General features: G+C 42.1%; 124 protein-coding genes and 1 other annotated feature (2 of these 125 cut by a window edge). Of the genes, 20 read left to right on the top strand and 104 right to left on the bottom strand.

The features are described from left to right. From ACIQXR_RS00880 to ACIQXR_RS00865, 4 genes are all read right to left on the bottom strand, one after another. Positions 1–462: the 5' portion of a peptidoglycan D,D-transpeptidase FtsI family protein gene (locus ACIQXR_RS00880; protein WP_402869523.1), read on the bottom strand. 1707 nt of this gene lie to the left of the window's left edge; the window shows 462 of its 2169 coding nt (coding positions 1–462); its start codon is at positions 460–462; its stop codon lies beyond the left edge, outside the window. 196 nt (positions 463–658) lie between these two features. Further along, entirely contained in the window at positions 659–1879 is a 1221-nt protein-coding gene (locus ACIQXR_RS00875) for an MFS transporter (protein ID WP_402869525.1), read from the bottom strand. A gap of 216 nt (positions 1880–2095) precedes the next feature. Then, entirely contained in the window at positions 2096–2704 is a 609-nt protein-coding gene (sodA, locus tag ACIQXR_RS00870) for a superoxide dismutase SodA (protein ID WP_402869526.1), read from the bottom strand. A 139-nt stretch (positions 2705–2843) separates the two neighbouring features. Further along, positions 2844–3329 carry a DUF456 domain-containing protein gene (locus ACIQXR_RS00865; RefSeq protein WP_402869528.1) on the bottom strand — a complete coding sequence of 162 codons (486 nt, stop codon included), beginning with the start codon at positions 3327–3329 and terminating at the stop codon, positions 2844–2846. A 150-nt stretch (positions 3330–3479) separates the two neighbouring features. Between ACIQXR_RS00865 and ACIQXR_RS00860 the strand changes: the two genes are divergently transcribed. From ACIQXR_RS00860 to ispG, 3 genes are all read left to right on the top strand, one after another. Then, positions 3480–4253 (top strand): DUF1189 domain-containing protein, encoded by a 774-nt coding sequence (locus ACIQXR_RS00860; protein WP_402869530.1) that lies wholly within the window; start codon positions 3480–3482, stop codon positions 4251–4253. Between the two features lie 342 nt (positions 4254–4595). Next, the gene (locus ACIQXR_RS00855; protein ID WP_402869532.1) at positions 4596–4922 is read left to right on the top strand and encodes a LysM peptidoglycan-binding domain-containing protein; all 327 of its coding nucleotides are present in this window, start codon (positions 4596–4598) and stop codon (positions 4920–4922) included. A 233-nt stretch (positions 4923–5155) separates the two neighbouring features. After that, the gene (gene ispG, locus ACIQXR_RS00850; RefSeq protein ID WP_402869891.1) at positions 5156–6271 is read left to right on the top strand and encodes a flavodoxin-dependent (E)-4-hydroxy-3-methylbut-2-enyl-diphosphate synthase; all 1116 of its coding nucleotides are present in this window, start codon (positions 5156–5158) and stop codon (positions 6269–6271) included. A gap of 88 nt (positions 6272–6359) precedes the next feature. Here ispG and ACIQXR_RS00845 read toward each other — a convergent pair whose 3' ends face one another. Then, positions 6360–6812: a DUF4190 domain-containing protein gene (locus tag ACIQXR_RS00845; protein ID WP_402986271.1), complete on the bottom strand. Its 453-nt coding sequence runs from the start codon at positions 6810–6812 to the stop codon at positions 6360–6362. 170 nt (positions 6813–6982) lie between these two features. Between ACIQXR_RS00845 and ACIQXR_RS00840 the strand changes: the two genes are divergently transcribed. Beyond that, complete coding sequence (locus ACIQXR_RS00840) at positions 6983–7567, top strand: 5' nucleotidase, NT5C type (RefSeq protein WP_402869536.1); 585 nt, start codon at positions 6983–6985, stop codon at positions 7565–7567. Between the two features lie 39 nt (positions 7568–7606). Here ACIQXR_RS00840 and ACIQXR_RS00835 read toward each other — a convergent pair whose 3' ends face one another. Genes ACIQXR_RS00835 through ACIQXR_RS00825 form a run of 3 tightly spaced genes read right to left on the bottom strand, consistent with a single transcriptional unit; the run spans position 7607 to position 9662 of the window. Next, the gene (locus ACIQXR_RS00835) at positions 7607–8029 is read right to left on the bottom strand and encodes a Fur family transcriptional regulator (protein WP_402869538.1); all 423 of its coding nucleotides are present in this window, start codon (positions 8027–8029) and stop codon (positions 7607–7609) included. Between the two features lie 13 nt (positions 8030–8042). Then, positions 8043–8876, bottom strand: coding sequence for a metal ABC transporter permease (locus ACIQXR_RS00830; RefSeq protein ID WP_402869540.1), 834 nt, complete (start codon positions 8874–8876; stop codon positions 8043–8045). Between the two features lie 21 nt (positions 8877–8897). Beyond that, positions 8898–9662 (bottom strand): metal ABC transporter ATP-binding protein, encoded by a 765-nt coding sequence (locus tag ACIQXR_RS00825; RefSeq protein WP_402869541.1) that lies wholly within the window; start codon positions 9660–9662, stop codon positions 8898–8900. A 206-nt stretch (positions 9663–9868) separates the two neighbouring features. Here ACIQXR_RS00825 and ACIQXR_RS00820 point away from each other — a divergent pair, with 206 nt between their 5' ends. Continuing rightward, positions 9869–10129 (top strand): DUF2624 family protein, encoded by a 261-nt coding sequence (locus ACIQXR_RS00820; RefSeq protein ID WP_402869544.1) that lies wholly within the window; start codon positions 9869–9871, stop codon positions 10127–10129. 81 nt (positions 10130–10210) lie between these two features. Here the strand turns inward: ACIQXR_RS00820 and ACIQXR_RS00815 are convergent, their stop codons facing one another. Both ACIQXR_RS00815 and ACIQXR_RS00810 read right to left on the bottom strand, forming a co-directional pair. Beyond that, positions 10211–11107 (bottom strand): deoxyribonuclease IV, encoded by an 897-nt coding sequence (locus ACIQXR_RS00815; RefSeq protein WP_402869547.1) that lies wholly within the window; start codon positions 11105–11107, stop codon positions 10211–10213. Between the two features lie 14 nt (positions 11108–11121). Next, complete coding sequence (locus ACIQXR_RS00810; RefSeq protein ID WP_402869550.1) at positions 11122–12435, bottom strand: DEAD/DEAH box helicase; 1314 nt, start codon at positions 12433–12435, stop codon at positions 11122–11124. A gap of 421 nt (positions 12436–12856) precedes the next feature. Here ACIQXR_RS00810 and vrrA point away from each other — a divergent pair, with 421 nt between their 5' ends. Together vrrA and ACIQXR_RS00800 are read left to right on the top strand one after the other, a co-directional pair. Next, positions 12857–13552 (top strand): VrrA/YqfQ family protein, encoded by a 696-nt coding sequence (vrrA, locus tag ACIQXR_RS00805; protein WP_402869552.1) that lies wholly within the window; start codon positions 12857–12859, stop codon positions 13550–13552. A 123-nt stretch (positions 13553–13675) separates the two neighbouring features. Continuing rightward, the gene (locus ACIQXR_RS00800) at positions 13676–14623 is read left to right on the top strand and encodes a 4-hydroxy-3-methylbut-2-enyl diphosphate reductase (RefSeq protein ID WP_402869554.1); all 948 of its coding nucleotides are present in this window, start codon (positions 13676–13678) and stop codon (positions 14621–14623) included. 45 nt (positions 14624–14668) lie between these two features. Here the strand turns inward: ACIQXR_RS00800 and ACIQXR_RS00795 are convergent, their stop codons facing one another. The 26 genes from ACIQXR_RS00795 to rpsU form a co-directional block, all read right to left on the bottom strand. Continuing rightward, positions 14669–15787 (bottom strand): Nif3-like dinuclear metal center hexameric protein, encoded by a 1119-nt coding sequence (locus ACIQXR_RS00795; RefSeq protein ID WP_402869556.1) that lies wholly within the window; start codon positions 15785–15787, stop codon positions 14669–14671. Continuing rightward, positions 15784–16491: a tRNA (adenine(22)-N(1))-methyltransferase gene (locus tag ACIQXR_RS00790; RefSeq protein WP_402869558.1), complete on the bottom strand. Its 708-nt coding sequence runs from the start codon at positions 16489–16491 to the stop codon at positions 15784–15786. Before ACIQXR_RS00790 ends, ACIQXR_RS00795 begins: the two co-directional genes overlap by 4 nt. Positions 16492–16683: 192 nt before the next feature. Continuing rightward, positions 16684–17052: a cytochrome c550 gene (cccA, locus tag ACIQXR_RS00785; RefSeq protein WP_402869559.1), complete on the bottom strand. Its 369-nt coding sequence runs from the start codon at positions 17050–17052 to the stop codon at positions 16684–16686. A gap of 234 nt (positions 17053–17286) precedes the next feature. After that, positions 17287–17817, bottom strand: coding sequence for a hypothetical protein (locus ACIQXR_RS00780; protein WP_402869561.1), 531 nt, complete (start codon positions 17815–17817; stop codon positions 17287–17289). Positions 17818–17984: 167 nt separating this feature from the next. Further along, positions 17985–19118, bottom strand: a complete 1134-nt coding sequence (gene rpoD, locus ACIQXR_RS00775; RefSeq protein ID WP_402869563.1) for an RNA polymerase sigma factor RpoD — start codon at positions 19116–19118, stop codon at positions 17985–17987. A 35-nt stretch (positions 19119–19153) separates the two neighbouring features. Beyond that, positions 19154–20962: a DNA primase gene (gene dnaG, locus ACIQXR_RS00770; protein ID WP_402869564.1), complete on the bottom strand. Its 1809-nt coding sequence runs from the start codon at positions 20960–20962 to the stop codon at positions 19154–19156. Between the two features lie 31 nt (positions 20963–20993). Continuing rightward, positions 20994–21467: a YaiI/YqxD family protein gene (locus tag ACIQXR_RS00765; RefSeq protein ID WP_402869566.1), complete on the bottom strand. Its 474-nt coding sequence runs from the start codon at positions 21465–21467 to the stop codon at positions 20994–20996. Positions 21468–21957: 490 nt separating this feature from the next. Further along, a complete protein-coding gene (locus tag ACIQXR_RS00760) occupies positions 21958–22779 on the bottom strand; it encodes a pyruvate, water dikinase regulatory protein (protein ID WP_402869568.1) in 822 nt (273 codons plus the stop codon). Between the two features lie 16 nt (positions 22780–22795). Further along, the gene (ccpN, locus tag ACIQXR_RS00755) at positions 22796–23434 is read right to left on the bottom strand and encodes a transcriptional regulator CcpN (RefSeq protein ID WP_402869892.1); all 639 of its coding nucleotides are present in this window, start codon (positions 23432–23434) and stop codon (positions 22796–22798) included. A 144-nt stretch (positions 23435–23578) separates the two neighbouring features. After that, positions 23579–25648: a glycine--tRNA ligase subunit beta gene (gene glyS, locus ACIQXR_RS00750; RefSeq protein ID WP_402869570.1), complete on the bottom strand. Its 2070-nt coding sequence runs from the start codon at positions 25646–25648 to the stop codon at positions 23579–23581. Continuing rightward, on the bottom strand, positions 25635–26531 hold the full coding sequence (gene glyQ, locus ACIQXR_RS00745; protein ID WP_402869572.1) for a glycine--tRNA ligase subunit alpha: 897 nt from the start codon (positions 26529–26531) through the stop codon (positions 25635–25637). The genes glyS and glyQ overlap by 14 nt, the downstream gene beginning before the upstream one ends. A 115-nt stretch (positions 26532–26646) precedes the next feature. Next, positions 26647–26822, bottom strand: a binding site (T-box leader). Positions 26823–26879: 57 nt separating this feature from the next. Continuing rightward, positions 26880–27632: a DNA repair protein RecO gene (recO, locus tag ACIQXR_RS00740; RefSeq protein WP_402869574.1), complete on the bottom strand. Its 753-nt coding sequence runs from the start codon at positions 27630–27632 to the stop codon at positions 26880–26882. A gap of 33 nt (positions 27633–27665) precedes the next feature. Continuing rightward, positions 27666–27809: a YqzL family protein gene (locus ACIQXR_RS00735; protein WP_402869576.1), complete on the bottom strand. Its 144-nt coding sequence runs from the start codon at positions 27807–27809 to the stop codon at positions 27666–27668. A gap of 103 nt (positions 27810–27912) precedes the next feature. Then, positions 27913–28842: a GTPase Era gene (era, locus tag ACIQXR_RS00730; protein WP_402869578.1), complete on the bottom strand. Its 930-nt coding sequence runs from the start codon at positions 28840–28842 to the stop codon at positions 27913–27915. Continuing rightward, positions 28835–29233, bottom strand: coding sequence for a cytidine deaminase (locus ACIQXR_RS00725; protein ID WP_402869580.1), 399 nt, complete (start codon positions 29231–29233; stop codon positions 28835–28837). Before ACIQXR_RS00725 ends, era begins: the two co-directional genes overlap by 8 nt. Before the next feature lie 38 nt (positions 29234–29271). Continuing rightward, a complete protein-coding gene (locus tag ACIQXR_RS00720) occupies positions 29272–29649 on the bottom strand; it encodes a diacylglycerol kinase family protein (RefSeq protein ID WP_402869582.1) in 378 nt (125 codons plus the stop codon). Next, a complete protein-coding gene (gene ybeY / locus ACIQXR_RS00715) occupies positions 29627–30103 on the bottom strand; it encodes an rRNA maturation RNase YbeY (protein ID WP_402869584.1) in 477 nt (158 codons plus the stop codon). Before ybeY ends, ACIQXR_RS00720 begins: the two co-directional genes overlap by 23 nt. Further along, the gene (locus ACIQXR_RS00710; RefSeq protein ID WP_402958407.1) at positions 30100–32250 is read right to left on the bottom strand and encodes an HD family phosphohydrolase; all 2151 of its coding nucleotides are present in this window, start codon (positions 32248–32250) and stop codon (positions 30100–30102) included. Before ACIQXR_RS00710 ends, ybeY begins: the two co-directional genes overlap by 4 nt. A gap of 180 nt (positions 32251–32430) precedes the next feature. Continuing rightward, positions 32431–33393, bottom strand: a complete 963-nt coding sequence (locus ACIQXR_RS00705; RefSeq protein WP_402869587.1) for a PhoH family protein — start codon at positions 33391–33393, stop codon at positions 32431–32433. Positions 33394–33396: 3 nt separating this feature from the next. Continuing rightward, complete coding sequence (yqfD, locus tag ACIQXR_RS00700) at positions 33397–34584, bottom strand: sporulation protein YqfD (protein ID WP_403079300.1); 1188 nt, start codon at positions 34582–34584, stop codon at positions 33397–33399. A gap of 15 nt (positions 34585–34599) precedes the next feature. Then, on the bottom strand, positions 34600–34884 hold the full coding sequence (yqfC, locus tag ACIQXR_RS00695; protein ID WP_402869591.1) for a sporulation protein YqfC: 285 nt from the start codon (positions 34882–34884) through the stop codon (positions 34600–34602). Positions 34885–35007: 123 nt separating this feature from the next. Continuing rightward, a complete protein-coding gene (locus ACIQXR_RS00690; RefSeq protein ID WP_402986299.1) occupies positions 35008–35508 on the bottom strand; it encodes a hypothetical protein in 501 nt (166 codons plus the stop codon). A 22-nt stretch (positions 35509–35530) separates the two neighbouring features. After that, positions 35531–36508 (bottom strand): flotillin-like protein FloA, encoded by a 978-nt coding sequence (gene floA, locus ACIQXR_RS00685; RefSeq protein ID WP_402869894.1) that lies wholly within the window; start codon positions 36506–36508, stop codon positions 35531–35533. Positions 36509–36549: 41 nt separating this feature from the next. Further along, positions 36550–37875 (bottom strand): NfeD family protein, encoded by a 1326-nt coding sequence (locus tag ACIQXR_RS00680; protein WP_402869595.1) that lies wholly within the window; start codon positions 37873–37875, stop codon positions 36550–36552. Positions 37876–38146: 271 nt separating this feature from the next. Continuing rightward, positions 38147–38590, bottom strand: coding sequence for a GatB/YqeY domain-containing protein (locus tag ACIQXR_RS00675; RefSeq protein WP_403079298.1), 444 nt, complete (start codon positions 38588–38590; stop codon positions 38147–38149). Positions 38591–38604: 14 nt separating this feature from the next. Next, positions 38605–38778, bottom strand: coding sequence for a 30S ribosomal protein S21 (gene rpsU, locus ACIQXR_RS00670; protein WP_028391853.1), 174 nt, complete (start codon positions 38776–38778; stop codon positions 38605–38607). Between the two features lie 223 nt (positions 38779–39001). Between rpsU and ACIQXR_RS00665 the strand changes: the two genes are divergently transcribed. Next, complete coding sequence (locus tag ACIQXR_RS00665) at positions 39002–39943, top strand: Na/Pi symporter (protein ID WP_403079296.1); 942 nt, start codon at positions 39002–39004, stop codon at positions 39941–39943. A 17-nt stretch (positions 39944–39960) separates the two neighbouring features. On the opposite strand, the gene deoC is transcribed toward ACIQXR_RS00665, so the two are convergent. The 13 genes from deoC to gpr all read right to left on the bottom strand — a co-directional run bounded on the left by deoC (position 39961) and on the right by gpr (position 55128). Then, positions 39961–40632: a deoxyribose-phosphate aldolase gene (gene deoC / locus ACIQXR_RS00660; protein ID WP_403079295.1), complete on the bottom strand. Its 672-nt coding sequence runs from the start codon at positions 40630–40632 to the stop codon at positions 39961–39963. 155 nt (positions 40633–40787) lie between these two features. Continuing rightward, positions 40788–42125, bottom strand: a complete 1338-nt coding sequence (gene mtaB / locus ACIQXR_RS00655; protein ID WP_403079293.1) for a tRNA (N(6)-L-threonylcarbamoyladenosine(37)-C(2))-methylthiotransferase MtaB — start codon at positions 42123–42125, stop codon at positions 40788–40790. Between the two features lie 6 nt (positions 42126–42131). Then, a complete protein-coding gene (locus ACIQXR_RS00650; RefSeq protein ID WP_402958393.1) occupies positions 42132–42884 on the bottom strand; it encodes a 16S rRNA (uracil(1498)-N(3))-methyltransferase in 753 nt (250 codons plus the stop codon). Between the two features lie 149 nt (positions 42885–43033). After that, complete coding sequence (gene prmA, locus ACIQXR_RS00645; protein ID WP_402869603.1) at positions 43034–43975, bottom strand: 50S ribosomal protein L11 methyltransferase; 942 nt, start codon at positions 43973–43975, stop codon at positions 43034–43036. Positions 43976–44011: 36 nt separating this feature from the next. Then, positions 44012–45133: a molecular chaperone DnaJ gene (gene dnaJ / locus ACIQXR_RS00640; protein WP_402869605.1), complete on the bottom strand. Its 1122-nt coding sequence runs from the start codon at positions 45131–45133 to the stop codon at positions 44012–44014. 272 nt (positions 45134–45405) lie between these two features. Then, positions 45406–47247: a molecular chaperone DnaK gene (gene dnaK / locus ACIQXR_RS00635; protein ID WP_402869607.1), complete on the bottom strand. Its 1842-nt coding sequence runs from the start codon at positions 47245–47247 to the stop codon at positions 45406–45408. 39 nt (positions 47248–47286) lie between these two features. After that, a complete protein-coding gene (grpE, locus tag ACIQXR_RS00630; protein WP_403079465.1) occupies positions 47287–47883 on the bottom strand; it encodes a nucleotide exchange factor GrpE in 597 nt (198 codons plus the stop codon). Positions 47884–47977: 94 nt separating this feature from the next. Continuing rightward, positions 47978–49006: a heat-inducible transcriptional repressor HrcA gene (gene hrcA, locus ACIQXR_RS00625; protein WP_402869608.1), complete on the bottom strand. Its 1029-nt coding sequence runs from the start codon at positions 49004–49006 to the stop codon at positions 47978–47980. 125 nt (positions 49007–49131) lie between these two features. Continuing rightward, entirely contained in the window at positions 49132–50283 is a 1152-nt protein-coding gene (gene hemW, locus ACIQXR_RS00620; protein WP_402986311.1) for a radical SAM family heme chaperone HemW, read from the bottom strand. Between the two features lie 82 nt (positions 50284–50365). After that, positions 50366–52201 (bottom strand): translation elongation factor 4, encoded by a 1836-nt coding sequence (gene lepA, locus ACIQXR_RS00615; protein WP_402869612.1) that lies wholly within the window; start codon positions 52199–52201, stop codon positions 50366–50368. Positions 52202–52378: 177 nt separating this feature from the next. After that, entirely contained in the window at positions 52379–52702 is a 324-nt protein-coding gene (locus ACIQXR_RS00610; protein WP_402986315.1) for a YqxA family protein, read from the bottom strand. A 19-nt stretch (positions 52703–52721) separates the two neighbouring features. Beyond that, on the bottom strand, positions 52722–53924 hold the full coding sequence (gene spoIIP, locus ACIQXR_RS00605) for a stage II sporulation protein P (protein ID WP_402958387.1): 1203 nt from the start codon (positions 53922–53924) through the stop codon (positions 52722–52724). Positions 53925–54009: 85 nt separating this feature from the next. Then, positions 54010–55128 (bottom strand): GPR endopeptidase, encoded by a 1119-nt coding sequence (gene gpr, locus ACIQXR_RS00600; protein WP_402869619.1) that lies wholly within the window; start codon positions 55126–55128, stop codon positions 54010–54012. A 271-nt stretch (positions 55129–55399) separates the two neighbouring features. Here gpr and rpsT point away from each other — a divergent pair, with 271 nt between their 5' ends. Further along, the gene (gene rpsT, locus ACIQXR_RS00595) at positions 55400–55666 is read left to right on the top strand and encodes a 30S ribosomal protein S20 (protein WP_402869621.1); all 267 of its coding nucleotides are present in this window, start codon (positions 55400–55402) and stop codon (positions 55664–55666) included. An 82-nt stretch (positions 55667–55748) separates the two neighbouring features. Here rpsT and holA read toward each other — a convergent pair whose 3' ends face one another. Continuing rightward, on the bottom strand, positions 55749–56762 hold the full coding sequence (gene holA / locus ACIQXR_RS00590; protein ID WP_403079291.1) for a DNA polymerase III subunit delta: 1014 nt from the start codon (positions 56760–56762) through the stop codon (positions 55749–55751). Between the two features lie 324 nt (positions 56763–57086). Between holA and ACIQXR_RS00585 the strand changes: the two genes are divergently transcribed. Continuing rightward, positions 57087–57221, top strand: a complete 135-nt coding sequence (locus ACIQXR_RS00585; protein WP_402869625.1) for a YqzM family protein — start codon at positions 57087–57089, stop codon at positions 57219–57221. A 68-nt stretch (positions 57222–57289) separates the two neighbouring features. Here ACIQXR_RS00585 and ACIQXR_RS00580 read toward each other — a convergent pair whose 3' ends face one another. The 3 genes from ACIQXR_RS00580 to ACIQXR_RS00570 all read right to left on the bottom strand — a co-directional run bounded on the left by ACIQXR_RS00580 (position 57290) and on the right by ACIQXR_RS00570 (position 60903). Further along, the gene (locus ACIQXR_RS00580; RefSeq protein ID WP_403079289.1) at positions 57290–59596 is read right to left on the bottom strand and encodes a DNA internalization-related competence protein ComEC/Rec2; all 2307 of its coding nucleotides are present in this window, start codon (positions 59594–59596) and stop codon (positions 57290–57292) included. Between the two features lie 21 nt (positions 59597–59617). Next, positions 59618–60175, bottom strand: a complete 558-nt coding sequence (locus ACIQXR_RS00575) for a ComE operon protein 2 (protein WP_402869629.1) — start codon at positions 60173–60175, stop codon at positions 59618–59620. An 83-nt stretch (positions 60176–60258) separates the two neighbouring features. Then, on the bottom strand, positions 60259–60903 hold the full coding sequence (locus ACIQXR_RS00570) for a helix-hairpin-helix domain-containing protein (RefSeq protein WP_403079287.1): 645 nt from the start codon (positions 60901–60903) through the stop codon (positions 60259–60261). Positions 60904–61012: 109 nt separating this feature from the next. Here ACIQXR_RS00570 and comER point away from each other — a divergent pair, with 109 nt between their 5' ends. Continuing rightward, on the top strand, positions 61013–61843 hold the full coding sequence (gene comER, locus ACIQXR_RS00565) for a late competence protein ComER (protein ID WP_402958376.1): 831 nt from the start codon (positions 61013–61015) through the stop codon (positions 61841–61843). A gap of 112 nt (positions 61844–61955) precedes the next feature. Here the strand turns inward: comER and ACIQXR_RS00560 are convergent, their stop codons facing one another. Genes ACIQXR_RS00560 through ACIQXR_RS00525 form a run of 8 tightly spaced genes read right to left on the bottom strand, consistent with a single transcriptional unit; the run spans position 61956 to position 66974 of the window. Further along, a complete protein-coding gene (locus ACIQXR_RS00560) occupies positions 61956–62699 on the bottom strand; it encodes a class I SAM-dependent DNA methyltransferase (RefSeq protein WP_403079285.1) in 744 nt (247 codons plus the stop codon). After that, entirely contained in the window at positions 62696–63052 is a 357-nt protein-coding gene (rsfS, locus tag ACIQXR_RS00555; RefSeq protein WP_402869637.1) for a ribosome silencing factor, read from the bottom strand. Before rsfS ends, ACIQXR_RS00560 begins: the two co-directional genes overlap by 4 nt. Then, positions 63052–63624 carry a bis(5'-nucleosyl)-tetraphosphatase (symmetrical) YqeK gene (gene yqeK, locus ACIQXR_RS00550; protein WP_402869639.1) on the bottom strand — a complete coding sequence of 191 codons (573 nt, stop codon included), beginning with the start codon at positions 63622–63624 and terminating at the stop codon, positions 63052–63054. Before yqeK ends, rsfS begins: the two co-directional genes overlap by 1 nt. After that, positions 63614–64183 (bottom strand): nicotinate-nucleotide adenylyltransferase, encoded by a 570-nt coding sequence (locus ACIQXR_RS00545; protein ID WP_402869641.1) that lies wholly within the window; start codon positions 64181–64183, stop codon positions 63614–63616. Before ACIQXR_RS00545 ends, yqeK begins: the two co-directional genes overlap by 11 nt. Positions 64184–64199: 16 nt before the next feature. Continuing rightward, positions 64200–64490: a ribosome assembly RNA-binding protein YhbY gene (yhbY, locus tag ACIQXR_RS00540; protein WP_402869643.1), complete on the bottom strand. Its 291-nt coding sequence runs from the start codon at positions 64488–64490 to the stop codon at positions 64200–64202. After that, positions 64484–65326: a shikimate dehydrogenase gene (aroE, locus tag ACIQXR_RS00535; RefSeq protein ID WP_402869645.1), complete on the bottom strand. Its 843-nt coding sequence runs from the start codon at positions 65324–65326 to the stop codon at positions 64484–64486. Before aroE ends, yhbY begins: the two co-directional genes overlap by 7 nt. Positions 65327–65346: 20 nt before the next feature. Next, positions 65347–66456: a ribosome biogenesis GTPase YqeH gene (gene yqeH / locus ACIQXR_RS00530; protein WP_402869647.1), complete on the bottom strand. Its 1110-nt coding sequence runs from the start codon at positions 66454–66456 to the stop codon at positions 65347–65349. Continuing rightward, on the bottom strand, positions 66453–66974 hold the full coding sequence (locus tag ACIQXR_RS00525) for a YqeG family HAD IIIA-type phosphatase (RefSeq protein WP_402869649.1): 522 nt from the start codon (positions 66972–66974) through the stop codon (positions 66453–66455). Before ACIQXR_RS00525 ends, yqeH begins: the two co-directional genes overlap by 4 nt. 461 nt (positions 66975–67435) lie before the next feature. On the opposite strand from ACIQXR_RS00525, the gene ACIQXR_RS00520 reads away from it, so the two are divergent. Further along, positions 67436–67576 (top strand): sporulation histidine kinase inhibitor Sda, encoded by a 141-nt coding sequence (locus ACIQXR_RS00520; RefSeq protein WP_402869651.1) that lies wholly within the window; start codon positions 67436–67438, stop codon positions 67574–67576. A gap of 43 nt (positions 67577–67619) precedes the next feature. On the opposite strand, the gene ACIQXR_RS00515 is transcribed toward ACIQXR_RS00520, so the two are convergent. Continuing rightward, entirely contained in the window at positions 67620–68417 is a 798-nt protein-coding gene (locus ACIQXR_RS00515) for a phosphatidylserine decarboxylase (RefSeq protein ID WP_402869653.1), read from the bottom strand. A gap of 134 nt (positions 68418–68551) precedes the next feature. Here ACIQXR_RS00515 and pssA point away from each other — a divergent pair, with 134 nt between their 5' ends. Next, positions 68552–69091, top strand: a complete 540-nt coding sequence (pssA, locus tag ACIQXR_RS00510) for a CDP-diacylglycerol--serine O-phosphatidyltransferase (RefSeq protein WP_402869655.1) — start codon at positions 68552–68554, stop codon at positions 69089–69091. A gap of 56 nt (positions 69092–69147) precedes the next feature. Here pssA and ACIQXR_RS00505 read toward each other — a convergent pair whose 3' ends face one another. After that, a complete protein-coding gene (locus ACIQXR_RS00505; protein WP_402869657.1) occupies positions 69148–70935 on the bottom strand; it encodes a M3 family oligoendopeptidase in 1788 nt (595 codons plus the stop codon). A gap of 167 nt (positions 70936–71102) precedes the next feature. Here ACIQXR_RS00505 and ACIQXR_RS00500 point away from each other — a divergent pair, with 167 nt between their 5' ends. Next, positions 71103–71396 carry a hypothetical protein gene (locus ACIQXR_RS00500; protein WP_402869659.1) on the top strand — a complete coding sequence of 98 codons (294 nt, stop codon included), beginning with the start codon at positions 71103–71105 and terminating at the stop codon, positions 71394–71396. 189 nt (positions 71397–71585) lie between these two features. Here ACIQXR_RS00500 and sigK read toward each other — a convergent pair whose 3' ends face one another. Then, positions 71586–72317 (bottom strand): RNA polymerase sporulation sigma factor SigK, encoded by a 732-nt coding sequence (sigK, locus tag ACIQXR_RS00495; RefSeq protein WP_402869661.1) that lies wholly within the window; start codon positions 72315–72317, stop codon positions 71586–71588. A gap of 331 nt (positions 72318–72648) precedes the next feature. On the opposite strand from sigK, the gene ACIQXR_RS00490 reads away from it, so the two are divergent. Then, the gene (locus ACIQXR_RS00490) at positions 72649–72843 is read left to right on the top strand and encodes a sporulation protein YjcZ (protein ID WP_402869663.1); all 195 of its coding nucleotides are present in this window, start codon (positions 72649–72651) and stop codon (positions 72841–72843) included. Positions 72844–73231: 388 nt separating this feature from the next. Here ACIQXR_RS00490 and ACIQXR_RS00485 read toward each other — a convergent pair whose 3' ends face one another. From ACIQXR_RS00485 to ACIQXR_RS00460, 6 genes are all read right to left on the bottom strand, one after another. After that, on the bottom strand, positions 73232–73372 hold the full coding sequence (locus ACIQXR_RS00485; protein ID WP_402958356.1) for a YrzI family small protein: 141 nt from the start codon (positions 73370–73372) through the stop codon (positions 73232–73234). A 424-nt stretch (positions 73373–73796) separates the two neighbouring features. Next, positions 73797–74063, bottom strand: coding sequence for a YrhC family protein (locus ACIQXR_RS00480; protein WP_402869667.1), 267 nt, complete (start codon positions 74061–74063; stop codon positions 73797–73799). 108 nt (positions 74064–74171) lie between these two features. Next, positions 74172–75308 carry a bifunctional cystathionine gamma-lyase/homocysteine desulfhydrase gene (locus tag ACIQXR_RS00475; RefSeq protein ID WP_402869669.1) on the bottom strand — a complete coding sequence of 379 codons (1137 nt, stop codon included), beginning with the start codon at positions 75306–75308 and terminating at the stop codon, positions 74172–74174. Between the two features lies 1 nt (position 75309). Further along, positions 75310–76233 (bottom strand): PLP-dependent cysteine synthase family protein, encoded by a 924-nt coding sequence (locus tag ACIQXR_RS00470; RefSeq protein ID WP_402869671.1) that lies wholly within the window; start codon positions 76231–76233, stop codon positions 75310–75312. A 105-nt stretch (positions 76234–76338) separates the two neighbouring features. Continuing rightward, the gene (gene mtnN / locus ACIQXR_RS00465; protein ID WP_402869673.1) at positions 76339–77034 is read right to left on the bottom strand and encodes a 5'-methylthioadenosine/S-adenosylhomocysteine nucleosidase; all 696 of its coding nucleotides are present in this window, start codon (positions 77032–77034) and stop codon (positions 76339–76341) included. A 16-nt stretch (positions 77035–77050) separates the two neighbouring features. Beyond that, on the bottom strand, positions 77051–77689 hold the full coding sequence (locus ACIQXR_RS00460) for a class I SAM-dependent DNA methyltransferase (protein WP_402869675.1): 639 nt from the start codon (positions 77687–77689) through the stop codon (positions 77051–77053). 137 nt (positions 77690–77826) lie between these two features. Between ACIQXR_RS00460 and ACIQXR_RS00455 the strand changes: the two genes are divergently transcribed. Beyond that, positions 77827–78039, top strand: coding sequence for a DUF2536 family protein (locus ACIQXR_RS00455; RefSeq protein ID WP_402869677.1), 213 nt, complete (start codon positions 77827–77829; stop codon positions 78037–78039). A gap of 41 nt (positions 78040–78080) precedes the next feature. On the opposite strand, the gene ACIQXR_RS00450 is transcribed toward ACIQXR_RS00455, so the two are convergent. The 8 genes from ACIQXR_RS00450 to mltG all read right to left on the bottom strand — a co-directional run bounded on the left by ACIQXR_RS00450 (position 78081) and on the right by mltG (position 86319). Further along, positions 78081–78722, bottom strand: a complete 642-nt coding sequence (locus ACIQXR_RS00450) for a YrrS family protein (protein WP_402869679.1) — start codon at positions 78720–78722, stop codon at positions 78081–78083. Positions 78723–78808: 86 nt separating this feature from the next. After that, entirely contained in the window at positions 78809–80560 is a 1752-nt protein-coding gene (locus ACIQXR_RS00445; protein ID WP_402869681.1) for a peptidoglycan D,D-transpeptidase FtsI family protein, read from the bottom strand. A gap of 92 nt (positions 80561–80652) precedes the next feature. After that, on the bottom strand, positions 80653–81129 hold the full coding sequence (gene greA / locus ACIQXR_RS00440) for a transcription elongation factor GreA (RefSeq protein ID WP_402869683.1): 477 nt from the start codon (positions 81127–81129) through the stop codon (positions 80653–80655). Positions 81130–81407: 278 nt separating this feature from the next. Next, entirely contained in the window at positions 81408–82046 is a 639-nt protein-coding gene (gene udk / locus ACIQXR_RS00435) for a uridine kinase (RefSeq protein WP_402869685.1), read from the bottom strand. Position 82047: 1 nt separating this feature from the next. After that, the gene (locus ACIQXR_RS00430; RefSeq protein WP_402869687.1) at positions 82048–83319 is read right to left on the bottom strand and encodes a peptidase U32 family protein; all 1272 of its coding nucleotides are present in this window, start codon (positions 83317–83319) and stop codon (positions 82048–82050) included. A gap of 24 nt (positions 83320–83343) precedes the next feature. Beyond that, the gene (locus ACIQXR_RS00425) at positions 83344–84273 is read right to left on the bottom strand and encodes a peptidase U32 family protein (protein ID WP_402869689.1); all 930 of its coding nucleotides are present in this window, start codon (positions 84271–84273) and stop codon (positions 83344–83346) included. Then, positions 84260–84925 carry an O-methyltransferase gene (locus ACIQXR_RS00420; protein WP_402869691.1) on the bottom strand — a complete coding sequence of 222 codons (666 nt, stop codon included), beginning with the start codon at positions 84923–84925 and terminating at the stop codon, positions 84260–84262. Before ACIQXR_RS00420 ends, ACIQXR_RS00425 begins: the two co-directional genes overlap by 14 nt. A gap of 257 nt (positions 84926–85182) precedes the next feature. Then, positions 85183–86319: an endolytic transglycosylase MltG gene (gene mltG / locus ACIQXR_RS00415; protein ID WP_402869693.1), complete on the bottom strand. Its 1137-nt coding sequence runs from the start codon at positions 86317–86319 to the stop codon at positions 85183–85185. Between the two features lie 326 nt (positions 86320–86645). On the opposite strand from mltG, the gene ACIQXR_RS00410 reads away from it, so the two are divergent. Next, positions 86646–86801: a hypothetical protein gene (locus ACIQXR_RS00410; RefSeq protein WP_402869695.1), complete on the top strand. Its 156-nt coding sequence runs from the start codon at positions 86646–86648 to the stop codon at positions 86799–86801. A 57-nt stretch (positions 86802–86858) separates the two neighbouring features. Here ACIQXR_RS00410 and ACIQXR_RS00405 read toward each other — a convergent pair whose 3' ends face one another. From ACIQXR_RS00405 to cymR, 14 genes are all read right to left on the bottom strand, one after another. Next, positions 86859–87155 (bottom strand): DUF1292 domain-containing protein, encoded by a 297-nt coding sequence (locus ACIQXR_RS00405; protein WP_402869697.1) that lies wholly within the window; start codon positions 87153–87155, stop codon positions 86859–86861. Between the two features lie 11 nt (positions 87156–87166). Then, a complete protein-coding gene (gene ruvX / locus ACIQXR_RS00400) occupies positions 87167–87592 on the bottom strand; it encodes a Holliday junction resolvase RuvX (protein WP_402869699.1) in 426 nt (141 codons plus the stop codon). Then, positions 87592–87861 carry an IreB family regulatory phosphoprotein gene (locus ACIQXR_RS00395; RefSeq protein WP_402869701.1) on the bottom strand — a complete coding sequence of 90 codons (270 nt, stop codon included), beginning with the start codon at positions 87859–87861 and terminating at the stop codon, positions 87592–87594. Before ACIQXR_RS00395 ends, ruvX begins: the two co-directional genes overlap by 1 nt. 67 nt (positions 87862–87928) lie before the next feature. Next, on the bottom strand, positions 87929–90565 hold the full coding sequence (gene alaS, locus ACIQXR_RS00390; RefSeq protein ID WP_402869703.1) for an alanine--tRNA ligase: 2637 nt from the start codon (positions 90563–90565) through the stop codon (positions 87929–87931). A 308-nt stretch (positions 90566–90873) separates the two neighbouring features. Next, the gene (locus ACIQXR_RS00385; RefSeq protein ID WP_402869705.1) at positions 90874–91950 is read right to left on the bottom strand and encodes an AI-2E family transporter; all 1077 of its coding nucleotides are present in this window, start codon (positions 91948–91950) and stop codon (positions 90874–90876) included. Between the two features lie 208 nt (positions 91951–92158). After that, positions 92159–92377, bottom strand: a complete 219-nt coding sequence (locus ACIQXR_RS00380; protein WP_402869707.1) for a hypothetical protein — start codon at positions 92375–92377, stop codon at positions 92159–92161. Beyond that, the gene (locus ACIQXR_RS00375) at positions 92367–92828 is read right to left on the bottom strand and encodes a PRC-barrel domain-containing protein (RefSeq protein WP_402869709.1); all 462 of its coding nucleotides are present in this window, start codon (positions 92826–92828) and stop codon (positions 92367–92369) included. The genes ACIQXR_RS00380 and ACIQXR_RS00375 overlap by 11 nt, the downstream gene beginning before the upstream one ends. A 528-nt stretch (positions 92829–93356) precedes the next feature. Beyond that, positions 93357–94124, bottom strand: a complete 768-nt coding sequence (locus ACIQXR_RS00370; protein ID WP_403079283.1) for a TPM domain-containing protein — start codon at positions 94122–94124, stop codon at positions 93357–93359. Next, positions 94124–94690 (bottom strand): LemA family protein, encoded by a 567-nt coding sequence (locus ACIQXR_RS00365; RefSeq protein ID WP_402986363.1) that lies wholly within the window; start codon positions 94688–94690, stop codon positions 94124–94126. Before ACIQXR_RS00365 ends, ACIQXR_RS00370 begins: the two co-directional genes overlap by 1 nt. Before the next feature lie 111 nt (positions 94691–94801). Further along, positions 94802–97228, bottom strand: coding sequence for an SF1B family DNA helicase RecD2 (recD2, locus tag ACIQXR_RS00360; RefSeq protein ID WP_402869715.1), 2427 nt, complete (start codon positions 97226–97228; stop codon positions 94802–94804). A 39-nt stretch (positions 97229–97267) separates the two neighbouring features. Continuing rightward, entirely contained in the window at positions 97268–97933 is a 666-nt protein-coding gene (locus ACIQXR_RS00355) for a tetratricopeptide repeat protein (protein ID WP_402869717.1), read from the bottom strand. Positions 97934–98074: 141 nt separating this feature from the next. Beyond that, a complete protein-coding gene (gene mnmA / locus ACIQXR_RS00350; protein WP_402869719.1) occupies positions 98075–99190 on the bottom strand; it encodes a tRNA 2-thiouridine(34) synthase MnmA in 1116 nt (371 codons plus the stop codon). 27 nt (positions 99191–99217) lie between these two features. After that, on the bottom strand, positions 99218–100363 hold the full coding sequence (locus tag ACIQXR_RS00345; RefSeq protein ID WP_402869721.1) for a cysteine desulfurase family protein: 1146 nt from the start codon (positions 100361–100363) through the stop codon (positions 99218–99220). Between the two features lie 200 nt (positions 100364–100563). Then, positions 100564–100983, bottom strand: a complete 420-nt coding sequence (gene cymR, locus ACIQXR_RS00340; RefSeq protein WP_402869723.1) for a cysteine metabolism transcriptional regulator CymR — start codon at positions 100981–100983, stop codon at positions 100564–100566. 305 nt (positions 100984–101288) lie between these two features. Here cymR and ACIQXR_RS00335 point away from each other — a divergent pair, with 305 nt between their 5' ends. Together ACIQXR_RS00335 and ACIQXR_RS00330 are read left to right on the top strand one after the other, a co-directional pair. Further along, the gene (locus ACIQXR_RS00335; RefSeq protein WP_403079281.1) at positions 101289–102269 is read left to right on the top strand and encodes a nuclease-related domain-containing protein; all 981 of its coding nucleotides are present in this window, start codon (positions 101289–101291) and stop codon (positions 102267–102269) included. 134 nt (positions 102270–102403) lie between these two features. Then, positions 102404–103675, top strand: a complete 1272-nt coding sequence (locus ACIQXR_RS00330) for a replication-associated recombination protein A (RefSeq protein WP_402869727.1) — start codon at positions 102404–102406, stop codon at positions 103673–103675. Between the two features lie 28 nt (positions 103676–103703). Here ACIQXR_RS00330 and ACIQXR_RS00325 read toward each other — a convergent pair whose 3' ends face one another. From ACIQXR_RS00325 to ACIQXR_RS00300, 6 genes are all read right to left on the bottom strand, one after another. Then, a complete protein-coding gene (locus ACIQXR_RS00325; protein WP_402869729.1) occupies positions 103704–104351 on the bottom strand; it encodes a DUF2642 domain-containing protein in 648 nt (215 codons plus the stop codon). A gap of 225 nt (positions 104352–104576) precedes the next feature. Beyond that, positions 104577–105761: a DUF2642 domain-containing protein gene (locus ACIQXR_RS00320; RefSeq protein WP_402869731.1), complete on the bottom strand. Its 1185-nt coding sequence runs from the start codon at positions 105759–105761 to the stop codon at positions 104577–104579. Between the two features lie 200 nt (positions 105762–105961). Continuing rightward, positions 105962–107221: a hypothetical protein gene (locus ACIQXR_RS00315; protein ID WP_403079280.1), complete on the bottom strand. Its 1260-nt coding sequence runs from the start codon at positions 107219–107221 to the stop codon at positions 105962–105964. A gap of 214 nt (positions 107222–107435) precedes the next feature. Further along, positions 107436–108128, bottom strand: coding sequence for an ABC transporter ATP-binding protein (locus ACIQXR_RS00310; protein ID WP_402869735.1), 693 nt, complete (start codon positions 108126–108128; stop codon positions 107436–107438). Continuing rightward, positions 108125–108502 (bottom strand): GntR family transcriptional regulator, encoded by a 378-nt coding sequence (locus ACIQXR_RS00305; RefSeq protein WP_402869737.1) that lies wholly within the window; start codon positions 108500–108502, stop codon positions 108125–108127. The genes ACIQXR_RS00310 and ACIQXR_RS00305 overlap by 4 nt, the downstream gene beginning before the upstream one ends. A gap of 4 nt (positions 108503–108506) precedes the next feature. Further along, the gene (locus ACIQXR_RS00300) at positions 108507–109292 is read right to left on the bottom strand and encodes a hypothetical protein (RefSeq protein ID WP_402869739.1); all 786 of its coding nucleotides are present in this window, start codon (positions 109290–109292) and stop codon (positions 108507–108509) included. Positions 109293–109444: 152 nt separating this feature from the next. On the opposite strand from ACIQXR_RS00300, the gene tagU reads away from it, so the two are divergent. Beyond that, positions 109445–110374 (top strand): polyisoprenyl-teichoic acid--peptidoglycan teichoic acid transferase TagU, encoded by a 930-nt coding sequence (gene tagU / locus ACIQXR_RS00295; RefSeq protein ID WP_402869741.1) that lies wholly within the window; start codon positions 109445–109447, stop codon positions 110372–110374. A gap of 460 nt (positions 110375–110834) precedes the next feature. On the opposite strand, the gene ACIQXR_RS00290 is transcribed toward tagU, so the two are convergent. The 6 genes from ACIQXR_RS00290 to ACIQXR_RS00265 form a co-directional block, all read right to left on the bottom strand. Next, a complete protein-coding gene (locus ACIQXR_RS00290; protein ID WP_402869743.1) occupies positions 110835–111293 on the bottom strand; it encodes a hypothetical protein in 459 nt (152 codons plus the stop codon). A 137-nt stretch (positions 111294–111430) separates the two neighbouring features. Then, positions 111431–111919, bottom strand: coding sequence for a VanZ family protein (locus ACIQXR_RS00285; RefSeq protein ID WP_402869746.1), 489 nt, complete (start codon positions 111917–111919; stop codon positions 111431–111433). Continuing rightward, the gene (locus ACIQXR_RS00280) at positions 111916–112044 is read right to left on the bottom strand and encodes a YwzD family small protein (protein WP_402869749.1); all 129 of its coding nucleotides are present in this window, start codon (positions 112042–112044) and stop codon (positions 111916–111918) included. Before ACIQXR_RS00280 ends, ACIQXR_RS00285 begins: the two co-directional genes overlap by 4 nt. Before the next feature lie 72 nt (positions 112045–112116). After that, positions 112117–113148 carry an SDR family NAD(P)-dependent oxidoreductase gene (locus ACIQXR_RS00275; protein ID WP_402869751.1) on the bottom strand — a complete coding sequence of 344 codons (1032 nt, stop codon included), beginning with the start codon at positions 113146–113148 and terminating at the stop codon, positions 112117–112119. Then, positions 113123–114499, bottom strand: coding sequence for a UDP-glucose dehydrogenase family protein (locus ACIQXR_RS00270; protein WP_402869753.1), 1377 nt, complete (start codon positions 114497–114499; stop codon positions 113123–113125). Before ACIQXR_RS00270 ends, ACIQXR_RS00275 begins: the two co-directional genes overlap by 26 nt. 208 nt (positions 114500–114707) lie before the next feature. After that, positions 114708–115343 carry the 3' portion of a CDP-glycerol glycerophosphotransferase family protein gene (locus ACIQXR_RS00265; protein WP_402869755.1) on the bottom strand. The gene runs 525 nt beyond the window's last position, so the window shows 636 of its 1161 coding nt (coding positions 526–1161); its start codon lies beyond the right edge, outside the window; it ends in the stop codon at positions 114708–114710.

The following is a 115343-nucleotide window of genomic DNA, read 5'->3' as shown; positions in this document are numbered from 1 at the left end:
GTACAAATCAGCTTCTTCAAGCTCTCCCTCTTCTACCTTTTTTCTTTCTTTATCCGTAATCTTTTTCTCCGCAAGCTCTGGATTACGCAGGATCCAAAAATCCTTTTTATCACGATCCGTGACCTTATCGGCTTCTTTATCAATCAACTTAGCTAGCTTCTCGGCCGTTTCAACCATTTCTATTTGTTTCGTACCTTGCTTTCTTGTATATGTAATTGCATCCAGCGGCTGATTGTCGACCATCAATTTCAAATTCCGGTCATACATTTTGCCACGAGGCACCGAATTATTCACGGTTACTTCTTCTGTTCTTTCAATCTCGCGTCGGTAATCATCGCCGTATACGATCTGTACGACACCCAAACGCAAAATCAGACCAGAAAACAAAACAAATACTAAAAAGAAAAGAACATTCAATCTGAAAGGTACATGCGTCTTTTTCTTTTTCTTTGTATTTACCACACCAAGCCACACTTCCTTTATCCATAGTCATGATAGTCCTATACTATTCTATAGAACAATTTTGTTTTTTTCTACCTTCATGTTCTAGAAATATTAGACACATAAAGAAAATCTAGCCCAAAAGCACGCTCAAGCCGTTCATTCGCGTTTTTTTACCACCATCTTACAATAAAAAAAGGCCCTCCAAGGCCTTTTTTCATTCTCGATCATAGATATCGATTTTCCTCACAAACCAATAAATGATCAAATGTCCCGCACCAACGATTAACAAATAGAAGGGCAAGCTCTCTTTTAAATCAAAGCTCATGACCATCCAGATAAAACCTACTACAGAAACAATCCTTCCAAGATGAACGAACAGTTCACGGACAACCACGTATTCAATTCGCATTTTAGCTGCATCCTTAGCCCTTCCTATGATGTCATAGGTCAAAGAAATATATGGAACAAGCAACAGCGGATATGCTCCTGCAACGATGGCCCCATAAACGAGAAGCTTACCGAATGTCACATCGAAAGCGATGAGCCAGACTCCCATATAAAGAAAGATGCCTCCGATAAGGATTGCTTTCTTCCGCATGGGTTGTTTTATGTACCGCGAAACAAAAAAATAAGCAATGAAGGACACCGCTGAATTCAATAGTCCATAGCTCCCTATAGCCAGTTCACTTCCCGTTTGTACAAAGATGGTGATGGATATGATGAACATGAACGTTCCTTCCCGAAGCCCCTGAAAAAAATGGGCACGGGTGATCATACGCCAGTTCTTATCATTTTTTCTTTCTTTCCATACTCTCATAAAAAAGTATTTTCCGTGAGCAGGGCGTCTATTCAAGGAAAAGCTCAGAAAAACGGCAATGGTAAACAGTAATAATGATAAACCAAAAATGATTGTATACCCCGTGAACTTTTCGAGCCTTGATATAATAAACCCTGAAAGGATAGGACCAATCATGCCCCCAAAGGAATGTAGAGCCCCTAAAACACCGTTGAAGAAGTCTCTCGTATCCGGTTCAGTAATTTCAAAAGTCAAAACATTAAACGCCAGCCAATAAAACCCATAGCCAATCCCTAGCAAGGCCCCCAATAGAAAAAGAAAATCCGTGGCCCTCGTTCCTACCAAAAGGACTGTCAAATAAAACAAAGCCATGAAACTTACGCCTAACCTTAAAACGATAATTCGGTCGACCTTTTTGGCTAACCGTCCGGCAAATACAAAAGTAATTGGTTGGAAAAGAACCACACTTAAATTGTAAACGGCAATATCAATAATTTGACCGGATTGTTTCCACAGATACACATTAACAAATGTATTGGATAAAGCGACACTCAGGCTATATAATCCGCCAATCAGCAAGAGAAGCTGCAAATCCTTCTTCGCTCCCGCCTCTCCCTTCCATTTCACTAAAATACCCATTGTTTTAACTCCCCTTCAAATTCCACTCTAGTGTTTGAAAAAACAATGGCATTTATGTGAGAAAGGAAAAGAAAACTGATGAATCGGCTTTCCCAAGCGGGCCAATCTCTTTAGATTATCCAAGAGGAATAAGTAAGTTGTAAACGATTAGTTCCCATAAAACAAATAAGGCGGAAATCCCCGAAAGGATTTCCGCCTTATTATTAGTGCGTATAATTATTTAGCTGCGCTGTAACGTTTTGCAACTTCATCCCAGTTAACAACATTCCAGAAAGAATTGATGTATTCAGGACGACGGTTTTGGTAGTTCAGGTAATAAGCATGTTCCCAAACATCTAATCCAAGAAGTGGAGTCTTTCCTTCAGATAATGGGTTGTCTTGGTTTGGTGTGCTAGTAACTTCTAATTCACCGTTGTTAACGGCAAGCCATGCCCAACCAGAACCGAAACGAGTAGTTGCCGCTTTAGCGAACTCCTCTTTAAAGCTGTCAAAGCTTCCAAATTTAGAAGTGATAGCGTCTGCCAATTCACCAGTTGGTTGTCCGCCACCGTTTGGTGAAAGGATTTCCCAGAATAATGAGTGGTTAGCATGTCCGCCACCGTTATTGCGTACAGCTGTACGTACAGCTTCTGGTACTGCGTCTAGGTTAGCAACGATTTCTTCAACGCTTTTGCTTTGAAGCTCTTCGTTTCCTTCTAGCGCCTTGTTTAAGTTTGTCACATACGTATTGTGATGTTTAGTGTGGTGAATGTTCATTGTTTCTTTGTCAATGTGTGGTTCTAACGCATCGTATGCGTAAGGTAATTGTGGAAGTTCGAAAGCCATAATAAAATTCCTCCCTATGTAAGCTGTTTTTTGGGGCTCTAGTCATCTTCAGATTCCTAAAGCTCGTTAGCATTAGATTACCAAATTTTCTTATCCGTTTCAAATCTTATGCCTATATTTATTTTCATTTTATAGTTCCTTAGGCGAAGATCACGAATAAAAAGTACCCAATCATCAAAAGTTGGATGATTCCTTTAGTGAAAATGCTGCTTATGAAGCCTACCACGGAACCAAGGCCGATTTTTGATGCCGTAACCACATCTTTTTTATGGAAAAGGATCTCGGCCAGGAATGCTCCAATGAAGGGCCCAATCAATATTCCCACAAATGGAATCACAAAAGGACCGACAATGAGCCCGATTGTACTGCCCCAAACACCCGCCTTAGTCCCTCCGTATTTTTTGATGCCGACCATATTCGCAATATAGTCCGCAGAAAATAAAAGAACGACAAACAAAACTTGGACCGTCCAGAAAAACCAACCAAAAGGCTCAAAGGAATAAAAAAGTCCATATAACAAAATCCCTGCGAATATGAATAATACGCTTGGGATGATGGGAAAAATCAAACCGACAAAACCGATGATGAACATCAGGATAATGATGATCCAAAATAGCGTATCCACAAATAAAACATCCCTTCTATTTTATACACCTTACCTCTTCATATTTGCCCGTTTATATGCGGTTGAAACCATTGAATGCTGATACAGGTTGTTTTATTCCATAACTCTAGTTAAAATTGAGGGGAATATCATAAGATAGGTGCTGAAATCATGAACATATTCAAACAACTATGGGTGAGCCTCTATTCACCGAAAGATATCGGTTCCTTTCAAAACCAGGGAATTGGTAAGACAATTTTATATGTATTTTTCTTGAGCCTCATATTCTTCCTTCCTTCCGCATTTTACTTAGGTACAATGATTACGAATGGAATAAACGCGATTTCAGAAACTGTCTCGGAGGAAATGCCTGATTTTGAAATTAAAAATGGAACGCTAACCTCTGCTGACAAAGAGCCATTCGTCTTGAAAAAAGACAACTACCAAATATTCGTGGATGGCACTGGTTCCTTAACTCCAAAAGATGTTTCCGAAAAAACGGATGAAGCAGTGGCCCTTTTAAAATCCGAACTTGTATTTGTATCGAATGGCAATATACAAACTTCTCCTTATTCACTCTTAGAAGGAAATAATGAAGATTTATACAAATGGATCCATTCCGTGGAATCCGTCCTACCGATCATCCTGCCGTTGCTTCTCCTGACTTTATATTTATTCACGGCTGCTGGAACATTCTTGAAAGTGACCATTCTTGCTGCATTCGGGACGATATTCCGGAGCACCATGGGGCGTTCAATATCGTATAGACACCTATGGAGGATTGCCGCATATAGCATCACGCTGTCCACTATTTTCTTCACAATCATGGACGCCTTTCAAGCAGAAGTCCCCTTCGCTTCCTTCATTAGCTGGTTCGTGTCGTTAATTATGCTTCACTTATCCATTAAAGAAACGAATGATAATCCTGAAGAAATAGGATCATAAGAATAAATCAAAACCAGACTTGCTCTTGCCTGTCTGGTTTTTTGTACAGGGCGTTATTCCATATGACACCCCTGCTCCCTAACCATATGTGACTGTAGTCATCATTTTTCCCGTTCACCTAAAATCGACAAACTATTCCCGAACATATGCCTATAATAAGAGTTTAATCAGTATATAAGGGGTGAAATGGCATGACCAAAGGGATTTTTGAATGAACTTCAAAAAGGACTGCCCAAACAAACTCTATTCAAAAGACACTCAGGAAAACCTGCCCAATTTCAGGCATAATACACCATCCTCCCAAATATATATGTATGAAAGACCATATTGGGGGATGAAATAATGAAAAGGTTACTGATGTTTTTCTCAATTTGTTTCATTCTATTTATCATTTATTTCGACATGACTACAGGAACTTTACCCACCTCCCCATCGTCAGCAACTTCAGTTCAGCCATCCAAGCCCGTAAGTAAACCTTCGGCCCCTTCAATCGCATATAAAGAAGTCCTCATCAAACCTGGAGATACCTTACTCTCCATCATGGAAAATGAAAGGGGAGCATCAAACAAGCCAATTGAAGAAGTCATATCAGATTTCCAAAGTTTGAATGAAGGGTTAAAACCTGAAAATATGCAGATTGGTAAAACGTACAAAGTACCCACATACTAATAAACCGTAATGATATATCTATCTTATCCGATGCTGGGATTGATGTCTTCTAGAAATAGCCGGAACTTCAATCGAGAAAATCTCGACTGAAAAGAGTATACTTACTTCATAATAAAAAAGTAATGCGTCCTATTCCTTGTCAAGCGGTATGGACATTGATACAATATTTTAGTGAACTAAATGAAAAATCAAAATTGATTTTTTCCTAAAGGAGAGAATTCCACTTGAGTGAAATCATACATCGTACTAAAACGCGGCCAATTAAAGTTGGAAACTTAACAATCGGCGGCAATAACGAAGTAATCATCCAAAGCATGACAACAACTAAAACACATGATGTTGAAGCAACCGTTGCAGAAATCCTTCGTCTTGAAGAAGCAGGTTGTCAAATTGTACGTGTGGCCTGCCCGGATGAAAGAGCGGCTGATGCCATCCCTGAAATTAAAAAACGCATCCATATTCCACTTGTGGTCGATATCCATTTTGACTATAAGCTAGCCTTGAAAGCGATCGAAGGCGGAGCGGACAAAATACGGATTAACCCTGGGAATATCGGACGCCGAGAAAAAGTGGAAGCAGTAGTAACAGCTGCCAAAGCTAAAGGCATTCCGATTCGTATCGGTGTCAATGCAGGTTCTCTTGAAAAGAAAATCCTCGACAAATATGGCTATCCAACAGCAGATGGAATGGTCGAAAGTGCATTGCACCACATCAAGATCCTGGAAGATCTTGATTTCCATGACATCATCGTGTCAATGAAGGCATCCGATGTTACTTTGGCAGTCGAAGCTTATGAAAAAGCTTCAAGAGCTTTTGATTATCCATTACATCTGGGAATTACTGAGTCGGGCACCCTCTTCTCCGGTACGGTTAAAAGTGCGGCTGGACTCGGCGCCATCCTTAGCCAGGGTATAGGTAGCACACTCCGCGTATCGTTGAGCGCAGACCCTGTAGAAGAAGTGAAAGTAGCAAGGGAGCTCCTTAAAGTATTCGGGCTTGCTTCTAATATGGCCACACTAATCTCTTGCCCTACTTGTGGACGAATTGAAATCGACCTTATCTCCATCGCAAATGAGGTCGAGGAGTATATCCAGACGATTAAAGCACCAATCAAGGTATCTGTCCTAGGTTGTGCAGTGAATGGTCCTGGTGAAGCACGTGAGGCTGATATAGGCATTGCCGGAGCACGAGGCGAAGGTTTACTGTTCAGAAAAGGGAAAATCGTCCGTAAAGTACCTGAAGAAACCATGGTTGAGGAATTAAAAATAGAAATCGACAAAATCGCCGAAGAGTATTATGCAAAGCAAAGAGCTGAAGCAGAAGAAGCGGCTAATGCGGTCATTAAATAGGTAAAAAAGCCCTGATTAGAATCAGGGCTTTTTTGTTTCCACAAAAAAGCTGTCTCCGCTACAAACGGAAACAGCAAAAACATGCTCCTTAAAAGAACGGCAGGATGAATATGCCCACAATGATGGAAACTGCACTTATACCTATAGCCCATGAGCCCATGCTCGATCCCCTTTTACGGGCTGAAAAACCAATAATGATCCCAAGGATCCCCAATATAAAGGGCATCATGAACAACGAGAGAATGGAAATGATTAACGCAATGGCCCCTATACCTGTTCCACCCGATGCTTTACCAGAAGCATCCGACCGTCCATTCATTTTACTTTCATTAGGAATGGTGGAAATCTCGGCAGAAGTTTCTTCCTGATAACGACTATCCTGGACTGAAGTATCGTTTCTTTTTTGATAAGCCCTTTGCTCTACCGCATTTTCTTCTGTATAGTACCGCTCATGATGTTCATCATCCACGACAACCACTGGATCTTTTCCCGCTTCAGTTGAATGATCCTTGTCAATAATGGAGTATTGATCTTCTTCCATTGATCCATCACTCACTTTCGTTTTTAGGAGCATTTATAGTATATGTATAATAGCTAATAACCCTCATGATAAAGGTTGCATGTCTTGGTTTAAATATGTATTGTTTCCAATGGCTTGTTTGAATATGATACACTAAAATAACTGTTGCTGAAAATGAGGAGAGAGTCATCATGAAAAAAAGATTTGGTATCGATATTGACGGGACCATAACAAGACCCGATACCCTAGTTCCCTATTTAAATAAAGCTTTTCAATTAAATTTAGCTTATGAAGACATTAATGAATATGATTTATTCCCTTTCGTCAATGTACCCAAAGAAGACTTCACAAAATGGTTCATCGAAACCGAACCGACCATTTATTCGGAATCCTTAATGGCTGAAGGGGCAAAGGACATTCTCGAGGACTGGATGAAGCACGCTGATTTATATTTCATCAGTGCCAGGAGTGACCGCCTTCTTGATGTAACAAAAGACTGGTTTACGAAGAACCAGGTCCAATACAGTCATCTGGAGTTAGTCGGTTCCCATGATAAAGTCGCCACAGCCAAAAAATACGCCGTGGATCTCTTTCTAGAGGACAAGTATGACAATGCGGTCGCCATTTCTGAAGAATGTAATATCCCTGTCCTTTTATTCAATACACCATATAATCAAGGACCGGTACCAGAAAGGGTTTTCAGGGTGGATAACTGGATGGAAGCTTCTCAGTGGGTCAACCATTGGCTCCCCGATAAGCCGTTAAGCTTAAAATAGGATCGTAAAAAAACCATTGACAGGAGTCAATGGTTTTTTTTACGATCCTACCGATATACAGACGGGACAACGACCATAAATTTCGAATTTATGACCTGAAACCTCATAGTCCTTCAAACTTTCCTGAAGCTCCTGCATCGGGCATACTTCGATTTCCTTTGTCTTACCACAATTCAAACAAATGAAATGGTGATGATGGGAAGAATGTCCACAAGTGAAGCGAAAATGCTTTTCACCTTCCAATTCAGTTGTCTCAAAGATTCCAAGCTCGACAAACAAGGAAAGATTTCGATAAATTGTATCGAAGCTTAAGCCAGGATAATCTCGCTTCATATTCTCCAGTACATCTTTAGCGGTTAAATATTTATCACTTGAAGAAAAAAGAGCCAGCATTTCCTCTCTTTTTCCTGTATGTTTAAACCCTTTATCTTTAAGTAATTGCATGGCAGTTGTTACGTTCAAAAAATCACCCCACCTATCGATTTTTCCACTTATCCAATAAAATTGATAAGACAAGTATTAGCACTGCAATGATCACGATCGTTCCTCCTGGAGCAAGATCCATATTATAGGATATGAATAGTCCTCCCACGACAGAAATTTCCCCGAATATGACGGAAAAGGCAATCATCTGCTTAAAGCCTTTTGCAAAGCGAAGGCTTGCTGCCACAGGCAATGTCATAAGTGAAGATACCAGTAATATCCCGATAATCTTCATCGATGCAGCAATCACCAATGCCACCATCACGATAAAAATAAAATGAATGGCTTGATATGGGATACCTGAAGCCTTGGCATGTTCTTCATCAAAGGATAGTAAAAATAATTCTTTATATAACAAGGCTAACATCAAAGCGACTGCAATGCCCACTCCCATGATGAGATACAAGTCTGTACGGCTTACTGCACTGACACTTCCGAATAAATAACTGTATAAGTCCGTATTAAAACCATCTGCAACGGAAATGAAAATGACGCTAAGCCCCATGCCGCCAGCCATGATGATGGGTATGGCAAGCTCTTGATAATGCTTGTACACCCCTCTTAACTTTTCAATGAATAACGATCCTCCAACAGAAAAGGCCATCCCTATATAAAGCGGATTCAATCCGGCAAGAGAAAGAAAACTTTTCTGAAGCAATAAACTGAATGCAATTCCTGCTAGCGCTACATGACTAAGTGCATCGGAAATCATCGACATCCGTCTTACCACGACAAAAACGCCTACAAGTGGCGCAATCGCTCCGATGATGATCCCAGTCAAAAAAGCGTTCTGCAGAAATTCAAATTGCAATATCCCCGATATCATTGGGCTATCCTCCAAAACTTATTAATGATTATGGTTTAAAAACTGAACGCCATGTCCGTAAATGGAAGACAATTCTTCCTCATTCAGGCCATTGTATTCGACGGCATCGCCATGAAAATGAAGCACCTTGTTCAAACAGGCAACATGTGTGACTTTATCGGTCACAGTGCCGACATCATGTGTAACCAATATTAGGGTAATCCCCAATTTTTTATTTAGCATCTCAAGCATTTCGTAAAACTGATGGACATTTTTTGAATCAACACCAACAGTTGGTTCGTCCAAAATCAACAATTCAGGCTCACTGACAATTGACCGCGCAATAAACACCCTCTGCTGTTGACCTCCGGATAATTCACCGATGTTTCGGTTTTGATACTCGAGCATATCCACTGATTCCAGAGCATCCTTCACCTTTTTCTTGTCTTCTTTGCTTGCAAATTTGAACAGGCCGATTTTTTTTGTCAAACCGCTTTGAACCACTTCAAAAACGGTAGCAGGAAAACCGGAATTGAAGGAATTTGCCTTTTGAGAAACAAACCCTATCTTTTGCCAATCCCTAAAGCGTCGGATATCTTCCCCAAATAAATTAATTTTTCCTTTTTGGAGTTTAAATACACCAAGTAACAACTTCAACAGAGTGGATTTACCGGATCCATTCGGACCGACGATAGCTAAAAAGGCCCCTTTAGGTATTTCAAGTGATACATGCTCCAGCACTAAATCTTTTGTATATTTGTAAGATATATCTTCTAATTTAACGATGGGGTTGATTACATTGTCCAAAACTATCACCTTTTTTTTAAGAATCATTACGATTAACAAAGGTTAGTATAAATCAAAGATGTTCAGAAGTAAAGAATTCGCTCCAGACTTCACATGGTCTAACTGTTTAACAAAAACCATACATCCGTAAATTTCCAACAATCCGTGAACTTTCGAGTTCACATACCCTATCTTTCTTCATATGTTTTAAAGGAGGAGGAGATCGTATGAAATTATTCGAAATGATGGTCAACCATAAAATAAATCAGATACGCCCGGATGAACTACTTTCCCTTGCTAAACAACATCAGATTAGTCTAACACAAAAACAGGCAAGTGATATTACTGCACTGCTGGCCGGTAGAAACATCAATATATTCGATATTCGCCAAAGGCAAAACGTTCTTGGTCAAATCACCCAAGTGGCAGGAGCGAATACGGCCCGGGCAATCGAAACCCTTTTCAACAACCTTACAGCCAATATGTAAACAAGGGTAGCCGGTATCATCTAATTTCCTATGTAAAATAAGGGACGATTCATCGACATGCCGATGGATCGTCCCTTCTACTTACATTTGCAACATGATTTTTTCCAGTACACCCTCGTCGAATTGCTGGTTCTTAAGCATATCGATTTCGAATTTATACGGAGCCTTTTTATCCTTCTTGTCTTCTCCTACATAAGGAGTTTCCAGGATTTTTGGAACTTCGCTTAACTGAGGATGATGGACAATGTAATTCAACGCTTTAAAGCCGATATGTCCAAAACCAATATTCTCATGACGGTCCTTATGCGCACCACGGACATTTTTGCTGTCGTTGATATGGAGCACCTTGATTCGTTCAACGCCGATCAACTTATCAAATTCATTCAGGACTCCATCGAAATCTTCGACGATATTGTATCCAGCATCATGTGTATGACACGTATCGAAACATACAGATAGCTTATCGTTATGGATTACACCATCCATGATCATTGCCAATTCTTCGAAAGAACGGCCACATTCCGTACCTTTCCCTGCCATCGTTTCAAGGGCAATTTGCACTTTGTCATCTGCAGAAAGAACCTCATTTAAACCTTCAATGATTCTTTTAATTCCGATTTCAGTGCCTGCACCGACATGGGCACCAGGATGAAGGACGATCTGACCCGAACCGATTGCTTCCGTCCGATCGATTTCACTGCGCAAAAAATTGATTCCCAAGTCGAAAGTAGCTGGATTTGTGGTATTGGCAATATTGATTATATATGGAGCATGTACAACAATATCCGTTATCCCATTCTCCTCCATATGCAGTCTACCTGCTTCAATATTCAAATCCTCTATTTTCTTGCGTCTTGTATTTTGCGGGGCTCCTGTATAAACCATGAATGTATTGGAACCATATAAAGCCGCTTCCTGACTCGCAGCAAGTAGCATATTTTTCCCGCTCATTGAAACATGCGACCCAATCTTCAGCATCTAATTACTCCCTTTTATTTCTTTCTTTGTATGCGGCGTTCGCGTTTTTTAAAGTTTTCCACGTCACGTTGAATTTTCTTCTTGTAACCAGGTTTAACTTTAGACGGCTTCTTAACATGCCTGCTTGCCTTTACATCTATCTCTGATTTTTGTTTCTTACGATTTTTCCGTTTGTTACGTTCGTCTATATCTACCCAATCGCCATTTTGAATATCGGCATCATGGAATTCAATCCCCATCTTTTCAAGGCGGTTCAATGCATCTTCATCAGATGTACCATATATCGTTGCTGCAATTCCTGAGTATCCGGCGCGGGCAGTTCTTCCCGTTCTATGAATGTAGAAGTCCAGGTCCGTCGGTAATTCATAGTTAATGATATGACTGACACCTTCAATATCAATTCCGCGAGAAGCCAAATCAGTAGCGACAATGAATTGATACTCCAGATCATTGATTTGCTTCATCATTTTCTTACGATCACGAGGCGATAAATCTCCATGGATCCGGCCCACTTTCAATCCCTTTTCAATCAGGGAGTTGGCTACATGATCCGCCATTTTTTTCGTATTGGTGAAAACGATAGCCAAATACGGATTATAACGAACGATGATATCATGTAATAACTGCTCCCTGTTACGGTGACGAAGAGGTATCAGAACATGTTCAATCTTTGCGGCTGTCGCCTGTTTCGGATTAACTTGAACATATTTCGGGTTTTCCATATATTTATTCAAGAATGGCTTTAACTTTTCCGGAATGGTTGCCGAGAAAACAAGCATTTGAATTTTTTCCGCCATACGGGAAGCAAATTGGTCAACATCTTCAAGGAAGCCCATATCGAGCATAAGGTCCGCTTCATCAACAACAAGCATCGTAGCCGTATATACCTGAAGGGCTTGAGCCTCAACCAAATCCTTGATTCTTCCTGGAGTCCCAATGACCAACTGTGGCTGGGTCTTCAATTTATCGATCATACGCTGTTTATCGGTACCACCGATATAGCAACGTACTTGAATTTGCTCATCTTCAGGGAAATGGTCCGCAATTTTCAAAGCTTCTTTGTAGATTTGATTCGCTAACTCACGGGTTGGTGCGGAAATAATCGCTTGAACTTCATTTTTCCCAGCATCAAGCTTGTTCATAATCGGCAGCAAATAAGAATGAGTCTTCCCTGTACCTGTCTGCGACTGTCCAATTAAGCTACTTCCCTTTAAAAGCGACGGGAGCACGCGTTCCTGTATTTCCGTCGGCTTATCGAACCCTAAAGTACGAACTGCATCTAGAATGTAGCTTTTCAAATTAAATCGTTCAAATTGGTTTTGTTTCATCAAATATCTCCTTTATTCTTGTCTTTCATTAGACACGTCTTATTATTATAATAAATTTCATACAAAAAGCGCAAGCGTCTTGGTAGCTCGTGAAGAAAATAGGGATTGGCCCATAAGGCGTTTTTTGCCTTATGTGGTCCATCGTCTTTTTCACAGCGAGCTAGACGCTGGAGCTGGATTATACAAAAAGCGCAAGCGCTTTGGTCAGTTCTCTTAATGGACTCTTGCAAATGAAAAGCACCTGTCCTGGTCATAGCGTATCCCCCGCAGACATGGAGCAAAAAGACTACCGTTACCATCTTACCTTCTTTCCGACCACTTCACAACATTCCATCTATCCTTTCCTCAAACCTTTTTTACCATGCTGCATAATTTATAGGGAAGAACACATCAATACCTAAACCATAAAGAGGTGAAACCTATGTTCCAAGATAGAAACCGTTCCCCCGGTCCTGGATTCCAGCAACCTAATAATGGCCCAAGGATGCAGCAACCTAGACCCTTCAGGGGACCACAGTACCCAAACAGCAACCCTTTTCAGCCAATGAGGCCGCCTCAAGGAAGACCACAAGGACCACCGGGACCCCAACAAGGCTTCCGGGGAGGAGCCCCCTTCAATCAACAACAAAGACCAGAACAGCAACTTCCTAAGAAAGAAGGGATTTTAGCCAAGCTTCTAGGTAGGTCCAAACAACAAAATGCCGCTCCCCCAAACTTATTCGCACCAGCCAATTCCACTACCACTAGTTCTTCAAGAAGTAGTGGCGGCGGCATCCTGGAGAACTTAACCAAACCCGATTCACTCAACAATATGCTAAACAACACCCAAAAGGTATTGCAAGCGGCCGAGCAATTCACGCCAATGGTGCAGCAGTATGGGCCAGTAATTAAAAACCTCCCCTCCATGTGGAAGGTGTTCCGCAGCATATCATCAAGTGAAGAAACGGAAAAACCAGCAGAAGAAAACACCAATTTAACCACTTCTCCCAAGATTCAGGAACCCGAACCCGCTGTGAATAGCGATAAGCCAAAAATCGAATTAAACGTAGAACCGGCTGCCGAGGCTCTCCCCAAAAAGACAAGGAATCGATCATCCGGACCTAAACTTTATATTTAAACCATTATAAAATTGCGCCCGTGGCATCATTCATGAAATACGATATTTTGTAAAATCATCTATGGTCTTATATAATAGAAGGGAATACGCGTAAGTTTCTTGCCTTTGAAGGAGGACACATAGATGAAAGTAAATAAAATCTCCCCGCGGGGCTATTGCTATGGAGTAGTTGATGCCATGGTTATTGCCAGGAATGCGGCTTTAGATAAAACCTTGCCACGCCCTATTTACATTTTAGGAATGATCGTTCATAACAAGCACGTTACCGATGCTTTTGAAGAAGAGGGGATCATAACGCTAGATGGCAGTAACCGAAATGAAATCATCAATCAGGTGGAAACGGGAACTGTCATCTTTACCGCTCACGGCGTTTCCCCTGAGATTCGGAAGATTGCGAAGGAAAAAGGCCTTGTCACCCTTGATGCTACTTGTCCTGACGTTACCGCTACACATGACTTGATCAGGGAAAAAGAATCGGAAGGGTATCAAATCATCTATATCGGCAAAAAAGGACATCCTGAGCCAGAGGGAGCAGTTGGTGTAGCCCCTGATGTCGTTCACCTCGTGCAAAATGCTGAAGATGTCGAAGCCTTATCATTGAATAGTGAAAAGATCATTGTGACCAATCAAACGACAATGAGTCAATGGGATGTCCTGGACATCATGGAGAAGGTGAAGGAAAAGTTCCCCCATTCTGAGGTCCATAAAGAAATCTGTTTAGCCACACAGGTCCGTCAAGAGGCCGTAGCCCAACAAGCTGGAGAAGCGGATGTCCTTATCGTCGTTGGTGACCCAAAAAGCAATAACTCCAATCGGCTTGCACAAGTATCCGAAGAAATTGCAGGAACCACGGCTTATCGTATAGCCGATATTTCCGAGCTGAACCTCGAATGGTTAAAAGATGCCAAAACGGTGGCTGTCACTTCGGGAGCTTCCACGCCTACTCCTATAACGAAAGAGGTCATTAGATTCCTTGAACAATATGAACCTACTGACGAATCGACATGGGATACGGAAAAGAAAACACCCTTGCATAAAATCTTACCTAAAATCAAAGTAAAGAAAGCCTGAAAAAAAGGCAGCCACAAATGGTAGTGGCTGCCTTTTTCTGTCCTTTTATATAAATGTAAAAGGATCTGTATTGAGCTCAGAAGGTATGAATTCTACATCCAAATTTTTATTGACGCACATCTCATTCAAGATTCGAGCTACACCTTTTTTCATCACTTTCTCAACATTATGGCCCGGATCCACGATATTCAATCCAATCATCATGGCGTCGTGAGCCGTATGATAATACATATCACCCGTTACATACACATCGGCACCTTTAAACTTAGCGGTCGTGAAGTATTTATTTCCATCACCGCCAAGAACGGCAACTTTTTTTATGGTACTGTTCAGGTCTCCAACTACACGGACATTCTCCACTTCGAGAGTCTCTTTAACATGCTCGGCAAATTGTCCAAGGGACATTTCTTCTACAAGAACCCCGATTTTGCCTAGCCCCAAGGATTCGCCTTTGTTTTCCAACTTATAAATATCATAAGCCACTTCTTCATATGGATGGGCTTTGATCATCGCAGAAAGTATTTTTTTTTCAATGGGTTCGGGGAATATGGTTTCAATTCGTACTTCTGAAACCCTTTCAATCTTGCCTCGTTTACCAATCGACGGTTCACTGCCTTCCCCGGGTAAAAACCTGCCTGTACCCTCAACTGTAAACGAACAGTAGCTGTAATTCCCTAGCGAACCGGCTCCTGCCTTACCCAAGGCATCCCTTACCTTTTGTTCGTCCTCTTTTGGTACATACACCACTAATTTTCTTAGAGGGATTTCATGGGTAGGGACAAGGACCTCTGTATTTTGTAATTGCAATGCATCAGCAAGTAAATCATTTACACCGCCCTTGGCTACGTCCAAGTTAGTATGTGCGGCATAAACGGCAATATCATGCTTGATCAATTTCTCGATGATTCGGCCACTAGCCTTAGCTGTATCTATTTTCTTCAACGGCCGATAAATCAAGGGATGATGGGCAATGATCAGTTCGACACCTTTTTCTATCGCTTCATCCACCACTTCTTCCAGGACATCAAGTGCAATCATCACTTTTGAAACGGGCTTATTCAATTCCCCGACATGTAGTCCAATTGGATCCCCCTCCATTGCGTATCGTTTCGGAGAGAACTGTTCGAACATTTCAATAATCTGCATACCATTAGCTGTTTTCATCGTTTAAGCACCTCCTCAATGAATGAAATTTGCACTTCCATTTCCTTGCGCTTCGTTTCTAAGCCACTTCGGCCACTCGCATCCAATTGCTCAATGATTCTTTCGAAGTGCGCCTTCTCATGTTGCCATTTCTTTATGAAAGTATCACTGAATTTCTTTAACAGGAATGGCCCGAACATAAGCCCAACTTGCTTATTTTCATGATAGGGCTGAAGAGGGTCCCCTTTTTTCGCAATCAAGATTTCATAGATCTTTCCATCTTCCTCCAGAATATCTTCATCGATTAATTCCCAACCGTTATCAATTAGCCAATTACGAACGTTTAGGGCTCCTACATTGGGCTGAAGAATGAGTCTCTCCACCTTCCCCAACTTTTTTTTCCCATTTTCCAATATACTAGCGATTAATGTACCGCCCATTCCTGCGATAGTAACACATGTAGCTTCATCCGGTTTTAATACCTCAAGCCCATCGCCTTTACGGACTTCTATGAGGTCCTCTAATCCCGTTCCCTTCACTTGTTTAAGGGCAGACTGATAGGGACCTTCCACAACTTCACCCGCTATCGCACGGTCACAGAGCCCATTGGATACAGCATAGCAAGGCAGGTAAGCATGATCGGAACCGATATCGGCCAGAATGCTCCCTTTCGGTATATGTAACGCGACATTTTCTAATCTCTTTGATAATTTCTCGTGATTCATTATACTATCAACTCTCTTATTTCAAATTCATATTTATATCATTTCATTTCCCATTCGATTATAACAAGTTCCAAGGAAAAATTACAGAACGAGGACAACATGGGGGGATCCATCAGGGAAAAGGAGGAGGATACCGAAGATAAAAGAAAAGCTGATTCAAAAACGAATGTACGTTTTGAATCAGCTTCCTGCTTATTTTAATCCGTGAATATACTTTGCCATGGCATCGAGATTCGATTCGTCAACTAAACCAGCAGGCATAGCTCCTCGTCCATTAGCGATGACTTCTTTGACTTCATCTTCGGATAAACGGTCGGCAACACCCTTAAGGGCAGGTCCGACTCCACCTTGATAGGCATCACCATGACATGAAATGCAATTCTGTTTATAAATGTCTTCAGGTGAGGATGAGGCACTTTCCGTTTCCTCTGTTTTTTCTCCGCCTTCTTTTTCTTTAGCAAGATCTTTGGCATCTCCTAAACCTTTGAATGAAAGTAAAAACATAAGTCCAATACCAAAAACCATGATAATAATAAAAGGCATAACTGGATTGCGATTCATAGTATTTCCTCCTCTATGTAGAACCTAAACTTACCATATTTAATATTATATACAAATTACTATATATTATTTTACTTGAAAAGAGTTTCAAGTAAAACCCCAAAAATAGAAGATATTATATTTTTTCTCAAATTTGTCAAAAATTTATGTATATTTACGAACAATTTTGACTTTTCTTGGATTATTTCCATAATACCCCTATTCATGATAAAACAAACAAGCATCTGTTTTTAATTATATCAATAAAAAGTAAGCTATTACAACTAATCCCAAAATTCCAGATATCGAAAAATAGAGCAGCTTATATTTTTGGCCAATCCATAACCATAACCCACAGTTGAAAAATAAGCCTATATACAGGATACTCCTCTTTCCAGCAGCGATTAGCTCGGTTACTTGCACTGTTTCCACTAACACTAACAATAACAATCCTATTAAAGATAATAGTAAAAGGAGTTTCGTGTTCTTGAAGCGTCGAAGAAAGAAAAGAAAAGCAAGGATGGAGAAAGTTGTCACGACTATTTGCATTGTGTTGGATATTTCAGTAAAATAATTCAAAAATATATTAATTAAAAAAAGAGCACCCATTGCAATCCCATTAATCCATTCTTTTTTACGGCTTTTGCTTTTCTGAGGGATAACAGGTTGTGCCTCCCCCTGGCTATATAAGGCTAGTAAGTAATTACAATATTGTTCTGGGAGCATGCGACTTTGCTTCCAAGAGTTAATTTCTTGAATGATGATTTTCTTTCTTGTTTCATCCATGAATACACTTCCTCATGCGTACTGTGCTTTTTTATTTTTCGGTTAATCCTGCCTGTCGGATTTGGTGTTGATTTCCTTTAAAGGATTATTCTCCACACCAATGGCTGAAAAAAAGAGCCACTCCCGAACGCTGGGCATTCAAAGAGGGCTCTGTAAAGGGCGTTATTCTATTCTAGGAAATCTTTCAAGCGTTTACTGCGGCTTGGATGTCTAAGCTTTCGTAGTGCCTTAGCTTCGATTTGACGGATACGCTCGCGGGTTACGCCAAACACCTTACCTACCTCTTCAAGAGTGCGTGTACGACCATCATCAAGTCCGAAGCGAAGTCTCAAGACATTCTCTTCACGATCAGTCAGTGTATCTAACACATCTTCAAGTTGTTCTTTCAACAATTCGTATGCAGCATGTTCAGATGGAGAAGTCGCATCTTGGTCTTCAATGAAATCACCTAAGTGTGAATCATCTTCTTCACCAATTGGGGTTTCCAATGAAACAGGCTCCTGAGCAATCTTCAAGATTTCACGAACCTTTTCCGGAGTTAAATCCATATCCTCTGCAATTTCCTCTGGAGATGGTTCACGTCCAAGATCTTGAAGAAGCTGTCTTTGTACCCTGATTAATTTATTGATGGTTTCAACCATATGCACCGGTATCCTGATCGTTCTTGCTTGGTCAGCAATCGCACGAGTGATGGCCTGACGAATCCACCAAGTTGCATAGGTACTGAACTTGTACCCTTTGCGGTAATCGAATTTCTCTACCGCTTTGATAAGACCCATATTTCCTTCTTGAATCAAGTCAAGGAAAAGCATACCGCGTCCCACGTAACGTTTGGCTATGCTGACTACCAGACGTAGATTGGCTTCGGCTAGACGGCGTTTTGCCTCTTCGTCCCCTTCCTCGATTCGCATCGCTAAAGAGATTTCCTCTTCTGCAGATAAAAGGTCGACCCGACCGATCTCTTTCAAGTACATCCGGACAGGATCATTAATCTTAACACCAGGAGGAACACTTAAGTCATTTAAGTCAAACTCTTCTTCTTTAGCAAGTTTTTTGGAATCTGGATCATCTTCATCCTCTTCTTCCTCACCATCCGTGAGAATCTCGATTCCATTTTCAGCTAGCACCTCATAGAACTCATCCATTTGATCGGAATCTAATTCGAAACCGCCAATTTTTTCGGCAATTTTTTCTAAGGTCAAAGAGCCTCTTTTCTTACCTAGCTCTATTAATTTTTCTTTAACCTGCTCAAGGCTAAATTCATTATCAACTTGTTTGGAACGTGCTGGTTTTTCAGCCATTAGTTCCCCTCCTTCCAGGTCTTACACCTAAACAACTACAACATTTTGCGCAACTTAATGATTTCCATTGCAATTCTGGCGGCAGCTTTAGGATCGCTGCGTCTCACTGCATCTTTTTCTTCAGCCTGTTTTTCCTTTATCTTTAACATCTTTTCATATTTCAACACTTGATTTATACAATCAGTCAGTTCTTTATCGGAAACTTCCTCATTAACTGACATCATTTCTATTTCCGAAACGATCCTTCTCAAGTTTGGATCCGGCAAATAAGTAAGGAAAAAGCTTGGATCAGGCTCGTGTCCATCTTCATAGAAAGCATATAAATAGGTGATGATGGCCTGATGTTCATCTACATGAAAGAGTGTTTGTCCAAGCAACTGTTGAATCTTATAAGTCATTTCCCTGCTTTTCAGCATATGGGCCATCAACTTAATTTCAGCATTGTGATGAGCAGGTTTTAATTTATGCTCATACTGAAGGGTCATTTTCTTTTGAGTAGCAGGTTGTGGCAGTGTACCCTTTTTACGTTCCGCAAAAAATACCTGTCGTTGCTGCTGTTCAAGCGCATCCAACGAAAGTGTAAACTCGGAGGATAGCTGCCTAAGATAATGATCCCGCTCCACTGCACTTGGCAAACGAGAAATTTCTTTAAGGACTTCTTCGATATATTGAATTCGATCTCCTTCATTATTTACATTTTTCCCTCGACGTAAATAATGCATCTTGAATGCCATGTAGGTTAAACTGGCCCCTATTACCTCAGAAACAAAGCTTTTCTCACCAAATTCCTTTATGTAGTCATCGGGGTCCATATTATCAGGCATAAGTGCTACCTTAACGGTAAAATCCGTTTCCTGTAGCATGTTAACTGCGCGGTTAGCTGCATTCAAACCAGCCGAATCCGAATCATAACAGATTAAAACCTGGTCCGTATTTCTTTTTAAAAGCTGAATGTGCTGATCGGTTAGAGCGGTCCCCATCGTAGCAACCGAATTCTCCACTCCGGCACGGACTGCGGAAATACAGTCGGCAAAACCTTCGAAAATTACAACTTGTTCCTTCTTGCGAATGTGCGGTCTTGCTTGATGGAAATTATATAAAGTTTTACTTTTATTAAAGATTGGTGTCTCGGGGCTATTCAAGTATTTGGGCTCATCGTCCCCCATTGCTCTACCCGAAAACGCAATCGTATTCCCTTGATGATCCATAATTGGAAACATGACTCTATTTCTAAAACGGTCAAAGTATGACTCATCTTTTTCCCTGTAAATAATCAACCCAGCCTGTTCCATAAATTCTGGCGGGAAACCCCTTTTTAAAAGAAACTTGGAAACAAAATCCCAAGAATCCAGTGAGTAACCAATTTGGAACTTTTCAATGGTTTCTTCGGTAAATCCTCTATTAAGGAGATACTCCAAAGCGTCTTGGCCTTCCTTGGTATTTACAAGAAGATGATGGTAAAACTTTCGAAGCAAGTCATGGGCTTCAAGCATCTGTTGAGAACCAGCCGGCATATTAGACCGTTGGGAGTCCTTATTTATTTCAACGTCCAAAGGTATATTCCCTTTTTCAGCCAGGACCTTTGCAGATTCCACAAAATTATACCCTTCGATATCCATTAAGAAAGTGAAAATATTCCCACCTGCACCACAGCCAAAACAATGGAAAATCTGTTTTTCCGTGGAAACAGAAAATGATGGTGAGTTTTCACCATGGAAAGGACAAAGCCCGAAATAATTCCGTCCTTGCTTCTTCAGCTGGACATATTCTCCAATCAAGTCGACGATGTCCACTGCTTCTCGGATCTGATTTATCTTTTCATCTTCTATACGACCATTTGTCATTTTTTCACCTTGCGATTTTGGTGATAGTTTTTTAATTCGATATTGAATCCTGATTCCCTGCAAAATTCGACAAAATTTTCAAAAGTTTATTTGTAAAACATATTTTGTCATCCTTTGTAAAGGCTTTCGGTCCTTTCGTATGCTTCCCCTGCCTGCGAAGTTTCGCTGACTGGTAGCGCATATCGAGAAGCATGAAAATATTTTCATTTGTATATTCTTTTCCCCTCGGAGATAGAACATAAACGCTTTTAGGAAGCAGGGTACCAGCTAATCCAATATCAGCAGTAATAACAATATCACCCTTTTTTACAGAATTCACTATATAAAGATCTGCTGCTTCTTTATCTGCATCGACGTATACCCATTTGCCTTCAGGGTTGTTCATCATATTTTTATATGATGCAACAAAACAGACATCGACATCGCATTGTCTTGCACAATGAAGAATCTCATCTTTCACCGGACATGCATCGGCGTCAACATGTATTATTGGTTTATTTATCATACCTTTTAATTCTACATCATTCTGCATAATCCTTTTTTCTCCCCTAAACTTTATCGAGATATAATGAAACTTCCAAACACTTATCCTGAAGTCATTCGCAAGAATCTACAAACGGTATCCTCTAAACAAGTGTTACACCCTATTTTGCCTCATCAATTATACTGAATGTGTCGAATTTTTTTATGATAAAAAACTTGACTTCTTATAATCCTTAGTTTATTCCTTAATAACCAAGTCTAAACCTCAAGATTACTTTTTTCTCACAATTTTTTATTATAATCTATTTTTTAAAAAGATGCTACCAATTAGATTCTGAATTTCAAACATCTAAAAAGTGGGTTGTGAATTGTTTAACAAAAGAGGAATTATGTAAGCGTCATCCATGTTTTACATTTAAAACCCAATAAACCTTGAGCATGAAAATGTGAGCCGACACTAAAAGTGTCCAGCTCACATTTTGATTAATCTCAATTTTAAGAATAAGAGAAATCTACCGATTTTTATTTTGAAGAATATTCATAATTAAGTTGGCCGTTTCTTCGACAGCTTTATTCGTAACATCAATGATTGGGCAGTCGAGCCTTGAAATAATTTTATCAAAGTATGTCAACTCTTCTTTGATTCGTTCCACATTCGCATATATAGCATGATCATTGAGTCCAAGTGACTTCAATCGCTCTTTCCGAATATGATTTAACTTTTCAGGACTTATTTTCAACCCAATGCATTTTTCAGGCGGGACCAGGAATAGTTCTTCTGGCGGCTCTACCTCTGGTACTAAAGGAACATTGGCCACTTTATAGCGTTTATGAGCTAAATATTGGGACAAAGGTGTTTTGGACGTGCGAGAAACACCAACCAACACGATATCCGCACGTAAAATCCCACGTGGATCCCGTCCATCGTCGTATTTTACAGCAAATTCAATGGCTTCCACACGTTTGAAATAATCATCGTCAAGTTTTCTTACGAGCCCCGGCTCATTAAGAGGTCCTTTAGATGTTCTTTCCTGAAGGATATCCATGAGCGGTCCTAAAATGTCATAAGCAGACAGGTTTTCTTTTTCCACCTGTGCTTTCATGTAGTCTCTAATAGCAGGCTTCACAAGAGTGTAGGCGATGATTGCCCCATCTAATTTGGCCAGTGAAATTACTTCATCCACGTTATGTTCATCTTCAATATACGGAATTCGTTTAATAGTAAAAGCGGAACTAGAAAACTGACTAGCCGCAGCTTTAGTAACTAACTCCGCTGTTTCCCCAACTGAATCCGATACAACATATATAATAGAACCGTTCATATTCTCCGTCATTCCTTTGCAAGCCCCCCTAATAGCCTTCATCAGCTAAAGCTACGAATGCTTTTGTTATATTGGTTTTCGTCACTCTTCCAATTACCTCATAGCCTTTTTCTGTTTCTTTGACGACAGGTAATGAATCAATTTGTTTCTCAATCAATTTTTTGGCAACATCGATCAATAAATCTTCTTTAGTACACATTGTAATGTTAGGCATCCTTGTCATGATGATATTGACCGGGATGGAATTCAGTTCTTGTTTTCCAATACTTGCACGTAGCAAGTCTTTCCTGGACAGTACCCCTACGAGTAATGCATGCTTATCCACTACGAACATAGTGCCGACATCTTCTAAAAACATCATAACAATCGCATCGTAAACAGATATACCCTCATCCACAACGACAGGGATCGATTGATGGTCACGAACATACAGATGGTTCAGACTATCCGTCAATAGCTGTGTACCCGAGCGACCTGTATAGAAATACCCGACACGTGGACGTGCATCTAGAAAACCGGCCATCGTTAAGATAGCCAAATCCGGACGAAGCGTCGCCCTCGTTAAGCTTAACCTATCTGCAATATGCTCTCCAGTAATCGGTCCATTCTCTTTAACAATTTGTAAAATCTGTTCCTGACGTTTATTCAATTGAATTGTAATCACCACCCTACTGCTTTTCGCAGAGTAAAGTAACAAAGGATCTTCATATAACGATTATATACTATATCATTTGATAAAAGCAGTTTTCATCTCTATTAGTTGTAATAATCGGAAACCCTTCATAAAAAGGGTCCCGATCATTTCATTGGATTAAGAAAGGATTATTTTGTTCACAGCCCCAAAGCTGGAAACTAAATCACTAATTTCTTTCATAAGGGATAAACGATTATTACGTACGGCTTCATCTTCCGCCATGACCATTGTATGCTCGAAATAAGCCTCGATTTCGCTTTGAAGCGATATTAGCTGTTCGAAATGCTCCATCTCATCATTCGTTTCGGCATAGGCTGAAGCAACCGTTCCAAATTTCTCATACAACGCTTTTTCTTCTCCATTTTCAAAAGCACCCGGGTTCACTGTCACCTTATTATCGCATTTCCCAGCGATATTCATGACACGGCTTAACGCCTCAAGACTTTCTTTAAAGCCAGCTTCCTCTTTCTTCGCTTCTAATACCTGGGAGCGTTCAACAACAGAATGGATATAACCAATTTCATTAGCCAAAACAGCATCGATTAAATCATAACGAATGTGTAGTTCCTGAAGCAAATGCTTCACACGGGCTTTAAAGAATGTATGCATATCCGCTTTTACATCATCCATATCACGTTTCAAGAGGCCTTTTGCTTCAAGTCCTTTAAGACCCAAAGTGATAAGTTCCTCCAGTGTGATATCCCACTTTTTCTCCGCTAGAATTTGAACGACCCCACTTGCTTGTCTTCTTAAAGCATATGGATCTTGAGAACCGGTAGGGATCACTCCGATGGCGAAGAATGATGCCAGTGTATCAATTTTTTCCGCTACGCTCACAAGTGCCCCGATTAAGGATGGAGGTACATCGTCATCTGCATGTCGTGGCATATAATGTTCATTGATCGCTGTCGCCACTTCTTTCGCTTCACCTTTTAGAAGGGCATACTTTTCACCCATGTACCCTTGTAATTCAGGGAACTCATAAACCATATGACTCACTAAATCAAACTTGGCTATTTTTGCAGCACGTAGCGCCAATTCTTTATCCACTTTCAGTTTCAAGGCATCCACCAATGCTCCGGTTACCTCTGTTACACGTTCAGTTTTCTCGGCTAGAGTACCGATTTCTTCATGGTAAACGATGCTATCCAGCTTTTTCAAAGCATCAGCAATCTCTTTTTTCTGATCTTCTTTGTAGAAGAAAGCTGCATCCGATAAACGGGCACGCAATACTTTTTCGTTCCCTTTCGATACCATATCCAGGTGACGGTCATCCCCATTTCGAACAGTCACGAAGAAAGGAAGCAACTTTCCATCTTGATCTTTTACAGGGAAATACCGTTGATGTTCCTTCATCGATGTAATCAGCACCTGAGAAGGCAATTCAAGGAATTCTTCTTCAAAACGGCCAAATAACACCGTTGGATATTCAACCAAGTTATTTACCTCTTCCAGAAGATTTTCATCGACCGGGATGATCCAGCCATTCTCCTGTTCCAGGTTTTTGATTTGATCTAAGATCACGGTACGGCGTTTGTCTGGATTGACCATGACAAATTGTTCGTTAAGTGACTTTTCATACTGGTCAGGAGTTTCAATAACTGTACTTTCACCTAAAAAGCGATGACCTTTCGTTTCTCGGCCTGTTTCTACTTCAGCTATGGTAAAAGGTATTACTTCTTTACCGAACAAAGCAATTAACCATTTAATCGGACGGACGAAGCGAAGGTCCTGGTTGGCCCAACGCATATTTTTCGGGAAGGTCATGCCAGTTATGATTTCTTGTAGCTCCGCCAATAACTGAGCTGTCGGTTGCCCCTTGATGAATTTATTCACATGGACATATTCCACACCTTTAAGTTCTTTGAAATAAATATCCTCAGCCGTCATGCCTTGTCCTCTTACAAAACCTAACGCTGCTTTAGACCAGTTGCCTTCGGCGTCCAAAGCGATCTTCTTAGCCGGTCCTTTTGCTTCTTCTTCAATGTCCTTTTGTGATTCCGCAACATCTTTTACCAATATCGCCAAACGTCTTGGTGTTGAAAATGCTTCGACTTTACCAAATTCAATCGCTTTTTGTGTCAACCACTTTTGTACTTTGTCGGATAACTGTTTCATAGAAGCTGTAACAAATCGAGCCGGTAGCTCCTCCAACCCAATTTCCAATAACAAATCACGCTTGCTCATTTGTTTTCTCCCCTTTCACTTTCAGGATCGGGAAGCCTAATTTTTCCCGCTCTTCATAAAAAGTTTTGGCAACCTTACGCGCTAAATTACGACAACGGGCAATATAACCCGTTCTTTCCGTTACTGAAATGGCACCTCTGGCATCCAGCAGATTGAACGTATGAGAACACTTCAATACATAGTCATAAGCCGGATGTACAAGACCTTCCTCCATTTGACGATGCGCTTCCTTTTCATACATCGTGAAAAGTTCGAACAGCATATCAAGGTTGGATGTCTCGAATGTATATTTTGAATGCTCGTATTCCGGTTGGCCAAAGATGTCACGAACAGTAAATCCATCCGTCCATTCAAGTTCAAAGACATTTTCTTTGTCTTGGATGTATGAAGCCAAACGTTCAATTCCGTATGTAATTTCGACGGAGACTGGTTTACACTCTAGTCCACCAACTTGTTGGAAATAGGTGAATTGGGTAATTTCCATACCATCCAACCATACTTCCCATCCAAGACCCGCACAGCCAAGGGATGGATTTTCCCAGTTATCCTCAACAAAGCGAATGTCGTGCTCCAGTGGATTGATGCCTAGCTTCCGTAATGACTCCAAATAAAGTTCTTGAATATTATCCGGAGAAGGCTTCATGATCACTTGAAATTGATGATGTTGATAAAGACGGTTAGGATTCTCTCCATACCGGCCATCTGCAGGACGTCTTGAAGGCTCCACGTAAGCAACACTCCAAGGTTCTGGCCCAATTGCTCTAAGGAAGGTATAAGGACTCATCGTCCCGGCACCTTTTTCGACATCATAAGCATTCATTAAGATACAGCCTTGCTCAGACCAATGCTTTTGCAAAGTTAAAATCATATTTTGAATATTCATCGTACACCTCCAGGTTATTTAAAGCGGCTTACTAAATTCAGATTCAGGGGCGGGAAGTATCTTTTGCCTAGGATTCCTCAAGGCAAACAAAAAACTCCCGTCCCTATGCGAAATGCATAGGGACGAGAGTTTACCCGCGGTTCCACCCTAATTGCCGTTATGAAACGGCCTCTTTTCAAACCTAATCATGCTCCGGAACGCCCTTCCCTGTGTCTTCATATCCCGGCTTGCACCATCCCGGGTTCGCTTTTATGAATTAAAACAGGTACTCTCTTCCTTCGACGCATTCTTCTTATTTTGATGATTAAAATTTTATACAAACATAACCGGAATGTCAATAGTTCGAACCTAAAACATATCTTTCATCGAATCAATCTGTTTGAGAAACTTTTTGGACTTCAGATGTAACCCTGAATATTCCTCATAATAGGCATCAATGATTTTTGACAATTCCCTTTTAGTTTCCGGTTTAACAGATATGTTTCCAAGTCTGGACAAATCAAAATAATAAAAGATCCTCAGGAGTTTCACCGCAGAAGGAGAAATTTTATAATGATAAGGGTCCTTGTCCAAACAACGGTGACAAATAAACCCGGCTTCCCTTAGGGAGAAAGCAAATTCCCCTTCAGTCTCCCCACAAACGGCACATTGGTTCAAGACCGGGTTGATTCCATTTACAGGAAGCATTTTCATTTCAAAAATGAATTTCAAAACCTCAGCGTCGTATTCTTCATTTATGTAATGTAAAGTTTGTGAAAGCAATTCAAACAGATAGGGATTTGGTTTTTTATCGTCCACGCTCTTATCGAGCAATTCGACGATATAGGAAGCGTAGGCAGTGGCGAAAAGATCCTCCCTGATAAAACGAAGCGAGTCAACCATTTCCCCCTGCTGAAGGCTTCCAAGGCCACTAGATGTCGAAACAAGGAAATACCCGGAGCAAAAAAGCTGGGTCACGGCGGCAAGCCTGCTATTTGGCTTGCTCGCACCTCTTGCCATGACCCCTATTTTCCCTAGCTCCCGGGTATAAATCGTTATAATTTTATTGTTTTCTCCATATGCCGTCCTTCTAATGACAATGCCTTCACATTTCTGAAGCATAAAAGACACCACCCATACTTGCCAAGCTAATCCTTAAGAAACAGGAAAATCAATATCAGCTAGCTCTTCATTCGATACTAATGGTCTTTCCTGCCTTTCGACTTCTATCTCCTTATAAAGCAAATAGGTGTCCACATTACCTGTCTCACTAAATAACTCCCAGGTAAAATCCAACATATAAAGCCCACCCTTCATTATGACTAGCAATATCAGATGAATATCCGTCCTTATGATTAGCTTGACCGTTTTTCACACTTTCATGAAGCGTAAAATTTGTTAATTAATATTCTTTCTCATCAAATCCAAAATCACGTAGCTGACTAGCTTTATTACGCCAATCTTTCTGGACCTTGACCCATAGCTCAAGGAAAACCTTAGAGCCCAATAGGTTCTCAATGTCTACTCTCGCGCGACTACCGACTTCTTTCAGCATTTTCCCTTGCTTACCGATGACAATTCCTTTTTGGGAATCTCTCTCGACAATGATGGTCGCCATAACATTGATCGTGTCACTGTTATCCATTTTTTTGATTGAGTCAATCACAACTGCCACGGAATGTGGAATCTCTTCACGAGTCAAGTGCAGAACCTTTTCGCGGACCAATTCAGAAATGATGAAACGCTCCGGATGATCCGTTACTTGATCGGCTGGGTAAAACTGTGGCCCTTCAGGAAGATGTTCCTTGATTTGGGCAAGCAATGTATCGACATTATTACCTTCAAGAGCTGAAATAGGCACCACCGCTGCAAAAGGATACAGTTTTTGGTACTTTTCAATGATGGGCAGAAGGTCATCAGGATGCATCGTATCAATTTTATTGACTACAAGGAAAACGGGTGTATTAACCGATTGTAGCTTTTCAATGATGAACTCATCTCCACGACCGTAGCCTTCTTCAGCATTAATCATGAATAGAATCAGGTCGACCTCTTTCAAGGTATTCGTCGCAACCTTCATCATAAAGTCCCCAAGCTTATGCTTAGGTTTATGAATGCCCGGTGTATCAATGAAGATCATTTGTGAATCATTTTGTGTAAGTACACCTTGAACTTTATTTCTTGTCGTTTGAGGCTTGTCGCTCATGATTGCGATTTTTTGACCAATTACACGGTTCAAAAACGTGCTCTTGCCGACATTAGGACGGCCGATGATGGATATAAATCCTGATTTATATCCTTTTACCTGTGTATCGCTAACTAATTTATTCATTTAAATCCTCCGGTGAAAAAGCTCCTGGAAGCAATTCCTGTACTGTTAATTCTTTAGTATCACCATTCAAGTTGGTTAAAACAACCATCATATCCGGTTCACATAGTTCTGAAATGACTTGTCTGCAAGCTCCGCAAGGGGATACCGGTCGGTCCGTGTCCGCTACTACCGCAAGTTTGCTAAATTTCTTGTCATTATGTGCATAGGCACTGAATAATGCCGTTCTTTCCGCGCAGTTACACATGCTGTAAGCTGCATTTTCAATATTACAGCCATGATATACCTTACCATCGGCAGTCAATAAAGCAGCTCCCACTTTAAACTTTGAATAAGGGACATAAGCCTTTTCCCTAGCTTTTTTAGCTTCTTCAATCAATTCATTCGTATTCATTATACAATTCCCCCTCTACATTGGATGAATAAAAGAACCTACATACCCAACTTTGGCAAAAAAATAATCAATCCAACTATTATAGAAAATATAGCATATATGAATACAGCCCCGGCTGCAATATCTTTTGCCTGCTTGGCAAGAGGATGGATTTGGTCTGTCACTAAATCAACAACCCGTTCAATGGCCGAATTCACTAGTTCTAATGCAATCGTACCAGCAATTGCCGTCAAAATAAACAACCATTCCATTCCGTTCAATGAATAATACCAACCAAAGAACACAACGGCTGCCATCACCACGAAATGGATCTGTATGTTCCGCTCGGTCCGTACCGCTTCCAAAATCCCTTGACAAGCAAATGAAAAGCTTTTTACGAGTGGATACCTTGGCTTACCCTTCTCTCGAGAGCCCATATTCCCCCAATATCTCCTTTTGTCTAGAAAACATCACTTTTTCATCTTCTTCAGTCATATGGTCATAGCCTAGCAAATGAAGAAAACCATGTAGGGCTAAAAAGCCAAGTTCGCGGTCAAAAGAGTGTCCATACTCCTCGGCCTGCTCTTTTGTGCGTTCAATTGAAATGATGATATCACCAAGCATACGAGGCATTTCCGCTCCGATAATCTCGACTTCTTCCTCCCCCATCTCTTCCAGTGCAAAAGAAATGACATCGGTAGCCGAATCCTTATTACGGTATTCTTTATTAATCTCCTGAATCCTTTTGTTGTCGACAAAAGTGACGGATATTTCCGTACCTTCTTCGATATTCTCTTTATTGGCGGCAAATTGCAAAATGCTTTCAACAAGCTGCTGCCCTTTTTCCGTCACTTCGTTCGTTTCATCGATTAAATCCATTGTTAAAATCATTTTTTCACCTTCTGTCCTAATTTATCCATGTCAGGATACTCGATCCTTGAGTGGAAGATACCATTCAGCGATTCACAAAGCGAATGCTTTACGATACTTAATTCTCTCATAGTAATGTCACATTCATCAAATTGACCGTCTTGAATCCGGTCACTGATTATGAAACTTACCAGTTCCTCGATCTTCTCGGGTGTAGGATGCTTCATCGACCTGACTGCAGCCTCAACACTATCTGCAATTCCAATGACGGCCACTTCCTTCATTTTTGCCATGGGCCCCGGATACCGGTAGTCGACTTCGCGTGTCGCTTCATCTTCCTTACATGCCTTATGATAGAAAAATTTCAATAAAGTCGTCCCATGATGTTGTTCCGCTATATCCACAATTTCCTTCGGGAACTTATGGCTGCGAAGCATTTCTCCGCCATCCACGGCATGCGCAATGATAATGTCCTTGCTCGTTTCCGGTTGTAGCCTATCATGCGGATTTTCCTCATTTAACTGGTTCTCGATGAAAAAGTGCGGCCGCTTTGTCTTGCCTATATCGTGGTAATAAGATCCGACTCTTGCAAGCAACCCATTCGAGCCAATTGCTTCACATGCAGATTCAGCCAAATTGGCAACCATTACACTATGGTGGTAGGTACCAGGTGCCTCAATCAAGATTTTTCGTAATAGGGGGTGATTCGGATTGGAAAGCTCGATCAACTTCATTGAAGATAAAATCCCGAACCCCGCCTCGAAAAATGGAAGCAGCCCCATTGTCAATACAGCGGAACCAAGCCCAGATCCTATAGCCGCTGCCGCATAATATAAATACTCCACTTTTGTGTAATGGCCATCCATAATGAAAATGAGCGAATAGACGAAAGCGATATTGATCACTGACATCATGAGACCCGCTACCAGTACTCTTGATTTGAAATTGGAACGCGATAATATTATGATGGCCATCAATCCGCTAAAAATGATATAAAGCCCCATAGAGAAGTCAAGATTTCCTGGCGTATCGCCATTAAATATTATCGTACCATAAGATCCTAATAAAATTGTCATGGCAACAGCCAATTTATCATTTAATAATATCTTAATAAGCATCGCTGCCATGGCAGCAGGGAAAATATATTCTAAATTCGAATCTTTCAGTTCAGCGAATATGCTGACTGTTTTCATCGTTGCCATTGCAAAAATGAAAACAAGGCTGAAAACCAACAACTGATTGTACTTATTATCCCGTTTCGTTATGGAATAGTAAAAAAAGTAATAAAAAGCCGTAAAAGTTAAAAAGATATAAAGCAGGAGCCCTACATATGGAAAGATAGTGGACTCGGTACTTAAAAACCCAGCCAATTCAAGCTGCCTGTACACGTCCCGGTCCACTAATTGATTTTCTTCGACGATAATCTGCCCCTGTAAAATCCTGACTGGTTCCACACTTTCCACTGCTTTTCGGCGTTGTTCCTCCGTTTTATCTTTATCAAAAAAAACATTTTGAATAATCGCCGAACGGGCAAGTGATATGGAGACCTTCTTCATATCACTATTTATACTCATATAGCTCAGTTCATCTACCACTTTTTTCTTTGCATTTTCAACATCGCTGGCCGAGATCCGCTCACTCATCACATTATTTACAGCGGTTATCGTAGAGTCCCTCGCTATCTCCAGTTCATCTTCATCCGCCTGTACCAATGCCATGAATACAGATTCTTCTATATCTTTATTGACCTCCTCCGTCAATTTTTCTTTCAAGATGGAAACCTTTTGGCCATCCGTCTTTTTAATTCCTTTTTTACCGCCCTTATTAGGATCTGTTTCTTTGTTCACTTCAATCGCAGAATCAAAAATTGAAGAAATCAAATCGACTTTATTTTTGGCATATTCCTTTTTTAATGTATAAACATCCGCCACCTGTTTTGAAATTTCTTCTTTTTCTTTCGTAGTCTTATATGTATCTTCTATAGTCTTGGTGGATCGTATCGTTTGTTCCGCTGGCTTAAAAAGCTCCACTTGGATCTTTTCAGGCTTAACGTTGGATAGCATTAACCCATATGCAAACAAACCAAGTACGACGAACAAGAGTACTTGAAAAAAGCGATGGACCAGCAGGCCTTTTATTTTGGTGAAAAATTTTTGGATACGGTTCAAAGAAGGTCCTCCTAAAAAAAGATGGTTAATATGCTAGATATGTAAAATGATAACAGTTTTCCTTCTACTTTTCATCATGTTATGATAAAACCCTTGCTTTTCACCACAATTTAACATTCCATTCATGATGGGCAAGCGGATAACCATGAAAAAATCCGCCATTTCATTGGCGGATTCCCTCTATTCTTTTGCCTGTTCATATGCGCTGATAATTTTGGCGACGAGCGGATGCCTGACTACATCACTCTGTTCAAAATACACAAACGAAAGGCCTTTGACATTCTTGAGAATCTCCTCAACCCGAATCAAACCTGACTTCATCCCTTTTGGAAGGTCGATTTGGGTACGATCTCCCGTAATGACCATTTTCGATCCAAAACCGAGCCTCGTTAAAAACATCTTCATTTGGGCTTCGGTAGTATTCTGTGCCTCATCCAAGATTACAAAGGCATCCTCGAGCGTACGTCCCCTCATATAGGCCAAGGGAGCGATTTCAATCGTCCCGCGTTCAATCATCCTTTGGGTCTGTTCCATCCCCAGTAGGTCATGAAGAGCGTCATATAACGGACGTAGGTACGGGTCTACCTTTTCTTTTAAGTCCCCAGGAAGGAATCCCAAACTTTCGCCAGCTTCAACGGCAGGTCTCGTCAAGATAATTCGTTTAACCTGTCCGTTTTTCAAGGCATTGATTGCCATCACTACAGCTAGATAGGTCTTCCCGGTCCCAGCAGGACCAATCCCGAATACTAAATCGAGCTTCTTTATGGCCTGAATATAATATCGCTGGCCAATTGTTTTGACCTTAATCGATTTACCTTTAGCCGTTTTAGCAATTTCTTCTTCATATAATTCTCCGAAATATTCCAATGTTCCCTTGCGAGCCAATTCTATAGCATACATTACATCCCTAGAACTTATCGTAATCCCTTTTCTGATCACAGATAACAGCGCCTTCAGGATATCCTGTCCCATCGTCACCCGCTCTAATTCACCGGCAACGCTTATACCTTCCCCGCGGGTGATGACCGAAATGCCCAGCTCGTCTTCAAGCACTTTTACATTAGAATCTCCATTGCCCAATAAAGCGACCGCTTCATTAGGTGATTCAATTTCCAACTTAATAACCTTCACTTCATCTGCCATTCGCTAGTCTCCTTGAATGATTGGTTGTCCTACAGCAATATCTTCAATAACTTGGTAATGTATAGATAATTTCACTTTACCATTCTCCATGCTTTCGTGCAAAACTTTTTCCCCTATAATTTGGTCTTCTTCTTCAAGAAGCTTCCGTAAGTCGGCCTGGGCCATCTTCTTCCCTTCCTTAATCGCTTCTTCCTTCGTATAACTCCGGACGATATCGTCTTTACTCCTTAATGTCTCGACTTTATAGGAAATGGGCAGTTCCCATTGCAGAAAATGAAACGGCCGATCAGTCGATTCTTTTTCCTGCTTTTTATAGCCCGGATCCTTAAACCCCCATATAGGTATAGATAAGCTGCTCACTTTTATATAATGCTTACTGGTTTCATTACCATTGTAGACGGAAAAATTGGTTTTCAGAGGGACTTCCACATTCGCCTTGTACCAAGTTTGCCCCATTACTTTCCCCTGCGCCGAAACAATTTCTGGTTTATCTTCCTTCCCAATCAACCCTGACACAAGAAGTTGTCCTTTACTTACATAATCATGCACATTGACTTTAGGTTGGCCTTTTTCAATGAACATATTGGTGATGACCGCCTTTTTTGAAGCAACCAAATTTTGTGAGGAGGTTTTCTCTATTTCCTTCGGCTGCCGTTTTTCCACCACCTGGAAATGGTAGGTTGTCCCCTTAAGCTCCACACCAACCCAGGTTAGGGCACCGATGCGATCAGAGAGCTTTCGCTGTATCGTATCCACATCGTCCACTAGAAATTGCACCTTTCCAATTTCCACGCCCATTTTGTCCAATTCTTTACGGATGGCATGTTCGGTTTCCGGTTTTGCCCCTTTAACTTCTATCCCCCACACCATATTGGAAAGTACAAAAATGCAAATAAGGAAGGCAATCAAACCCGCCAAGAATCCACTATTTTTCATCACCCGCTTCATGAGAAACGGAAACCCCCTGCCTTGGAGGAATTTCACTTTACAGTCGCTTTTTCGCAGGACCTGACGCAATTTTGAAATTTCCCTGAAATCCATATGGAAAATCAGGGATTCACTTCCTACACGCTTCACATCCCAGATATGAAGCCCTCTCCTTGTCAACATATTGATTAGCCTTTCGGTTCCTCTTCCATATGCCTTCACTTTTACATAGCCTGTATAATAGTTTGTCCATTGGTTTTTCATGGAAACCTCCCGGGATCATTCATTGATAAAATATACTTTGTCAATTTTGCCCTCTAACATGATTTCCTCCGGCAAGATGGTCTTGATGACAAAGCCAGTTCCCTTTATTAGCAGCTGGCCATTTTTAAGCATTAACCTCACTTCACTGTCAGTAAAGGCCAACAAGCCACGATGATTTTCAATATATATATGTAATTGTCCGATCATGGTAATTCGCGGCAGGTCCATCATGACATCTTGCGGAAGGTCCATTGTTTTGGTCATAAGCTGTTTCACTTTTTTTCCCCAATTGCGAGCCATAAAAAAGAACCCCCTTTCATCTCAATGTATGAAATGAAAGAGGGTTCTAGCACAAAATTATAAAGGTTCAATTTCTATTTTTTCATGTTGAACGAATGAACGCGGGATACAAGTTCTTCCGAATTATCTCCTTGACCTTTGCAAGCTACGCTTAGCCCTTGGAGGTCCGAGCACCTCAGACATAATGATTCCATCAATCAACTGTTTCTTAGTGAAGGAAGGACCTTTATGATAGACGGGACTGCTATCGTCAGAAATGGCTGTAGTAATTCGATCTGCCTTTTCTTTTTGTTCCACACGCTCTTGCTCATATTTCTGCTGCAGCCTTCTTAGTTCAGCAATCCTTTTTTCAGCCTGTGCTTTCGTTTCATCCACAGGCCCAGCAGAGTGTACGACACGCTTCTCTGCTTTTTGGGCAGATGCCGGAACAGGAGTTTGCCGCTGTTCCTTTTGTGGCATCTCGCCTTGAAGCTCCTGCATGATTTCCTGCCATTTCTTTTTCGGCGGGTTGTTTGGATTGTTTTGTTGCGGCTGTTTTTTCCTGCCGAACATGGATGTTGCAACAGCTATCAAGATAATCAGAAGGAATGGATTACTGAGAAAGAATTGAATGAGATCTCCCATTTAAAGGCCTCCCTTCTGGGAATTAATTGTTATCCTTGTCCTTTGGGTTATCCGATATCTTACTGATGGAATCCCGCATATCCGTATCCGCCGTGATATTTTGGATATTCATGTAATCCATTACCCCTAGATTTCCGCTCTTCAGCGCTTCAGCCATAGCCAATGGCACTTCTGCCTCGGATTCTACAACCTTCGCTCTCATTTCTTGGACACGGGCTACCATTTCCTGTTCCAAGGCAACAGCCATCGCGCGACGTTCTTCCGCTTTTGCTTGGGCGATTTTCTTATCCGCTTCAGCCTGGTCAGTCTGTAGGATAGCCCCGATATTCTTCCCGATATCCACATCAGCGATATCAATCGATAGAATTTCAAATGCTGTACCTGAATCGAGACCTTTCGATAAAACGGTTCTAGAAATTAAATCCGGGTTTTCAAGGACATCCGTATGCCTTTTAGAAGCACCGATTGTCGAAACAATCCCTTCACCTACACGCGCGATGATCGTTTCTTCCCCAGCACCACCGACTAATCGTTCGATATTGGCACGAACGGTGATTCTTGCCTTTGCTTGCACTTCAATCCCATTCATCGCTACACCGGAGATGAATGGCGTTTCGATCACTTTAGGGTTAACGCTCATTTGAACCGCTTCCAGTACATCACGTCCTGCAAGATCGATGGCTGCCCCTCTTTCAAATGGCAATGCGATATTCGCACGTTCTGCTGCAATCAGTGCATTGACGACACGGTCAACATTCCCTCCTGCAAGGTAATGGCTCTCCAATTGATTCGTCGATACATTGATTCCCGCTTTGTGGGCTTTAATGAGCGGGTTAACTACCCTGCTTGGTATAACACGACGAAGCCTCATTCCCACTAATGTAAAGATACTGATTTTGACTCCAGCCGCTAAAGCTGAGATCCATAACATAACTGGTACAAATGTGAAAAATACCGATAAGATGATGATGGCCGCAATTACAGCCAACACGATAAATATTGTTCCTGAAGTTATCACCTAAACATTCACCCTTCCTATTTTCATTGATTTGATTCCGGAATTTGCCGAACGACTACTCTCGACCCTTCAGCTTTCACGACTTTGATGGATGTCCCTTTGGAAATAAAGCTTCCTTCTGTCACAACATCGACCCGTTCATCATTAATTAAAGCCGTTCCAGATGGCCTTAAGTCTGTCATTGCCTTACCTTCAACACCTAATAATTCCAAGCGATTCGGAGAACTGACATACCCTTGCTCTGTTTTTGTTGCATCGGTTAATATCATTTTTCTAAAAAAGTTCATTTTTTTACCAAGCACCTTTACAAATAGGATAGAAACCAAAATGGATGCGGTAATCGCAATTAACAAAGAAATGGTCATATGGACCGGATCTTCTGAAGCGAGAAATAAACTGCCTATAATTGCACTAAAGCCAAGCACCCCGATAATTCCTCCAGGGAGGAAAAACTCCAAGAGCACAAGGATGACTCCTAAGATGAATAGCGCTAACGACTCATAGCCCGTGATGCCTGCGACCAAATGTCCATAAAAGAACAATACGAGGCCAGTGATTCCAATAAAACCAGGAATGCCAAAACCAGGCGAAAACAACTCTACCACAATCCCGATGCCTGCTATCGTCAATAAGATGGGAATCACAAAAGGATTGGTCAAAAAGCGAGCTAACTTTTCTGGAAAGCTTTCCTCTATGGTTCGAATATCCGCATCTTCCACCCCGAGTATACTATATAACTCAGCTTTCCCCGAAACGGTCCCTTCACTGTAGCCGGCCTTTTTTGCCTGATCAGCAGTGAATGTCAGTAATTTTCCTTTTTCGGCTCCGTATTTTGGAAGGTCGATATCCTCATCAGCCATCGCTTGTGCATAAATGGGATCGCGTCCATTCTGTTCGGCTGCCGTTTTCATTGCAGCCAACCAATAAGATTCCGCTTTTTTTCCCGCTGCATTTCCCGAAGAGTCAATCACCGCAGCTGAACCCATTGTAGCACTGGGGACCATATAAATTTCATCGGCACTGAGCGAAATATAGGCACCCGCAGATAAAGCACGATTATTGACGTAAGCCACTGTTTTTACTGAGGAATTAGACAGTAACTTGGCTATCTCCCCTGCCGCATCTACGGCACCACCTGGGGTATTCACCTCGAAAATTACAAGATCTGCGTTATTCTCTTCTGCAATCGATAGTGCCCGTTGCAAAAAGGCGGCCAAACCCTTTTCCACCGTTTCTTGAATGGGAACCTGGTAAACAATCTTCTCCTTTGCAGAAGCACCGGGCACCAAGAAAGACACCAAAAGCAGCAATCCGAATAAGAGAACAGATAGACCACGCCATATTTTCAATGGAACGCCTCCTTTCCCGTATTAAGCGCCTGTAAGCCGGTCTTTCCATTACCTAAAAGGCATATTTCACCCTTGCTAATCGAATCCACTTATTATCGTCACTTACTTAGTTAATACGTATGTATATGAAAAAGGTTTCATTTAAAAAGCAATTAATTTATATAAAACCAGTCGGCTGCCCTTTCACTAGTTACTATACGTCTAAAAGAGGCGAAATAATCACGTAAACACACAAAAACCACAGGCTAATGCCTGCGGTTAGGTTTCGAGTTTAAGATAGATGTTGTTGTACTAACTTGTTTACTAGAGAACCATCTGCTTTACCTTTAACTTTAGGCATTAAAGCTCCCATAACTCTCCCCATATCTGCTTTGGATGTTGCTTTGACTTCCTCAATTGTTGATTTAACAATCTCAGAAATCTCTTCTTCTGATAGTTGCTCAGGCATATATGCCTCTACGTATCCCAATTCGGTGCGGACTTTATCCACGAGATCGGAACGACCTGCGTTTTCAAACTCCTGGAGGGAGTCTTTGCGTTGTTTTAATTCGCGAGAGAGCACTGTCAATTCTTCATCATCTGTTAAATCTTGTCTCTGTTTTAGAGCTTCGTTTTGAAGCGAAGCTTTCAACATACGAATAACAGATAGTTTGTCCTTTTCCTTGTTCTTCATCGCTTGTTTCATATCATTATTTAAACGCTCGAGAAGACTCATCTTTCCACCCTCTCTTAGAATTTACGTTTTCTTGCAGCTTCAGACTTTTTCTTACGTTTTACGCTTGGCTTTTCATAAAATTCACGCTTCCTAGCTTCCTGAAGCGATCCTGCTTTAGATACAGTACGTTTGAAACGACGAAGAGCATCTTCAAGCGATTCGTTTTTACGAACGACGGTTTTAGACATCTCTTTCCCTCCCTCCGAAAACAACACACTAACTCAAGTTGTCAACATGTTATACATGTACTAAACAATTATAATATATCATCTTTGACAGGTCAACCAATAAAACGAAACTTATTTCAAATATTATCATGTTGTTACCATATTTTTTTCTAATTGCAACTTTGAAGCTTTTTATAGCATGTCTATCCCCTATGGGCCATAGACTGTTCAAGAGGTGTTGGTCATGTACGAGTTACTTTTATTCCTTTTATTCATCACTTTATTTTTAGTGGGTATGGCCGTTTTACGCATCGGCTTATTCAACCTGTCCGGCGCTAAATTAAAATCCTTTCTATCTAAGGTGACCGATAAACCCTGGAAAGGTTTTTTTGCAGGTACGATTTTCACAGGCATCCTTCAGAGCAGTTCGGCGGTCATGGTCATGACCGTGGGTCTCGTCTCCGCCGGCAGTTTATCCTTTCCACAGACGATTGGCATCATTTTAGGAACGAATATCGGTTCGACCTTTACAGCTGAATTCATGACCTTTTCATTGGACCGCTGGATCATTCCAGGAGTCTTATGCGGTGCCGCTCTTTGCTTTATGCCCAAAATCGCATTAAAAAGCGCCGGAATGTCCCTTATAGGCATCTCTGCCATTTTCGCGGCGATGAGCGGTTTTAAGATGCTCTCCAAGCCCATCGCTGCCTATCCATCGGTTCAGCATGTACTCAGTGGCATAGAAAGCCATCTTAGTTATGCTTTGTTGGCAGGTATCCTGTTAACGGCGCTGATTCACTCTAGCTCCGCGACCATCGGAATCGCCATGAGTTTTTTAATGAGCGGGGAGCTATCCGTCTCTTCTTCCATCATCATGATGCTCGGTTCTAATATCGGTACGTGTATCACAGGCTATATGGCTAGCATCGGTTCAGGTAGACAAGCTGCCTTTACAGCATATGCACATATATGGCTGAATGTGATCGGTGTGGCTGCCTTCCTTCCTCTTGTGGACGTTCTAGAACGGACGGCTGCCTTTTTCACTGAAAATAAAGCGACCCAGCTTGCACATGCTAGTGTCATTTTTAATATTACGACTTCTTTGATCGTTTTACCTTTCGCAAGCCAATTTTCCAACTTCATTTTATTGCTGCATCGTCCTCAAAAAAATAAGCCGCATTCCTAAGAATGCGGCCATGAAAATTAATAATCAGAATCAGCTGTTAAGCCTTTTACAATGGATACACCAGCACTTGCACCAATTCTAGATGCTCCTGCTTCAATGATCTTCTCAGCATCGCCCGTGTTACGAACCCCACCTGAAGCTTTAACGCCGATATTCGGTCCAACCGTTTTTCTCATAAGCGCTACATCTTCAACCGTAGCACCACCTGTTGAGAATCCTGTTGAAGTTTTAACAAAATCAGTTCCCGCTTTAACAGCTATTTCGCAAGCACGCACTTTTTCTTCCTCTGACAATAATGATGTTTCAATAATGACCTTTGAAAGGGCCTTACCAGTCGCTGCTGCGACAACGGCACGAATGTCCCGCTCAACCAATTCATCATCCTTGTCCTTCAAAGCACCGATGTTGATTACCATATCAACTTCATGCGCACCGTTGCTGATGGCATCTTTTGTTTCGAAGGCTTTAGTTTCAGGAGTGGACGCTCCTAGAGGGAAACCTATAACCGTACAAACCTTTACCTCTGAACCTTCCAATAACTCACTAGCATACTTCACCCAAGTTGGGTTCACGCATACTGATGCGAATTTATATTCTCTTGCTTCTTCACATAAAACTTTTATTTGTTCTTTCGTTGCATCCGCTTTTAATAAAGTGTGATCGATTAAACCTGCTACATTTTGTGTCATTTAGTAATCCTCCTTAATATTCATAAAAAAAACTAGTTGTCCGTACCTCTCATGATACCATAATAATTTCAAAATGACGATATATATAAACTATACCCTTATGTTCCGTTATCACTCTAAAAAGAAGAAAAAAAAGACAGCGATAAATCGCCGTCTTAAAGATTAGCTGCTTGTTGTAATGGAAGATCTTTCACAATCGTAACAAACTGTCCTTCACTATGTGGATAGCCGGATTGTGTAATTTTCACTTTTACGATTTCTCCAACCATTTCTTCAGTAGCCGGGAAAATAACCTTCATATAATTATCGGAGTACCCCTCATAAAGCCCATTTTCCAATGGTGTTTCAGGAATCACTTCCAGTACTTCTCCTTCGAATTGAGAAGCATACTCTTTTGCCAGCTGATCGGACAAAGAGATCAGGCGATGAACACGTTCGTTTTTCACATCTTCATCCACTTGATCATCCATGCGTGCCGCTGGTGTCCCTGTGCGTTTCGAGTAAGGGAATACATGTAATTCAGAGAACTTATATTTCTTGATGAAATTATATGTCTCCATGAATTCTTCTTCGGTTTCTCCAGGGAAACCTACAATGACATCAGATGTAACGGCAAGGCCAGGAAGCGCCACTTTTAATTTTTCGATACGGTCCCCGAAGAAATCCATCGTATATTTACGTCTCATCCGTTTTAACACAGTATCTGATCCTGATTGAATCGGAATATGCAAATGGCGAACCACTTTTTTGGACTTCGTAAGCACTTCAATGATTTCATCCGTTATTTGACTCGCTTCAATGGAAGATATGCGGATCCGTTTAAGTCCCTCGACCTCTTCCAAATCACGCAAGAGCATGGCTAAATTATAATCCTTCAAGTCGTCACCATAACCACCTGTATGAATACCAGTCAACACAAGTTCCTTATACCCTGCTTCGACAAGCTGTTCAGCTTGATGGATAACTTCCTTTGGATCACGGGAACGCATTAAACCACGTGCCCATGGAATGATACAAAACGTACAGAAGTTGTTACAACCTTCCTGGATCTTTAAAGAAGCTCGGGTTCTGTCGGTAAAAGCTGGTACATCCAATTCTTCGTATACACGGTTCTTCATAATGTTTCCAACTGCATTAATCGGTTCGCGTTCCACCTTGAATTGTTCGATGTATGCTAACAGTTTTCCCCTGTCCTGTGTGCCCACCACGATATCGACGCCCGGGATTGCCATGATTTCAGCAGGCGACGTCTGTGCGTAACATCCTGTTACTGCAATGACGGCATTCGGGTTTTTACGGATAGCACGACGGATGACCTGGCGGCTTTTCTTATCGCCCGTATTCGTTACCGTACACGTATTGATGACATACACATCCGATGTGTTTTCGAATTCAACACGGTCATATCCTTCTGTCTTAAATAATTGCCAAATAGCTTCTGTTTCATAATGGTTTACTTTACAGCCTAATGTATGGAAAGCGACCGTTGCCATTTTTCATCACCTCAAAAGTTCTACATGATAAGAAACAGCGGAAAGTGCATATAAAGGTGCTGTTTCAGTTCTTAATATTCTAGGTCCAAGTCCACATGCTACAAAACCGGAAGATGTTAATTTCTCGATTTCTTTTTCCGCTAGGCCCCCTTCAGGCCCAAAAACGAAAAGAATCGACTGTCCAGCCCTGATGTTTTCCAACACCGACGCTAGCACGGATGTTTCACCGCGCTTTGCCTCTTCTTCAAATGCGATTAATGAATGATCGTATTCAGAAGCAAGCTCCGTTACTTGAGCGATTGACATCGGTTCGGTCACGGAAGGGACAACTGTACGGTGGGACTGCTCGGCCGCCTCCTTGGAAATCTTTTGGAGTCTTTCTAGTTTCTTGCCGACCTTTTTGTGGTCCCATTTTACCACCGAACGAGCCGCAATAAAAGGGATAAACTTGTAAGCGCCCAATTCCGTCCCCTTTTGAACGATATACTCCAGCTTATCCCCTTTAGGCAGACCGCTCGCTATCGTCACCTGGACGGGAAGTTCTTTTTCTTCATTCTTCCATTCTAAAATGTTTCCTATAACTGTATCACTCGTAATTTCCGAGATTTCCGTGACTGCAGCCATGCCACTGCCCTTTACAGTTATGATTCGCTCTCCAGGTTCCATTCTCATGACTCTGGCAATATGGTGAAAATCATCACCTGTAATGGTCACGGTTTGTCCCTGAAAGTCCATTTCATTAAGAAAATATCGTTGCACAGTGCCACCTACTCCGTCTAGTCTAAAAAAACTCAAAGGCAAGCAGTCAAAGGCATCTTCCCTTGAATGCTTTGTGCCTTGCCAAGGTTTGAGCGTAAAAAAAGGTACTCTGATTACCTGTGGATAAGATAATCAGAGTAACTCATCATTCAATCATTTCTTTTAGCAATGAACGCAACCCAATCTTCCATCTGGATGGTTTCCACAATTATGAATCCGGAAGCTTGAATCGCTTCCTTCACATCTTGTTTTTTAGGTTGAATGATTCCAGAGGCAATGAAATGCCCACCAGGTTTCACGATTTTCGCAACATCGTCCGTAAAGCGCATAATCACTTCGGCCAAAATATTGGCTACTACGACATCCGCCCGTTCATCTACTCCATCCAATAAGTTACCTTGCGAAACAGAGACCTTTTCCTGAACATTGTTCAGTTCAACATTTTGAATGGCCGACCGAACAGCCACTTCATCCAAATCAAGTGCCTGAACTCGTTTTGCATCCAACAATGCGGACGCTATGCTCAAGACTCCAGAACCCGTTCCAACATCAACCACAAGATCACCCGGTACAACAGTACGTTCGAGGGCTTGGATACACATGACGGTTGTCGGGTGGGTACCCGTCCCGAATGCCATGCCCGGATCCAGTTCTATGATCAATTCATCACTGCTTACTGGCGTATAGTCTTCCCAAGTAGGGACAATGGTGAATCGCTCGGATATCTTGACTGGATTATAATATTTCTTCCAGGCAGTTGCCCATTCTTCCTCATTCACTTCACTGATTGAAACAAGGTTCTTCCCTAGGTCTATTTCAAATTGCAGGAGATTATTGATGGATTCCTTAATAGCATCAACCGTTTCACCAAGAAAGCTGTTAACCGGCAAGTACGCCTTGATCAAAACACCTTCGTCCGGATAATCATCTGGGTTCAGGTGGTAGATTTCGCCAAAGACATTTTCACGTTCTTTGACTAATTCAAGAGGATCCTCAATGACAACACCGCTTGCACCTGCCTCATGAAGGATATTTGAAACAGGTTCAACCGCTTCATTTGTTGTGTGGATTGCAAATTCAGACCACTTCATAACCTACCAACTCCCGATCTCTTCTTTTACTTTTAGTCATCTATCTTTAAAAGCACGCTTTACCTTCGAGAAAAAGCCATCTTCTTGTTCATCAATGCCTGATTGGCCACTGATTTCGCTGAACTCACGAAGAAGTTCTTTTTGTTTTTCCGTCAATTTCTTTGGAGTGACCACCAATACGATTACATGCTGGTCGCCTTGTCCATAGCCCCTGACATTCGAAACGCCTTTTCCTTTTAAACGGAAACGCGTACCAGTTTGTGTACCGGCAGGAATCTTCAATTTAACTTTGCCATGCAAGGTTGGGACTTCAATTTCGTCTCCTAACGCAGATTGGGCAAATGTAATCGGCATTTCGCAATAAATATCATCGCCATCCCGTTCAAAGAATTCATGAGTACGGACATGGAAGACTACATATAGATCTCCGGATGGGCCACCATTGATTCCAGGCTCCCCTTGACCGGAAACTCGAAGCTGTTGTCCGTCATCGATACCTGCAGGTACTTTGATTTGAATTTTTTTACGTTTTTGAACTTTTCCTTCACCTTTACACGTTGAACATTTATTCGGAATGATTTTACCTGTTCCTTGACAATGGTGACAAGCTCTCCGGTTAACGATACGCCCGAAAGCTGTATTTTGTTCAACATTTAACTGACCAGTTCCGTGACAGTGTGAACAGTTTTCGACTTTTGTACCAGGCTTTGCACCTGAGCCCTTACATGTATCACAATTCTCTTCACGTGGAATTTCAATCTCTGTATCTTTCCCAAATGCGGCTTCTTCAAAAGAAAGCGTCATCGTATATTGCAGATCGGCCCCTTGACGAGGTGCATTAGGATCTCTTCTACGACCTCCACCACCAAAGAAACTACTGAAAATATCTTCGAATCCGCCAAAACCACCAAAGTCTTGACCACCACCGAAGCCTTGATTCGGATCCGTATGCCCAAATTGATCATAATGGGCTTTTTTCTGTTCATCGCTTAATACTTCGTAAGCTTCCTTAATTTCCTTGAATTTATCCGCAGCATCGTCTGCTTTATTAATATCAGGGTGATATTGTTTGGAGAGCTTTCGATACGCTTTCTTGATTTCATCCTTCGAAGCACTCTTCGAAAGGCCTAACACCTCATAATAATCGCGTTTACTCATATCTAAATCCACTCCCGATTCGATTCACATAAAGATTATATTATCACTGTAGGAAGATAATAATCAACTAGAAAAGCACAAACAGTTTGAACACCCATCCATAAAAGAAGTGGGAATGTCCCCTCAAACTGTCATTTCATCTCTTTATAGCCCTATCATTCCTATATTTAGCTCCATCCATTGTAAAAAAAGCCAAAGCCAAGATAACCTGACTTTGACTTTTCTACTTCAGGCAGCATTTCACTACCCACTATTTCAGCATCCCAAAAGGGTTACTTTTTATTTTTTTCGTCTTCGTTCACTTCTGTAAATTCTGCATCAACGACGTTATCGTCTTGAGCTCCAGCTTCACCAGCACCCTCTTGGGCAGCTTGCTGTGCTTTAGCCGCTTCTTCGTAAAGCTTCATAGTTAAAGCTTGAACGATTTCGTTTAGAGCATCTTTTTTCGTACGGATTTCTTCAAGCTCATCTTTCTCGATTGCAGCTTTCAGTTCATCCTTCGCTTCGTTCGCTTTTGTTACTTCCGCTTCGTCTACTTTACCTTCTAGATCTTTAAGCGTTTTTTCCGTTTGGAAGACAAGTTGGTCGGCTTCATTACGAAGTTCCACTTCTTCTTTACGTTGTTTATCAGCATCGGCATTTTCTTCTGCTTCGCGTACCATACGCTCGATTTCTTCATCAGAAAGACCTGAAGATGATTTGATTGTGATGGCTTGCTCTTTGTTTGTACCAAGATCTTTTGCACGAACATTAACAATACCGTTTTTATCAATATCGAATGTTACTTCTACTTGAGGAATTCCACGTGGTGCAGGTGGAATATCGCTTAATTGGAAACGGCCAAGCGTTTTATTATCCGCTGACATTGGACGTTCACCTTGAAGAACATGGATATCCACAGCTGTTTGGTTATCTGCTGCTGTTGAGAACACTTGAGATTTACTTGTCGGAATCGTTGTATTACGGTCGATTAACTTAGTGAATACACCGCCCATTGTTTCAATTCCAAGTGAAAGTGGAGTTACGTCTAAAAGAACCACGTCTTTAACGTCTCCAGTTAACACGCCACCTTGAATAGCAGCACCCATTGCTACTACTTCATCAGGGTTAACGCCTTTGCTAGGTTCTTGACCGATTTCCTTTTTGATTGCTTCCACTACTGCAGGAATACGAGTAGATCCACCAACAAGGATGACTTTATCGATTTCTGAAGCTGAAAGTCCAGCATCTTTCAATGCTTGACGAGTAGGTCCCATCGTACGTTCAACAAGACTTGATGAAAGCTCATCAAATTTAGCTCTAGTCATCGTTACGTCCAAGTGAAGTGGGCCAGCATCTCCAGCTGTGATGAATGGTAATGAAATTTGAGTAGAAGTTACACCTGAAAGGTCTTTTTTCGCCTTTTCAGCTGCATCTTTCAAACGTTGAACAGCCATTTTGTCTTTAGAAAGATCGATGCCATTCTCTTTTTTGAATGCTTCTACTAAATAATCAATGATTACTTGGTCGAAGTCGTCTCCACCTAGGCGGTTGTCACCAGCTGTTGAACGTACTTCGAATACTCCGTCTCCAAGTTCCATGATGGATACGTCAAATGTACCGCCACCAAGGTCGAATACAAGGATGGTTTGGTCTTCTTCCGTTTTATCCAATCCATAAGCAAGTGCTGCAGCTGTAGGTTCATTGATAATACGTTCCACTTCAAGACCAGCAATTTGACCAGCGTCTTTAGTTGCTTGACGTTCAGCGTCATTAAAGTAAGCAGGCACGGTAATAACCGCTTTTGTTACTTTTTCTCCAAGATATTCTTCAGCATAAGATTTCAAGTATTGAAGGATGATTGCAGATACTTCCTGCGGTGAATATTCTTTTCCATCAATTACTTCCTTATGGTTAGTACCCATATGACGTTTAATGGAAATGATTGTGTTCGGGTTCGTAATTGCTTGGCGTTTTGCCACTTCCCCTACTTGACGTTCCCCATTTTTAAATGCCACAACAGAAGGTGTTGTACGGTTTCCTTCTGGATTCGGGATAACTTTTGGTTCCCCGCCTTCAAGTACAGATACGCAAGAGTTTGTAGTACCTAAGTCAATACCAATAATTTTGCTCATTGTTACACTACCTCCCAATATTTATATGTAATGATTTCTTTATTCGTTTACCTTTACCATGGCCGGGCGAATCACTCGGTCCTTAAGAAGATATCCTTTTTGGAATTCTTCCACAACGATGTTCGAACCGAAGTTCTCATCTTGAACTTGCATGACGGCTTGATGCAAACGAGGATCGAATTCTTCACCGACAGAATTGATCGGTTCGATGCCTTCTTTCGCCAATGCACCAATAATGCCTTTATAGACCATTTCCATGCCTTGAAGAAGGGACTTTGTTTGCTCATTATCCGCTTCAATTTTAGTCGCTCTTTCAAAGTTATCAAGAGCCTCGACCAAATTCCCGGCAATATCTTGCACTCTATATTTTTGAGCCGCTTCCATATCAAGCTTTGCACGGCGTCTAGAATTATCGAAATCAGCTTGCAAACGAAGGTAACGGTTATCCATTTCTTCGATTTTAGCTTCTAGTTCCTGAATCTTTTCTTGAGCCAACTGTAGCTCATCTTTTTCTACCGGAGTTTCCTCCTGAGTTTCTTCCGATGAATTCACTTCTTCAGCAAAAATCGCTTCTTCCGTGCTTTCCTCGATTGTTTCATTATTTAATGTCTGTTCATTGTTTTTATTTTCCACAATCTCACCTCCCCTAAAGGATTATACAAATTTATGCTTAAGTAATAGGTTGGGCGGTGGTAACCCTTTTACCGCCACCTTACTATTACCTTTGCTCCTATTTTTGATACAGCTTTGTCATCAACGTCGTTAAATCCTTCGAGAAAAAAGAAAGGAGACTTATTACTCTCGAATATTCCATTCGAGTTGGACCCAATATTGCCAAGGTGCCCACTTGTTCCTGCCCGATTGAATACGTCGCGGTAATCAAACTACAATCTTCAAGGACGGTATTTTGATTTTCCCGGCCAATCTTGACATGAATGCCAGATGGGTTTTTCGTAATGAGATCATAAAATCCTTGTTCCTGTTCGATCATGGATAAAAGTGTGCTGACTTTTGCAATGTCATGGAACTCAGGCTGCCTCAAGATATTCGTTTTACCACCGAAAAATATTTTTTCCGGTTTCGTATCCGTGAGGGTGTCCGCAAGAACGGAAACGACCGATCCATAATTATGGATGTGATGGCTCAATAAGACCGCCACTTCCTTATAGATCTTATCCTTCAGCTCGACAAGCGGTACATCCACTAACCGGGCATTTAAAATATTGACTACCTTCTCGATTTCATTGATATCGAAAGAAGGAGGCAGGGAAATCATTCGATTTTCAACATGGCCTGTGTCAGTGATGATGATTGCAATTGCCGTTTCAGGACTCAATGGAATGATTTGAATCTTTTTCAGCTTATGTTCATTGACTTTGGGGCCAAGAACGATTGCCGTGTAATTCGTCAATTCAGAGAGTATCTTAGCTGACTTTTGGACAATCTTTTCCAGTTCATAAATGCGCTCCACGAACACGGATTTCAACAATTTCATTTCATTCTTTTTTGGAGCTTGAGGAGAAAGTAAATGATCCACATAATATCTATACCCTTTTTCAGAAGGAACCCTTCCTGAAGATGTATGAGTTTTTTCTAAAAAACCCAATTCTTCAAGATCAGACATTTCATTGCGAATAGTGGCCGAGCTGAACGTAATTTCATCTTTCTTCGACAAGCTTCGCGACCCGACAGGCTGGGCTGAATGGATAAAATCCTCGATTATCACTTGCAGAATCAATAATTGACGATCAGTTAGCATGTATGATCACCTCTGTTAGCACTCTAACTTCCTGAGTGCTAATATACTAATAAATTATCAAATGAAGCTGATGATGTCAATAATGAAAACCGCTAAATTACCGTTTATAGGACAAGAGATTTCCATCAATCCGTATCAACCACTCCCAAAAACGATTGAAACACTTCATTACCAAGCAATTTGCCACGCTCAGTCAGGCTTACGAACCCGTCCTCAATCGTGAGTAACCCCTTTTTCATTTGTTCTTCGAGCGATTCCCCGAAAATCTCCTTCATTTCTACAGAAAATTTACTTTTGAATGTTTCTAGGGAGACGCCTTTTGTTTTCCGAAGCCCCAAAAACATCTCTTCTTCCATTTTTTCATAGAGTGGCACAGGATGTTCATCTAAAACAGGCAATTCACCTTTTAGCAAAGGAGTGATGTATTTTTTTACCGGACCATGATTGGCCACTCTTTTGCCGCCCGTATATCCATGAGCTCCAGCACCGATGCCATAATACTCTTTATTGTCCCAGTATGTCAGATTATGCTTACTTTCAAAACCGGGGCGAGCAAAATTACTGATTTCATATTGATGCATTCCATGCCTCTCCATCTCTTCCATCAGCCGCTCATACATGGAAGCCTCTAGTTCCTGTGGAGGGAGATTCAATGTGCCTTTACGCATTTGATTGTAAAAGACCGTCTTTGGTTCGACGATCAAGGAATAACTGGAATAGTGAGGAAGTTGCAGGGCAAGGGCTTTCGCGAGTGTATCCTCGAAATCTTCCATAGTTTGCCCCGGTAATCCATAAATCAAGTCAATCGTAATATTGGTGAAGCCCACATCCTGAGCCAACTGAATGGTTTCATACACCTCGGATGCCCGATGTGTTCGGCCGATGCGCTTCAATAATTCGTCATTAAAGCTTTGTACCCCAAAACTTAGCCTATTCACGCCTGCTTGAAAGAGGATTTCAAGCTTTTCTCTCGAAAGGTCCCCGGGATTGGCTTCAAACGTATACTCAGCCTGTTTGGCATCGAAAGGGAGGGTCTCATTGATGGCCTCACAAAGGAAGGATAGCTGCTTTTCATCAAGTGAGGTGGGTGTTCCCCCACCAACAAAGACCGTATCCAGTTCCGTTGTCGGATATTTAGCAAGTTGCATTTCCATTTCCCTTTTCATCATCCGTAAATATTCATCAACGGGCTGCCCTTGTAAGAAAACTTTATTAAAATCACAATAGTGGCAAATATGTTCACAAAACGGGATATGCAGGTAAGCACTTTTAATCATTAAGTTCACAACCTTTATTTAATCGAATGGACCGATAGAAAAAGAGGCTAGATCCTGTCTACCCTCTTTTTTCTACTATCATTTATTTTTTTGGAGTCGTGTCATCCATTTTCAGGACAGCCATGAAGGCTTCTTGTGGCACTTCAACGGAACCAACTTGTTTCATCCGCTTTTTACCTTGTTTTTGTTTTTCAAGCAATTTACGTTTACGGGAAATATCGCCACCGTAACATTTAGCCAATACGTTTTTACGCATGGCACTAATGGAAGAACGGGCCACGATTTTTTGTCCGATAGCCGCTTGGATCGGCACTTCGAATTGCTGTCTTGGAATCAATTTCTTCAATTTTTCAACGATGATTTTTCCACGTTCATAAGCAAAGTCCTTATGGACGATGAAACTTAATGCATCGACCGTTTCGCCATTCAATAAGATATCCATTTTGACAAGTTTGGATGGCTTATATCCGATTAACTCATAATCGAATGAAGCATACCCTCTTGTATTGGATTTCAATTGATCAAAGAAATCATAGACGATTTCTGACAACGGAATCTCATAATGGATACTTACGCGCGTTTCATCCACGTATTCCATATCGATGAAATTCCCACGTTTGTTTTGGCAGATTTCCATGATGGTTCCCGTAAATTCTGTTGGTGCCATCATGGTCGCCTTAACATAAGGTTCTTCGACGTTTTCGATTTTTTGTGGATCCGGCATATTGGATGGATTATCCACCTTTATGGACGTTCCATCTGTAAGGATAACGTCATATATAACACTTGGTGCTGTCGTGATTAAATCAATTTTGAATTCACGCTCGATACGTTCTTGAATGATTTCCATATGAAGAAGGCCAAGGAAGCCACAACGGAAACCAAATCCTAACGCTTGAGAAGACTCTGCCTCGAATTGCAACGCTGAATCATTCAACTCCAGTTTTTCTAAAGCATCACGTAAATCATTGAATTTAGATGCATCAATCGGGTATAAACCGCAATAAACCATCGGATTCATCTTCCGGTAACCAGGCAAGGCTTCTGTCGCGGGATTATTGGCACTCGTAATCGTATCCCCTACAGTCGTATCACTGACATTCTTAATGGCTGCGGTCAGGAAACCTACATCCCCCACTGTCAGTTCATCAAGCATTTGGACTTTCGGATTGAAGACGCCCAATTCGGTCACATCAAATTCCTTGCCAGTGGACATCATCTTGATTTTATCGCCCACTTTAATAGAACCCTCAACAACCCGGATGTAAGCTACTACACCGCGATAAGCATCAAATACGGAGTCAAAAATAAGTGCTTTAAACGGTCCGTCCGGATCACCCTGAGGTGCCGGAACCAATTCTACGACCTGTTCTAAAATATCCTCGATTCCAATTCCAGCTTTAGCCGAGCATAAAACCGCATCAGATGCATCAAGACCGATTACATCCTCGATTTCACCACGGACCCGCTCAGGATCGGCACTTGGCAAGTCAATCTTATTGATGACAGGTAAAATTTCCAGGTTATTGTCCAATGCTAAATAAACATTGGCAAGCGTCTGGGCCTCGATGCCTTGAGCAGCATCCACGACAAGGACTGCACCTTCACACGCAGCAAGGCTTCGTGAAACCTCGTAAGTGAAATCTACGTGCCCCGGTGTATCGATAAGATGGAAGATATATTCTTCGCCATCTTTCGCCTTATATTTCAATTGAATCGCATTCAATTTAATCGTAATTCCACGCTCACGCTCTAAGTCCATAGAATCTAACAATTGACTCTTCATTTCACGTTGAGTCATGGCGTTCGTCTTTTCTATGATACGATCCGCCAATGTTGATTTACCATGATCAATATGAGCGATGATGGAAAAGTTACGAATCTTTGATTGTCTTTTTAATTTCTCTTCTCTATTCATAACGTTCACTCCCAATAGTCGACACAATACACTATTTTTCATTATATCAATAGAAAATGCAAGATTCAACAGAATAGTTACAAGGACAGTCCATTATGAAGAAGGAGATAGCAAAAAAGGCTGCATTCAATTTGAATGGAGCCTTTTTCTAGAACTTTCTACCGGCTTATCCTACTACTAAATCATATTAAAAAGTGCGTTAAAAGCTGCTGATACGGTTTCACCCAGACTCTTGCCAAGGGAGGAGAAAAAATTATAAGCTTTCATTTCCTCCAGCTTTTCTTTTTTCGTCTCTATATCATGACTCGTCACTTTTTGCCCAAGGATATCCGCTTCCATTTCTCCCTGCTCCGATTGGTTAATGGTGAAAGCACTATTTAAAGCGGGGTCTTCATACCCTTTCATTTTTTTCATGCCGTCGTTTGCCTGCTGCATCCCGATAAGTACACCTAAAAACAAAATAAGTAAAACGCCCGTGCATTTCAACCAAAATCGAACCATGATAGAGGCTCCTTCCAAATTACTTTGCTTCCGATTCTCCCTTGATGCCATCCACAGCCTTAGCATCCCAATACAATTCGCTGAACACATCAGTGAATGCGTCGACCGTTAAATACATTTCCTCGAATGTATTATCGACGCCTCCAATTTCCAAAAGCATTGCATTACCCGTCAAATCTTGATTGTAAACTCCATTATTTCTTGCCCCGCCCTGTTTCATGACCCCACGCGAGATACCAGGGTATTTTTTTTCTAACGCTTTATGCATTTTATTGGCAAGTGCCGCATTTTTTTCATAATTCGGGTTGTCCCCTCCCACAACAAAAGCTATCTTGGCGTATTGTTTGCCATTAATGGTGATCGTCGTATGTTTTTTCCTTTTGGAATCACGATGGATATCGATGAGATATTCTATATCCTTATTATTCGCCATTGCCGTCTGAACGGTTTTACGTGATTCCTGGTACGCTTTTGCAAAATTCAAGCCCTTGCTATTCAAGTTCCCCATCACATCCGTTTTATTTAGAGAGGCTCCTATACCTTTATCCGCGAGATCGGCGGTCATCCGTGTTCCGAGTTTTGTAATATTGATTTCAGAATGATACGCAAGATCTGGGTCGGTGACACCCTTTAGATAAGGCAGGTAGGACTCCCGATTATGGCTATGATATATCTCTACCACCTTGCGGCCATTGGTCGTTTGCTTGGGTTGATTGGGCGTTGTCTTCTTATCTGGTTCTTCTATTTCATCCAGATTTTGCAGAGATGCATCTCTTTCATCATTCATCACCTCTAAAGGTGGTGGAGATTCATACGGCATATTCGTATAGTTCGTTCCTTCACCTGCGACAAGGATCTCGTTATCAAAAATCGAGAACCCTGGTAATTCCCGACCTAGCAAACTACGGGGATCCTCCATTGAGATGTTGGTCGAAAGCTTTACTAACTGCTCCATGACAATCGATTGTTCTTTTCCTTCAGGCAAGGCACTGAAGAAGTAATGGTTTTCATTGGCCAGCATCGAAAATAGCATTTTACCTGAAAATTGGTTAGCGACAGTATGTACGGAATTCGAGGTAATGCGATATTCCGGCCGTAATGAAGTCATGACCCCGCTGACGGAAAAAACAAAAAGAAGCAAGGCTAGGATACCTAGAAACGTTTTTACAATCGTTGATCCGTGAATAGCTGTAATAATACCTGGAGATTTTCTCCTTTTCATCCGTCCACCCTCTCTATAGCTTGTCTACTAATACTTATGACTTTGCTAGAGAGGGTAGAACACCATTTTTGGGCACTAATGCCGTTTAGCGGGTGTAGAAGCCCGCATTACCTTGATTGATTGATTCATGTAACGCCGCATTCAAACCGTTGGCTATCAGATTGGCCATATCTTCAATGAATACATCGACTTCCTTTGGTGTAACCATTAAATTATGACCTAGTGGCGAGAGTACTTCATAAATCAATTTACGCTTCTCTTCATCCGGAAGCACACCGACCATTCCCAAGAAAGTTTCTCGTTCCTTCTCGCCTGGCATATCCTCATCTTTTAGCTTTTTCCTTTTTCCGAAGCTGAATCCAGCGGGGGCCAAGGCGCGTGAAGGCCGACCTCCTTCTTTCAGTTCCTTGCCAAAATGCTTCAGGATATAATCGATTGTGTCGCTCGTGATCGATACGGCATCGACGACAGTAGGGATCCCAATGGCGATAACAGGGACGCCTAATGTTTCCTGGCTCAATTCTTTGCGTTTGTTCCCTACCCCTGAACCGGGATGGATGCCCGTATCCGTTATTTGAATGGTTGAATTCACCCGGTCAATGGAACGGGCCGCCAAGGCATCTACAATGATAAGGAAATCCGGCTTGCTTTTTTCAATGACGCCTTTGATGATGTCACTCGTCTCGATCCCCGTGATTCCCATCACCCCGGGAGAAATTGCGCTGACCGGACGATATCCTTCCTTTACCGACTCCGGCTGCAGCTCGAATAAATGTCTTGTAACGACCAAGTTTTCGATGACAGCCGGTCCGAGTGCATCAGGGGTGACATTCCAGTTACCCAGACCAACGACTAAGCAACCGCTTTCCTTTGTGAGCTTGTTCCTTTTCAAAAAATACGCTAACTCGTTGGCGAATACCTTTTCCACCCGTTGCTGCGTATCCGTATCCTGTTGGCGGATCCCTTGGACCTCTATCGTTAGGTAACTCCCCTCTTTCTTGCCAATCTCCTTTTCCCCTTCCGCCGTGACCTCAACTAGGGAAATCTTCAAATCATCCACTTCTTTTTCTTTAATGATCACACCTTCAATATGGGAGACATCCTTCTCTTCGACGACACCTTTCATTTCAAGGGCAATTTCTTTCGCTTCAATTGCCAGATCTGTCCGAATACTATAATTACTTAGGTCCAAATGTTTCACCATAGCGCCTCCTGCTGTTTATATGAGTCAAATCTAGTATTTTAATCATCTCTCTTAAACATTCTTTCATTTTAGCTTTTGTATTATTCATTTTTTTGGTACAATACATTATGACGAGATGAATTAATTTCAGAAATTATAATTACTTTTCGATTCTCAATCTGGAGTATTGCATAATCTTAAGCAGTCTGATAGAATATCATTTGTGCTATTTGATATGGATTTGAAAAGTCGAGTTCATATAATCTCGATTTCTTTGTAGGAGGTGAACGGAATGCCAAACATTAAATCTGCTATTAAACGTGTGAAAACTAACGACACAAAACGCGTTCATAACATTACAGTTCGATCTACTATGCGTACTACAGTGAAAAACGCTGAAGTTGCTTTAGCTGGAGAAAACGTTGAAGCTGCTAAAGAAGCTCTTTTAACAGCTGCTGTAAAATTAGACAAAGCTGCATCTAAAGGATTAATCCATAAAAATGCGGCAGCCCGTAAAAAATCTCGTTTAGCGAAAAGACTTAACGCTCTTAACGCTTAATGAAAACGAAACGACCTTCCGGGTCGTTTTTTTTATGCCCAAAAAGGGGAAAGAATCATTCCATCCCCTCCCCTTTAAGCCTTCATCTGAATTTCAGTAGTAGTAATTCTAAAGTGATTGCTTTATCAGCCTGACCAGTTTTCATCCGATAATCCGCCTCAGCCAAGTCATCTATAATGCTAAGCAGCTCTTTCTCCTGAAATTTGCCTGTCTTTTCAAGGGCCAGTTTCACCCTGTATGGATGCACCCTCAATTGTCCCGCGATTTTTTGCTGACTATACCCTTGTCGAGATAGTTCCTTCACTTGATACATGAGCCTCACTTGTCCAGCCATCACACTCAAAATCTTAATGGGCTCTTCATTTTGCCGAAGTAAATCATGGAGAATGGTCATGGCACTTTCCATTTTTCGTTGCAAGACCGAATCAACCAGGGTAAAGATATTCTGTTCAAGCGATTTAGCCACTAACTTTTCGACAACTTCCGTCGTTATCCGCTTCTCATCTTCTACATACAATGCCATTTTATCCAGTTCGTTCGTCAGCATCATCAAGTTTGTACCCGCAAGCTCCAATAGGAGTTCCGTGGCTTGATCATCGATCTGCACCTGATATTCTGCGACCCGTTCTTTGACCCATACCTTAAGCTCACGGTCGCCCAGCTTCTTCGCCTCAATGAGGACGGCCTTACGCTTCAGTTCCTTGGTGATTTTTTTCCGCTCGTCCAGCTTCTCGTAAGGGGCCGTCAAGACCACAATGGAATAAGGAACAGGGTCCGAGAGGTAGGCTTCTAATCTTTTCACATTATGTTCCACCTTGGACTTTGATTTTTCCGCTGTCAGGAAAAATGGGTTCTGCATGAAAACAAGACGCCTTTCCCCAATGAAAGGGAGGGTCTCCACGTCTTCAAGAGCCGTTTCGACTGGCGTCTCCTCTAAATCAAATTGAGAAAAGTTAAAATCCATTTCATCTTCATGAAGGACATGCTCTATCAAGAGTTGCTTCGTTTCATTAATTAAATAGGCTTCTGTTCCATATACCAAATATACGGGAGCGAATTGCCCTTTTTTTATATTCTTCCAAACGTCTAATACCAATAGAATCCGCCTCTTTTTTATGTATTCTTCTCTAATGGTATAGTGGGAGGAACCATTTGACAAGCTATAAAGGGAACTAGCCCCTAAGGTCTAGTTCCGGATCTATATGAACGCTCTCAAGAAAGGCCCTAGGAAAACTTCCTTGAAAACGATAACCATTCATGTAGAACAATTACGTGCTTGCTTTGTTTGTACTTTTATTTTGACCTCAATTAAGCAAACTATTTGTGACAACTCTTGTCAGTAAAGGAAATGAAGAATGTGACCTGTGGATTTTTTTTTGGTAATGTTTTATACTATTAGCAGAAATAGGAGGGGTAAACAATGAACGAATTCGAAAAGAATGTCCAATCGAAGACTGATGACGTCGCTGATTCCGCAATCGGATTCATCGCTTCATTTGTATTTTTCGCTGCCATGTTCACCATTGCTGTCGTCGTTAAAGCAGTAGGATCCTAATTTTCATGCACTTATTTTTCCCTGATGGAGGCTGCTGATGCAGTCTCTTTCTTTTGGATTTCTACATACTATGGAAGAATCTTCCGAAAGGTTCCTCCCTTTTTAGTATATTTGTAAATGACGGCTCCATCTTCGTCCGTCCTGAACACCATGATTTTATTTGCTTTCATCGACTCCAACACCTGGCCGTGTGGATGGCCATATCTATTCTCCTTTCCTACGGAAATGATGGCAGCTTTAGGGTGAATTTGCTCTAGGAAGGGGATCGAAGAAGATGTTTTACTTCCATGATGGCCCACCTTCAAAATATCTGCCCGTAGTTGTGGAAATGCATCGATGAGCTCCATTTCCCCCGGTTCACCCATATCACCCGTGAAAACCCAGGAAAGCCCACCAATCTCGGCATACAAAACAACGGAGGCCTCATTCGTATTTTCTTCTTTCTTGTGGGGATTCAACACATAAAATTTAGCTTCCCCAACGCTCCATGAGTCGCCTTTTTTCACCATCTTGATTCTTATGCCATTGTCTCGGGCCACCGGGATAAAGTCTTTATCCCGATATTGCTCCTCGCCCCAGCTACCAATAATTACTTCCTCCACCTTGAAATTCTCGATCAACTTTTTTGCACTCCCCATATGATCGGCATCCGCATGCGTTAAAATCAGCTTGTCCAAATGATGGATTCCTTTACTTTTCAATAGCGGGATTATGGTATCCTCTGCTGTATTATGGGTCTTTCGCTTCTTCTTCCATTCCTCCAGTGGAAATGTGATTTGCCCCCCTGTATCAATTAAATAATTCCCGGCGTTAAACGGCAGGGTAATCAAAATCGAGTCACCCTGGCCAATATCAATGATCTGCACTTCACCGAAGGGAGATAGCTTTTGAATATTGAATTGAAGAAGTAAAAGTAAAATGAACATCCCCCACCAAGTTTTACTTGCGCGAAAAGAAGTCTCCCAATTCACAAACAAGCCCAAAATCGATACAAGTAGGAACAATAGCATGATAAAGCCTGGTTTACCAAACGAGACCGAGGCCAGGGGAAAATCAGAAGCCAAGTCGGCGGCACGATTGCAGAGCGTGAAGGTCACATTAAGGAGTGTTATGAGCGGGTGGCCGAGAGCTGGCACTAAAAAATTCAAAACGACCGTTATTAATGAAAATGGAAGCAATATCACGGAATAAAGAGGTACATACAAGACATTCAACAAGACACCCAAGAGGGAAACTTCGTAAAAGTGGAAAAGCAATATCGGGAGGGCCGCCAATTGACAGCTTGTGCTAATGATGAGGAGCTGCATGATCTTTTGGGGATAGTGCAAGAAGATGCCCGAGGACATGATGATGGAAAATGTGACAGCGAAGGACAGCTGAAAGCCAATGTTATAAAGCATGTTTGGCTGAAGAAATAACAAAATCAGATAAATGACGCCAATTGTGACACTCGCTGACAGCCTTTTTTTAAAGAGCATCAGGATAAAGAACAACATGGCCATCAAACAGGAACGCATGACAGAAGGACTTCCGCCGGATAATAGTGTATACATCGGCAAAAAGACCAGGATGAGGACGACCATTCTTTCGCGGGTGATGCCGATACGAATTCCCAAATAAAATAACATGCCCGTTAACAGGCTTACATGAAGCCCCGAAATTGCCAAGAGATGCACCAAACCAAGCCGCTGGTAATTGGTAAGGTACTCTTCATTGATTTCACTCTGATCTCCAAAAATCAGGGCTGTGACAAAGCCACTCGATTCTTTAGGAAAGTGTTTTTTGATGTAGGAAATCCCTTTCATCCGAAAATTGCGAATCGAGACGACAAGAGAAGCCTTTGACATTTTACATTTTGAAAAAGAGATCGAATCGGCTTTTACTATCCAGTGGGTGTTCTGACGGGAAAGATACTGCTGGTAATCGAAGCTGTTTTCATTACGGTGTGGCTCAGGGACCTGCAAACTTCCCTGTATCGGACAGGATATTCCCGTGCGCAAGTGCTGATTTAAACCTTCCTTTTCTTGTTCGGAAGCGATTGTATATCGTAAGAGGAGTTGTTCGCCTTGTTCACTTGTGACGAACCCTTTTAGCAAATTCCCATCGAGTTTTGGCTGGGAAGTAAATGTTACGAGGAAGTGACTTTCCGATCCATCATATATGGACTTGTTTCGAATTTCGGTTATGGAAGCGGAGCTTATAAAGATCCCCATGATGACAATATGAAGGATGAGGACCTTCCACTTTCCACCGCTCCAGTAAAAAAGAAAACATAAGAAAAACAAAATGCAGATTAAAAGCTTCATACTTAAATTCGAATGGGCCGTAATGCCCAATGTGGCAGAAACCGCTAAGAAAAGAAGGTGTCTGGTCATGCCCACCCTCCTTTTCATTTATTAATCAAATAACCGCTTGGCCTGCTTTTCCAGGTCCAAAACTACCTCTTTTCCGAGACCGGTTTGTTCTAGTTGACTCAACAAAGATAAAACAAAATCCTGCTTCTCTTTGCCATTCACGTCGATGGCCCCTTTTGCTTCAACCTTTTCCATCTTAACTCCGGCCTGTTCGAACAATTCAATAGCATAAGGATGGTTTTTGTAATCCTCTGCATAGTAAACAGCCTTGATCCCGGCCTGTATCAGCGATTTACAGCATTGTAAACACGGAAAATGCGTCACATAAATTTCTGCTCCCGCTGTCGGCACGCCAAATTTGGCACATTGTAAAAGCGCGTTCATTTCAGCATGAATCGTTCTGACACAATGATTATCGATGACATAACAGCCATCATCGATACAATGGGTGCCCCCCGCAATCGAGCCGTTGTACCCACCCGCAATAATCCGGTTATCCCGCACAATCGTTGCCCCCACAGTTAGACGAGTACACGTGCTTCTTAACGCTAACAAATGGCTTTGAGCCATGAAATATTGATCCCAGCTAATCCGATTCATGTGTTGTCGTCCCCTTTGACTCAGTAAATTTCTTTCTTCAATTTTACCTTCTTCCCGTCCTTTTGTGTACCCATTCTCATTATTTATTGAACCGTAATCGAATCCTTTAACTTTTCAAACGTTTTATCCCCGATACCAGAAACGTTCTTCAAATCCTCTACCTGCTTGAATTTCCCGATTGTCTCCCTATATTCAAGGATGGCTGTGGCTTTTGACGGACCGATTCCAGAAAGCGTTTCTAAGTCCGCTTGTGTGGCTGCATTCAAGTTCACTTGACCTCCTGTACCACCAGCTGCCCCTTCAGAAGCTATGGAACTAGTTGGAGCGGCAGCAACATTCGCAGGACCCTCTACATCTTCTTCGCCTATCTTCGGTACGTAAATGACCATTTGGTCCTCCACAAGCTGTGCCAAGTTTACTTTATCCTTATCAGCCTTATCCGTGAAACTGCCTGCTTCGGTAATCAAGTCGATTACCCTATCGCCAGCTTGTGCCGTAAATACACCGGGAGCCCGGACGGCCCCCTTCACATCGACTTTCATAATTCTGGGTTCCGATTCGGCCTCTGGCTTCGTTACTTCTTCCATCTCTTCGTTTGCGGAAGCGGCAAAGATATCTTCTGTGCCAGCCGTTTCGTCTTCTGGTTGAAAAAAAAGATAAAAACCTATTACCACAATAATGATGGCAACAGCTACCACTGTTAGTTTCTTTTTGAGGATTGTCTCCATAATTAATTGAGCTCCTTCCGTATCATTTCATCATTCCATTGTCATAGGACAGGGTAAACAGCCATAGTGTTTATTGAGAAGTTGTGCTTCTTTGAAGGGAGTTGTAGTCATGAAGAAAATCGGTGTGATCGGTACCGGAAATATGGGGACGATTCTAATAGAATCGTGGCTTGAAGCGGAGGTATTGAAGCCAAAGGATTTAATCATTACCAATCGAACGCTTTCCAAAGCCTCTGTATTGAAGGAAAAGCATCCTGGCATCCAATTGGCGGCAAGTGCAGTTGAAGTCGTCCATCAAGCTGATTTTATCTTTCTCTGCGTAAAACCTTTACAAATCCATAGCCTATTGCAGGGCATCAAACATCATATAAAAAAGGAACAATTACTCATATCCATCACAAGCCCTCTCTCTGTCTCTCAGCTTGAAGCAGAAGTTAAGGGGCCATGCGCACGCTTTATTCCCAGCATAACGAACCGGGTCGGTTCAGGGGTATCGTTACTGAGCTTCAGTGAAACGTGCAGCAAGGAGATGCAGGAGTCGCTACAGAAGCTTGCCTCATCCATCTCAGAGCCAACCATCATCGATAATGACATCACCCGTGTAGCCTCTGACATCGTCAGCTGTGGCCCTGCATTCTTTAGCTATTTAGCACAGGCATTTATTGAAGGGGCAGTAGACACGACGAAAATCGATAAAAAAACGGCAACGATTTTAACGGAGAACATGTTGATAGGATTGGGGGAACTGCTGGGTAAAGGCATTTACACCTTACCGACCTTACAGGAAAAGGTGTGTGTAAAAGGCGGGATAACAGGTGAGGGAATCAAAGTTTTAGAAGCAGAAACCGGAGAGATGTTTCATCACCTTTTTCATGCAACACATGAAAAATTCGCAGAAGATCTTGAAGAAGTAGAAAAACAATTTGGCCATCCCTACTAACTATTCGAGAACCAAAATCAAAACTCCTTCCCAATAAAAAATAAAATAAGGGTCTGACCCCCTTTCGTGCATCGCCGTGCGAAAGGGGGTCTGACCCTTATTATTTCCCATATTATTTCCTGGCTACAAAAAGGATTCGTTCGGTTTCGTTAACGGGCGGTTTCTCTTCTAGGTCCGCCAGTATTTCGAGGGTTTCGAATCCTGCTTGCTGCAACCATTGTTTGTATTGTTGAATCGGATAGGTGCGCTGGTAATGTAATTCATCGAAACGGTCATATAAACCGCTTTGGTCGTCCCTGACAAAAAAGCTAAGGTCATGCTCGACACTGTATGGTTCTTCCCCGGGGAAACTGTCCCAAATGTAGGAGACTTCTTCATCATTGACGGCAAACGTATTATTGTGAAAGATCTCTTCCATCTTATAAATCGAATGGACATCGAACAGGAATAATCCGCCTTCCTTCAAATGATCATGAACCCGGTTGAACGTTTTTACAATATCCGCTTCCTCGCGAAGATAGTTCAGCGAATCACAAAAAATCGTGACACAGTCATATAGACCAAGCCCTTCAAGTTCTGCCATATCCTGCTGAAATAAAGGAATCGATAATCCTTGCTTCGCCGCTTTTTCATTGGCAACCATCAGCATTTCATCAGATAAGTCCACACCGGATACATCAAAACCATGCTGCGCCAGTTCAACGGTAATCTCACCGGTACCACAGGCCAAATCCAGTACTTTCTTTCCTTCTATCCCATATTGCTCTAGCTTCGCCGTCAGAATTAACAACCATTTTTCATAGGGAGCATCCTTCATTAATTCATCGTATACATAGGCAAAGCGTTCGTACGTCATTGAGTCAGTTCACCCTCAAGATCTTCGAAAGGTGCATCTCCCCATAGACGTTCAAGGTTATAATAGTTTCTTTCATCTTTATGGAAAACGTGTGCAACCACATCACCTAGGTCAACAAGTACCCATTTCGCTTCATCAAAACCTTCAAGGCGCTTAACATTGATGCCCGCTTCGTCCGCTTTGCTCTTCATTTCACGAGCGATGGCTTGTACTTGTTTTTCGGAATTACCATGACAAATCAAAAAGTAATCCGCCACCAAGGAAATTCCCTTCATATTTAAGGCAACGATATCTTCCGCTCTTTTATCGTCCGCCGCTTTTGCTGTAATTGTTAGAAGTTCACGTTCAGTCATTACATCTTCTCCTTCAAATTCATGATTAGATCATTATATGTCTTAAATGTATCAGGGTAAATGGCCTGATTTCTTTTCATTAAAAAGGCCACTGTATTTCGCAAAGCCTGTATGACAGCCTGATCCAGGTTTTCCTTGGCTGTCTGCCTCACTTCGTCGACCCCTGGAAAAGAACGCCCTGGTTCAATATAGTCGGCAAGATAGACGACCTTATCCAAAAGGCTCATTCCCACCCGGCCTGACGTGTGATAGGCGATTGCATCAAGTATTTCACGATCGGTGATCCCAGCCTCTTTTTCTACCAGGTAAGCACCAACCGGGGCATGCCAAAGCTCCATATTGTATTCCAATAGGTCCGGTGCCATTTTTTCAGAGATGATGATTTGCTCCATTTCCTCTTTCGGACGAAATTTTGCATAATCGTGAAAAATGGCTGCGAGTTCCGCCTTTTTGACGTCGGCACCATATCGTCCTGCAAGTTCAATCGCAGACTGGACCACGCCCAAAGTATGAATATATCTACGCTCGGTGATTTGTTCTCTGACAAGCGCTAATGCTTCCTCACGATTCATATAAGTCATTCCCTTTTATATACTTCACCACTGGATCGGCTAATAAGTATTTCACGGTTTTCCCTGTCCTTAACTTCCTTCGGATCATGGAGGAGGAGATGAACATCTGTGGGACTTGAACCATCGTAATAGGGTAGTCCGTTTTTTCGTTATAGCCCGGCCGTTTCACCCCGACAAAGTTCACAAGCTTGACTAGCTCGTCAATACGATGCCATTTAGGTAAATACTCGATCATATCCGCACCAATGATGAAAAAGAATTCTGTGTCAGGTTCACGCTCTTTCAGCAATTTCATTGTATCATGTGTATAGGATGTGCCTTTTCTTTCAATTTCAATACCTTCTATATAAAAAGAGGGATGCCCGGCTATAGCATCTTCAAGCATAGCCATCCTGTCCAAATCGGTAACTTCCTCCGTTTTTTCCTTATGGGGAGGAACATGATTGGGCATAAATCTGACTTCATCTAACTCTAGAGCATCTAGCACTTCATTAGCAATAATTAAATGTCCGATATGTGGAGGATTGAATGTACCGCCAAGAATTCCAATTTTTTTCATAAGATAGGTAGGTCCCTTACGGTAATTTAATTTGTTTGTTTTCTCTTGATTCTTTATATAATACGATTGTATTACCGATAATTTGAACCAATTCAGCTCTTGCACCTTTTGATAAAGCACGTCCTACTTCATTACGTTCCTCATCACAGTTTTGCAGAATGCTCACTTTAATCAATTCGCGTACTTCTAGCGCCTCACCAATTTGCTTGATGAGATTGTCATTGACCCCGCCTTTTCCAACTTGGAAAATTGGATTTAGATGATGGGCCTTTGAACGTAAAAATCTTTTCTGCTTTCCTGTTAACATGTGTTACCTCCTAGTTTGTTCAAGACAATATCTGTCATTCTTGTTGTGTCCGGCTTGATTCCGGTCCAAATCTCGAAAGCATACGCAGCTTGGTTGACGAACATGCCAAGTCCATTAAGCGTTACCGCTCCTTTTTCCTTGGCTTCACGTAGAAACTGCGTTTGCAAAGGATTATAGATAATGTCACTGACAAATGCACCGGCCTTAAGCTGGTCTAACTTCATTGGGGATTGATCCAACTTCGGACTCATCCCGCAAGATGTTGTTTGGATGATCAAATCATATTGTGATAAGCTTTGTTCCGCCTCGTCAATCGTGAGCGCCTTTGATTCTTTATCATATGGGCAATCAGAAACAAGGTGGGCTGCCCGGTCCTTCGTCCGGTTCGCGATATCAACTTGCTTTACCCCTTCTTTAACAAGGGTAAAGTAAATGGCACGTGCAGCACCGCCCGCTCCGATCACTAACGTTTTTTTAGCCTTAATGTCACCTGATATTTCATCGCATAAAGATCTATAAAATCCTATTCCGTCTGTATTATACCCTATAAAGCCGCCTTTTTCGTTAAAAACTGTATTTACTGCCCCGATGGCAAGCGCCAATTCGTCTACCTCATCGAGTAGGGGTATGACTGGGGTCTTATGTGGAATCGTTATGTTAAACCCTGATACACCAAGGGCTTTCATGCCTTTTATCGCATCAGGCAAACTATCTGGTTTGACATGAAAATGATGATAAACGGCCTGTATATTTTCTTTTTCAAAAGCATCATTATGAATGTCCGGAGACATCGAATGAGCAATTGGATCCCCTATTACACCAAATATCTTCTTCATGGAATCCCTTCCCCTATGGATTAGATTAATGATTTACGGACGATTACGTTAACGCCTTTCGGTACATGCGCAATGACCTTTGCTCCTGGTTCATTGACTGTAACCCAGCCAAGACCTGAAAACACAATATCCATTTTACCTTCTTTTAAAGTAAACTCATGCGGAATCAATTTCGGGAATTCTTCCAATTGAGCCGGACGTGGAGGCGTCAGCATTTCTCCAGCATGATTCTTATATAATTCATCCGCTTTCTCCAATTTCGTACGGTGAATGTTCAATTCATTGGAAAGATAACATGTCAGAGAGCGTCTGCCTCCTGATACATAATCCAAACGAGCCAATCCGCCAAAAAACAACGTTTGAGCTTCATTCAACTGATAAACCCTCGGTTTGATTTCCTTCTTCGGCATGATAACCTTGAAATCACGTGTATCAACATAGTGGGCCATTTGATGGTGGTTGATGATTCCTGGTGTATCAATCAAAGCTTGTCCGTCATCCAACGGGATCTCAATCATATCCAAAGTCGTTCCAGGGAAATGCGAAGTCGTGATGATATCCCCTTCACCGCTCACTTCTTTAATAAGGCGATTGATGAAAGTTGATTTCCCGACGTTCGTACAACCGACGACATATACGTCCTTACCATTCCGATATTTTTCTATCGCATCAGCCGCTTCAAGGATATGTTTTCCCTTTTCTGCACTGACAAGCAGGACATCGACTGGATTCAATCCCAATTCCTTCGAAGATTTCTTCATCCAATTAATCAGTTTATTCGGCTTTACCGATTTTGGAAGCAAGTCTACCTTGTTTCCAATCAATAGTACGTCATTATGTCCGACAAATCGGTGCAATCCAGGCAACCAACTTCCATTGAAATCGAAGATATCGACGATTTTAACAATCAAAGAATCGGTTTCTCCCACTTTATTCAAGATTTTCAAAAAGTCATCGTCCGTTAAAGAAACATCTTGAACCTCATTATAATGTTTTAATTTAAAGCAACGCTGACAAATGATGCTTTCTTTTTCCAGTGCGGATTGAGGGGCATAGCCCAATTCCTTGGGATGTTCTGACTGGACTGTCACACCGCACCCGATGCATACTAATTCTTGTTGGCTGTTCAATTGTGTTCCTCCCATTCTATCATTCCTTTTCGTTTAAAGAACGCCATGATCTTTCTTTCGAAATAGCGGTTAATTTTCGTTCTGAATTCATCCGTTTGTGCGACCGGTACGACGAGGATCGTATGGAATCCTCCCCTATTTCCTCCCAATACATCCGTCATCAGCTGATCTCCGATTACTACCGTCTCTTCCAACTTCAAGCCCATTGCCTTCCGTGCTTTATGGAAGGCTCTTGCCATCGGTTTTCTCGCCTGATGAATAAAGGGAATCTGAAGGGGGTCGGAAAAAGAACGAACGCGTTTCTCATTATTATTCGATACAATCGTCACTAAAATCCCGTGGGCCCGTAATTTATCGATCCAGATAATCAATTCAGGGGTAGCGGTGGGCCTATCCCACTCCACCAATGTATTATCTAAATCAGTGATCACTCCTTTTATTCCCTTTTCTTTCAACTTTTCAGGATCTATATCAAAAATGCTTTGAACATGTTCACTCGGCAAAAATAATTTAAGCATACTGACACCTCTGTATTTTCTTTGAAATTTACCGTCTCTATCATATCGAATTTTCGGCTTACTTTCAAAAAATTCGTGAAAGAAGGGCTAATCGTAAAGAAACATCATAATGTATGTTTTCTAATATGAAAAGGCATTTTTCCAACAAGCTAAAGAAATCGATAACTTGAATCCATGAGTCACCCTAAAAATTACCAATAGTTTTCGACAAATATTGCCTACAACCAACCTGTGGATAACTTTACTAACATTTTCCATACTGATATGTAACATCTCACTTACTTTGTAAACAACTTAACCACAGGTTATCCACTTTTGGTTGTGGATAACAGAACGATTGTTCTCCAAGTTTATTTCTGATACAGTAGGGGTACACCAAAGATGACTTAATAATATATGTCTAGAAATGCAAAGTATTCCTCGCATTCCAACTGGAGGTGGCAGCCGTAAATGGCGTTCTAATGCAAAAACTATCCGATGATTTGTTGCTTGAATCCTATTTTAAAGCAAGGAATTTAAAGCTGAGCTCTGATTTCATCCGTCTAATTGAAACAGAAATCCATCGAAGGTCCTTAACACATAGAATTCGCTCATTATTTTAATATGGGATACATAGGCTGACAAATCCTGTTAGCCTTTTTATTTTCATACCCCTTCTTGCTTGGCCGCCAAATGTCCAATCGTTTCACCGACCCTGACATCAGCAGGAACGGATAAGCTTTCGGCGAGTCTAAAGCGATCCTTTTCAAAGAGCAGAACGACGGTTGAACCGAAACTGAAATAAGAGAATTCCTGTCCTTTTTTCAATTGCCTTGAATCATCCGTGATGACGATGGAATTGATAAACATGGCGCCGACCTTGACCATGGTTATGCACCCTTCCTCGCTTTGTAATTCTGTAATCGTACGATAATTTTTGGCCAAGGGCTCCTTACCATACTTCATCCCCCATTTATTGACAGGGTATGACTTTTTCCCAAGTGTCCACCTTTTGATTACAGAACCGGAAATGGGCGCATGAATCCTATGATAATGGCTCGGGCTTAAGTATAACACGAGATATTTACCGCCTAGGTATTTTTCTAGAAACAGGGCATCCCCCACCATTTCTTCCATAGAATATACCTTTCCCTTAAGGACGATTTTTTTATCAGTACGAATTTCTCCCGCGTCCTCGAGAACGCCATCGACCGGACACGCCACCGCAGAGCTGTCGGTCGTAACCGGTCTCGTCCCCTGTTTTAGCTGCCTTGTAAATAAATCATGCAAATTCGTATAGGCATTCATGTCATTGTTGAACTCTTGTTGATCAAGGTTGAATTTTTTCACATATAGAGGAATCAAGGGCCTACTCCATCGTGATTGGCTGAACTGTTTTAATAGGCCTGAAGATACTCTTCCATTCGTGAGTTCTATAAGAATACGATAAAATGTTTGATACAACTATACCACTCCAACTTGTTAAAAAATTCAAAAAGCACTTGCATAAATTGCGTTCATTCCAATATTATTATATAATAAATACTTATGTTTACTATTCTTTACTTTATTTTGCTTTTTTTGAAGGGAGGGAAAAGATGTTTTTATTACATGCCCTAGATCAAACCATAAAGAAATTGAAAACCCAAACAGCCAATATTATAACTCTAATGAACTTATCCCTCGGTGGATTTGCCATAATAGCCGTGATACACGACCAATTAAATCTTAGCTTGCTTTTAATTTTCCTGGCTGCCCTAGCAGATCGATTTGATGGTATGGTTGCGAGGAAGTTTAACATTGAATCGGAATTAGGTAAAGAGCTTGATTCCATGTGTGATATTATTTCTTTTGGAGTCGCACCCGCTCTACTATTATACCAAGGAATATTAATAGAATTCGGTGCCCCAGGAACATTTTTAACTGTTTTTTATATTGGTTGCGGAGCATACCGCCTTGCACGCTTCAATATAAGTGAGAATAATGGATATTTTACCGGCGTACCGATTACCGTCGTTGGCTGCGTGGCCACACTTAGCTACCTGGCGATTCCTTATTTTCACCCGGTCTTTTTCTTATTTCTTATGATTCTATTATCTTTACTTATGATCAGTCCATTTAAATTGAGAAAAGTTTAATTGCTGAAGGAAGCGGGCGCCCTAATCGGGCACCCTTTTTTTTGCAATTTTCCGCTTCATGCCTTTCGAACAAGTGGATCCGTCAAACGCATAAATTCCTCAACATCCTGCATACAGGTAGAAACCGCTTCTTGCCAAAAACCTCGTGTGGTTATATCGACACCCAAATGCTTCTTAGCCAAGGATTCCACATTCATCGAACCTGTATCCTGAAGCAGGGCGATATACTTCTCTTCGAATCCAGCAGGTTCATTCAGAGCTTTCGCATAGATACCTAACGAAAATAGGTAACCGAATGTGTACGGGAAATTATAAAATGGAACATCGGTGATATAAAAGTGAAGCTTCGAGGCCCAGAATGTCGGGTGATACTCATCTAACGCATCCCCATATGCCTCTTTCTGAGCATCAACCATCAGCTCATTTAAACGCTCAGCACTTACATATCCTTGTTTTCTTTCCTCATAAAACCTAGATTCAAATAGAAAACGGGCATGGATATTCATTAATAACGCCACGGAGCGCTGAATTTTATCTTCTAGAAGAATCAGCTTCTCCTCCTCACTGGATGCTTCTTTCAAAGCTGCATCAGCTACGACCATCTCAGCGAATGTAGAAGCTGTTTCAGCCACGTTCATGGCATATGAGCGATTTAATGGATGGATATTCCCCATCACATGGGAATGGAAGGCATGTCCCAACTCATGGGCCAATGTCGATACATTCGAAGGCGTTCCCGAATAGGTCATAAATATCCGGGATTGATGATCCAGTGGGAAGCCGGTACAAAAACCGCCTGGTCTCTTGCCTGGTCTATCCTCCGCTTCAATCCAGCTGTCTTTGAATGCCTTTTGGGTGAAATCCGCCAATTGACTTCCGAATTTCGAGAATTGTCCGATAATGAAGTCTGCCCCTTCTTGATACTCCATTACTTTCGATGTGGCCGTAACAGCAATAGGTGCATCCAAGTCAGCCCAACTCAGTTTTCCCACTTCAAGCATTTCAGCCTTTCTATGTAAAAACCGCACAAGTGGTTCTTTATTGTCAGCTATGACCTGCCACATGCTTTCAAGCGTCTCTTTCTTCATCCTGCAGATTTCCAGGGGTTCCTTCAAAATATCGTTCCAGCCCCTTTTTTCATTCACGCTAATCCGAAAGCCCGCCAAATGATTCAAGGTCCTTGCAAACAGTTCACCCTTTTCTTCCCATGCACGTTCCCAAGCTGTAAATAATTCGTTTCGGACACTTTGGTCCGGACTGGAAAATTTATTTGCCGCCTGACCGATAGAAAGCTCTTCCCCTTTAAACGGAACCGTCATCGAACCTACGAGCGTATCATACATTTGGCTCCATCCTTCAAATCCGTCCATGGACAACTGGGTGATCAGCGACTCTTCCTGGACTGAAAGTTTCTCTTTAGCACGGTCTCGACGCTCATTCAATACATAGGCCAGTTCATTCAACGGTTCTTTCTTGAGGACATTCTCGAACCAATCATCATTAAACTGGACCAGTTTTTCATCCAGTTTACTTAAAGCGACTTTCAAGGATGCTTCCACCTTCATCAGTTTGACCCTTAACTGACCTGCTTTTTTATCCTGAACATTTTGGGCCTCAAGGCAACCGATAAAAGCCCCTGCTTGTTCCATTTTCATTTTGGTGACTTTGTATAGATCGATAGCCTTGATCAAAGTCTTTTCACTACCCTCTGAATTCAACAGACACACAGCTTGATCCAATTCCGTCACTTCTTGTTTGATTTCATCCATTAGGAGCAGAAATTCCGCTGAAGAGCTTCCCCCTTTAAAAAAGACATCCAAATCCCACGTTAAAGAATATCCCATACATAATTCCCTCCTTATTATCAACAACACCATTATAGAGGGTCCATCCATTTTTTCCTATTCATAAGGGAGATTAAGTAGATTTTTGTCTAATTGTTTTCCCGCTTTCCATTTTATAAGCATGATATGATTGATGTACGTATTAATCGAAAAGTTGGTGGTCCTTTTTGAAGTTCATTATCCACTTTTCAGTCATTGCCCTTCTCCTCTGGACACTGCCCCATTCCTACCAGCAGCATACTCCATTGACCCTTGAAGAGGGCCATGACGTACACCTTTTGAAGAAAATCGAGAAGAAGTTTGCACTGATACCTTTCTTGAAAGTCAGCCTAATCCTCATCGTTTTGCTAGTGAAAGAATCATGGATATTCCGATTCCTTTATTTCCTCTCTGCCTTCCGCCGACGTTTTTTCAATCCTGTCTTTTATCAGGCGAATTACATAGCTTCTCTCACTCACTGATTTTACAAAAAAAATCGAGGAGTGATGGATATGTGGTTCCGCCTAATCATGATTGGAATCTTTTCGTTAACTGCATCACGTCTATTTCTGTTCCAGGGCATTGAAATCTACCATGCCTTTGCAGACCTGATTCGCAATAAATAAAAAAACGAAGAGAGTGCGGAAGCAAGAATCCGCACTCTCTTCGTTTTACATCCCATTATCTTTGGCCTTCTTTTCCTTCTCTTTCTCCGCACGATAAAATTCATGGAACATCTTCATCAAGGCACGCTTTTCAATCCTTGATACATAGCTACGAGATATGCCCAGTTCTTTAGCAATCTCTCTTTGCGTCTTCTCTTTCTTTAAATCTAGTCCAAACCTTCCAACGATGACTTCCTTTTCACGCTCATCCAAAACACCAATATACTTCTTCACTTTTTCTATTTCCATATTAAGCTGAATCGTGTCAATGACATCCTCTGATTCTGATTTCAATACATCAATTAAACTGATTTCATTTCCTTCTTTATCTTGACCGATTGGATCATGCAGGGAAATATCCTTTTTCGTTTTTTTTGTTGCCCGTAAATGCATCAGGATTTCATTTTCAATACAACGTGCTGCGTAAGTGGCAAGCTTCGTGCCTTTACCGTCGGAATAGCTTTCAATAGCCTTTATCAATCCTATGGTCCCGATTGATATCAGATCTTCAGTATCTTCACCGGTATTCTCGAATTTCTTGACGATATGGGCCACTAGCCTAAGATTATGCTCGATGAGAATATTACGGGCTTCCCCATCCCCTTCACTCATAAGCTTCAGATACTTCTTCTCATCTTGTGAAGATAATGGCTGGGGAAAAGCATTATTTTTCACATAGGAAACTAATAAGTAAAATTCCTTGATGAGATAACCGACTGCAGTAAGTATTCCAGGCATTGGTTTCATCCTCCCGCCTCATTGGGTGTTTCCTTATCCATACCTATGCGGTTGTGGGCTTGTTCTTGTCTGTACCACAAAAAGAAATCCTCCGCTTGGTTCATTACGTTGCTAGAGAGTGTCTACCTGCATGGATATTCTCTGGAATATCCATGATTTTAGGATTCAAGGATTGATGAACCTGTCTAAAAGATGCCCACAAAAGCACCTAAGCGATTAATAGAAAATGTGGGAGGGAAATCATTCAAGAATTCTCCTTTTAAAATCCCAATCAAACATAGACAAACTTACATATAATGATAGGGAATTTAAGCGGAAGGGAGGGATTTGTATGGGATACGGCTATGGACCATACGGATATAATTACGGTGCTCCATGCCCAGCACCTTGTTATGGCGGAGGTGGATTCGGTCTTGGAATCGCCTTGATCGTCGTCCTCGTCATCTTACTGCTGTTATTCGGATTCTGGTTCATTCCTGGTGGATTCGGATTCGGGGGCTGCGGAGGACCGGGGCCATGCTGTTAAAATAGAAAAAACTCGGCCAAGTGCCGAGTTTTTTCTATTTTACATAGTCCATGATGCTGTGCAGCGGTTTATCGGCATCGACAGAAACATTTACAGCGATTACTGTTCCAATGACAGTCGTAACAACCAGTACCATTACGATTGAGAACATTCTGAATCACTCCTTATAATTGAACCTATCTTCAATTTACCACGTTTATGTGATTGCCGACCGCTGCTATTATGAACACTTTTCATACAATCCATGGCGATACTGTGAAGATTGCCTTACCTTCGTTAGCCGGTATCCTTCTCCTGCCAGTAGCAACACTTTTCCCCTTTTATAATAGCCCATTTAATCATATTGATCTCCACCTTTCATTTTAATATTTCCTACGTGCCCCTTAGATTAGAAAAAAGGACGATGCCTCATTGCTTTATCTAGGTGTTGCTCACGTAATTTCCTGATTCTATCTTCTTGCAAACATTCCTCAGCAGTCATTTTCCTCATTTTGATCGTGATTGTAAAAAACAGCATATTCAGTGTCATAATATCACCTCCTTTAAGGGGGCGGCTTACCAAAAAGGCATAAAAAGGCCGCAGAAAGTTCCTTCCTCCTGCGGGATTTTAAAAAATATAAAAAGGCCGCAGGGTAAAAGGATTCTCCCTGCGGCCATTATGTCTGAATGATTAATAAAGCCCATTTGCTTTAAGAATATTCCGCATGGCACAGGTCGAATAGTATATGATTGTTTGTTGGCAAGATCCAGCTAATCAGCTTAATGTTGATTTCAAGTAAATAAGTTCTCATCTTCTTCGACCTCCTTTGGAATATTATTTGGTAAGTATATCCAATAAATAACGTTTTGTAAATAGACTTTTTGTAATTTTTAGAAATTTTTTCTATTCCAGAACATAAGGTCATAAAAAAAGCCTGATTCCCCAGTTACACTAGGAGAATCAGGCTTGATTGCTATTGTTGTAAAAAATCTTGGTCATCGCTTTCGTCCAAGATTTTTTTATATTTTTTGGATATAAGGAAAAAGAGGATGGACAAACCGAGGAAGAGTACAGTCGCTCCCATATAGACATTGGTGGAAAGGTTCGTTTTTCCGGTTGTAGGCAGTATCGTTCCTAAATAAAAGAACGCTCCTACACATAATAAGGTGATCGCAAATTGTTTAAAATCCGCCATTTTGGAACGTAGAGCAGACGCCGTTTGATTTTTACGGTTTTTCATCCCATTCACCCCTTCTTTCTTCTAGTAAACAATCTATATCTCATTCTACCATATTAATTCCAAATGGTTGGGTGTAAATAATGGCAGGCAGCTGTGTGGGTGATGGTTCTATCCTTCTAGCGCCTGTTCTAGATCTTCCAAGAGGTCTTCCACATCTTCAAGTCCTACGGATATTCGGATTAATCCATCCGTGATGCCTAAGGTTGCGCGTCGTTCGGCTGGAATCGAGGCATGAGTCATCAAGGCCGGAACCGAAATGAGGCTCTCCACTGCCCCAAGGCTTTCGGCAAGGGTGAAGTATTTCATTTTTTGAAGCACCCGTTCTGCCTTTGCACCACTGCCGACATCGAATGAGACCATGCCACCAAAACCCCGGGATTGCTTTTTGGCAATTTCATGGTTGGGATGATTGACGAGGCCTGGATAATACACCTTTGAAATCGATTCATGCCCGGTCAGGAAACGGACAATTGCCAAGGTGTTCCTTTCGTGTTCTTCCATTCGAATGCCGAGTGTTTTCATTCCGCGCATCAACAACCAGGAATCTTGAGGCCCCAGCACGCCTCCTGTGGAGTTCTGGACAAAGTGAAGGTCTTCCCCTAGTTTTTCGTCATTCACGACGGCAAGACCAGCCACAACGTCACTGTGGCCCCCAAGATACTTCGTTGCACTATGGAGAACGATATCTGCCCCGAGCGTAAGCGGATTTTGCCAATATGGAGTACTGAACGTATTATCCACAATGGTTAGCAGGCTGTGTGCCTTCGCTATTTTAGCTATTTCTTCAAGATCGGTGATTTTCAATAAAGGATTGGTCGGGGATTCAATGAACAGCGCTTTTGTATTCTGCTTAATCCCTTTTTCTATAGAGTCTATATCACTCGTATCGATAAAGGTGGCCTCCAGCCCAAAACGGTTCAGGATTTTTGTCATCACCCGAAAAGATCCTCCATAAACGTCATCAGTCAGCAAGACATGATCCCCTTGATTAAAGAGCATCATCACAGCCGTCATTGCCGCCATTCCGGAACCAAAGGCAAATCCCCGTTTCCCCCCTTCAAGCTCCTTGATCAATTCCTCGAGAGCATGGCGGGTCGGATTGCCGGTACGGGAGTACTCATAGCCCCTGTGCTTTCCAGGCCCATCCTGTTTGTATGTGCTTACCTGATAGATTGGCACCGATACGGCCCCTGTTTTTTGATCGCCAAAAATGCCTCCATGAATCAATTGCGTCTTCTTCCTCACTTCATAGGCCTCCCCGATAAATATTTTTGCTTAAATAACGCTCGCTGGAATCCGGAAAAACGACGACGATATTTGTACCTGCCCGGGCCTTTTCCGCTTCCATCAAGGCCGCGGCAAACGCAGCACCAGAGGAACTCCCGACGAGCAGTCCTTCTTTCAAGGCTAATTCTTTCACCTTGGCAAAGGCCTCTTGATCGCTTATCGTATGAATCTGATTAAAATACGCCTCATCCATGTAAGCGGGTAAAAACTCCATGCCGATTCCTTCCGTTTTATGGGGTCCCGTTTTCCCGCCGTTTAAGATGGATCCCTCCGGTTCGACGATGACGGTTTTGACTGCAGGGTTTTGTTCTTTTAAATATCGGGATGTCCCCATGAAGGTTCCTCCAGTTCCCGCACCGGCAACAAATACATCGATCCTGCCATTGAGCTGCTCCCAAATTTCCGGACCAAGTGTTTTATAATATGTCTCCGGATTCGAGGGATTGGCAAACTGTTGAGGACAGTATGCACCAGGAATTTCGGCAAGAAGTTCCTTTGATTTGGCAATGGCTCCTTTCATACCGTCTTCAGTGGGGGTTTGCACAACTTTTGCCCCAAGAGCACGCATCAGCTCCTGCTTCTCGCTACTGAATTGCTCCGGTACACAAAAAACCACATCGACACCCTGGTTAATCGCTGCCAAGGCTAAACCTATCCCTGTATTTCCAGCGGTCGGTTCGATAATGGTCCCACCTCTTTTTAATGCTCCCGTGGCAAACGCTTGCTTCAAAAGTTCTTGGCCAAGACGATCCTTCACGCTTCCCCCAGGATTGAGGAATTCCAATTTAGCATAAATCCGGACATCATTCGGAATCGTGAAAGAAGTGATTTCCATCATGGGCGTCTTGCCAATCAAATCATGTATGTTGTGAATGACCTTCATAGTGGACATCCTCTCTAAGTTTTCTTAGAAGCTTAGTTGGTTTAAAGGTGGAGATAAAGAATAATCAGCGGAATGGCTTCCGCTGATCACTAGCTGTTTTGTGGCTTATTTCATTTTTTCAACCATTTTCAGAATCAGTTCTGCTGAATGAAGCGCCGCCGTTTCCAGGAATTGATCAAAGGAAACATTGGACTCCTTGCCAGCGATATCCGAAAGCGAGCGAATAATAACAAACGGTGTCTGGAATTGATGTGCAACCTGAGCGATTGCTGCCGCTTCCATTTCTACCGCATATAAATTAGAGAATTTACCTCTGACGAATTCGACACGAACCGGATCATTCATGAACGAATCACCCGTCACGATCAATCCTTTTGCCACTTGGATATCTTTAATTTCCTTAGCCGCTTCTTCTGCTATCGTGAATAGCTTTTCATCCGGGATGAAAGCAGCAGGCAGTTGTGGCACTTGACCATATTCATAGCCAAAAATCGTTACATCCACATCATGATGGCGCACTTCAGTTGAAATGACGACATCGCCGACATTCAAATCAGGGTGATATCCACCTGCAGATCCCGTATTAATGACTGCATCCGGTTTGAACTTTTCCAAAAGGATTGCGGTCGACATGGCCGCATTCACTTTTCCGATTCCTGATTTAAGCAAAATGACATCGATTCCATTCAATGACCCTGTATTGAATTCCGAACCGGCAATCGTCACCTGTTCCAGCCCTTCCAATTTATCGCGTAAAATCGTAACTTCTTCTTCCATTGCTCCGATTATGGCTACCTTCATTAGTAAAAACCTCTTCCTATATTTTTTCCGCCTCCATAATCCAAACAAATGAGTTGCAACGCTCAAAATTCACAGTGAACCCATGTTTTACAAGCACTTTTTCCAAAAAAGGAATCGTCGTGTAATATTCTGTTTGCAAATCCTTCGCCAAATTATGAAAGCCTGCATCCTCTGCATCCCGAATCGCTTGATCATGCGCTTCTTTTGATTGATACATGGTATCCGCAAACACTATTCTACCACCAGCATTCAGTAACTTTCCATAGTTGGCAATGGCTTTTTCTTTTTCTTCATCCGTTAAATGGTGAAAAGCATACGTACTAACGATTGAATCGACCTGTTTCGGCATCGGAAAGTCGATGAAATCACCATCCACGATTTCCGTTTTATCCTGTAACTTTCTGATTGCTATTTCTCTCATGGCTGGAGATGGTTCGATCCCAGATACCGTGAGACCGGCTTTTATCATCCGTTCCGTCAAGTTCCCCGTTCCCACCCCGAACTCCAATACATGACCACGGGACCGGCTCGCGACACTATCCAATATTTTGTCATAGTGCTTAAAAACCTCTTGATATTCAATATCCTGTCCCTTGACGGATTCATCATACGATTTAGACCATTCATCAAATAGTTCCAAAAACTCTCTGCCCATATTAATCACCTTTTTATGAGAAATAATCATACCTATGAACAGAATATGAGAGTAAACAAAAACGGTTCGCATTTTTTAGGCAGTTTCACCAGATTTGATGGTACACTAACACTATCAAAACCTTGGAGGAATATAGTATGGATTTTCAACTTGATTTAAATTTATTCGAAGATAAAATTGAATTTTTCGAAGCGGAAAGCATCAAGAGCCTAGAAGAAAAAGTCCAATCCCAAATTGAGATCAACAAAGCGATTTTGCTACAGGTGCACTCCGTATCACACCAAATGTATGTCAGTGAAGAAGGACGCCGCTTCTATAGCGCCGTCGTTCATTTTAAAGCGAAAAAATGAAAAAAATCCCGGAAAGCCATCGCTTTTCGGGATTTTCATGCTTACTTTTTATCATTCACTTTCAATTCTTCCACTTTGACTGGTCTCCATCCAGATCCGTCCACCCACTCGATATGTACACGATATGTTTGAGATTCGTTTCCATCTGAAACAGTGCCGATGGCCGTACTCGGAGATCCACCGTTTTGTAACCACCATAACTTCATGCTGCCTTCGTCCACACCAGCTCCAAGGGCAATCGCCTTACGCATTTCATTCCAGTCAACCGAACCTTTTTCGAAGCTTGTCGTATGTTCACCCGATTGCTCTGTACCAACCGGTTTCCAGCCCTCACTCGTATAAGCCTTCTCGACATTGCCATCTCCGCTTGCCTCCACTTCTAAAAGCTCAGCATCCTTGTCCTTTTCTTCCTCAGTCGTATCTGTAGCTTCTGAATCTTCCTCAGCCGCTTCTTCTTCCTCGACTCCTGGTGCATCTTCTTTTTTCTCTGTTTTCTCAGCTTTCTTCTGTTGTTTTTCAGTGGTTTGTTTCGGCTCGGTTGTCGCTTTTTCTGTGGAATCGTCATCACTAAGGAAAATCGTGGCTGCCACAATGACAATGAGAATGGATACGATGGTAATCGCGATATTATAAATTTTATTTAATTTTCGTTTTTGATCTCTCTGATTGAATCTAGAACTCAAGATCCATTCCTCCCTACCTTTACTTTCAGCCTCATTCTATCATGATTCAGCTGGAGATAGAAGGGGAAGGTTTCCTACACTTTTCGTCAATTCTCGCGTATATTCTGGTCCTTGCTATATAGAACATTTACAATATCTGAAAATAGAGGCGTCATGCTGGAACTACTTTCATTTGTTTCAAAATTCACCGTAACCAGTGCATATTTGGGATTTTCATACGGAAAATACCCAGCAAACCATTTATTGAGCTCCCCTTTTTCAATGTTAGTCTGTGCAGTCCCCGATTTCCCTGCGACCTCAACAGGAAGGTTCTTTAGAGAAGCACCGGTCCCTTTCACTTCCGTGACCACCTTTCGTAAAAGATGTTGCAATTTCATCGCCGTATAAGGCTTCACTGTATCTCCCGCCATTGTTTGTGTAGGAAAGTCGACTACCGTCGTGCCGTTGTCGAATTCTACCTTCGAAACTGCTTTGACCTGTTCTTTCTTCCCTCCTCTTGCAATGGTCGCCATCATATTGGCAATGGCAAGTGGTGTGGTTTGGACATCCTGTTGACCAATGGATGTCTTGACAATCATTTTCGGATCCTTTTTCAATTGTTCATCATGCCATACCTTTCCTTTTTGTTCATGGTACAACTGGGTGACGGCCGTATGGTAAACATCCCCCTGCCATCCGGATTGGCCAACCAACCCCAACATTTCAGCATATTTATCCAAAAAGTCCGGATCCTTTACGGCGATTTCCTTCGATAATTCGGCAAATGTCCTGTTACAGCTCTGGGCAAAGCTATTCTCAAAATTCAGCCTGCCAAGCTCTCTCTGTTTATCGGCTTCCCCTTCAATCGTTTTATCACAATCAAACGTTCTAGTCGGGCTCGCAGCCTCGTAATCGATGACAGCTGCTGCCGTTACCGTTTTAAAAACGGATCCGGGCGTTTTTTGAGTGAGCATCGTATTGATGGCACCTTCGCCATTGGGGTCCTTTTTATTAAGGGCGGGGCGGGACACCATGGCCACAATTTCGCTTTTTTCAATATCAATCAGCACAAGTCCACCTTTTTTAATCCCGCGCTCATCCACGAGCTTCTCTGCTTCTTCTTGAATGCTCTTATCGATGGTCGTGATCACTTTGACAGGGTAAAGAGGGTTGGCAGGTTCCACATATTTTACGTCCACGCCAAACATCGGACCCCCACTGGCATCGACATGAAATACGAGCTTTGATTCTCCATCGGAAAGTAAGAACTCATCAAATGTCCTTTGTAAACCCGTATTGCCAATTTTCGTATCTGCAGAAAGCTGCATATCCGGGTAGCGCTTTTTCTTTTCGGCATCCGATATATTCGTTGTACCAATCAATTGTGCGGCGGGTATTTGATCATGATATAGCTTTTCGTTCACCGCAAATACGCCAGGGATTTTCAATTCATTGATTGCCTTGGACTGATCCAAGGTTAGCTCGATCGGGTCATCCCCACCAAAAACAAAGGGATCTTTCGCTTCTGCGATCGACTGTCTCAGTTCCCATTCCGTCCTGCCGATTATGGAGGCGACTTGATCTATAGGCCAGTTCATCTTATTTAAAAACGGAAACAAAACAAGTGTCGGGATTTCTACATGGGCAAGTGGAATGCCATTTCGGTCGTAAAACTTCCCCCGTCCGTCGTCAATCTTTAAAATTTGCGAGCGTTGGTTTACACTTGCTTCTATTAAATTCACATCATGCTTGGAAAAGGATTCTGTAGACACTAGTTGGATATAAGCTATTCGGCCAATGAGCATCAGCATGAACATAGCCAAGACAACTGCAAGTATCCTCATTCGTTTCTTTTTCATATAGAAACACCTCGTTACCATTGTTGACGAGGTTCGGATTTTTAAACACTAAAAAGAGGATGCCCTCATGGACATCCTCCTGGAAAACGCTATTAGCTAATAGAAACGATTTTGACGCTCATTTCGCCGCCTGGCGTTAGGATTGATACTTTGTCGCCAACTTTTTTCCCAATCAAGCTTTTGGCAATGGGAGAATCATTCGAGATTTTGCCTTCGAATGGATCTGCTTCAACGCTACCCACGATGGAATACGTTTCTTCATCACCATTTGGAAGTTCTATGAATGTTACAGACTTACCAAGAGTTACTGTATCTGTATTCAAATCATTGTCTTCAATGATTTTAGCATTACGAATCATGTTTTCGATGGTAGTGATACGACCTTCAACAAATGCTTGCTCTTCTTTTGCAGAATCATACTCAGAGTTCTCTGAAAGATCGCCAAAACTACGGGCGATTTTGATTCTTTCCACCACTTCTTTACGTTTAACCGACTTTAAATGTTCTAGTTCTTGTTCTAACTTCGCTTTACCTTCGTTAGTCATTGGATATACTTTTTCAATTGCCAAAACCCTTCACTCCTTCAAATTCTTCACAGCTGACATCCCGCCGTGACCAGTTTATGTACTCTATAAGTGCTTACCCGAAAAAAAATATATATAATCACATGCCACTACGGAACAACCGTCCCTTAGTATATAAACCGACTGCATTAAGCAGCCGGTTCGTTCTGTATCAAGAATAGATTATTGTGTTTTCCAACATTTGTCCAGTCTTTCCCTATAAATAATTGGGATTTTTATATATATGAGGTAAAATGGCACCTATCATTATTTATGCTATGTTATTACAAAAAAGACTTTTGTTCAAGGATTGTTTGTATTTTTGTTACCATGAGGTCAATTGCCACATGGTTTTGCCCACCTTCAGGAATGATGATATCGGCATATCGTTTCGTCGGTTCGATGAACTGATTATGCATCGGGCGAACGACGCTGATATATTGATCGATGACAGAATCCAAGGAACGGCCACGCTCTTTAATATCACGAGTCATACGTCGAAGGATTCGCAAATCTGCATCTGTATCCACATAGAGCTTCATATCCATCAAGTCTCTTAGGCGTTGGTCTTCCAATACCAAGATTCCTTCAAGAATGATGACGTCTTGTGGTTCAACCGTTATGATTTCATCTGACCGCGTATGGTTCGCGTAATCATAAACCGGTTTCTGAATCGTTTCATATTTCAATAATGCATTGATGTGTTCAATCAATAAGTCATTATCGAATGCAAACGGATGATCATAATTCGTTTTCAAGCGTTCCTCAAACGGCAAGTGGCTTTGATCTTTATAATAATAATCTTGTTCGAGCATCAAGATGGAATGTCCATTGAAGAATTCAAAAATTGAGCGTGTTACACTTGTTTTACCTGATCCCGACCCACCGGTAACTCCGATGACTACTGGTTTTTTCCTTGTCATGTTAATTCTCCTTACGCATCATATTGTTCACATATACCGGCTTATCTACTTGAATGCGGACAATTTGAAGCGGATGACGTGCTGCGTCCAACTCTTTACCCATTTCATCCCAGATAATGCCGATTTTTTGAGTAAAGTTCTCAATCTCGGGTCCGAAGAATTCCACCTCATCACCAGGCTTGAAGAAGTTACGCTGCTGTAAGGTAGCAATTTGAGTTTCCTCATTATAATCAAGTACCAATCCAGCGAAGTCAAAGCGAGTCTTTACGGTATGATTCCCGAACATTTGTTGTTTATACCCAGGGATTTCCCCCTCCATGAACGATGAAGCCGTCTCACGATTTGCACATTTATCAAGCTCTTCCAACCATTCAGGTTGAATCTCGTAATGATCCGGATCTGCGCAATACGCATCAATCACTTTACGGTAGACACTGATTACCGTTGCGATGTAGTGAATGGATTTCATCCGGCCTTCGACTTTTAAACTATCAATCCCAATTTCGATCATGCCTGGCAAGGATTCGATCAACTTCAAATCTTTCGGACTCATCGCGAATGGTGCATCTTCTTTATCGAATAACGCTTTCTCCCCATCCTGATTCAATTCGTACAAGTCATAATCCCAACGGCAAGACTGACAGCATCCTCCCCGGTTGGAGTCACGTGCCGTCATATGGTTGGAAAGTGTGCAACGGCCTGAATAGGCAATACACATTGCCCCATGTATGAAGGTTTCAATTTCGATGTCGACTTTTTCCTTCATTTCACGGATTTCATCAGCACTCGTCTCACGAGCTAGCACGACACGCTCCAGACCTTCTTCTTTCCAATACTGGACAGCCTTCCAGTTCGTAAGCGATTGTTGCGTGCTCAGATGAATTTCTACTTCCGGAGCCACACGCTTACACGTTTCGATGATCAATGGATCTGCCACGATAATTCCATGAATCCCCGTATCACGAAGGCCTTCCATATATTCTTCAAGACCATCGATATTTTCATTATGGGCATAGATATTCGTAGTCACATATATTTTCGCACCATACTTTTTAGCGAACTCGACGCCTTCCTTCATTTCTTCAAACGTGAAGTTTCCGGCATTCGAACGGAGACCATATTCCTGTCCACCAATGAATACGGCATCTGCACCATAATGGACAGCGATTTTTAGTTTTTCCAGATTACCAGCAGGAGCCAGCAATTCAGGTTTTTTTACAATGACTCTCTTTCCATCAACTATCTTGGAAATTTTATCAGCAATAGCATTCAAGGCTATTCCTCCTCTTTCCCTTACTTAATAAACCGATTCTTTAAAGAAGAATCCGGTATCTAACTCACGGTTATCAGGTTGAATCGCTTGGATTTTTTCGAACAATTCCATTTTGACATCCTCATAGCGATCTGGATCATCCGCACATAAATCTATCGCCTCACGGTATAATCTTGTGACGGCCACAATGTATTCGGGCGTTTTCAGGACCCCATCGATTTTCAGGGAATCCATTTCCGCTTCCATCAATTCCTGAAGTTCATCAATCATGCACATATCATTCGGACTCATGATATGTGTACCGTTTTCATCTTCATATATCGGGTATTTATTTTCACGTTCCGTATCATGCAGGAACATATTCTTTTGTTCTGTTCGGTTTCCGACTTCCAACGCCTTGCCTTGGTATTCGAAATAGTTGCCAAGTAGCGTACGCTTCGACTGGAACATACATGTCATGCCGTGAACTTGAACTTCAATTTCAACTTCGGCATGCTCCTTCATTTCGATGATTTCGTCCAAGCTGATTTCACGGGCTGCAACGGCCCGCACCGCTCCGCGTTTCCCCCAGTAATTACAGGTGTACCAGTTGGTAACCGTCATCTCTGTGTTCCAATGTAATGGCATATCAGGGGCAACAGCCCTTACAGCCATCAGGACTGCGGGGTCACCGTAGATAATCCGGTCAGCTCCTGCTTCTTGTAGGAAAGCTATATAGTCTTCAAGCTCGTCCACTTTATCATTATGAAAGATTGCATTCATGGACACGTATACTTTTTTACCTGCAGTATGCGCCATTTCAATTGCCTTCTTAACGTCCACACGAGTGAACTCCCCCGCTAAACGAAGCGCATAACGCTGCTCACCGATTACGAATGCATCAGCACCCGCCTCGATCAGTTCAGCTAGATGTGCGATATTTATCGGAGTCACCAGTAATTCAGGCTTTTTCATGTTTGTCACCTCTATGTTTACTAATAGCTACACCATCACCAATCGGTAAAATTACGGTATCGTAATGAGGATGGTCATGCAGCCAGATATTAAAGTCTTTTATTTTTCTAATAAGCGCTCGCTTACGTCTCGTCATTTCCATCTCTTCGATGTTTTCAGCAACCAAGCCTTTAAATAATACATTATCAGTAATGATTATGCCAGCTTCATTCAGGAAAGGTTCGAACAGCTCAAAGAAACGCTTGTACTGTCCTTTCGCTGCATCCACAAAGATGATGTCGAACGGGCCATGATCCTTCACGTGAGGCCCTGCTTCTAGTGCATCGCCTTCTATGAGTGTGATTCGCTCCGAAAGACCAGACTTGGCTATGTTCGCCTTCGCCTGTTCAATACGCGCTTCATTCCGTTCCAGCGTGACAATACGCACATCCGGTAAGGTTTCTGCCATTCTAATCGCCGAATATCCGATTGCTGCGCCCACTTCCAATATGGCCTTCGGTTGGTGAAGCCTCAAAATCTGTAGCAGCACCTCTATTCCTTCAGGCTCCATGATCGGTACATTATGTTCCCTTGCAAAATCCTCTAGCTCCTTAATCAATCCGGTACGTTCCGGAAGTAAGTCGTGAAGATATTGGTCTATTTTTCCGTTCAAGACATTTCCTCCAATGATAAAAAAAACGAAAGCGTCTTGGCCGGCTCTCAATGAAATTCCGCATCATATACAAAACGAACTAGAACCAGCATCACTTGACTATCTACGTTTCCTTATCTTTTCAAAATAAAACCCGGCAAAAGCCGAGTTACAGTCATCAATAAAATCGGATCTGAAATTTTTACGTTTACTATTCTATCATAAAAACAAGGGGAAAGTAATATCCCTCTCCCCTTAGTCCCTATTGCCCTTGCCATTTATTTATTGGTAATATGCTGTGCCTTTTTATTATTGTGCTCTTCCAGTGTTTTGGAATATAGAACTTCTCCTTCAGGTGTAGCCAAGAAATAAAGGTAATCGGTCTTCTTAGGCTTTAAGACCGCTTCAATCGAGGACTTTCCGGCGTTAGCGATCGGACCTGGAGTCAGGCCTTTGTTTTTGTACGTATTATATGGTGATTTCACCTCAAGGTCTTTGTATAGGACCCTGTCTTTGTGTGAGCCTTTTGCATACAAAACGGTAGGATCCGTTTGTAATGGCATATCTTCCTTGAGGCGATTATAAAAGACGGAAGCTATGGTTTTGCGATCGACCTGAGCTGTTGCTTCTTCTTCAACGAGTGAGGCAAATGTCAATAGCTGGTGGGCCGTATACTCTTTTTTCTCCATCAGTGATTCGAATGGCTGAAGGGTTTCCTCCGTTTTCTGGAGCATCTCCACTACCATGGATTCAATGGATGGTTTTTCTTCATAAAAGTCATAGGTTGCCGGATACAGGTACCCTTCAAGTGGATATACGACATTTTCATTATCGATTTCCGATGTCAGAAGCTCAGGGAATCTCGTTTGCATGGATTTTACGAATTCCTCATTATTCAATTTCTTAAATATCTCTTTAGAGTCTTGATCTGTCTTCACAGCGATAATATCGGCTATTTGGACTAGCTGCTTGCCTTCCGGAATCGTTATCCTAAGGACGGCCTCTTTCATCAGTTTCCCGGTTTTGATGCTCGTCACAATATCCTTGATTGGCATCGATGGAGAGAGCTTATACTCTCCTGCCTGAAAGCCGGATTCATTTCGGAACTTAATATAATATTTGAAAACACGCGCGTCTTTGATGATTTCCTGCTCTTCAAGCAAAATCGAAATATCACTAATGGAGGAACCAATCGGAATTTTCACCGTCTTGATCGTATCATCCTCTGGATCAAAGGGCTTCATCGCCGAGTTAATATAGAAGAATCCCACAAGGACGACTATCCCTACAATTAAAATAAGTGCAGCAATCGTAATCATGATAATTTTACGGACAAGCTTGGCCTCCCCTTGTTGTTCTAGCATCTTCATTCGAATATGTTGTTTTTTAGATAGCTTTTGATCCTTTTCATCCATTTCCATTCCCCCTGCAAACTGCACACCCACTACAGATTGTTTCTAGAAGATGCTTTCTCTAATTATAACTTTGCTTCGAATATTATACTAAAACCTACAAAAAAATACATGTTTTTTGTATAACTACCTTCGTTCCTACTCTATTTATGGCAAAAGAAGGCCAGTTTTGTCAATAGAAGGTGGTTATTTTATAGGAATAAAGTGATAGGTTCCCGTCTATGTAAATACAATGAATTTTCCGAACTTCGTTGTATCAGGTCCTTTAATTCATACAACTATTTGGATATTCATGATAAAATCCTTTTAGTGTGGAAAGGTGTGGAAAAATGGATAATTCCTATGTCATGGGGTGGGGCACATTAGCATTAATCAATGCCGGAATTGCCCAGGGTAAAAACAGAACGGGTTTAAATTGGTTTCTATTATCATTAGTTTTAGGTCCAGTCGCTACTTTTATTCTCTTGTTTGTGGAGAAAAGATAAGGGATGGGGACATACTAAAAAAACTGGCCTTGGGATACAAGGCCAGTTTTTGAGAAATTATCTTCCTTCTTCTTCTGCTTCTTCATTATCAAGGAATGTATTCAACATTTCCTCCACTAGATCCCACTCTTCTTCAGTTTCGATTGGAGCAAGCTCACCATCTTTGCTGTCTTCACTTGGTGTGAATGATGAAGCGTGGATTTCAATTTCTTCCTCGTCATCTTCAGCAGACATTGGGTAATAAAGTACGTAAGATTTGTTGAATTTCTCAGAGTCAAATGTGAATAAGATCTCACAAAGCTGTTCGTTACCATTCTCATCTACTACTGTAATATTGTTTTCACCGTGTTCCATTTATCTTCACCTCATATTGAATTTGTTTGTCTGTCCAAGAACCCTTGTAGAATCATGACAGCTGCCATTTTATCAATGACTTTCTTGCGTTTACTTCGGCTCACGTCCGCCTCGAGAAGGACACGTTCAGCTGCCATCGTTGTCAACCGTTCGTCCCAGAGAAACACTGGCAGCTTGAATTTCCATTCTAAGCGCTTGGCGAATTCTTGACTGATTTCGCCGCGCGGGCCAATGGTTCCGTTCATGTTTTTCGGGAGACCAATGACAATCTTAGAAACTTCGTATTCTTGTATGATTTCCTTGAGACGTTTTAAGCCGAATTCGTTTCCAGCTTCGTTAATTTTGATTGTTTCCAATCCTTGTGCAGTCCAACCCATCGCGTCACTCACGGCGACACCGATGGTTTTTGAACCTAAATCAAGACCCATTGTGCGCATTAGTATTCCTCTCGATGGTTCTTAAGATACGATTTGACCAATTCTTCAATGATTTCATCGCGTTCCAGCTTGCGGATTAAGTTGCGAGCATCCATATGGCGCGGGATATAGGCCGGGTCACCTGATAATAAATAACCGACAATCTGGTTAATCGGATTATACCCTTTTTCCTGGAGAGCCACATACACTTTTGACAAGACTTGCTGAACATCTCTTTCGAATGGTTCTTCAGGGAAATTGAACTTCATCGTTTTATCAAAGGAACTCATTATCATACACCTCTCCTCAGCGTCTTAGAATTCCATCATTACCTCATTGTACAACACTTTTCACTGATTATGAAATCGTTAGGACCCATTCTTCAACAAAATTAAGTGCCGCATCCAATTTTTCTGGGTCTTTCCCACCTGCTTGTGCCATATCTGGGCGTCCACCGCCTCCGCCACCGCAACGTGTAGCGACTTCTTTAATCAATTTACCTGCATGGAAACCGCGATCGATGTAATCTTTCGTAACGCCGGCTATTAAGTTGACTTTATCTCCTTGAGCCGATCCCAACACGATAATGACTGAATCAAGTTTTTGTTTTAACTCATCTGCCATTGCACGTAAATTATTCATGTCAGTAGCTTGGACTTTGGCCACAAGGACTTTCACGCCATTGATTTCTTTTACGTTCGAAACAAGGCTTCCCGCTTCGATATTGCTTAATTTAGCAGCAAGGCTGTCGTTCTCACGTTGAAGTTCTTTAGCATCCGCCAAAATGGTTTCGATTCTTGCAGGAACATCCTTCATATTCGTTTTCAATTTAGACGCTGCATCCTTCAATACATGAATCTGTTCAGCCATCAAGTTGTAGGCTCCAGCTCCTGTAACGGCTTCAATCCGGCGTGTACCCGCCCCGATGCCACTTTCAGAAACAATTTTGAATAAGCCGATCACCGCTGTATTCGGTACATGGACACCACCACATAGCTCAAGGCTATAGTCGCCTATTTGAACGACACGGACAATCTTGCCATATTTCTCACCGAATAGGGCCATCGCACCCATCGCTTTTGCTTCTTCGATATTTTTATATTCCGTATTCACTTGTAAGCTTTGCCAAATTTTTTCGTTTACAATCGTTTCGATTTGTTCAATTTCTTCTGCCGTAATCTGACCGAAGTGTGAGAAGTCAAAACGAAGGCGTTCCGCTTGTACAAGCGATCCGGCTTGATTGACATGCGTTCCTAAGACATCCTTCAAAGCTTGGTGTAGAAGATGTGTAGCCGTGTGGTTTTTCGTAATCTGGATGCGGTTTTCTTGATTGACCGCTGCCATGACTGTTGCATCAGTTGTTAATGTACCCGCCGTAACCGTGACACGGTGTAGGTTTTGGCCATTCGGTGCTTTTTGCACATCAAGGACATCCACTTTCACCAATTCACTCACAAGCGTTCCTTTATCGGCAATCTGCCCGCCGCTTTCCGCATAGAATGGCGTTTTATCCAGGATTACCTGTACATCTTCGCCTTCATGTGCTTCCGTCGTAAGCTCACCATTTTTCACGATGGCTACGATTTTCGCTTCAATTGAAGCTTGTTCATATCCGACAAATTCACTTTCGACTTTAATCTCACCTAATATTCCACCTTGGATTTGCATGGAGTCTACATCTTGGCGAGCAGAACGTGCACGTTCGCGTTGCGCTTCCATCTCTTTTGCGAAGCCATCTTGGTCAACTGTCATGCCTTCTTCTTCCGCATATTCCTCCGTCAACTCAATCGGGAAGCCGTATGTATCATACAAACGGAATGCATCGCTACCAGGAATGACCGTGTTGCCTTTTTCTTTTTCCTTCTTGATGACTTCAGAAAGGATTGCAAGACCATCATGAAGCGTTTCATGGAAACGTTCTTCTTCATTTTTGACCACTTTCGCAATGAAGTCCTTCTTGTCGAGAACTTCTGGGTAGAAATCCTTCATGATTTCGCCCACCACTGTCACAAGTTCAAACATGAATGGACGGTTGATGTTGATTTGCTTAGCATAGCGAACCGCTCTGCGCAGTAAACGACGTAATACATAGCCTCTTCCTTCATTGGATGGAAGTGCCCCATCCCCAACAGCGAATGCCACGGTCCGGATATGGTCGGCGATGACTTTGAATGCCACATCTTTCTCGGAATCGACACCATATTTCACATCGGCGATTTCTTCTACCGCATGAATGATCGGCGTGAAGAGGTCCGTATCATAGTTGGTTGCTACATTCTGCACGACAGAAGCCATACGCTCAAGCCCCATGCCTGTATCTATATTTTTCTTTGGAAGCGGTGTGTAAGAACCGTCCGGATTATGGTTGAATTGAGAGAACACAAGGTTCCAGACTTCTAGATGACGTTCATTTTCGCCACCTGGGAATAATTCTGGGTCATTCGGGTCATCTCCATATTCAGGTCCACGATCATAGAAAATCTCCGTATTCGGGCCACTCGGACCTTCACCGATATCCCAGAAGTTTTCTTCCAGACGAATGATTCGTTCAGCAGGAATGCCGATTTTCTTGTTCCAAATCTCGAATGCTTCTTCATCTTCCGGATGGATGGTTACGGCTAACTTTTCTTTGTCGAAACCAATCCACCTTTCGTCGGTCAGGAATTCCCAAGCCCATGTGATCGCTTCTTCTTTAAAGTACTCACCAATGGAGAAGTTACCAAGCATTTCAAAGAATGTATGATGGCGTGCTGTTTTCCCCACGTTCTCGATATCATTTGTACGGATTGCTTTTTGAGCATTCGTAATTCTTGGATTCTCAGGAATCACCCGTCCGTCAAAATATTTTTTCAATGTGGCTACCCCGGAATTGATCCATAGCAATGATGGATCTTCATGCGGAACCAATGACGCGCTTGGTTCGATATTATGACCTTTTTCACTAAAGAAATCTAAATACATTTGGCGGATTTGAGCACCAGTTAAATACTTCATCTATATATCCTCCTCTAAAAAATATGTAATTTTGCGCACGACAAAAACTCCCATCCCAAAAACAGGGACGAGAGTCAACTCGCGGTACCACCCTGATTATGGACACATAAAACACCTTGTCCATCACCTTCATAAATGCCTTAACGCGGCAAGACGGCAGGTATTAACTGCTCTCCGGACTAGCTTTCTGCTGCTCTTCACCTCGCCATCCCTTTCAGCCTAAGGGGATGCCTCTCTTTTAGATGGTCTTCAGCATACTTCGTCCTTCAACGAATTATCTTATGTATTGGATTATATTCACAAGAGTTTTATTTGTCAATAAGCGGCGGCCTCTTTCTGAAATGAACCCTGGCATGCTGCACGAAAACTTTCAAAATGGCCAAAATCGGGATTGCAAGCACCATTCCAATAATTCCGCCTACCTCACCACCAGCCAGGAGGGCAAACATGATGAAAAGTGGGTGCATATGAAGGCTTTTCCCGACAATGAGTGGCGACAAAATATTCCCTTCAAGAAATTGCAGGATGGCCACGATGACAACGACGATGATCACCATTTTGACAGAAATGGTAGCGGCTATGATGACCGCTGGAATGGCCCCGATGATGGGACCAAAATAAGGGATTACGTTCGTTATCCCGATGATTGCACCCAATAATAAAGGATATTCCATCCCGGTGATCCAAAACAGCAAGGATGAAATCACGCCGATCGCAACACATACGATAATCTGTCCCCGGATATATCCCCCAAGAGAAGCATCGACATCTTGGACAAAGGCACGGCCCTGCTTGCGCCACCTTTTCGGCGTCATGTACCAGGCCATCCTTTTCAAAGAAGCAAAATCTTTCAGGATATAAAAAGCGATGAATGGGATGATGCCAATTAAAAGTACGAAATCGAATAGTTTCAAGGCGAAGTCCATCAGCTTTTCCGGCATTTCACTTAACCAATTTTCAAAAAGGACAACGCCTTCCTCGAATCGTTCGTGGATGCCGAACGGCCAGTCTGCGGTTTGATGATTAAGCTTTTCCACCCTGCTCCGATATTGTTCAACCAGTTCCGGTACACTCTCCGAAAGTTCCCGTACTTGACTGGTCATCATGGGAATTCCCTTATATACCGCAAATCCGATTCCTCCGAAAAAAACCAAATAAATAATCACAATCGATAGCCAACGGCGCATCCCTTTTTTGTTCAAGAATTCCACGACCGGATGCAGCAAGTAACTAATGAACGCTCCGATGAAAAATGGCAGTAGGACTGTTAAAACCACCGTAACAACGGGACCCCACATAGGCTTCAGTTTCATAAAAATATAGATGATGAAAAATAAGAGCAACAAAAAACCGAGTCGATAAAACCATTTCATGCGAATACTCACCTTACCCACCTCCCTAGCCCACTTATTATTCGAAGGGGAAGGGTTTTTCATACCCATATACTAGAAAAGCGATGCAATCATTGCATCGCCTTTTCAAATGGTTAGAGCATCGATTTTATTTTCTTTCGAATTCTCTTCATTTTTTTGTTTATCGTTTTAGAATTCATCATGTTCATGAATCGTCTAGCCATTACATGCACCTCTTCCGTTAATTACATTTGAAGCGGCGGTCATTTTCCTCGAACAAATCATCCAAAGAGCTTAAACTTCCATCTTCTTCGACCTGATGCGTGTTGATCAAACCTTCAGAAATGGTCATTTCTATAAAACAATTCCAACAATAAAATTGGTTTACGCCAATTTTCCCGACATCCTTACTGCGACAATTCGGACATTGTATTTCCAAAATGGACACCTCACTGTTCATAAACTGAAACAATGATGGCATCCTTCCCTAAAGTAGGTGGTTGTTTTGACTCAATCACTGTCGATTCTGAGAAAAAACCATCCGTTGTTTCATACGCTATAATCGTGCCCATTTTTTCCAGAAAATATACGTCCTGCAGTAAGCCTAGCTCGTCGCCCATTTCTGAAAGAAGCATACGACCCACTACCTGATCCTTTGAAAACCAGATGGAATCGTCCATCATTTTCTTTGGTGTCATATCCTGTTGCAGGACGACCCCATCGGGACCAAAGGAAAAGATATCTTCCAGTGCCAGAAGAAGATCCTTCTTGAATAATGCTTGCCGATGGATGACCAGACCGTTCACCAGCCCAGCATCTGATAGTGACAAATCGTGAACCATCCCGATTTTCTCACCCTGGGCAGTAAAAACCGGCAACCCCTTCAATACAGAAAACGTCCGCAAAGTCATCCCGCCCCTCCGAACATTTTTAGTATTGCTTCCTCCCCTCCATTAGATGTACTGAAAGGTTTTCCATTCCTTTTTCAGGCAAGAAAAAAGACCGGTTTCCCGGTCCTCAGAATGTAGATAAACTCTTTTTTTATGGCTTGTACAATGCGGACGTTGATTTCCACTCCAGGTACTCGCTTTCCGCGGGCGGTCCGCGAGCCTCCTCGGCTTTCGCCTGCGAGGTCTCCCGTAGACACGCTTTTCCCGCAGGAGTCTCGTACCTTCCGTTCCAATCAACTTTGTTTTAACTTTTTCTAAACACGAATCTATTCAGCGAGATCGACTTGATATGAAAACGGGAAAATCAACTGGTGGCATCGAACATTTGGTTCTTAAAATGGAGGCTGCCCTGAATGTATAGAAGATGCCCAATTGGACATGGCAAGTTTAGGCGAAGATTCGAAAGGAATTTCAAAAGGGGAGCGGAACTTAATAATTCCGACCCCCTTTTGTCTACACTCTGAAGACCGGATGCACGGCCCTGCCTTTCTACCAACCCCTGCTGGAACCTCCGCCTCCCGAACTTCCTCCGCCTCCGCCTCGAGGACCGCCACCGCCACGGCCGCCCCCTCCGCCTCCGCGACTGATGAACATCAAGAGGATATTGAGTAAGGTTTGAAGGAAAAATCCTTTGAAAAGTTTAGCATCCAAAAAGACCACAATAATCGCTACGATGATGATGAAGAAAATCTGAATGCCCGATAGCTGGGTATTTTCTTCCGGTTGAACGGCATATTCTTGGTAAAAGTCTTCCCCTAGATTGTACTCTTGTAAAACCTCATTATAGACGGCCTTATATGTTTCAGTCAGAGCAAGATTGTATTGATTCGCCTTCAAATGCGGAATGGCCACATTGTCCAATATCTGTCCTGATTGGATATCCGTAATGGCCCCTTCCAATCCGTACCCCACTTCGATCCGAATTTTCTTTTCCTCGACGGCGAGAACAATAAGGACTCCATTGTTCAAATCCGCATCGCCGAGTTTGAATGACCTTAAAGCCTCAACAGAATATTCTTCGATTTCAGAGCCTTCCATGGAATTGACGGTCAACACGGCCACCTGTGCTTTGCTGGCATCCTCCAACCTTTTTCCCAACTCAATTAACTCGGCTTTTTCCTGCTCATTCAATACGCCGGCAAAGTCCTGGACGTAGATGTCACCAACTGGTTTTGGGATATTCGGTTCTGCTGCGACTACGTTTGCAAAGTTGAAAGTGAAAAGGAAAAGGAGCGCAAACACAGCAAGCTTTTTCATTACTTATCGCTCCCGAAATCAACCTTTGGTGTTTCTTTATCTTGTTCACTCACTTCATAATACGGTCTCGCATCAAAGCCGAATGCACCTGCCATCATGTTCTTTGGAAAACGTTTAATTTCCTTGTTATACGAGGTGACCTGGTCGTTATAATCTTTTCTTGCCACAGTCAAGCGGTTCTCCGTTCCTTCCAAGCTATCCATAAGACTTTTGAAGTTCTCATTAGCCTTAAGATTTGGATACTTCTCCACTACCACCAAGAGACGACTCAAGGCCCCGCTCAGTTCTTGATCAGCACCGATTGCATCTTCGGTAGTATTGGCACCGGCTAACTTCGCACGGGCATCACTTACCGCTTTAATGGCCTCCGTTTCATGTGAGGCATAACCTTTTACCGTTTCTACAAGGTTCGGTATTAAATCCGCCCTTCGTTTTAATTGGTTATCCACCTGTGACCACTTATTGTCCACATCTTCACTGCTGCTGACGAGGCTGTTATAGGAAGTCGCGCCAAAAATGATAAGCAGGACCACGACTACTAGTCCGATTAACCAACCCTTTTTCATACTGTTTCCCCCTTATTTTGATTCTAAGTATAATTACATTCTATATTTATTCCACTAAAACTATGAGTTATAAACTAAATCTAGACAAAAAGCCGAAGATTTAATCTTCGGCTACATAAAATCATATGGCGTAACATTGCCCATACCAATCATCGGATCAGCATGCAGGAGTACATCAAGATAACTTTCCTCATGTTCCGGCACTCCTGCTTTTCCATCCAATCCTACAACTTCCTTAACAGAGAAATCCCCATCCAAGGTTTCCCGGAGTTTTTCAAGTAAGGTCGTTTTCCTGCGCATTTCATCATTGCGCTCGATACCCAGGCGGAAAGCATCTTCTTCACCGCACAGAATCAGGAAACTTTTGCTTCGCGTTATGGCTGTATACAATAAATTCCGGCGCAACATCCGGTAGTAACTCTTCACGACAGGTAAAATCACAATCGGAAATTCACTTCCCTGTGATTTATGGATCGAACAGCAATACGCGTGCGTAATCTGGTTCAGGTCCTGCTTCGTGTAGGTCACTTCAATGCCTTCAAACGAAATGATCACTTTATCTACATGATCCGTATTTTCTTTTGCGAACAGAATCGAGACGATTTCACCCATATCTCCATTGAAGACGCCCTCCTCCGGCTGATTCACCAGCTGGAGAACCTTGTCACCCGTCCGGTAGACGACATCGCCGAATTTGATTTCGCGACGCTTTTCATCCTTATTGCTATTGAATACTTCTTGCAGCATCTTATTCAAAGCGTCAATTCCTGCAGGCCCCCGGTACATCGGTGCCAGCACCTGAATATCCTTAGCCGTGAAGCCCTTCGTCCTGGCATTCGCGACGACTTTCTCGATCACCTGAGCGATTTGTCCGGTCTGACAACGAATGAACGAGCGATCCGCCTGCTGCTTCGTCACATCGTCAGGAAGCCGGCCTTTTTTAATATCATGAGCGAGTTCAATGATCGATGAACCATCTGCCTGACGGTAAATATGTTCAAGACTGACAGTGGGTACACACTTTGACCCGAGCAGATCCTTGAGCACTTGACCTGGTCCCACCGATGGAAGCTGATCTTCATCGCCCACCAAAATCAGCTGGACATTTTCCGGCAACGCTTTAAATAACTTCTGAGCCAACCACGTATCCACCATGGACACTTCATCAATGATGACAATTCGTCCTTCGAGTGGATTATCTTCATCATGAGCAAAACCCTCGCTTCCGTTCCATCCAAGCAATCGATGAATGGTCACCGCCGGAAGTCCAGTGGACTCTGCCATCCGTTTTGCCGCTCGACCTGTAGGAGCCGCTAGGACGAATGGAAAAGAATCTGCCCCTTCTTTTTTATAATCGTGGATGTCCATCGAAACCCCATGAAGTTCCGCATACAACTCGACGATTCCTTTAATGACAGTCGTCTTCCCCGTACCTGGACCACCCGTCAAAATCAACATCGGCGATTGGAGCGCCGTTTGGATCGCTTCTTTTTGTGCAGGAGCATAGGAAACATTGAGCCGTTCTTCCAGCTTACCAAGCGCAAGTAGGAATTCCGATTCCGGAAACTGGTCTTCATACTCCGTTTGGGCTAGCAGGCGCTTTATGTTCGCTACGATTCCCTTCTCCGAATAGTAGAGGGACGGCAAGTAAATACGTTGGTCTTCAACAATAATTTTGCCCAGCTCGGTCAATTCGATTATTTCCGAGGAAATATTCGTAAACTCTATTCGGTCCCGCTTATTTTCCTCTAGCAACCGTTTGACGGCTTCTAATAACCGCTCGGCCTCTATGTAGATGTTTCCATCCTGTAAGCATTGAGATTCAAGCGTATATAAGCAGGCAGCCTTGATGCGATCGGGATGGCTTCCTGAAATGCCTAGCTGATGGCCAAGCTCATCGGCACGTCCAAAACCAATCCCTTCTATATCCTCCACAAGCTTGTAGGGATTCCCTTGAAGCATCGTGACGGTATCCTGTTTATACGTTTGATAAATCTTCATCGATAACTGTGGACCAAAGCCATATTGATTCAGGGCAATCATCACCTGCTCGAGGCCCTGGTGCTCGACCAATGTATCGTAAAGACTTTTCGCCTTTTCACCTGTCAGCTTCGGAATATCATCAAGAATGGATGGCTGGGCCAGAATTTTGGAAATGGCATTCTCCCCCAGCTTTTCAACAATGCTCTCGGCAGTCTTTTTCCCGATGCCCTTGAATAGTTCACCGGATAAATAACTGACGACGCCTTCCTTGGATCGGGGAAGGTCTTTCCGGAATTGTTCCACATGGAATTGAAGGCCAAACCTGGGATGCTCCTTCAGGGCCCCATAGAATATATACACCTCGTCCTCATGCATCCTCGGAAAATACCCGGTAACGACCGCTTCCTTCTCATCATAATTCAAATTTGTTTCATCCAAACGGATTCTGACAACCGAATACATATTATCTTCGTTATGAAAAATCGTCACCAAATGGCGGCCTTTCATAAACATCTTCTCTTCAGAAAACAAATCCATCGAATCCTGCTGAGCCAACGCTTCTCCCCACCCTTCCCATGCTTTTTTCCATTCTATTTATTCAGCAGCCATTTCTTCCATCAGCTTCTTACCATGGGCCGCTAGCATATGATCTGGCTGTGCTTCCAGTGCCTTTTCAAAATAACCGATGGCAGCCTTGGAATCTTCCTTATGCCCTGCATATGCCACACCTAGATTATAATAGGCATCTGCATGACCAGGATCTTGTTCCACCACAATATTCAACTGTTTGATTAACTCATCATATAATTCCGCATTGGCCAGGCAAAGCGCGAATTGGAACCTCGCATCCACATCTTCGGGACTCAATTCCACCGTTCTTTGCAGATAAGGCATCGCCAATTTCGGCTGGTCCAACGCCATCAGTGTCAGTCCAAGCATAAAGTAAGCATCACTGTTATCAAGGCCCAAACGGATTGCCTTTTCAAACATATCCTTCGCTTCAACTAATTTAGAATCCACTTCGTAATATAAGTTCCCTAATGAATAATAAGCAGCCGCTGCATTTTCATCGAGTTCGATCGCCTTTTTATAGAACTTAACGGCTTTATCCGTCTCGCCAACCGCAGTCAGCACATTTCCAAAGTTTATGTAAGCAACTGGCTCAGTCGGGTTTTCCTCAATTGCCTCATTAAAAACCTTCGCCGCTTCCTCATATTTTCCTTGCTGCATAAACTCAATACCTTGTTGATTCTTATCCATCCTAATTCACGCTCCATTTTTTATTGAAAAGTATAGCATATGCTATCACATTTTTTTATGTATATCATTGACGCCATTTAAGGTCTTTCTACAATGCAAACAAAATCCCCAACCGCAAATACAGCTGGGGACATGCTTATTTTACCCTACGTAGGTCAGTTTTTCACCTTTTTTAAACACTTCATCAATCGTACCGCCGCCTAGGCATACTTCACCGTCATAGAATACGACGGATTGCCCTGGCGTAATTGCCCGGACCGGCTCGTCAAATACGACTTCGACATCCCCGTTTTCCAGGACTTTCACCGAAATGCCGCTATCCACTTGGCGGTACCGGAATTTAGCCGTACACGTAAATTCAGTGGCTGGCATGTGTTCGGCAACCCAGCTCATCTTCACGGCTTTCAGTGAATCAGAGTAAAGTACATCATTGTTAAAGCCTTGGCACACATATAAAACATTGCGTTTCAAGTCTTTACCCGCTACGAACCAAGGTTCGCCGCTTCCACCGATACCAAGGCCGTGGCGCTGACCGATTGTATAATACATCAAGCCATCATGTGTACCCATGACCTTTCCGTCCATCGTGGTCATTTGACCAGGCTGTGCCGGTAGATATGTGCTCAAGAAGCCTTTGAAATCCCGTTCCCCGATAAAGCAAATACCGGTTGAGTCTTTCTTCGTTGCCGTCGCAAGACCCGCTTCCTTCGCAATTTCACGGACTTCCTTCTTATCGATATGTCCAAGAGGGAACATGACTTTTTCCAGCTGTGTTTGCGTTAACTGGTTCAAGAAATATGTTTGGTCCTTATTATTATCCACGCCGCGAAGCATCTTGTACTCGCCATCTTGGTACTTGACCTGTGCATAGTGACCTGTCGCCACATAATCGGCACCCAGGCTCACCGCATGCTCAAGAAAAGCCTTGAACTTGATTTCCTTATTGCACATCACGTCCGGATTCGGTGTCCGGCCCGCCTTGTACTCCTCCAAGAAGTATGTGAAAACCTTATCCCAATACTGCTTTTCAAAGTTGACCGCATAATAAGGAATTCCGATTTGGTTACAAACCGCAATCACATCATTGTAATCTTCCGTTGCTGTACAGACCCCGTTTTCATCCGTATCATCCCAGTTTTTCATGAAAATCCCGACCACGTCATAGCCTTGATTTTTCAAAAGCAGGGCAGACACAGAAGAATCGACGCCCCCTGACATCCCAACGACGACGCGGGTGTCTTGTGGTGCTTTCTTCATTCTGTCACCTCATCTATTTACAAAAATTTATTGTTGTACTAATCTTTTAACGATCTTCACGGTTATTTCTGCCGCTTCCCTGACTTCCTGCTCGGTATTGTTCAGACCAAAGCTGAAACGAATCGCATTCTTCGTCCGCTCCGAACCTTTTCCAAACATCGCGACCAAAACATGCGACGGTTCAATGGACCCCGCCGTACAAGCAGATCCGCTTGATACCGCGACGCCGGCCAAGTCCAAATTCACGAGCATCGATTCAACATTCGTACCAGGAAAACTGACATTCAACACATGTGGAAGTGCGTGCTCCCTCGATCCGTTAATTTCATATTGTACCTCTGCCTTGTCAAAAACGGCAAGCAATACGTCTTTGAAAGAGTTGTATTGCTCCGTTTTACTCTTCATCGTACTTTGGGCAATGGAAACGGCCTCGGAAAAACCAGCGATTGCCGGGACACTTTCCGTACCAGCGCGCCGTTTCCGTTCCTGCTCCCCACCGTATAAATGAGGGGCGAACTTCAATCCATCACGCATATATAAGAAACCGGTTCCTTTTGGTCCATTGATTTTATGAGCGGAAACACTCAATAAATCCACGCCCAGCTCCCGGACATCGATAGGAATCAAACCATATGCCTGCACCGCATCCGTATGGAAAAGGGCTTGGTGCTCCCTTAAGAGTTGTCCGATTTCAGCAATCGGTTGGATCGAACCCACTTCATTGTTGCCAAACATGACGGAAACCAAAATCGTATCGTCCCGCAATGCCGCTTTTAAATCAACAATCGAAATGAGGCCCTCTTCATTCACAGGTAAATACGTGACCTCAAAGCCAGACTTCTCAAGGAATTGACAGGTATGCAGAATCGCATGATGCTCAATCTCTGTTGTAATGATGTGCTTGCCTTTTTTCTCATTCGCATGCGCAGCCCCGATAATCGCCGTATTATCCGCTTCCGTTCCACCACTTGTAAAAATGATCTCATTCCGTCCCGCATTGATACTTGCGGCAATATTCGAACGCGCTTCATCTAAAACATGACGCGCTTCCCGCCCGAACGCATGAATGCTCGACGGATTCCCAAAGTCATGGCTCATGGCCGTCATCATCTTATCAATCACATTCGGATGCATCGGTGAAGTCGCAGCATGATCTAAATATATTTTGTTCACTTTTTTGTCGCCTCCATAGAATAGTTAGGCAATGCTCTATGATTAACCTGACTCTCGTGTTTACTAATAAAATGAAACTTGCAAAAAAATGCCTATTCACATAGGATTTTACCTTTAAATCAACCGGTAGTCCAATAATGGTTGTAAGATAGAACCCTTTTGAATAGGTATTTTTGCTTCATATTAATCTGTAGCCCCAATTAAATATAGTACATATAATCGTTTGTTTCACCATTGTCCTTGTAATTCGCCAAATCCACGAGCGTCGTATTATCAAGGACTTCTTTAACCGCATCGCGAATCCGGATCCAAAGCTGGCGTTTCACCGGCTCCTCATCCTCAATTCCCTCAACCGGGGTAATCGGTCCTTCCAACACGCGAATGACATCACCAGAAGTAATCTCATGAGGATCTTTCGACAAGACATATCCGCCATATGCACCACGAACACTCTTCACCAATCCTGCATTGCGAAGGGGCGCAATCAACTGCTCCAAATAATGCTCAGACAAATTATGCGTTTGAGCAATCGACTTCAAACTCTTCGGACCTTCACCATAATGCTTAGCAAGCTCAATCATGATCGTTAAGCCATACCGGCCTTTAGTAGATATCTTCATTTATATACACCTCAAATTATTAATCCGTTACTAAATTCTCTTGAAATTATAGCATATACCCAGTAGAAATGCATTCACCCACCCTCCATTTGTCAAATTATTCTAATTGGAGAGGTGGGTAAAATGACGTGAGCGTTGAATTATCGTTGTGAATGTTGAATTTACATCTTGAATGTTGAATTAATTCGCTGAATGTTGAATTAATTCGCTGAATGTTGAAATATTGAACATGACCGTCGAAATCCGGGGAAATCAAAAGGTTTTTCGTCAAAAATATAGAATATTTATTCTAAATCAAAAGGAGCGTGATTCCTATCATTATTAAAGATTGCGAGATTCCTATAAAAACTCGCATGCTTGAAGCACTTATAAGACGCTTGCCAAGCAATCATCCATTACAACCTATCTTAACCTCCGACTTAAACAGAAACATGGCAGGTTACAAAGGAGAACTTCGAGTCATTTCTGCTTTAAAAGCACTTCCTGAAAAAGAGTATCTAATCTTTCACGACCTTCGCCTCCTTGGTCCTCCCTACCCCTTCCAAATGGACATCCTCATTCTCACTTCTTATTTCATCCTCATTCTTGAAGTAAAAAACATTGCAGGTGAAATCTATTTTGACCAGACTTTCAATCAACTGATTCGTACAAAATCTGATGGAAAGACAGAAGCATTTGACGATCCCATTTTGCAAGTGAATCGGCAGCGCCAACAACTGTTAGCATGGATGAAATCCAAGTCATACACTAAGCTTCCGGTGGAAACGCTAGTCGTGAGCGCCAATTCCTCAACTATAGTAAGGGCATCAAATACAGCTTTGAACAGAAAAGTGATACGTAAAGATTATCTACTTTTGAATATTGCCGAATTCAAGGAAAAATATAAAGAGAAAATCCTCACACCTAAAGCGCTGAAAAAACTATCCGCTTTATTCATTAAAGAACATACACCTCATCTACCAAACCTTTTAGATATCTATAAAATCCCGACCGCTTCCCTGCAAACCGGTGTCTACTGCCCTCATTGTTGCAGTTTGTCCATGGAGAGACGATTAAGAAAGTGGATATGCCGTATATGTATGACCTCTTCTCATGATGCTCATATCTCTGCACTTCAGGATTATGCATACCTGATTAAACCTACCATTACCAACAGCGAATGTCGGCAATTCCTCCAGCTCCACTCTCCAGCGGTTGCAAAAAACTTGTTACACTCGCTACAGTTGGATCATTCCGGCCATACTAAGGGTAGAATATATCTCTTACACTCGCTTATGTCGAATTAATTCGCCTGAATGTTGAATTAATTCCGTGAATGTTGAATTATTACGCCCAACCGCCGAATTCCCCTCCCCAAACGCATATTCTGAGCATTTTCCCCTTTGTTTGTGATACCTTATATAAAAAGGAGAGGTGCGTCATGAATATTAAACCGCTTGCTTACCGGATGCGGCCCCGTTCGATTGATGAAGTCATCGGGCAGGAGCATCTCGTCGGTGAAGGGAAAATCATCGCGAGGATGGTCAAGGCCAAACAGCTATCTTCGATGATTCTGTACGGTCCTCCCGGCATCGGCAAGACGTCCATTGCGAGCGCCATTGCCGGCAGCACGAAGTTTGCCTTCCGGACACTGAATGCTGTAACCAATAATAAAAAAGACATGGAAATCGTCGCTGCCGAAGCCAAGATGTCCGGCAAAGTGATCCTGCTGCTCGATGAGGTCCACCGCCTGGATAAAGCGAAACAGGATTTCCTCCTTCCCTACCTTGAAAATGGGATGATCACCTTGATTGGTGCGACGACAAGCAATCCTTATCACGCAATCAACCCGGCCATCCGCAGCAGGTGCCAGATTTTCGAACTAAAGTCTCTGGAAGTCACTGATATCATCAAAGCCCTCGAACGTGGATTACAAGATGAGGAGCGTGGTCTCGGTCACTATAAAACCGTTGTCAGCACCGATGCTCTGGCACATTTCGCGACCGCTTCGAACGGGGACGTCCGCAGCGCCCTTAACGCTCTAGAGCTCGCGGTCATTTCTACTGAGCCTGACGAATCCGAAACGATTGTCATCGATGTAAAAATTGCCGAAGAGTGCATGCAGAAAAAGAGCTTTTCGCATGACAAGGATGGAGATGCCCATTATGACGTCCTATCCGCCTTCCAAAAATCAATCCGTGGCAGCGACGTGAATGCGGCCCTCCATTATTTGGGACGATTGATAGAAGCCGGTGACCTTGTCAGCATCGCCCGTCGCTTGGTCGTCATCGCGTATGAGGACATTGGCCTGGCGAACCCTCAAGCTGGTCCTCGCGCCCTTTCTGCAGTCGAGGCAGCCGAGCGTCTCGGTTTTCCGGAAGCCCGGATCCCGCTTAGCAATTCGGTGATTGAGCTTTGTCTATCGCCTAAATCGAATACCGCCTATAAAGCAATTGACGCGGCACTCGCCGATATTCGCGCCGGCCATAGCGGCGATGTACCCGATCACCTTAAAGATGCCCATTATAAAGGGGCTACCGACCTGGGCCGCGGCGTCGACTATCTCTATCCGCACGATTATGAAAGCGGATGGGTGAAACAACAGTACCTACCGAACAAACTACGCAACAAAAAATACTATCAACCGAAAAAGAGTGGGAAATTCGAACAAGCCCTCGCATCGGTCTATGAGAATATAGAGAAAAAGAAATAACTCCGGATCGTAGTAGATCCGGAGTTATTCATTGTGGAAACTGAAAGCTCTTCACATGCCGCATATTTACATAAAACTCTTCGCCTTGAGCATCCATCATATGGATGAGACCATCCTTCAATTGTATGATTCTCCCTATGTCCATCGGGTGCTGCCCTAAATCGAGTACCACCAATTTATTTGTCAATTTTTTCAGTTGTTCCTCCAAAGTACGCGCCCAGCTTAGACTGGAAACTTGAAGAAGCTGCTCGCTTTTACTCAATCCGTATGGCCCCTTTTCATCATCACAGACCGTTAGCCACTTTACATGCTCCATGGAGATGAACATCGTTTTATAGGCAGGAGAATGAAAAATGAAATAATTATTCATGATACCCACGATATAGCCATAGATGGGTTTGTTTTTCGTGAGCAAAATCTCAACAAAGAGCCCTTTCGCATTCATCAGCATCTTACGAAATGACGTCTCACTGATTTCCGGGTCCTCTCCTCCTTCAATCCCTTCATCTATTATGGGAAAAGAATAATTCTTAATGTGTCGCTGCGGTACATAACGGTACACCTCTCCCGTGTATAGGACTAAGATATCCGTACTTTCTTCTATTAAATTCCCAAACACAAGAATATTTCCTGAGAGTTCTAGCTCCATATACTGTCCAATATATTTAGAAAACAAATATAATCCACCTTTCCTTCCTTATGGCGAGGAATCGTTCTTGAATCCTGTCCTAATTTGGGACACTCCGACTTGTTTCAGAGATTCGCTATAGGAATCACCCCTAGGTCTAGTCCAATAATCGCCCATGCCCTTGATCACCTTTTGGACAACCCATATGCCTGTCCCTTTTTAATAAGAAGGCACAACAACTTCATTGGTTGCTGTACCTGTGTGGTCGATTCTTTATAGAGTTGTCTTTGAAACTTTAATTAGGTTCTCAAGCCAGATTTTCTTAAACGTATTGACACGCGTACGGTTTTTATCCTTTCTATGACGGCGACGACGTTTCTTACATTCATCTGAACTTTCAGGTGAGCTGCTGCTTTCACATGAGGATGAACTTTCAGGTGAACTGCTGCTTTCACATGAGGATGAACTTTCAAACGAGCTGCTGCTCTCACATGAGGATGAACTTTCATACGAACTACTGCTCTCATATGATGATGAACTCTCATATGAGCTGCTTTCACTTGAAGAACTTTCAGGGGCTATACATTCACATGAAGAACTTTCATGAGAGCTACTTTCACATGATGATGAACTTTCATAGGAACTGCTTTCACTTGATGAACTTTCACTGGAACTGCTTTCGCATGATGAACTTTCATGAGAGCTACTTTCTCTCGAGGAACTCTCATGGGAAGAGCTTTCTTTGTTTTTATCTTTGTCTTTATCTTTGTCCTTATCTTTCCCCCCACCATCATTCTCCCTTGGGAAAAATAGTCCGATGGATTGGATTTGATCTGTCGTGATATAAAATATTTCGTCTTTATTCACGACAACAATATAGTCTTCTTCAACTTGTATCAAAACACCCTCAACCTTTTCAGGGCCACCTGCATGAATCGAAATCCAGGAGTATATCAATTGAGTAAGAGCTCCATTTAGAGTATCGTTAGGAACATCCGGAAACTCCGGCCATGTGGAACGGAAGGAAACCTCCACAATCGCTACGCTCTTAATAAGAGCAATCGGGAATAGAACGAGCCCGTCCTTCTTAGTCGATAACACGATATATTCTGTAGTTACCTCGACGATCTGACCGACTTTTGAAGCTGGGCCACCGCCGTTCACCTGAACGAATCGGTTATCTAATGTTTCCAATAAGCCGACGAACGTTGGCGGAAATGCATAGCCATCATCAAAAGGAGGGAGTAAATCCTCTTGAGATTTTTTTGCATTAACAACCACGATTTTCAGTTGGGCAATCGTATAATACACGAGTTGCTTCTCTTCAGTCAGAAGGACGATATACTCATCATTCACTTCTATCAGCCTGCCTTCTCTTGAATCAGGCCCGCCTTTAAATACTCTTACAAATTTCCCCTGCAAAGCTTCAAGGTACGGTAAACTAATTATTTCTGCCATTTTTCCTTTAGCCTCCAATAGTTATTTATACTTTAGTGATATCCGTACTGCATATATATGCGCCTTCTTTCTATTGCGGACTCTTCTAAGCACCCATTTTCTAGTAAATCGTCGTTTACCTAGAGAGAGTACACGAAAAAGTGACCATGGACGGGCCTTCCTAAAAAAAATGACCCCGGATTTTCATCCGAGGTCACCTCTTATTTTTCTTTTTTATAGGAAACAGCCACTCTTCCGCTTTCCTGCTGTCCTGACTTTGTTACCGTCACGTACACTTTGCCCGATTTCTTACCGAGCTGCTTTATAGAAAGAGTTAGCTTTTTGCCTTTTGCCGTCCCTTTCACCCACATGTTTCCTTTGCTTTTTGCCTTGTAAATCTTCACGACATCGCCTTTGGCAAGGGAACTGATTACCACGGTATCGGCTTTTCCCTTATGATTCGTCACCTTGACCTGGCTTGTTTTCACGGAAGGCGAGGTTTCGCCCTTAAACGTTTGGGCGACACGATCACTTTCTCTCAAAGGTGATTTCATCACGGTCACATAGACCTTACCTGTCTTTTTGCCGAGCTGGCTGACCTTAAAACTCACTGAAGTGCCTTTCGCCGTCGTTTTCCCTATGACATTCCCTTTGCTTTTGGCATCATACACCGTGACGACATCACCTTTTTTCAGGTTGCTTACCTTTACACTATCCGATTTGCCTGTATTGTTCGTCACATTGATTTGGGAAGCCTTTAATGAACTGGTCCTATCTGAAATCGTAAACTCGTACGGAACATCGACGGAATCATCATAGTTTTCCATCACAAAGTAATAGGTCCCTTTTTTCATATAGGTTGTGAGGCTTCCATTTTCATTCGAATATAATTCTGCCAACTTTTTATTGGAACGATCTTGGATAGATCCACGCCATATCGTGTCCCGTTTTTGTTTCATGTTCAATGTCACATTCCCATTTTGCGGAACGACGAATCTAAAGTAATCGCGATCATCAGAGTGACTAATGACCCCTTTATATGTGGCATTCAGGTTGATGGCATTCGCTGTAGCTACCTTATCATTGGACTCTTTTTCGTAATACTGGCTTTTTGTATATTTCGTGGAAAATTGATAATCCGCTTTGGAGCCTTGCCCGCCACTATTGTTGATCCGCACATAGTACGTCCCTTTAGGCAAACCTACTTGCACTTCATCAAACCCGGATGTATCATCCTGTCTTTTCGTATAAACGAACGTATAGATGTAGCCTTTACTATTCTGGATATGTCCCTCAAAAGAGGTCTTCGCATTCCGTTTAATCGATAACGTGACATTCCCCGGCTCGGGTAAAGTTACTTTATACAAAATCTCCTTCTTATTAGTTAAAGAACCCTTATACATCTTGTTCACGTTAATCGTTTTAGCTTGATTCACGTTCGAAGCCGCATGTACATCCGCTTTTCCTGCCACTGAGAACATAAAGATGCAAGCTCCAAACATCATCAAAAACCTTATATACCTCTGTTTCCGCACACGTTTCATTTCCCTTCATATGTAAATTAGTAGTTAAATGATATTAGTTATATTTTCCTATTAATCCATAAGTTTATCAACATTTTCTCACGTGGTAATTATACCCAATAACTTTTTTTACAATAAAAAGACCCCAAATCCTCATTTGGAGTCCTACTAATCACCTATAATGTGCTTTCATCCATCCCACTACTGATTCCCCGTTTCTTTCACGGATGCCTTCCACTTCCTCTTTGGCAATGATTTGCCCATCCTGGATCAATAGCACTTCATCCAGGACCTTCTCGATATCATCGATTTCGTGCGTCGTGATGATGACCGTTTGTTTTTCAAAATCAATATACGTAAGCAGGCTGCGAACAATCTCTTCACGAACCATCACATCCAATCCTGAAAATGGTTCATCCAATAATACGATTGGTGCCTCCCGTGACAAAGCCAACACCAATTTAAGACGGCCCCTGTTTCCCTTCGACATAGAACTGACTTTCTTTGAAACATCCAGCTTCATGAATGTCAGCATTTCCATGGCCTTTTTATGATTGAAATCCGTAAACTGCGAAGCATGAAAATCAATATAATGACCAACCGTAAACGCGGGGTAGAAAAAATCCAACTCCGTCAAATACGACACGCAAGAGGCAATCCTCCTGCTTACCTTATCTCCCTCGACCGTCACCTCACCATGATCCGGTTTCACCAAACCAGCAATCAGTTTGAGCAGGGTCGACTTACCGCTTCCATTGGCCCCTAACACACCATAAATCTTTCCTACATCAAACGAAAGTGAAACACGATCCAGTGCCACAATTTTTCCATACTTCTTCGTCACGTCCTGCATTTCAATCATCATTCCACATCACCCCGTTCTGTCAAAAATGCCTGTATCGCCGTGAGCATTTCCGGCTTTGACAAGCCAATCTCCTTCATATTCTCCACGAACGTTTCCATGATTTCCGTTTGGATCCGCACCCGTAACGAAGCGATCAAGCTTGGATCATTTTTAACGAATGTTCCCTGCCCCCTTTTTGTCTCCACAATTCCATCCCTTTCAATCTCAGCGTACGTGCGCTGTATCGTATTTGGATTAACGCCCGTTTGAATAGCCATCTCTCGAACCGATGGTAGCTTTTCACCACTTTTTATCTCCCCGCGGACAATCGAATAACAAATTCGATCCGCTACCTGTAAATAAATCGGCTTTGTCGCATGAAACTCCTCTGTCATACACTTACACCTCGATCTTTCGGTCCAGCAGCCAACATGAAGCTAGGAATAATAACACTAACGTGATGATATCCAACCCGGTTGTCAGAAGGGATATGCCTCCCGTATTTAGGTAAAATTTCAAATTATCAGCCGACATGGTAAATGAAGAGTCACTCAAAACGTCCACGACCCAGACCGTATCCATTTGTTGATAAACAGCCGTACTTTCATACCAGCTCCCCACCATGACCATCCCTATAAATAGAAGGGAAACGATCAGCCAACGAAACGGTTTAATGGCTGACACCCGAGCCAATGCATGGTAAACCACCCATAAAAATAACATGACCAGGGCAAGGAAAAGACTGACCGCCATCAAGAAAATGCCCATCTGAAGCAAATTATAGAATGACATCATACTCTCCGTGTGAAAACTCACACCAAAATGGCTCGTCGGAATCCTCATGGTCACAAAAGTGAGCAGGCAGGCAAACAGCAATGACATCCCCTGGAACAGTACACTGATCAACAATTTACTACCTAGTAGCATCCCGGAAGACTGTGGATTATACAACCAGACTTGTGCCTTACCTTCCACATTCAAACGACTACATATAAGGAAAATCATTATCAGCGGATGCATCATCATAATCATAGGCGAGCTGATGTAAAACAAACCAGCCACTTCGAAATACTTCGCAAGTACATAGGCAACAAACACTAACCCCATCTGTACCAGCAGCAACCAAAGAAGCACCGACTTCCCGATCAGCCACTCCTTTTGCATCAATCCTCTAAATGCTTTCACTTCCCCATCCCCTTTACCACTGTGTTAGTTAAATAGTACACCACTACGCATGTATTGTCAAATATACTATAAAATACCAAAATTCCTATTATTTAAATAGCTAATTTATTATAATAGATTAAGTGATTATAAAGTGAGGAAGGAAGTAGACGATGAGACATGAAAAGAAGAAAAAAAAGAAACGAACTTGGCCAAAAGTAGTCGGCATTATCGTCCTCCTTTTTATACTAGCCGGGGGGGCTTTCGCTTTCTCCGTATGGAATTCCTTAACAAAGACAGTCGAAACCATGCATACACCTATAGAGCGCAGTACAGATAAACGGACCAAAGAACTCGTATTATCGGATTATGAGCCTTTTTCCATGCTGATGCTCGGTGTCGATGAACGGGAAGGCGACAAAGGCCGCTCGGATACGATGATTGTCTTGACCGTCAATCCAAAATTGAAGTCCGTGAAAATGCTGAGCATCCCACGAGATACTCGTACTGAGATTGTCGGACATGGCACCCAGGATAAAATCAATCACGCCTTTGCATTCGGTGGCGCCGCGATGGCGATGGATACGGTCGAGAATTTTCTTGATATCCCGATCGACTATTATATGAAGATCAATATGGAAGGCTTTAAAGATATCGTGGACGCAGTCGGCGGTGTCACCGTCCAAAATGATTTGAACTTCACTGAAGAGGGGACGACCTTCAACAAAGGCATGATCGAACTGAACGGTAAAGAGGCGTTGAGCTATGCCAGAATGAGATATGAAGATCCAAATGGTGATTTCGGGCGTCAATCCAGACAACGTGCCATTATCGAAGCTGTCATTAAAGAAGGGGCGAGCGTATCGACCTTAACGAGTTACGGCGACGTATTCGACGCACTAAGTAAAAATATCCAGACTAATTTGACGTTTGATGACATGATGGACATTCAAAAGAACTATAGAGACGCAAGTAATGACATTTCCCAATCATCCATAACCGGTACCGGAACGAAAATCGACGGAATCTACTACTATCTCGTGTCGGAAGAAGAACAAAAAAAGATTCAAACAGAATTAAAGGAACATTTAACCGTCAAATAACGCAAAACGAAAAAGCTGTCTGGACCGCATCCAGACAGCTTTTTCATTTTGCGCATCCAACATTCTGACAAAAAACGGACACCCATTGTAGAGATTTGTTGGAATTTTTGTTGTTTATTAGAGGGGAAAAGACGGTATAATCTAATAAGAGCTAAGAAATTCCTTCTTCCCCTTGAACCTTTCATTACGAGAATCAACTTTCATTAGACACAAGGTCATGTGAATCATCATGCTTAGATCTAAACATTTCAAACAAATAAAAGGAGTGGATTGTATGAAAATCAAGGCAGGTAGTTGGGCAATGCTAAGCAAACAAGACAAAATGTTTATTCTGAAGGCCATCAGTGATCGCTCTAGAATGAAATATGCTTCATGATCACTACCTTAATCCGTCAATTCCCTTATAAATATCCTCTCCCTTTTCGATAAAAGGAGCGAAATGTTGAAAAAGGAGAGGCATCTATTCAAATCGATAATCCCAAAACAGACGCCATTCGCCTTTTTCCTTCACTACATAACAATCCTGTTCGATCGTAAACACACCAAAATGAGACTCAAACACCTGTGTGACAGGGACCCTGTACGCTGTTTTATGGACCTTGCCACCTTTCCCTATACTCCAATCCTTCACTTTCTTTGAACGCCCCACTTCATACTGAAAGGTTTCCACATCCATATGCTGCAAAAAGACATGAGCCCGATTTTGCACATAATCGGCACGAACCGGAAACCGCAGCTTCATTTCAGCACTCAATAAATCCCACGACTTCCCGAATTCCGCCTCACTCTCGTACGCATAGAAATCATCCACTAATCGCTCTGGTCCACTGGGCCAAAGGAAAATGATACAGCCACCGAAAGCTACAATCAGGGAAAAAAGAGCCATCATTCCTGCCATTTTCCTATTCCGTCTTCTCATCGTCATCACCTACATAAAGACCTCGCTATCTAATATGTATGGAAGAAATGATAAAAAAGTACAAGTGAAGGGATACCTAAAGCATTATATGAGGAAACAGCTTATTAGAAGGTTGAAAGAGGAAATGGCGAACCGTATCAATCACGCTTCCACCATCTATTTGAAAGAAACACGAAACATAATATACCTAACAGTCCACCGAACGTATCAATCATGACATCTTGCACCATAGCAGTACGTCCGTCCGTATATTTTTGATGAATTTCGTCAGTACTCGCAAAAAGAATGACACACAAGAATGCCCCTAAACAGGCAACCAATGTTTTCTTCTGATATATACTCCAAACGCCAAAAATGAAAAAACCCAACACAAAAAAGACAAAAAGGTGAGCACCCTTCCGTACAAAAAACTCCAGAAAACCAGCCACCCCGGCAGTCTGAACACTCACCTCAAATCCACCATACATAAACGAAATGCCATCAAACAACTCGTACCAAAACGGTGTATTGAAAGCTCCTAATAGAGGGGCAAGACTTTGCTCCTCATATGACTGTGAAGATAAAATGAATAATATCAACGCCCATAAAACTACTAAGGCAGGAAACCACCACTTATGATTCCTCATTTAATAGACTCTTCCATTATTATACTTAACTTCACTTTGAGTTCTTCGACTACTTCACTCACCGTTATATCCTGTTGAGATTCTCCTTTTGCAAAGGTATCTATTAATATTTCATAAAAGTCCATATGAAATTCAACTCCTCCTAAAAATGTCCCCCAAATGAAGAGTTAAATGCTCTTTCATCTGAGGGACAACGTTCACTTACACTGATAATACTCCACATACCATTCTGCAAACTTCCGCAAGCCCCCTTCTATAGAAGTTTCCGGCCTGAATCCAACCGCCTTCTGTAACAATTCAGTCGAAGCAAAAGTCGCAGGTACATCTCCTGGCTTGATTGGCTCAAAAACCTTTTCGAATACAACATCTCTACCAAGAGCGTTACCCAGGCACCTCTCCAGCGTTTCAATAAAAACCATTAATTTTTCCGGATTGCTGTTGCCTATGTTATAAACTTTGTGTGGCACATCTTGCTCTCCTACAGGAGGATTGGAAAGAAGCCGTTCGATTCCTTCGACAATGTCATCAATGTAGGTGAAGTCCCTATATAAATCATGTTCAAAATCACCATTATTAAAGATCTTAATCGACTCACCAGCAAAGTACTTATCCGTAAATCCAAAATAGGCCATGTCCGGTCTTCCCATCGGCCCATATACTGTAAAGAAACGAAGTCCAGTCGCAGGTATCTGATATAAATGGCTGTATGTATGAGCCATCAACTCATTAGACTTCTTCGTAGAGGCATACAGGGATACAGGGGTATCCACGAAATCCTTTTCTTCAAACGGAACCTTTTTATTCGCACCATACACGGAACTAGAGGATGCATAAACAAGATGGTCCACGGGATGATGTCGGCACGCCTCAAGAATATTGTAAAAACCGATGATATTACTTTGAATATAAACATCTGGATTCTCTATCGAATAGCGGACTCCGGCTTGGGCAGCAAGATTTACCACAATATTCGGTTTATACTTGTCAAAGAGGTCTGTAATCATTGCTTTGTCCGATATATCACCTTTAATGAAGGTAAACTTCTCATAAGGTTCCAATTGCTTCAGACGAGCCATTTTAAGATTCACATCATAGTAATCATTCATATTATCAATTCCGATCACTCTACAACCCACTTCAACTAGTCTCCTGGATAAGAAGAAGCCGATGAAACCCGCTGCCCCCGTGACAAGATAGGTTTTATTACGATCTAGGGATTTGTAATTCATGGTTCTTCCACTCCTCTATTCCTTCTCTAGTTGCAGATTTTCGCCCAATAGAATGATACTCTACCCCTGCTTCTTTCATCTCATCCACAATATATATATTTCTTCCGTCATAGACTAGCGGAGTCCTCATTAAATTCTTATATGTTTCAGGGGTTACTGCTTTCACTTCTCCCCATTCGGTAAAGATAAAGCAAACATTCGCCCCCTCCAAAGCATGCTCGATATTTGCGACATACGTAATGCTACCCCTTCCGCTCTTCCCTTCAGGATGCACACTAGCAAAGTTCTCTGCACCAAATGGATCATACGCGTAAATATCTGCGCCCTGTTCTAATAACAAAGGGATATTCTCTAGAGATGCCGCTTCTCTTAAATCATCCGTTCCCGGCTTAAATGTCAATCCAAGCACCGCTACCTTAAGGCCATTGAACGTAATTAATCGTTTACTCGCCTTTTTGTATAACATCGTTTTTTGATTCTTGTTCACTTCGATTGCCGCTTTCACCGTTTTCAGTTCATATCCATTCTGTCTAGCAATATTCTCTAACGCTTTTGTATCTTTTGGGAAACAGGAACCGCCATATCCAATACCAGCATTCAAGAACTTGCTGCCAATTCGTTCGTCAAAACTCATGCCTCTAGCCACATCTTGAATATCCGCCCCTACCAAATCACAAAGATTCGCAATATCATTCATATAAGAGATTTTAAGTGCAAGGAAATCATTAGACGCATACTTAATCATTTCTGCCGATTTTCGATTGACAGAAACAATGGGCAGATGAAATGGCTTATAAATCTTCATAAGCATTTCTTCCGCCCATTTACTTTCGGTCCCAATTATAATTCGTTCGGCCTGCAACGTATCATGTACCGCCGTCCCTTGTGCCAAGAACTCTGGATTCGACGCCACTTCCACTTTCACATCATGGACCAAAAAATCCTGAATAAACTGCTCCACCTTATCATTCGTGCCAATCGGAACGGTAGATTTCACAACAACGAGGCAATCCTTTTCAACCGATTCAGCAATCTGTCTGGCTACAGTTGCAATATAGGAAAGGTTAGCCGATCCATCCGGCTGTTCTGGCGTACCCACTCCAATAAAAATGGCATCTGCACCCTTATAAGTAGATGTATAATCAGTTGTGTAATCAATTCGACCTGCAGCATAATTTTTCTGCATCAACTGTTCTAAATCTGCCTCATAAATGGGCGATATGCCTTGTTTCATTTTATTCACTTTATTCTCATCAATATCCACACAGGTTACATGATGGCCCATTTCGGCAAAACACACGCCTGCTACCAAGCCGACGTAGCCTGTTCCTGCTACTGCTATTTTGTTCATAAAACTCCCCCCTTATTAGCGCTATATATAGAACCAAATAAGTTTATAAATGTATTTATTGGTAAAAATTTATAATTTGTTTATTATAAGAGATATTCTTGCGGTAGGTAGACAGACAAGAAGAATAAGTTAATTACAATATTAAGCAATAACCGCGGATTAATACCTTTTACTCAATCTTATTTCTTAAGGTTTGCCTTTCTAACGATTAATTTTGTTTACTTTCCAAATATTGTTCAAACTCCTCAATAACTCTTTTGCAATTTTGATTATCATGATATTTAAAATAATCCATTTTAAAATCTCCAAAATCCTCTACTACTTTTTTTTGATTTTGAATTGTATAATTTAAATCTTTTATTAATTGATTTAAATTATTAGATTTTAACCCCATTAAATCATTGTTTAAATCAAGGTAAGCACCTCTTTCTTTCTCATATCTAATTTGATCGAATTGATAGAATAGTATTGGTTTGTTTAAATAGAAATAATCCCAGCAAACACTTGAATAGTCAGTTATTAAGATTTTCGTTTCTAGTATTAACTCTTGTAAATCTTCATTCGGGTTAATAATTTTGATATAATCATTATCAAAATTAAGTGTAGATAAGAAGCGATGGAAATAAAAATGTAAATTTAAATTTAACTGATAATTATATTTCTTAAGTAACTCAATTATAACCACGCTAGTTAGTAATTCCTTAACATTATGATAAAAATCTGTTTCAATAAATTCTTCTGTAGATAGGTTTTTATACCATTCTCTCCATGTAGGCATATATAAGATAGAATTTTTCTTTCCATTATTTAATACTAGATTATTGTAAAGATTATCAAAACGAGG

The organism is Peribacillus sp. NPDC097224 (assembly GCF_044761985.1).
Classification (GTDB): Bacteria; Bacillota; Bacilli; order Bacillales; family DSM-1321; genus Peribacillus.
Note: the sequence above shows the minus strand (reverse complement) of the source record. Positions and strands in the feature narration are given on the sequence as shown.

What these genes read in the sequence shown, in the direction of transcription:
- ACIQXR_RS00875 (WP_402869525.1), bottom strand. Translation starts at nt 1,879, where the DNA reads ATGGGTATTTTAGTGAAATGGAAGGGAGAGGCGGGAGCGAAGAAGGAT.
- sodA (WP_402869526.1), bottom strand. Translation starts at nt 2,704, where the DNA reads ATGGCTTTCGAACTTCCACAATTACCTTACGCATACGATGCGTTAGAA.
- ACIQXR_RS00860 (WP_402869530.1), top strand. Translation starts at nt 3,480, where the DNA reads ATGAACATATTCAAACAACTATGGGTGAGCCTCTATTCACCGAAAGAT.
- ACIQXR_RS00855 (WP_402869532.1), top strand. Translation starts at nt 4,596, where the DNA reads ATGAAAAGGTTACTGATGTTTTTCTCAATTTGTTTCATTCTATTTATC.
- ACIQXR_RS00845 (WP_402986271.1), bottom strand. Translation starts at nt 6,812, where the DNA reads ATGGAAGAAGATCAATACTCCATTATTGACAAGGATCATTCAACTGAA.
- ACIQXR_RS00840 (WP_402869536.1), top strand. Translation starts at nt 6,983, where the DNA reads ATGAAAAAAAGATTTGGTATCGATATTGACGGGACCATAACAAGACCC.
- ACIQXR_RS00830 (WP_402869540.1), bottom strand. Translation starts at nt 8,876, where the DNA reads ATGATATCGGGGATATTGCAATTTGAATTTCTGCAGAACGCTTTTTTG.
- ACIQXR_RS00820 (WP_402869544.1), top strand. Translation starts at nt 9,869, where the DNA reads ATGAAATTATTCGAAATGATGGTCAACCATAAAATAAATCAGATACGC.
- ACIQXR_RS00815 (WP_402869547.1), bottom strand. Translation starts at nt 11,107, where the DNA reads ATGCTGAAGATTGGGTCGCATGTTTCAATGAGCGGGAAAAATATGCTA.
- ACIQXR_RS00810 (WP_402869550.1), bottom strand. Translation starts at nt 12,435, where the DNA reads ATGAAACAAAACCAATTTGAACGATTTAATTTGAAAAGCTACATTCTA.
- vrrA (WP_402869552.1), top strand. Translation starts at nt 12,857, where the DNA reads ATGTTCCAAGATAGAAACCGTTCCCCCGGTCCTGGATTCCAGCAACCT.
- ACIQXR_RS00800 (WP_402869554.1), top strand. Translation starts at nt 13,676, where the DNA reads ATGAAAGTAAATAAAATCTCCCCGCGGGGCTATTGCTATGGAGTAGTT.
- ACIQXR_RS00795 (WP_402869556.1), bottom strand. Translation starts at nt 15,787, where the DNA reads ATGAAAACAGCTAATGGTATGCAGATTATTGAAATGTTCGAACAGTTC.
- ACIQXR_RS00790 (WP_402869558.1), bottom strand. Translation starts at nt 16,491, where the DNA reads ATGAATCACGAGAAATTATCAAAGAGATTAGAAAATGTCGCGTTACAT.
- cccA (WP_402869559.1), bottom strand. Translation starts at nt 17,052, where the DNA reads ATGAATCGCAATCCAGTTATGCCTTTTATTATTATCATGGTTTTTGGT.
- ACIQXR_RS00780 (WP_402869561.1), bottom strand. Translation starts at nt 17,817, where the DNA reads ATGGATGAAACAAGAAAGAAAATCATCATTCAAGAAATTAACTCTTGG.
- rpoD (WP_402869563.1), bottom strand. Translation starts at nt 19,118, where the DNA reads ATGGCTGAAAAACCAGCACGTTCCAAACAAGTTGATAATGAATTTAGC.
- dnaG (WP_402869564.1), bottom strand. Translation starts at nt 20,962, where the DNA reads ATGACAAATGGTCGTATAGAAGATGAAAAGATAAATCAGATCCGAGAA.
- ACIQXR_RS00765 (WP_402869566.1), bottom strand. Translation starts at nt 21,467, where the DNA reads ATGATAAATAAACCAATAATACATGTTGACGCCGATGCATGTCCGGTG.
- ACIQXR_RS00760 (WP_402869568.1), bottom strand. Translation starts at nt 22,779, where the DNA reads ATGACGGAGAATATGAACGGTTCTATTATATATGTTGTATCGGATTCA.
- glyS (WP_402869570.1), bottom strand. Translation starts at nt 25,648, where the DNA reads ATGAGCAAGCGTGATTTGTTATTGGAAATTGGGTTGGAGGAGCTACCG.
- glyQ (WP_402869572.1), bottom strand. Translation starts at nt 26,531, where the DNA reads ATGAATATTCAAAATATGATTTTAACTTTGCAAAAGCATTGGTCTGAG.
- recO (WP_402869574.1), bottom strand. Translation starts at nt 27,632, where the DNA reads ATGCTTCAGAAATGTGAAGGCATTGTCATTAGAAGGACGGCATATGGA.
- ACIQXR_RS00735 (WP_402869576.1), bottom strand. Translation starts at nt 27,809, where the DNA reads ATGTTGGATTTTACCTGGGAGTTATTTAGTGAGACAGGTAATGTGGAC.
- era (WP_402869578.1), bottom strand. Translation starts at nt 28,842, where the DNA reads ATGAATAAATTAGTTAGCGATACACAGGTAAAAGGATATAAATCAGGA.
- ACIQXR_RS00725 (WP_402869580.1), bottom strand. Translation starts at nt 29,233, where the DNA reads ATGAATACGAATGAATTGATTGAAGAAGCTAAAAAAGCTAGGGAAAAG.
- ACIQXR_RS00720 (WP_402869582.1), bottom strand. Translation starts at nt 29,649, where the DNA reads ATGGGCTCTCGAGAGAAGGGTAAGCCAAGGTATCCACTCGTAAAAAGC.
- ybeY (WP_402869584.1), bottom strand. Translation starts at nt 30,103, where the DNA reads ATGATTTTAACAATGGATTTAATCGATGAAACGAACGAAGTGACGGAA.
- ACIQXR_RS00705 (WP_402869587.1), bottom strand. Translation starts at nt 33,393, where the DNA reads ATGGCAGATGAAGTGAAGGTTATTAAGTTGGAAATTGAATCACCTAAT.
- yqfD (WP_403079300.1), bottom strand. Translation starts at nt 34,584, where the DNA reads ATGAAAAACCAATGGACAAACTATTATACAGGCTATGTAAAAGTGAAG.
- yqfC (WP_402869591.1), bottom strand. Translation starts at nt 34,884, where the DNA reads ATGGCTCGCAATTGGGGAAAAAAAGTGAAACAGCTTATGACCAAAACA.
- ACIQXR_RS00690 (WP_402986299.1), bottom strand. Translation starts at nt 35,508, where the DNA reads ATGGGAGATCTCATTCAATTCTTTCTCAGTAATCCATTCCTTCTGATT.
- ACIQXR_RS00675 (WP_403079298.1), bottom strand. Translation starts at nt 38,590, where the DNA reads ATGAGTCTTCTCGAGCGTTTAAATAATGATATGAAACAAGCGATGAAG.
- rpsU (WP_028391853.1), bottom strand. Translation starts at nt 38,778, where the DNA reads ATGTCTAAAACCGTCGTTCGTAAAAACGAATCGCTTGAAGATGCTCTT.
- ACIQXR_RS00665 (WP_403079296.1), top strand. Translation starts at nt 39,002, where the DNA reads ATGTACGAGTTACTTTTATTCCTTTTATTCATCACTTTATTTTTAGTG.
- deoC (WP_403079295.1), bottom strand. Translation starts at nt 40,632, where the DNA reads ATGACACAAAATGTAGCAGGTTTAATCGATCACACTTTATTAAAAGCG.
- mtaB (WP_403079293.1), bottom strand. Translation starts at nt 42,125, where the DNA reads ATGGCAACGGTCGCTTTCCATACATTAGGCTGTAAAGTAAACCATTAT.
- prmA (WP_402869603.1), bottom strand. Translation starts at nt 43,975, where the DNA reads ATGAAGTGGTCTGAATTTGCAATCCACACAACAAATGAAGCGGTTGAA.
- dnaJ (WP_402869605.1), bottom strand. Translation starts at nt 45,133, where the DNA reads ATGAGTAAACGCGATTATTATGAGGTGTTAGGCCTTTCGAAGAGTGCT.
- dnaK (WP_402869607.1), bottom strand. Translation starts at nt 47,247, where the DNA reads ATGAGCAAAATTATTGGTATTGACTTAGGTACTACAAACTCTTGCGTA.
- hrcA (WP_402869608.1), bottom strand. Translation starts at nt 49,006, where the DNA reads ATGCTAACTGATCGTCAATTATTGATTCTGCAAGTGATAATCGAGGAT.
- hemW (WP_402986311.1), bottom strand. Translation starts at nt 50,283, where the DNA reads ATGATTAAAAGTGCTTACCTGCATATCCCGTTTTGTGAACATATTTGC.
- lepA (WP_402869612.1), bottom strand. Translation starts at nt 52,201, where the DNA reads ATGAATAGAGAAGAGAAATTAAAAAGACAATCAAAGATTCGTAACTTT.
- ACIQXR_RS00610 (WP_402986315.1), bottom strand. Translation starts at nt 52,702, where the DNA reads ATGGTTCGATTTTGGTTGAAATGCACGGGCGTTTTACTTATTTTGTTT.
- spoIIP (WP_402958387.1), bottom strand. Translation starts at nt 53,924, where the DNA reads ATGAAAAGGAGAAAATCTCCAGGTATTATTACAGCTATTCACGGATCA.
- gpr (WP_402869619.1), bottom strand. Translation starts at nt 55,128, where the DNA reads ATGGTGAAACATTTGGACCTAAGTAATTATAGTATTCGGACAGATCTG.
- rpsT (WP_402869621.1), top strand. Translation starts at nt 55,400, where the DNA reads ATGCCAAACATTAAATCTGCTATTAAACGTGTGAAAACTAACGACACA.
- ACIQXR_RS00585 (WP_402869625.1), top strand. Translation starts at nt 57,087, where the DNA reads ATGAACGAATTCGAAAAGAATGTCCAATCGAAGACTGATGACGTCGCT.
- ACIQXR_RS00580 (WP_403079289.1), bottom strand. Translation starts at nt 59,596, where the DNA reads ATGACCAGACACCTTCTTTTCTTAGCGGTTTCTGCCACATTGGGCATT.
- ACIQXR_RS00575 (WP_402869629.1), bottom strand. Translation starts at nt 60,175, where the DNA reads ATGAATCGGATTAGCTGGGATCAATATTTCATGGCTCAAAGCCATTTG.
- ACIQXR_RS00570 (WP_403079287.1), bottom strand. Translation starts at nt 60,903, where the DNA reads ATGGAGACAATCCTCAAAAAGAAACTAACAGTGGTAGCTGTTGCCATC.
- comER (WP_402958376.1), top strand. Translation starts at nt 61,013, where the DNA reads ATGAAGAAAATCGGTGTGATCGGTACCGGAAATATGGGGACGATTCTA.
- ACIQXR_RS00560 (WP_403079285.1), bottom strand. Translation starts at nt 62,699, where the DNA reads ATGACGTACGAACGCTTTGCCTATGTATACGATGAATTAATGAAGGAT.
- rsfS (WP_402869637.1), bottom strand. Translation starts at nt 63,052, where the DNA reads ATGACTGAACGTGAACTTCTAACAATTACAGCAAAAGCGGCGGACGAT.
- yqeK (WP_402869639.1), bottom strand. Translation starts at nt 63,624, where the DNA reads ATGAATCGTGAGGAAGCATTAGCGCTTGTCAGAGAACAAATCACCGAG.
- ACIQXR_RS00545 (WP_402869641.1), bottom strand. Translation starts at nt 64,183, where the DNA reads ATGAAAAAAATTGGAATTCTTGGCGGTACATTCAATCCTCCACATATC.
- yhbY (WP_402869643.1), bottom strand. Translation starts at nt 64,490, where the DNA reads ATGTTAACAGGAAAGCAGAAAAGATTTTTACGTTCAAAGGCCCATCAT.
- aroE (WP_402869645.1), bottom strand. Translation starts at nt 65,326, where the DNA reads ATGAAGAAGATATTTGGTGTAATAGGGGATCCAATTGCTCATTCGATG.
- ACIQXR_RS00525 (WP_402869649.1), bottom strand. Translation starts at nt 66,974, where the DNA reads ATGCTTAAATTATTTTTGCCGAGTGAACATGTTCAAAGCATTTTTGAT.
- ACIQXR_RS00520 (WP_402869651.1), top strand. Translation starts at nt 67,436, where the DNA reads ATGCAAAAACTATCCGATGATTTGTTGCTTGAATCCTATTTTAAAGCA.
- pssA (WP_402869655.1), top strand. Translation starts at nt 68,552, where the DNA reads ATGTTTTTATTACATGCCCTAGATCAAACCATAAAGAAATTGAAAACC.
- ACIQXR_RS00505 (WP_402869657.1), bottom strand. Translation starts at nt 70,935, where the DNA reads ATGGGATATTCTTTAACGTGGGATTTGGATGTCTTTTTTAAAGGGGGA.
- sigK (WP_402869661.1), bottom strand. Translation starts at nt 72,317, where the DNA reads ATGCCTGGAATACTTACTGCAGTCGGTTATCTCATCAAGGAATTTTAC.
- ACIQXR_RS00490 (WP_402869663.1), top strand. Translation starts at nt 72,649, where the DNA reads ATGGGATACGGCTATGGACCATACGGATATAATTACGGTGCTCCATGC.
- ACIQXR_RS00485 (WP_402958356.1), bottom strand. Translation starts at nt 73,372, where the DNA reads ATGACACTGAATATGCTGTTTTTTACAATCACGATCAAAATGAGGAAA.
- ACIQXR_RS00480 (WP_402869667.1), bottom strand. Translation starts at nt 74,063, where the DNA reads ATGAAAAACCGTAAAAATCAAACGGCGTCTGCTCTACGTTCCAAAATG.
- ACIQXR_RS00470 (WP_402869671.1), bottom strand. Translation starts at nt 76,233, where the DNA reads ATGAAGGTCATTCACAACATACATGATTTGATTGGCAAGACGCCCATG.
- mtnN (WP_402869673.1), bottom strand. Translation starts at nt 77,034, where the DNA reads ATGAAGGTAGCCATAATCGGAGCAATGGAAGAAGAAGTTACGATTTTA.
- ACIQXR_RS00460 (WP_402869675.1), bottom strand. Translation starts at nt 77,689, where the DNA reads ATGGGCAGAGAGTTTTTGGAACTATTTGATGAATGGTCTAAATCGTAT.
- ACIQXR_RS00455 (WP_402869677.1), top strand. Translation starts at nt 77,827, where the DNA reads ATGGATTTTCAACTTGATTTAAATTTATTCGAAGATAAAATTGAATTT.
- ACIQXR_RS00445 (WP_402869681.1), bottom strand. Translation starts at nt 80,560, where the DNA reads ATGAAAAAGAAACGAATGAGGATACTTGCAGTTGTCTTGGCTATGTTC.
- udk (WP_402869685.1), bottom strand. Translation starts at nt 82,046, where the DNA reads ATGACAAGGAAAAAACCAGTAGTCATCGGAGTTACCGGTGGGTCGGGA.
- ACIQXR_RS00425 (WP_402869689.1), bottom strand. Translation starts at nt 84,273, where the DNA reads ATGAAAAAGCCTGAATTACTGGTGACTCCGATAAATATCGCACATCTA.
- mltG (WP_402869693.1), bottom strand. Translation starts at nt 86,319, where the DNA reads ATGGATGAAAAGGATCAAAAGCTATCTAAAAAACAACATATTCGAATG.
- ACIQXR_RS00410 (WP_402869695.1), top strand. Translation starts at nt 86,646, where the DNA reads ATGGATAATTCCTATGTCATGGGGTGGGGCACATTAGCATTAATCAAT.
- ACIQXR_RS00405 (WP_402869697.1), bottom strand. Translation starts at nt 87,155, where the DNA reads ATGGAACACGGTGAAAACAATATTACAGTAGTAGATGAGAATGGTAAC.
- ruvX (WP_402869699.1), bottom strand. Translation starts at nt 87,592, where the DNA reads ATGCGCACAATGGGTCTTGATTTAGGTTCAAAAACCATCGGTGTCGCC.
- ACIQXR_RS00395 (WP_402869701.1), bottom strand. Translation starts at nt 87,861, where the DNA reads ATGAGTTCCTTTGATAAAACGATGAAGTTCAATTTCCCTGAAGAACCA.
- alaS (WP_402869703.1), bottom strand. Translation starts at nt 90,565, where the DNA reads ATGAAGTATTTAACTGGTGCTCAAATCCGCCAAATGTATTTAGATTTC.
- ACIQXR_RS00380 (WP_402869707.1), bottom strand. Translation starts at nt 92,377, where the DNA reads ATGAACAGTGAGGTGTCCATTTTGGAAATACAATGTCCGAATTGTCGC.
- ACIQXR_RS00375 (WP_402869709.1), bottom strand. Translation starts at nt 92,828, where the DNA reads ATGACTTTGCGGACGTTTTCTGTATTGAAGGGGTTGCCGGTTTTTACT.
- ACIQXR_RS00370 (WP_403079283.1), bottom strand. Translation starts at nt 94,124, where the DNA reads ATGAAAAAGCTTGCTGTGTTTGCGCTCCTTTTCCTTTTCACTTTCAAC.
- ACIQXR_RS00365 (WP_402986363.1), bottom strand. Translation starts at nt 94,690, where the DNA reads ATGAAAAAGGGTTGGTTAATCGGACTAGTAGTCGTGGTCCTGCTTATC.
- ACIQXR_RS00355 (WP_402869717.1), bottom strand. Translation starts at nt 97,933, where the DNA reads ATGGATAAGAATCAACAAGGTATTGAGTTTATGCAGCAAGGAAAATAT.
- mnmA (WP_402869719.1), bottom strand. Translation starts at nt 99,190, where the DNA reads ATGAAGAAAGCACCACAAGACACCCGCGTCGTCGTTGGGATGTCAGGG.
- cymR (WP_402869723.1), bottom strand. Translation starts at nt 100,983, where the DNA reads ATGAAGATATCTACTAAAGGCCGGTATGGCTTAACGATCATGATTGAG.
- ACIQXR_RS00330 (WP_402869727.1), top strand. Translation starts at nt 102,404, where the DNA reads ATGAATATTAAACCGCTTGCTTACCGGATGCGGCCCCGTTCGATTGAT.
- ACIQXR_RS00320 (WP_402869731.1), bottom strand. Translation starts at nt 105,761, where the DNA reads ATGGCAGAAATAATTAGTTTACCGTACCTTGAAGCTTTGCAGGGGAAA.
- ACIQXR_RS00315 (WP_403079280.1), bottom strand. Translation starts at nt 107,221, where the DNA reads ATGTTCTCAGTGGCAGGAAAAGCGGATGTACATGCGGCTTCGAACGTG.
- ACIQXR_RS00310 (WP_402869735.1), bottom strand. Translation starts at nt 108,128, where the DNA reads ATGATGATTGAAATGCAGGACGTGACGAAGAAGTATGGAAAAATTGTG.
- ACIQXR_RS00305 (WP_402869737.1), bottom strand. Translation starts at nt 108,502, where the DNA reads ATGACAGAGGAGTTTCATGCGACAAAGCCGATTTATTTACAGGTAGCG.
- tagU (WP_402869741.1), top strand. Translation starts at nt 109,445, where the DNA reads ATGAGACATGAAAAGAAGAAAAAAAAGAAACGAACTTGGCCAAAAGTA.
- ACIQXR_RS00290 (WP_402869743.1), bottom strand. Translation starts at nt 111,293, where the DNA reads ATGAGAAGACGGAATAGGAAAATGGCAGGAATGATGGCTCTTTTTTCC.
- ACIQXR_RS00285 (WP_402869746.1), bottom strand. Translation starts at nt 111,919, where the DNA reads ATGAGGAATCATAAGTGGTGGTTTCCTGCCTTAGTAGTTTTATGGGCG.
- ACIQXR_RS00280 (WP_402869749.1), bottom strand. Translation starts at nt 112,044, where the DNA reads ATGGACTTTTATGAAATATTAATAGATACCTTTGCAAAAGGAGAATCT.
- ACIQXR_RS00275 (WP_402869751.1), bottom strand. Translation starts at nt 113,148, where the DNA reads ATGAATTACAAATCCCTAGATCGTAATAAAACCTATCTTGTCACGGGG.
- ACIQXR_RS00270 (WP_402869753.1), bottom strand. Translation starts at nt 114,499, where the DNA reads ATGAACAAAATAGCAGTAGCAGGAACAGGCTACGTCGGCTTGGTAGCA.